Source organism: Streptomyces candidus (genome assembly GCF_014207445.1).
GTDB classification, from domain to species: domain Bacteria; phylum Actinomycetota; class Actinomycetes; order Streptomycetales; family Streptomycetaceae; genus Streptomyces; species Streptomyces candidus.
The window spans coordinates 402,332-504,643 of the sequence record NZ_JACHEM010000005.1 but is presented as its reverse complement, the minus strand read 5'-3'; the positions used below and the strand labels follow the sequence as shown (position 1 = coordinate 504,643).

Genomic DNA, 102,312 nt, shown 5'->3' with positions numbered 1-102,312 from the left:
CGACGGCAGTTTCAGCGTCCTCAGCCGGTCCCAGACCGACTCCGGCAGCGCACTGAAGGACGTGGGCAAGCCACTTCGAGCACAGCCGGACAGTTAATGCGTTGACGACCAGCGCCTCCCGGCCGTCGGCCTGCCACTTCGCGCGGTAGGCATGAGGGGCTCGCTGATCGCGGGGGCGCCGGCGGCATCGGCGGCGGAGCAGGCGATCTGCGGCCACGTCGTACGCGGCGTGATCCTTGACAAGTACCGGGAAGGCGACAACGCCCAGAAGCTGGGCTGCCCCGGAACTCGGAGACGCCCACCCCGAACGGCAAAGGGCCTACAACCACTTCGAACGCGACTCGATCTACTGGTCGGATCCGACCGGCGGAAACCTGGCGGCACGATATCTCCTGGGACAGCGCCACCACTGCCGGTGCCGTCGCCCTGCCCACTGCAACTGGTAACACCGCACCGCGAAGAGCCCGCCAGCGTCATGCTGGCGGGCTCCGTCGCGCTCAAGACGGCGCCTTGACCCCGCATGGCCACCCTGTGGTTCGCCCTCGCCGGATTCGCCTTCCTGCATCTTCGGCGGCCCACACGTCCCCACGTGCGCCATCGTGGCCGGTTATTGATGGGGCCGCCAGATGACGGAAGTCCCATAAGGCGACCATGAAGCGGTACTTGCTATCGCCATCCACTGCTGCAGCTTCGGGATGTCGCAGACGAGGACGTGGAGGCTGTCGCTGGGACGATCAGCGTCGCCGCAGTGACGGGTCGAGCAGCGCGGGCGGAGTGTCGTTCTTCTCGTGCGCGGCGAGATCGGTGCCGGGGGCGACGATGCCGTCGATCGCGTCGAGTATGTCGGCGGAGAGCGTGATGTCTGCGGCGGCGAGCTGCGAGTGCAGGTGGTCCAGCGTGCGAGGGCCGACGAGGGCGCTGGTCACGCCGGGGTGCGCGGTCACGAAGCCGAGTGCGAGCTGGATCATCGTCAGGCCGGCCTCGTCGGCGACCTTGGCCAGTTGTTCGACGGCGTCGAGCCTGGCCCGGTTGGAGGGGATGGTGGTGTCGAAGCGTTGCGGCATGAAGGTTGAGCGGCTGGTGGTGATCTCACGGCCCTCGCGGACCGCGCCCGACAGCCAGCCCGAGGCCAGCGGGCTCCACACCATCACTCCGAGCCCGTACTGCTTGGTCACGGGCAGGACGTGGGTCTCGATGCCGCGCTGCAGGATCGAGTAGCTGGGCTGTTCGGTGACGTAGCGGCTCAAGTGATGTTCTCGGGCGGCCCACTGGGCTTGCACGATGCGGTAGGCCGGAAAGGTCGAGGAGCCGAAGTAGCGGATCTTTCCCTCGCGCTGCAGGTCGGTCAACGCCGACAGGGTCTCCTCGTCGCTGGTCTTCGGGTCCCACCGGTGGATCTGGTAGAGGTCGACGTGGTCGACGCCGAGCCGACGCAGGCTGTCCTCCAGCGCGGTGACCAGCCAGCGGCGCGAACTGCCCTGGCGATTGCGTTCGTCGCCCATCGGCATGGTCGCCTTCGTGGCCAGCACGATGTCGTCGCGGCGCCCGGCGATGGCCTTGCCGACCATCTCCTCCGACTCGCCGCCGCCGTACACGTCGGCAGTGTCGATCAGGTTGATCCCCGCTTCCAGCGCGGCGCCGACGAGGGCTGTGGCCTCGTCCTGGCTGGTGCGGCCGATCTTTCCGAAGTTCATCGCGCCGAGCGCGAGGGCACTGACCTGCACACCGGTGCGGCCCAAGATGCGGTACTGCATGGCTGTGTCTCCTCATGAGGGGTGAAAGGCGGCGCATTACATGACTTGGTCACCGGGCCCTGCTCTGACATCATGAGCAAAACGGAACCCCGTTCCGGAACGATACGGAACATCGTTCCGTTTTGGCAAGCGGCGAGTGGACGGAGCGTACGGTGAGCGACAGCGACGAGGGCGCAAGACGGGTGGCCCCGTCCGGGCGGAAGGACGCCCGACGTAACAAGGAAACCCTGCTCGATGCGGCCGCCACGGTCTTCGTCACGTCAGGCGTGGACGCGCCGGTACGCGACATCGCGGCCAAGGCCGGCGTCGGGCTGGGCACGATCTACCGCCACTTCCCGACGCGGGCAGACCTCATCGTCGGCGTCTACCGGCACCAGGTCGACGCCTGCGCCGATGCCGGCCCGGCCCTGCTGGCGACTGGCTCTCCGTACACAGCCCTAGGGCAGTGGATCAACCTCTTCGTCGATTTCCTCGTGACCAAACACGGACTCGCCGCCGCGCTGCAGGCCGACAACGCCGACTTCGAAGCGCTGCATGCCTACTTCCTCGACCGTCTCCTTCCCGTCTGCACCGAACTGCTCGAAGCCGCAGCCGTCGCCGGCGAGATCCGCCCCGAAATCGACGCATACCAGCTCATGCGCGGCGTCGGTAACCTCTGCATCGGCGCGGAGAGCGATCCCCGCTACGACGCACGCCGCATGGCCGCACTCCTCGTCGCAGGGCTACGCCGCTCACACCACTGACCTCGGCGACCTCGCGCGTGCGGCTCTGCGAAGAGGTCGCGCGATCGCCGCCCCGGATCGACCGCTTCCCCCGGCCGCTTCGGCACCGCCGAGGAAGCCGCCGCCTCGGCCCTTCTCCTGATGGCCAACAGCTACGCCACCGGCCAGAAAAGCACCCTCGATGGCGGCGAAACACGCAGCTGACACCGACCCCCACCACCCGGCTCGGACCTGAGCATGACCGCAACCCATGCGCAGGTCTGACAAGTGATCACAGAGCGCTGCAACTCCGTGATCACCAGGATCTGTGCCCGCCCTGCCGCCAGGGTCTTCCCACGCCGCCTGTACGACGAAACCGGAGTTCCGGGGTCCCGGCATGACGACGGTCCGGTGCGGAGACCGGCCGGTGCCCGCACCGGGCCGTACACGTCGGCTCAGCCCACCTGCTTCACCTTGATGACCTTGTACTCCTCGCCGCCGATGACCTTCGTCGTCTCGCCGACCTTCTCGAACCGGCCGCCACGCGGGATGAGAACCTCCCACTCCTTGCCGAACTACCACGTCTCTGATCCCTGACTGAGGGTCTGGTTCCGGACGGCTTATGGGCGTTTGCCCGGGTGGGTGGGCAGGGCGCCTGGTGCCGTGAGGCCGGACCGGCCAGACGCAATCGCCCCCGTCAGGCGTCGAAGCGGCGGCGGGCGGCCTCATGTGACCGAAGTATTCGTGGGTCCAATCGCACATTCTGTGGACTGTCTCCCGCAGGGCTTGGCCGGACACGGTGAGGGTGTTCTCGACCCGCGGCGGCACAGTGGGGTGCACGTTCCGCTCGATCAGGCCGTTTGCGCTCCAGCATGCACAGGTTCTGGGTGAGCATCTTGTGGCTGGTCCCCTCGACTTCATTGCGCACCTCGCCGGAGCGCAGGGTGCCTTCACCCGGAACGTCGATGCCCAGGAGCGCCCACTTATTGGCGACGTCCGAGTTCCTCGTCCCGCCTCCGGTCCCTTGCCAGGAGGTTCGACCGACGCTGAGGCGCACAGAGTGGTCCCCGCTCGCCTCGCGCCACACACTTGTCCCCGAGAAGGCGGCACACGGCACGGGTCCACCCGGCTCGCCCGTCGTCTGCCATGTGGCGAAGTAACCTGCGCGGATGATTACTTGTGTGGTCGAGTACGTGATTGATCCGGCACAGATCGCGTCGTTCGAGCGGTTCGGGCGTCGCTGGATGGAACTGGTCAACCAGCACGGCGGGACACACCACGGATACTTCCTGCCAGGAGAGGGCGCCAGCGACAAGGCGCTCGCGCTCTTCAGTTTTCCCAGCCTCGCCGCCTACGAGGACTACCGCACTCTCTTCGGCACGGACCCGGATTTCGTGGAGGCAGACCGCATCCGGGACGAAAGCGGCTGCGTGCTCCGGTACGACCGCAGTTTCATGCGTCCGATGCTTCCCGAATCCCCCTGACCTCCGTTGCCTGCGCCCGCCGCACCGAGAACGGCCAGCGCCTCGCCGGAGCGATGCGAACCGTGGGCAGCCTTGCGGGGGGTGGCCGTCGAGGGGAACGTCCTAGAAGAACCGTGACCGACGTCGCGGCGTCCACCGTGGCTCGGATCACAGAGGTGCGGGACATCAATCATGGAATGCCACGGCGGTCGGCACGGTTGAAGCACGCGAATTCAATTTCTTATGCGTGCCTTTCGGTACTTGAGGAGGAACACTTCCGTGACTGACTCCGCGTCGCCCGCGACCCGCGCAGCCGATATTCTGTCCCGCCCCATCGCGTTGAACGGCCTGACCGTTCCGAACCGCATCGCGATGGCCCCCATGACCCGTCAGTTCTCGCCCGGCGGCGTCCCCGGCGAGGACGTCCGGTCGTACTACGCGCGCCGGGCCGCCGCAGGCGTGGGTCTGATCATCACCGAGGGCACCTACGTCGGCCACGAGTCGGCCGGCGACAGCGACAGGGTGCCGCGGTTCCACGGCGAGGAGCAGCTGGCCGGCTGGGAGCGGGTCGCCGCGGACGTGCACGCGGTCGGCGGCACGATCGTGCCGCAACTGTGGCACATCGGAATGGTCCGCACGGCGGGCAGCCCGCCCTTCGCGGACGCCCCTGCGGTCGGCCCCTCCGGCATCGCGGCCGACGGCACCGAAGGCGCGGGCAGGGCGATGACGCAGGGCGACCTGGACGACGTCGTCGGTGCGTACGCGCAGGCGGCCAAGGATGCTGAGCGCATCGGCTTCGACGGCATCGAGGTGCACGGCGCCCACGGCTACCTGCTCGACCAGTTCCTGTGGGAGGGCACGAACCGCCGCACCGACGGTTACGGCGGTGACCTTGTCGCCCGGACGAAGTTCGCCGCCGAGATCGTCGCCGCGATCCGGGGGAACGTATCAGCCGACTTCCCGGTGATCTTCCGCTACTCGCAGTGGAAGCAGCAGGCGTACGACGCCCGCCTCGCCGAGACTCCGCAGGAGCTGGCGGCCATCCTCGAACCGCTGACCGCGGCCGGCGTCGACGCCTTCCACGCCTCCACCCGCCGCTATTGGACCGGCGAGTTCGACGGTTCGGACCTGAACCTGGCGGGCTGGACGAAGAAGCTGACCGGGAAGCCGACCCTCACGGTCGGGTCCGTCGGTCTCGACGGCGACTTCATCCGTGCCTTCGCGGGCGAGGGATCGCGGACCAAGGGCATCGACGACCTGCTGGACCGCATGGAGCGCGAGGAGTTCGACATGGTCGCCGTCGGAAGGGCCCTGCTTCAGGACCCGCTGTGGGCCGAGAAGGTCCTCGCGGGCCGCTTCGACGAGCTCGCTCCGTACGACGCGGCGGCGCTGAAGACCCTCAGCTAGGGCGCTTTCTCCTGCCGGCGAAAGACGAGCCGATGAGCGCCGTCATGCGTCACGGCGCTCGTCGGGGCAACGATCCGCCGTCCGGTCGCGGGGGCCTGCGAGGAGATGCTGTCCAAATAGAAGGTCGGACAGGGCGCGGCGTGCGGCGTTGTGCACAGCGTTGGCGGTCCCATCCGAGGGTGCTGCGGGCCCATGCGGGGGTCCCTACTCGGACCGTGAACAGCTCATCATCCAGTGGCAGGGACGCCGGTCCCTTCGATACGAGAGGGCGCGTCGCACGGCTGGCCCGACAAAGGCAAGGCCGAAACCGCCGCTGCCGTCTGTGGGTGTGCCCGGCACAGGCAAGGTTTCCTTGGGACACCGGGTGCGCCCGGGCCGAGGTGGCGGCACAGCCGGGCCGCGGCGATGTCGGCCGTGAGGCGCGCTGCGTCCTCCAGGTCACGTCGTGGGCCCGTCCTGCGCCGGGGGCGGCTGCCGGATGTCGACGTACACCCGGGCCTGCACCCCGTGCTGCCCCGGGACCGGCCGGGCCTGCACCGTGGTGGTGGCCGCCCACCACTCCCCCAGGACACGGCACACCTCGGAGAAGGGTGTCCTCTTCCAGGGCGTGGACGGTCAGTACGGCAAGACCCGGCTCGGGCAGGTGGGCGCTCAGGGCATCGTCGGTGAGCTCCATGCCCGCAGGAACGCGGCCGCCCCGCCGCCGGTTGCCGGCGGGCCCGGGGTTCACCCGGTCGGGAACACACCCCACGGGCACCGCGTCAGCGGACGCCTTGAGTTCTTCGCCGAGGGTGGCGAGGTCGATGCCGCAGCCGAGGTGCTTGTGCTCGCGTTCCATGCCGGACCACCTGTGAAACGACGCCAGTCAAGATCGTTCCTTAGCGCTCAACCCAGCAGCATTCCCGGCGAGGCCCCGAATCGACCAGGACGACGAGCTGACGACCGGGTCCGACGTTGCGGTGGGGACCGCTCGTCGGCTGCTTGCGCACGACCACCACTGACCTGATTCCTCGGTTCTGTCCCACAGCGAAGCTCAGGAGGGGGCAGAGGCGTGATCGTGCACGTAATCTGCTGTGCGATTGGGCCTGAACCAACGGCGGATGGTCGCGATCAGGGAAAATCCTCCGCGGAAGCACCACAGGGCGATGACCGGATCGCAGATGGCGCAACCCAGGGATGAGTCGTGGGCGAACGGCAGGATGGGGTTGCCCTTGAGGTGGTGGGCTGTGTCCCATGCGGTGTGGAGGAGCCAGCCGATGCCGATAAAGGTCCAGGAGTCCGCCGCGGTAGGCGACGTAGGCCGTGAGTGCGACGAACGGGAGCTCCCACGGGCCGAATCCGCCGCCGCTCAGATAGGCGGCTCCGGCTCCGCCCACCAGGATCGCGTTGAAGCGGCGACGGTGTGGTTCTCTGATCAAGGACATCAGCAGGCAGTAGATGATGCCGACGATCAGCGGTGACACAAGGGTCATGAGGGGATGACTCCTTCCACCTGAGTGCGAGCTGAAGCAGGGCGGTCGAGCCGACGCAGCGCGAGCAGTCCGCCGGCGCCCGGAACGAGGGCCAGGACCTTGGCAGCGGCCGGGGACCGCCGGAGGCGCCAGGTCGCGATCACAACAAAGAGGTAGGCGCAGCCGTGGGTGGGGCCCATCAAGGACGAGATGGGCTTCAGGTGGATGGTGAACACATTGGCCAGCATCACGATCAGCGAAATCAGCTCGGCGTGAGCCGCGATGCGCAGGTGGGCGGGAGGCTGCAGGTGCACGGTCATGCCCCTGTGGTGGAGCCGGGACGGATGATCATCAGTACGGTGACAGTGTCCCAGAGCAGGTTGAAGAGGCCGGTGAGCATGGCGAGTCGGCGCGGTGCCACGGGGATTGGCGTCGGCGCGGCGGAGCCTGTCGCCTCGTTCAGGGCGCGGTTCTGGGCGGGCAAGATCAGCAGGACCAGTACACCGGCGGCCGCCGTGGTCAGCAGGATCGAGGTGAGCAGCCAGGCGTCGCCGAGGACACCGAGGCTGCTGGCCGTGGCGAAGCCGAAGAGGGGAACCGCGATGCCGATGCCCGCGTAGACGCGGCAGATGCGGTGCAGCGTCCGCAGGACGGTGGAGGGGTCGCCGTCACCGGGGGCGCCGAGGGCGCGGCGCAGCGTCGCGGGAAACATGCTCGCGGCGACGGTAACCGGGCCGACGGCGATGATGGCAGCCAGGACGTGCAGGGACAGAAAGAACTTGGTCACGCCTGGTGCTCCGCGGAGGACTGCCGCTCGCCGGTGACCGTCGATGAGGGGAGGCGGCCGGCCTTGGAGGTACCCCGGAGGGTGTCACCGTAGACCGTCACATCGAATGCCAGGTTCAGCCGCATGGGCTTGGTGATGGCCTGCTTCCAGGTGAGCCGGTCGCCGTCGAGGGACATGTCGGTGAGTGGTACGTCCTCGCCGGCTCCGGATGCGACGCCGGTCAGGGCGCCGTCCTGTTCACGGAGTTCGATCACGGGCTTGAGCTTGCCGATGGGGGTGGAGATGGACAGGTTCCAGATGCCGTCGACGGACATGGTGATGTTCTTCCTGACTGTGCAAGGGGTGGTGAGCGACTGATCGGAGAAGCAGGCGAGTGCTCAGAGGGTGAGGGGCGTCGGCCCCTGGGCGCGCCAGACGGTGCCGCGCCGCTCGTGGGCGAAGAGTTCTTCGACGGCGTGCGCGATGCGGGGGCCCACCTCGCGCTCCAGCAGGTACAGGCCCAGATCGAGCCCGGAGGTGACGCCGGCGCCGGTGATCAGGTCGCCGTCGTCCACGATGCGGGCGTGGACCGCGTGGGCGCCGGTGGCGTCCAGCATGTCCAGTCCCATGTGGTGGGTGGTGGCGTGACGCCCCTCCAGCAGGCCGGCCATGGCCAGGACCAGCGAGCCGCCGCAGACAGTGGCGACCGTGATGTGCGGGTCGTCCATCGCCTGTTTGAGGAGTGCGGGCAGGTCGGTGGTCAGCGTCCGGCCCAGCAGCACCGGGATGAACTCGTCCTGCTTCCACTCGCCGGCGGCCACTTCCTCTTCCGGGACCTCGCTGGGCTCGCCTACGCGGCCGGAGGCGCCGGGCACAACAAGGAAGTCGGCGCGCTCAAGGTCGAGGGCGCCAGCGGCGTGCAACGCCAGTCCCCCGGTGCCGCTGACCACCTCGCGAGGGCCCTCCGCGGTGACCAGTTCGACGCTGACCGCGCCGTCTGACGCCGAGCCGCCGGCGTACAGCACCTCATACGGGGCGATGACATCAAGCGGGTCGAAGCCGTCGAACAGGACGATCTGGATATGCATGGGCGATCCCTTCGGGGTGTTCTTCATCAACGCTCCGAAGTCAACAGGTTGTCGCCGCGGCCGCCCAGTGGCACTAGTGACATGTTTCAACGGAATAATGACAACACGTTGCTGAATGCCGTGAGCTGCGGGGATACGGAACTTCTAGGGGAATTTCCTGACTCAGCCAGTCCGACGACAGGGTATTTTCTGGCCATGCATACCGTTGCCGTTCTCGCACTGGATCAGGTGATCCCGTTCGACCTGTCCACTCCCCTCGAGGTGTTCTCCCGGACCCGCCTGCCCGATGGGCGGCCCGGCTACCAAGTTCGGGTGTGCGCCGTGCACGACGAGATCGACGCCGGAGCGTTCACCCTGCGCGCGCCCTGGGGCCTTGAAGGACTGCAGGATGCGGACACGATCATCGTTCCGGGCGTCACCGACCCCACGGCCGCGCTCCCGCCGGCCGTACGCGACGCGCTGCGTTCGGCCGCCACCGACGGCACCCGGATCGCCTCCATCTGCGTGGGCACCTTCCCCCTGGCTGCCACCGGGCTCCTCGACGGGCTACGCGCCACGACCCACTGGCGCGCGGCCGGCCTGCTGGCCGCCACCTACCCCGACATCGACGTCGACCCTGATGTCCTCTACGTCGACAACGGCCAGCTTCTCACCTCGGCCGGCGCCGCCGCGGGGATGGACCTGTGCCTACACATGATCCGCCGTGACTACGGCTCGGCCGTAGCCGCCGACGCCGCCCGCCTGTCGGTGATGCCCCTCGAACGGGAGGGCGGACAGGCGCAGTTCATCGTCCACGACCACACCCCCACACCGCAGGGCGCCGAACTCGAGGCGCTGCTCGCCTGGCTACAGGACAACCTGTCCCGCGAACTCACGCTCGCCGATATCGCCTCGCGCGCCGGGACCAGCACCCGAACCCTGATCCGGCGCTTCCGCGACCAGACCGGCACCACTCCGCTCCAATGGCTCCACCGAGCCCGCATCCGACAGGCACAACACCTTCTCGAAACCACAAAGCACTCCGTCGAACGCATCGGCAGCCAAGTCGGCTTCGGCTCATCCACTACCTTCCGTGACCGCTTCAAACGCGCCACGGGCGTCAGCCCGCAGACCTACCGCCGCACCTTCAGCTGACCCAGGCAGACATGGCAGGCTCCGGGTTCAGGCGGCGGTGCAGCCGACCACGGCGGGTTCCTCGCCGCCCAGCGGGGTGAAGTCGATGTCCAGGCGGGTCGTAGGCGGCCGGTTCGTCGCCGAGTTCGTGGGTGGAGTATTCGCCGAAGCGGCGGGTGTGCTCGGTCAGGGTACGGCGAGACCTGCGCCAAGTCCTCCGAATCGATGTCCATCCCCTCGGCCTGCAGCCGGCGCACGATCTCGGCGATGTCGAGCGCGTTATGGAAGATCACCGTTCGAGAGCAGTGCGTTGAACTTCGCCGTCTTCTCCTGCTCGCCCGGGTCGTTGTCGGCGATCCCCCCGCCGTTGCCGAAGGCCGAACAGGGCGTCGATGTGCACGTACTCGGCGCTGCGGGTGGGCCGTAGAAGGTCAGGTCCTTCCAGTTGCGGGTGTGGCTGCGGACCGGCTGAACGGACACGCCGCAAGCAGCGGCGTCTCGTTTCCGGGCGACCGGCCCCGGCCTGCTGTCCGTCGCCGTGTCCCTGTCGCGCTTTGCCGCGCCGAGGCCGGGAAGCGGACGTATGCGGCGGCGGCAGCGGATCTCGGCGTCACCGCGTCACCGCCGAGTCTCTGGGGACGCGGGTGCGCCTGGCGAGGCTCCGGCGGTGCCGGGACGCTGTGCCGCGGGCCGGAGCGAGCTGGAGGAGCCGGCCAGGCTGCCGAGCCGAGGGCGGAGGACGAGTGGCACTTGAAGCGCGAGATGGGTGACACGGTTTGTCGCCGCGCTGAACCTTTCCGGTCCCATCGGCGTGGCAGGCCACGACATCGGCGGCGCCATCGCCCAGCACCTCCTCGCCCACGACCGGCTCGACGTGTCCCGCCTCGCCCTGGTCAACTCAGTCCTCTACGACTCCTGGCCCGCCCCCCACGTGGCGCACTTCCGGAACTCCGACACGGCCGACGGGGTGCTCGCCGCCCGTCGGCAGGCGGTCACGAGGGCGCTGGCCGGTTCCGCCACCGAGCCGTTGATCGCCGAGTACGTCCATCCGTGGACCACCAGGCGGGTTCGCCACTCCTGGACGGCCCTGGCAGGCGCGGCCGACAACCGCTACACCCTCGACCTCGTCCCCGCGCTGCAGCGGTCCACCACGCCCAAGCTGCTGATCTGGGGCGAGGACGACCCCCACGAGACAGTGGAATACGCCCATCGCTTCGCCTCGGAGATCCCTCACGCCACCCTCATCCGCATCCCGAACGCGGAGCACATCCCCACGGAAAACGCCCCCGACCGGATCGGCTCCGCGCTCGCCCACTTCTTCACAGCGTAGAGGCCTTCGAACTTGTGTGAGCTGACAAACCGTCCGCATCGCCGCTCACGTCTGTCCGACAGCTCTCCGAAGGCGGGTCCCGCGACCGGCTGATACACCGAAGCGGCACGCATCCCTCGCTGTCTGGTGAAGCCCGGCGGCGCGGTAGTTCGGTCCGCGGGCCCGGTTGGGCAGTCCCGTACACGGCGTCCGTTTCCTTCCGCGATGACGTCCCCGGAGGACTTCCGCTGTCGATCGCCAGCAGCCCGGTCGTCCACAGCTGGTTGGTGCGGATCGAATCCTCGAGCTCCGCGAGTGTGGGGTGCCCCTCCGCGTCGATGCGACGGTGCGGCGGTGCGGCGGTGCGGCGGTGCGGCGGCACTCGTGGGTCACGTTCGTCCATAACTCACGCATGGCCGCCGACGGGTGACTGTCGGCTGGCCTGTCCGGGCTGACCGGTGGCTGGCCGGTGGCCAAGCACGGTGCTGTCCGGTCACCGGCCTGTGACGCCGTCCCTGATGGCCGGTCACTTACCCGGCCCTGGCCGGTTATCGCCTGTCGTGGCCAACCGGCGTCCTCGCTGATGAGGGCAGGGCCGTCGTCCACGGGATCACGAGTGGTGCCGAACGAGCGTTTCGGGCGTCACGAGCAGTCGCTATGGTCAGGATGCGGGGCGGACCCCGGTGACCGCGCTCGTTACGGTGTGCAGGAGAAATGCCGCGGGGAGCGCAGACCGAGAGTGGGCGCGGTGGCCTCCGCCGCCACGCTCGACTCACCGACCGGCCGACCTTGATGCTGCACGTCGACGGAAAGAGGGATGTCACCCGTGACCAGAACGTCCTCCTCACCTCTCGCCGAGGGCTCGCCTCGCACCTGCGGCCTGGGGCCGCGCGTGGCTGCGGTGCTGGTATTCGGCTCCTCGGCCGCGGTCCTTGTCGTCGAAATCGTCGCCCTCCGCCTGCTGGCCCCGTACCTCGGCCTCACCCTTGAGACCAGCACGATGGTGATCGGCATCGCACTCACCGCCATCGCCCTCGGTTCCTGGCTGGGCGGGCTCATCGCTGACCGGGTCGAGCCACGTCGGCTCATCGGGCCCGCACTCGGGGTGTCGGGCGCGGGCGTGGCGCTCACCCCGGCCGCACTGCGAGCCACCGCGGAGTGGGCACCGGCGATGCTCTTCCTGATCGCGTCGCTGACCATCCTGGTGCCCGGCGCACTGCTCGCCGCGGTGACGCCGATCGTGACGAAGCTGCGCCTCACCAGCCTCGCCGAGACCGGCACAGTGGTCGGACGCCTGTCCGGCGTCGGAACCGTCGGCGCCATCGTCGGCACCGTTCTCACCGGCTTCGTGTTCGTGTCCCGGTGGCCCGTCAGCGGGATCCTCATCGGCCTCGGAACCCTGCTGCTGGCCGGCTCGGCGCTGATCGAGTGGCGCACGCGAGGATGGAGCGGCACCCCCGCCCTTTCCATGGTGGTCGTCGCCGGCGGTCTTGCCACGACGGTCGTGCCGGGCAGTTGCGACACAGAGACCAGATACCACTGCGTCCAGGTGGTCGCGGACCCCGTCCGGGACGGCGGCCGCACGCTCGTGCTGGACGGTGTGCGGCACTCCTACGTCGACACCGACGATCCCACCTTCCTGAAGTTCGCCTATGTGCGCGCCATGGCGTCGGTAATCGACAGCTCCTTCCCCGAAGGCGCCCCCCTCGCTGCCCACCACCTGGGCGGCGGCGGGCTCACTCTTCCCCGCTACCTGGCGGCAACGAGGTCCGGCACGCGCAGCACGGTGTCCGAGATCGATGGCGGAGTCGTGCGCCTGGACCGCAACCAACTCGGGCTGCGGTCGGTTCCCGGTACGGAGGTACGCGTCGAGGACGGCAGGCTCGGCCTGCGGCGCTTGGAGGCCGGCAGCCGTGACCTCATCGTCGGCGACGCCTTCGGGGGTGTCAGCGTGCCGTGGCACCTCACCACCGCGGAAGCGATGGCTGACGTGCGACGCGTCCTCAACGAGGACGGGCTGTACATCGCCAACCTCATCGACCACGGTGACCTGGCCTTCGCACGTGCCGAAGTGGCTACCCTCCGCAGAACTTTCAAGCACGTCTCCCTCATCGGTCGACCCGCCGATATCGGCGTCGCCCCGAGCGGCACCCCCGTAGGGGGCAACATGGTGGTGCTTGCCTCCAGCCGGCCAGTTGATCTACGCAAGATTCAGGAAGCGCTGGACGCCCGGCAGATCGGATGGAGGATCGCGACCGGCGAGACCCTCACCTCATGGATCGGCGACGCCCAGCTACTCACCGACGACTACGCGCCCGTCGACCAGCTCCTCCAACCCAGAGCGCAGCTCGCCCGGTAACAGGACACGCCTCAGTCCCACCCTGCCCCGTGGTCGAATGCCACGACCGAGCACCGTGTGGAGACAACCGCCACTGGTCGCGCCGGTTCCACGTGTCTCCGCCCGGCTCGCCCGACACGACACCCGGCGACGGCAGAGCTTTCCCGCCGCCGCCCACCTGCCTCCCACGCCGACCCCACCCCGGCAACCCGGCAGTCCGCACGTCGCTCCCGGCGAGCACGCTCCGAGAGGCGGCAACCGGCAACTGAAACGAACGATGTTCCTCTCCGCGTTCGCAGCCCTTCGCGGTCCCACCTCTCGCACGTACCTATCGCCTCCCGCATGCGCCTATCACGGCCGCGGCCGAGCCCGTGGCAAAACCCACCGCCGGGCCCTCCTCCGCCTCAGCCGCCACCGCATCAGCGTCCTGTTCGCCATGCTCCGCGACGGAAGCCTCTACCGACCGAGAAGCCCTCTGCTTGATTGACGATGGGCATAGAGGTCCCTTGGCACGGCTGCTGCTGAGCGAAGAGCCGGCCGCTCCCCGTTCGGCAGCGGCCGGCCCGACGTTCCTACTGGGCGTAGAACGTCGCGTCCGCCTTGGCGGTCGTCGTCGCCACGGGCTGTGTCACGAGCAGATTGGCGTAGTGGCGGAGGTAGCGGCCGGGGAAGTTGTACGACTCGAAGGAGACACCGGCGACCGTGTCCGACAGGCCCGGACGACGGTGGAAACTGGAGTCGTTCCTGAAGGTGGTGCTGCCGTCGTTCTTCTCGACCCACACCTCATGGTTCTTGTGGCGGAGGTAGTAGCCGGGGAAGTTGGCCGATTCGAGGGAGACGGTGCCGCTGCCGGCGAGGCCCGTGACCACACGGAACTGGGAGTCCGCGAGGTTGGTGACGTCTGCTGCGAGCGTGGCGCGGAATTCCCGGTGCCGGATGTACCGGTCGGGGAAGTTGAAGGAGGAGAAGCGGACGGGAGTGGCCCCGTCGGCGACCGGGATGCCGAAGTTCGGGGTGCCGTCGGCGTTCCAGTAGAGCTTCTGGTACCGGGTGCGGCGGTTGGGGTCGTTGAGCGGGTCGCCGCTGATGTCCTTGTAGTTGCGGTCGTGGTAGACGAGGACGTCCGACTTCCCGTCCTCGGACGTGGTGAAGGTGTTGTGCCCCGGGCCGTACTGGCCGGTCGCGGTGTTGCTGGTGAAGACCGGGTTCGGGTTCTTCGTCCAGGACGCCGGGTTCATCAGGTCGGCGCCGGCGGTCGCGGTCAGCAGGCCGAGGCAGTAGTTGCTGTCGGTGGCGCTGGCCGAGAAGCTCATGAAGACCTTGCCGCCCCGCTGGATGACCGCCGGGCCCTCGTTGACCCTGTGTCCGACGGTCTCCCAAGCGTGAGTGGGCGTCGAGATTCGGACCGGGGCGCCGCTGATGGTCCACGGGTTGGACATCTTGGCGAGGTAGAGGTTCGTGCCGCTGCCGACCGCCGGGTCGTTCTGCGCCCACGAGAGGTAGCGCGTCGAGCCGACGACGAAGGTGGTCGCGTCGAGGGAGAAGGTGTCGAGTGGCAGGGCGATGCGGCCCTTCTCGGTCCAGGTGCCCGTCAGCGGGTTGGCCGCACCGCTCTCCAAGACGTATGGCCTGATCTTCCAGACGTCGCTGGTGGACCCGGCGGCGAAGTAGACGTACCACTTGCCGTCGATGAAGTGGATCTCCGGCGCCCAGATGTGCGCGCCCATGTCACCACTGGCGTGTTTGCTCCAGATGGTGGTCTCGGCGGCCGTGGACAGTCCCTGGAGGGTGGTGGCCCTCCGCATGACGATCCGGTCGTACGCGGGCACGGTCGCGGTGAAGTAGTAGTAGCCGTCCGTGTGCTTGAAGATGTGCGGATCGGCGCGCTGCTCGGCGACCGGGTTGGTGAACGTCACCGCCGGTGAGGCGGGCGCCGCGGCGTGTGCGGGGGTCGCGGTGGTCAGCATGGCCAGGGTGGCGAACAGAGCCATGATCACCTTCGTGGTGTCGCGTCGTTTCACTGTCTCTCTCTCCTTGACGGCCGTCATGCCGCCGGCTTGAGCTGCCACTGCTGGCAGGTGTTGTTCAGCCAGGTCCACTGGCGTACGTCGGTGCCATTGGCCGTGCCGCAGTCCGCGACGTCGGCCACCTTGCCGCTGCTCTCGTTGACAATCCGCACGTAGTCGTCCGAGGCCGTGTACACGATCCGGAACTTCTGGCAGTTGTTGTTCAGCCATGACCACTGCCTCAGATCGGCACCGTCGGCGGCGGAACAGTCGGCCGTGTCCATGACCTTGCCCGTCGCCACGTTGACGAGGCGGCTGGTGTCGTTGCCGAGGTCCTCGATCCGCCACTTCTGGTTGGCCCCGCCTCCGCAGGTCCACTGTGCGATATCCGTTCCGTCCGCGGCGCTGCCGCCGGAGACCTCCAGGCACTTGCCGCTGTTCCGGTTCACCAGCGTGTACGCCGTCGGCGTGGCCGCGGTCTCCCCGGACGGACCGGGCCGGGTGGCGCCCAGGGCGAGCGGCGCACCGAAGTTCGGGGTGCCGTCGGCGTTCCAGGTGAACTTCTGAGCGCGCGTGGTACGGCCGTTGTCGCAGCCGTCGGAGGCCGAGTCGTTGGCGTGATAGACGATCCAGTTCTCGGTGCCGTCGGGTGAGGTGAAGAAGCCGTTGTGGCCGGGGCCGTAGACCCCCGCGGAGTCGTTCCGCGAGAAGACGGGTGTGGACTTCTTGGTCCAGGCGGAGGCCAACAGCGGGTTGCTGCCCGTCAGTTCCAGTTGACCGAGCTTGTAGTCGGGGCCCCAGCAGGCGCTCGCGGAGTAGACGACGAACGTCTTGCCGTTGCGATAGAGCGGTTCCGGTCCCTCGTTGACCATGCCGCCTTGGGTCTCCCAGCCCAGTGTGGGGCTGGAGATGACGGTGAAGGTGGAGCCGCTGACTGTGTACGCGTTGCTCATCGGCGCGATGACCAGGCTCTGCTTGCTGCCGTTGATGGACCCGCTGCCGAGGAGGTACAGCTTGCCGCCGTGGCGCAGCACACTGGCGTCGATGAGCCAGCCGGCCGGATTCAGGTTCGAGCCGGTGAGCTGATTCTTGTAGGTGTAGGGGCCCATGGGATCGCTGCCGACGCTCTCCAGGACATGGGTGCGTTGGGAGTCGCAGCAGGCCACGCCGCTCTGCCCGGCGGAGTAGTAGAGGTACCAGCGGCCGTCGACGAAGTGCAGCTCGGGCGCCCAGAAGTTGGTGTTGCGGGTGGAGGTGGTGTCGCTCCAGACCTGGACGCTGGGGGCCGTCGACAGACCGGCCAGGGTGGGTGACTTCCGCATGGTCAGCACGCCGGTGAAGGAGGTGGTGACCAGGTAGTAGTGGCCGTTGTAGTACTCCAGCCAAGGATCGGCGCCCTTCTCCGACTTGACGGGGTTGGTGTACGGACGCCCCTCGGCGGCCGCGGCGGGCTGCGTGGTCACTGGTGACAGCATCACGAGCAGCGCCGCCATGAAGGCGAACCAGTAGCGGGTGCGGAACACAGAGAGTCCCTTTCGACAGCGGCAGCTGACAGTCACCGGCTACGTCATGTTCGACATACCGGACGGTGTGCGTAACTTCGACCAAAACATAGGTACCCGACTGGTACGCGTCAACGGTTCGGACAGCTTTCTTTCCTGCGGGTCCCTGACACCCGACACACCACTCGCGAGGTGCCGCCACGGAGTCCGCGAGAGCACCGACCAGCTCGTCCGGCACCTCGAACAGTCCGTCTGCAATTCGTGCCCCGCCCACGGCTTTTGGCCGAATGCACGCCACGCCGTTCGGCCCTCGCGCACCCGGCCCTCCTCTTGGTACTGCGCTCCGCCCCGATCAACACTCGCGCAGCGCGACGTCACGCAGCCGAAACGGCTGCCATCGGTGGTTGTCACCGTGCGGACCCGAAGTCGGTCACGTGGTGGTGTTTTGGATCCAGTTTTTCTGCGGCTGAAGCTGGAGTACCGCGGTGAGGCGGGCCTGCGGCCCACGTGCGGGCGGCTCAGGACTCGGAGGACCGACGGAAAACGGCGAAGACGCGAGCGTCCACGACCCACCGACCACGCCCGAAAGAAAGCCGCCCAGGCGAAGAAGCCCACCGCGAAGGAGACCTCCAAGACGGCTCCAGCGAAGAAGGCCCCTCGTAAGACAAGTGCTTGAGGCGCGGTACTCTCCCCCGCCACCGCACCTGGCTTCTCTGGCGACCACCTCCATACAGAGCTTGACCCGGCACCGGCAGTGCAGTGAGCACGTCAGGGTACGGGGCCCCAACCGGGCCGCTCCGGCATCCGCTCGCCGCGCAGCCGAACATGATTCATCAACCGTCGACACATAGGCCTGACGCGCTGGTTTGCGGCAGGGGCAAACCGCGGACGCCACTGCGGCGGGGAAGAGGATCAGCCGTACCGCGGCTGCCGCGGCACGGCACGGCACGGCAGATCAGTGGCTGTTGCCCGGGCGGTAGGTGCTGAGGTCGCCGTAATCCGACAGGACGGTGCTCAGATCGCCGGGTTTGTGCCGCAGGGTGGTGTTCAGGAAGGCGAGAGTGGTTGCGGCGACACGGTGCGGGCTCTCGGTGCGGCCCAGGGACCCGACCATCGAGGGCACGGGCGGCAGGTACAGGGGGGCGTCCATGAAGGTGAGGTGTGCGGTGCCGGGGATGGTGAGCCGGTAGCTCGTCGCGGTGCTGAGCTCGAGGACCTGGGTGAGGCGGGGGATGTAGCGCGGGTCGGTGTCCGGGGTGATGGCCTGGGTGAGCGCGAGCACCGGCTGGCGGTAGGGGCGCAGCTGGGGGTCGCGGGGGTAGCCGTCCAGATTGATGACGGCGTCGAACCGGCGGTCCTGGCGGGCTGCTTGCAGGGCGGCGCCGCCCCCCAGGGAGTGGCCGGTCACCGCAGCCCGGTCGGTGTCCAGACGTCCGGTCAGCGGGCCCGCTGTCTCGCCTCGGTCCAGGCGGCCCAGTTGCGTGAGGGCGTAGCTGAGGTCCGCGGCCCGGATACCCGTTGTTGCGGCGGCCCGTTTGTTGTCTTCCTCGTCGTCGCCGGTGGCGGCGATTTTGGTGTTGACGGTTCGGCCGTCGGCGAGGACAACGGCGGCGGAGTCGTACGGGTGGTCAAGGGCGGCGACCACGTAGCCGTTGCTGGCCAGTTCCTCCGCCCAGGCGGTGTTCTGGGTACGCACTCCGCCCAGCCCGGGAGAGAACAGCACGACCGGGAACCGTCCGCCCGTGTCGGCCACCGGAGCGTTGAAGACCGCATGGGTGCGGGCACGCGGGACACCGTCGACCAGGAACCCGGGCAGGCCGGCATAGCGTGCGAGGGCGTCGGAGACGGTGCGCGCCTCCTGCTTCGTGCGTCCGGCGTACTGGGCCCGCTGCACGCCTGCGGGGCTCTGCTGCGCGGGGTACCAGAGCTGGGCTACGACTGTGCGCCGGTCGTGCGGGTCGGCGGTGGCGGTCTCAGGGCGGTTCGGGTCGGTCCACTGCACCACGTGGGTACCGACCGCGAAGTGGCCCGAGGGTTCGGGGAAGACGGGGACAGGGAAGGCCCAAACGGCCGACGGGCCCGAGGCGATCAGGCCGGCGCAAGCCAGTGATCCCGGCAACGCCAGCCACCAACGGGCCCGCCACGCAGGCCGACCGGTACGCCGTCGCAGCAGAGGCGAGACGGCGAAGGGCAATGCGAAGGCGGCGCCCGCCAGTACCGGCAGCATCTGCCAGCGGATCCCCACCACACCCAGCACGATCGCGGACAGCACGAGAACCGCCCCCGCCGCGATCGTGACGCGCGGGCGGGCAGCGGGAGGAAGCCAGCGCGCCACGACCAGCGCGGCGGCACCCAGCGAGGTAAGGATTTCCAGGGGGGACATGTACAGTCCCGCGATGATCTCGGTCACCCGGCCATCCTCGGCGTGGGAGGCGCGCTGCCACATCGGTCCCAGGTCGCCATCGTGTGCTACCTCAGTCGTAAACGAACACGCCGGGGCAACGGCCGCTCTGCGACCGCGGGAGGTAGGGGGACTCATCCTGCGGTCGTACGTCGTCGCCGTGTTCTCGGACGGTGGGCTCATGTGCATCGCGGGCCCGCGGCCTACCGTGACAAGGCCGCCGTACACGCCGGGGAACACAGGGCGTTGCGTTCCTTGTGCTCGTAACAAGGATGCCCCCGGGCTGGTGGACGCCCCTCGGCCCTGCGCTCCGTCGCGGTGTGACTTCTGACGTCGTCGCACGATCGGGGCCGTCCCGGCCTTTCGCCGAGCCTGCCACGCCGACTCCCCACCGGGCCCGCGTCACGCCGTCAGCGGCGCAGTGTCAGCAGACCCGGACGGTAGGGCCATTGGCCGTAGTCGCCGCCGATCCTGGGATCGCGTCCCTGGTACAGGAATTGCAGGTTGCACGGATCGACGGTGAACGTCTGATCCGCGCTGACGCGGATCAGTTCGCCATGGCTGATGTCGTCGGTCCAGGTGGCTCCACTGTTGGCTCTGCCGGCGAAGGGGTTGCCCTCGGTCGCGGCCTGGGGTGTCCATGAGCCGTTCAGACTGGTGGCCGTGAACGAGCGGAAGTAGCGGCCCTGCGTACCGATCGCCTCGACGATCATGAGGTAGCGGTCCTGGCCCTGGAGCTTGTAGACCTGCGGCGCTTCGAACAGGTTGTTCGTCGTATCGCTCATCATCGTTGTGTAGGCCGAGCCGAAACTGCCCGGAAAGTTCCCGATCGGCATGCTGGCCCGGTAGATCTTGCCGTTGTCACCGGCGAAGAACAGGTACATGTTCGTGCCGTCCGCGATGAGCGTCTGATCGATGGGGCCGGTCCCGGAGCCGGTGATGCTTCCGGTGAAAAGCACCTGCTGTGATGACCAGCCGTCGGGATTGGACGGGTCGCTCGACGTCCGGTAGGAGAAGGCGCCTCCACCTCCCCACTGATAGGCGAGCACCCAGATGTTCTTCGGCGCGAAGTAGAAGAGTGTGGGCGCGACAACGGAGTGCGCCATCGCGTTCTGGCTGACTGAACCCATCTCCGGCCAGTGGGAGAAGAGGCCGAAGTTCATCGATTCCCAGCCCGTTCCCGGGCCCGCGCCGTGCGTCGTCGCATAGACGAGATGCTTGCCGTTGTACGGGACCACGGTGAAGTCCTTGAGCGAGGCCCACCCGGGCTTGGGCTGCGCCAGCGCGCCCGTTGACGTCCAGCGGTATGTCGACGGAAGAACGCACGTCCCGGCGTTGCTGGTGCCGACCTTGACGAGCTGCCACTGCTGGTTGGTGCCGCCCCAGTCGTCGTACTGGACGATGTTCGCGTTGTCGAGGGTGGAGGCGCCTTGTACTTCGAGGGCCTTGTTGCTGTGGCGCGAGACCAGCCGTACGTAGCCGCCCGGGCTGTCCGCCAGCTGCCACTGCTGGTGGGTGGCGTTCAGGTCGGCCCACTGAACGATGGGGCCGCCGTTGGCGGTGGACCGGCCCTGCACGTCCAGCACCTTGCCGGAGTGGCGGGATGTGATGCGGTAGCTGCCGCCGCCCGAATCGACGAACTGCCACTGCTGCTGGTTCTGGTCGTTCCTGGTCCACTGGGTGAGGCGCGCGCCGTCGTTGGTGGCCAGATTGTGGACGTCCAGGGCCTTCCCGCTGTTGCGGTTGACCAGTACGTACCAGGCGTTGGTGTCGACGGTCGCCGCGGCTGCGGGCTGGGCGGAGAGGAAGGTGGCCGCGAGCAGCACGGGCGCGAGGATGGCGAGTAAGCGTCTCAGGTTGACCAGGGGCGGATGACGAAACCACATCATGGAGAGCTCCCGTCGGGGACGAGGTGCGCGGGAAGAGGTGCCCGGGGCGGGGCGAGCGGGCGGGGTGCGAGTGGGTGGGGGTGCGGCGACCCCGACGGGCCGGGAACGGACTTTCCGAAGGGGAGGGGACGGGGTTGGAATTTCCGGTTACCTACCGAAAATTTTTCGGAAATATCTCGAACGCTTGTGACGCCACAAGCTAGGAAGGCCGAGCCTTCCGGTCAAGACCTCGCGCCGATTGAACCTTGGGAAGCGCCTCTCCCCCGGCTCTCCCTCCGGGATGAACAGCAGGTCGGGACATCCGGAAGCACTTCGGAAACTTTCGGAACGAGTAGCGAACCGAGGGCGCCTGTGCGAGGGGCGAGGCACAGCACGCAGCGTCCACTTGGCCACCACCACGTCAACTTCCCTAGCGCCCGGACCTGTTGACGGGCCGACCGCACGTCATTACTGTCCGACTGGCATCACCGGCACACCGATCATTGTTCGACATGTCGAATGAGGGTGCTTCCTGCCTCCGGTCGGCCCAAGCGCCCACGGTGCACCGTCCCGGGCTGTCCCGTGTCCCAGGACGACGGCCGCGTTCAGACGTTCCGTGCAGACAACCGCACAGCCCGATCGTCAATCCGTGTCGCCTTCTACCCGTCCCCGGGACCGGGACCCCAGCGCCCGAGGCGACCCCCGTCGGCCGTCGCTTCCGGACGTCGGCCCCCACCCGCGGCAACGCAACCCGCTGCACCGCACGGACACATGAGCCGCTCATGCCCCGCCCCTTCGACCCGCACGCTCAACGGGAACGCCTGTACCTGATCCGCGGCTGGTCGCGCGTACGGGGCTCCAAAGGCCTCGTACGGCACCGGGCAGCCGCTTCCCATTCCTTCCGCCGTGCAATTCTGGAGGCACAGTCATGTCATCGCATGCCCTTCCCCCACGCGCCCTGCGCCGCAGGTCCGGCAGTCTGGTGACCGCGCTGATCGTCGGCGTCCTGGGTGCGTTCGCTGCACCGGCCACCACCCCCTCCGCCCAGGCCGCCGAGAGTGCGACCGAGAGCACGCTGGGCGCCGCCGCGGCGCAGAGCGGCCGCTACTTCGGTACCGCCATCGCCTCGGGCAGGCTCAACGACTCGGCCTACACGGCGATCGCGGGCCGCGAGTTCAATTCGGTGACGGCCGAGAACGAGATGAAGATCGATGCCACCGAACCCCAACCGGGCCGGTTCGACTTCACCGCAGGTGACCGCGTCTACAACTGGGCGGTGCAGAACGGCAAGCAGGTACGCGGACACACCCTCGCCTGGCACTCGCAGCAGCCCGGCTGGATGCAGAGCCTCAGCGGCAGCAACCTGCGGCAGGCGATGGTCGGCCACATCAACGGCGTGATGACGCACTACAAGGGCAAGATCAGCCAGTGGGACGTCGTGAATGAGGCCTTCGAGGACGGCAGTTCGGGAGCCCGGCGCGATTCCAACCTGCAGCGCACCGGCAACGACTGGATCGAGGCCGCCTTCCGCGCCGCGCGAGCGGCCGACCCGGCCGCCAAGCTCTGCTACAACGACTACAACGTCGAGAACTGGACCTGGGCCAAGACCCAGGCCGTGTACGCCATGGTCAAGGACTTCACGCAGCGCGGAGTGCCGATCGACTGTGTCGGCTTCCAGTCGCACTTCAACAACGACAGCCCGTACCACAGCAACTTCCGCACCACCCTGCAAAACTTCGCGGCACTCGGCGTCGACGTGGCCATCACCGAACTCGACATCCAGGGTGCCTCGGCCGCGACCTACGCGCAGGTGACCAACGACTGCCTGGCCGTCCCGCGCTGCCTCGGCATCACCGTCTGGGGCGTGCGCGACACCGACTCCTGGCGGCCGGAGCACTCGCCGCTGCTGTTCAACGGAAACGGCAGCAGGAAACCGGCCTACGGCGCCGTCCTCGACGCGCTCAACGCCGCCTCCCCCACGCCCCCCGGCAACTCCGGACAGATCGAGGGCGTTGCCTCCGGCCGCTGCCTGGACGTGCCCGGTGCCGGCACCACCGACGGCACGCAACTCCAGCTGTGGGACTGCAACAACCGCACCAACCAGCAGTGGACCCACACCGCCGCCGGCGAGCTCCGGGTCTACGGCAACAAGTGCCTGGACGCCGCGGGCACCAGCAACGGCAGCAAGGTCCAGATCTACAGCTGCTGGGGTGGCGACAACCAGAAATGGCGCCTCAACTCCGACGGATCCGTCGTCGACGTCCGGTCCGGCCTCTGCCTCGACGCCACCGCGGGCGGCACCGCCAACGGCACCACGATCCAGCTCTACTCCTGCTCCAACGGCAGCAACCAGCGCTGGACCCGCGCCTGAGGCTCTGGCACGGCTGCTGCAAACGATCTGCCACGCCTGCTGCAAACGAAGGGACGGGTCCAGGGAACGGTGAACACTGCCCCGCCACGGCGGCAGCGGTGGACGGCAAGCCCTGGCGTGCCCCCGGGAATCGGCACCAGCGGGAAGGCGGTGGAGGCGCGGGACGCCTCCACCGTCGACGCCGGTCAGCACACCGGCCGGCGGCGGGGATGCGCGGTCCGCCGACAGAGGGAACCAGGGCGGCAACCCGCTCTGTCGCGGCTTCCTCCTCGGCGCAGGCACGGCGACCGGTGGCTGACCCCGCGGGACGGGCCCTACTTGACCCGCATCTCGCACCGCATCCGGCGAGTGTGCCCGACCTCCCGCACCGGGCCTGTCAGGGTGAGCGGGACGGTGTGGTGCACGTGCTCACTGGACGCGGAGATGCGCAGTTCGAGGGCGCCGGGCTCGACGGCACGACGGCCGTCGGCGCCGGTGTACCCGGCGAGGTCCGCCGGGAAGGTGGCACGGACTTCGGCCGATGCGCCCGGGCCGAGCGGAACGCGGGCGTAGCCCACGAGCCGGACCTCGGGCCGGGTGACGGTGCCGACGGGGTCGTGCAGGTAGAGCTGGACGACCTCGGTGCCGGGCCGTTCGCCGGTGTTGCGGACGGTCAGGCGCACGGTCGTCTCCCCGTCGGTGGGAAGTTCGGGGGCCTCGCAGTGCGGGGCTTCCCAGACGAAGGTGGTGGTGGACAGGCCGTGCCCGAACGGGTACAGCGGTGTCGGGTCCACGGTGCTGGGGAAGCCGTGCCGGCCGAGTGGCGGGGCGAGGTACGGGGCGGGCTGGCCGCCGGGGTTGCGGGGCACGGCCACGGGCAGGCGGCCGGACGGAGCGACGCGTCCGGACAGCACGCCCGCGACGGCACCGCCGCCTTCCTGCCCGGGGAAGAAGGCCTGGACGACCGCCGCGGCCCGGTCGGCCCAACGGCCGAGTGCGTAGGGCCGCCCGCTGAGTACGACGATGACGGTCGGTGTCCCGGAGTCCAGCACGGCGTCCAACAGGTCGCCCTGGCCGTAGGGCAGTGCGAGGTCCTCGGCGTCGCAGCCCTCGCCCGACGAGCCGCGTCCGAACAGGCCGGACCGGTCCCCGACCACGGCCAGGCAGACATCGGCGCCGGCCGGATCGTCGACGAACACGGCGCCCGGCAGCTCGGTGCGCAGTGCCTCGGCAAGCGTCGGTACCTCGATTCCGGTCGGCAGGCCGGGGTGGTGAACGCCGACGTGCCGGGGGAAGGTGTAGCAGCCGAGCATGGCGGCCTGCTCATGGGCGAGCGGGCCGAGGAGCGCGATGCGCGCATCGCCGCGCAACGGCACGCCCTCGTAGTCGTTCGCGAGCAGGACGACGGACTCCTCGGCGACCGCCCGCGCCAGTTCCCGCATGTGCGGGGGATTGAGGTCGACGGGCCCGGCACCGACGGCGGGCTCCTGCTGCGGGTCTAGCAGACCCAGTTCGCACTTCTGGGTGAGGACCCGCAGCACGGATCGCTCCAGCAGGTCCGCGGGGAGCGGGTCGGCGGGGTCGAAGCAGCGGGCTGCGGGGAGTTCGACGTCGACGCCGGCCGCGAGGGCGAGCCGTGCGGCGGCCCTCTCCCCGTCGGCGATCCGGTGCGCTTCCTCCAGCAGTGAGACGCCGTAGTAGTCCGAGACCACGGTGCCGGTGAATCCCCACTCCTCACGCAGGAGTCGGCTCAGCAGTCCGGGGTGGGCATGGGCGGGCAGACCGTCGATGTCGTTGTAGGCGGGCATCACGGACCGGGCGCCTCCGTCCCGTACCGCCATCTCGAACGGCGGCAGGATCACGTCGGCGAGTTCGCGCGGGCCGAGCGGGGCGGGCGCGTGGTTGCGGGCGGCGCGGGAGGCGGAGTACCCGGCGAAGTGCTTGAGGGTGGCGACGACCCCGGCGGCCTCGAGTCCGCGCACGTATGCGGTGCCGATGGTGCCCACCAGGTACGGGTCCTCGCCGATGGCTTCCTCGGTGCGGCCCCAGCGTGCGTCGCGTACGACGTCCAGGACCGGGGCCAGCCCCTGGTGGATGCCCACCGCTCGCATCGACGTACCGATGGCCCGTGCCATCTCCGTCACCAGTGCGGGGTCGAAGGTGGCACCCCAGGCGAGCGGTGTCGGGAAGACGGTGGCCTGCCAGGCGGTGAACCCGGTCAGGCATTCCTCGTGGGCGATGGCGGGCAGGGAGAACCGGTTGCCCGTACGGATTGCGCGTTGCAGTTCGGCGAGGCGGGCAGCGCCTTCGGAGGGTTCGACCGGGACCGTGCCGAAGGGGCGTGTGAGGTGGCCGACTCCGTACGGCAGGAGCGCGTCGAGCGCGGCGCTGCGGGCCGCGTACGTGTGCTGACCGGGAGCGACGTCGGCGCCTTCGGTGTCCGCACCGATCCATACGCTGGTGATCTGGGCGGTCTTCTCCTCCGTGGTCATCCGGGCGAGCAGGTCCGCCGCCCGGACGGCGGCGGGCAGGGTGGTGTCCTGCCAGGGCTTGACCATGGAACTCCTCAGGTTCTCGGCGTGAAGGGGATATCTGAGTGGGGGCGGCTGCCGGGGCTCAGCCCTTGGTCGCACCCATCGTGATGCCGCCGATCAGCTGCCGTTCGGCGACCGCGTAGAAGCCGAGTGCCGGGATCATGGCGAGGACGAGGTAGGCGAAGACCCGGGCGATGTCGGCGGCGTACTGGCCCTGGAACTGCTGGACTCCGACGGGGATGGTCCACCAGCCGGGTTCGCTGAAGACGAGCAGCGGGAGCAGGAAGTTGTTCCAGCTGCCGACGACGGCGAGGACGCAGACGGTGCCGAGCGCGGGCCGGGCCATGGGAAGCAGGATTCGCCAGAAGAAGCCGAACGGGGAACAGCCGTCGAGGGTGGCCGCCTCCTCCACCTCTGCGGGAATCTCCCGGAAGAAGCCGCGCAGGACGACGAGGGTCATGGGCAGGCCGAACGCGGCCTGCGGCAGGATCACCCCCCACGGGTTGTCGAGCAGTCCGAAGGTGCGCAGCAGGATGAACAGGGGAAGGATCGCTACCGCGAACGGGAACATCAGCCCCGCCGTGAACAGAGTGAAGAGCAACTCACGTCCGCGGAAGGCGAATCGGGCAAGAGCGAACGCGGCGAGCGCGGCGGCGCCGACGGTGAGGAGGGTGGTGCCGATGGCGATCAGGGTCGAGGAGGCGAGCATGCGCCAGAACGAGCCGGAGGCCAGGATGTCCGTGTAGTTGGACACGACCCATGGGGAGGGCGGGCCGAAGGCGTTGTCCGAGAGCTGATCGGTGGTCTTGAATCCGGACACCACCGCGTACAGCAGCGGGGTGACCATGACGACGCCGATCGCCCACACGATGACGTACAGCGGCGCCGAGCGCAGCCGGCGGCGTGCGGTGAAGGTCAGGCCGCTCATCGGGCGCCTCGCATGGTGGTGATGGCTCCTTCGGTGTCGCGGCGCAGCACGTAGCGCTGGTAGAGCAGGGCGAAGACGAGGCTGATGAGGAACATGGCGATGCTGATCGCGCTGGCGTAACCGATCTGGTAACGCCTGAAGCCGAACTGGAAGAGCGTGACGGCCATCGTCTCGGAGTGGTGGTCGGGGCCGCCCTGGGTCACCACCCACACCAGGTCGAAGAGCTGAATGGCGCCGATCACGGAGAGGAAGACGCTGATGCGGATCGTCGGCCCGAGCAGCGGCAGCGTGATGTGGCGAAAGCGCTGCCAGGGTCCCGCGCCGTCGATGCGGGCCGCCTCGTGGAGCTCGTCGGGGACGCTCTGCAGGCCGGCCAGATAGAGCATCATGTGGAAGCCGAAGTACTTCCACATCATGACGAGGAACAGGGTGGGCAGGACCCAGTCCTGGTCGGCGAACCAGAGGCCGCCCACGTGGTCGAGGCCGATCGCGCCGAGCACCTTGTCGGCGAGCCCGTCGTCCGGCGAGAAAATCATCGAGAACAGCACCCCGGTGATGACTTCGGACAGGACGTACGGGGCGAAGAAAAGCATCCGGTAGAAGGCCCGGCCGCGCAGCTTCTGGTTGAGCAGGACGGCCATGGCGAGCGCGAACGGCAGCTGGACACCGACGGACATCAGGACGAGCAGCAGACCCCGCCACAGGTCGCCGAGGAAGACCGGGTCGCCGAGAAGGCGGACATAGTTGTCGGCGCCGGTGAAGTCCGAAGGGGCCCCGAATCCGCCCCAGTTGAAAAAGCTGACGTACAGGGCGTAGAGGATCGGCATGAGCACGAAGAGGCCGAACAGGACGAGCGCGGGCACCGTGAAGGCGAACGCGGTGCACCAGTCGCGCACCCGCTGTGCCAAGGGGCGGCGGTTCTCGAAGGTGCGGGGCGGTCCTTCGACGGGTCCCCCGGCGGGGCCGCTGACCGGGGACTCGTCGCTGATCCGGGTCGGAGTCGTCTTCATCTACTGGCTCTTGGCGACCTGAGTGATGGAACGCGTCACCTGTTGGGGCGACTTGGCCCCGGCGACGAGTCCGGCGACCGAGTCGTTGATCTCCTGCCCGACGGCCGGCGGATACGCCTGGTCGAGGTAGAGCTGGAAGCCGGTGGCCTTGTCGAGGGTGTCGGAGACGAGCTTGAGGTTGGGGTCGCTCAGGGCCGAGACGGCTTCCTTGACGACCGGCATCATCCCGCCCTTCGACACGAGGATCGTGTCGGACTCGGGGCTCATGAAGAACTTCAGGAAGTCGGCAGCCGCCTTCGGTGCGCCTTTGCGCACGGCGTACCCGCCGCCGCCCCCGAACACGTCGGTCGCCGCGCCCTTGCCGCCCTCGACGGTGGGGAAGGGGAAGAAGCCGAGGTCCTTGCCGATGCCCCTGCCGGAGTCGGCCTGCACAATGGGCGCCCATTGTCCCATCAGTTCCAGCGCGGCTTTGCCGTTGCCCATGAGTGCGGCCTCTCCTCCCGGCGTGGAGTAGGCGGCGCCGAGGAAGCCCTTCTGGAAGGGCTGGAGGGCGACGAGCTCCGCGAGGTGTTCGCCGGCCTTGACGAAGTCGGCACCGGTTAAGTCCTTGGCGTCGGCGGCCTTCTGCATGCCGTCGACACCGGCGATGCGCATCGCCAGGTAGGCCCAGTAGTACATGCCGGGCCACTTCTCCTTGCCGGCGAGGGCAATGGGGGTGATCCCGGCGGCCTTCAGCTTCTTGACCGCGTCGAGGCAACCGGCCCAGGTGGTGGGTGGTGCCTCGATGCCCGCGTCGGCGAAGAGCGCCTTGTTGTACCAGAACCCGACAGCGCCGATGTCGATGGGCATCGCGTATGCCGCGCCGTCGAACTCGTAGGGCTTCACGGCCGCTCCGATGAAGGTGTCGGCCATCGGCTTCACGGTGTCGGTGAGGTCCTCGACGAGGCCGGCGTCGATCTGCTGCCGGAGTACACCGCCACCCCAGGTGTGGTAGATGTCCGGAAGCTTTCCGGAACTCGTCAGGGCGGTCATCTTCGCCTTGTACGCGTCGTTCTCCAGCGTGACGAGCTTGACGCGGACCTCTGGATTCTCGGCCTCGAACGCCTTGACCCGCTCCGGCCAGACGGTCTTCGACGGCTCCGTGGTCTGGATGTTCCAGAGTTCCACGACGGTGCGGCCCTCGCTGTCGGTAGTGCTCGCACCGGAGTCCGAGCAGGCGGACAGGCCGACCGCCCCCAGACCGAACGCCGACGCGGCCCCCAGGAATCGGCGGCGAGGGAGGGCCGGGGTGACGGTGGACACGGGCACGGCTGAGCGGTCGAACGCTGACATGGCACACCTTCCGGAAGCCAACCGAAAATTATCGGGAGATGGCAACGGAAGTTACGGAAACGCCAAGGGGGTGTCAACGGCCCTGACAGAAAAGGCCGTTGACACCCCCTCAGGGCACCCCGTCACACCTCGCGCGGCGCACCCGTACTGGCCCGGACCACCAGCTCCGTCGCCAGCTCGATCCGCAGGGCCGCGGGCTCCACCGACCGGGCGAGGTCGAGAACCACCCGCGCCGCCAACTTCCCCATGTCGGACAACGGTTGGCGCACCGTCGTGAGCGGCGGCGCCGACCAGCGCACCTCGGGCAGGTCGTCGAAGCCGACGACACTCATGTCCTCCGGTACACGCAGGCCCCGACGGCGCAGCGCCTCGATCGCGCCGAGCGCCATCTGGTCGCTGGACGCGAAGATCGCGGTGGGCGGCTGTGCGAGATCCAGCAGCCGGTTGCAGCCGGTGAAACCGGATTCGTGGTAGAAGTCTCCGGGCACGATCAGCTCGCGCTCGACCGGGACGCCCGCGACGTCCAGGGCCGCCCGGTAGCCGTCGAGCCTGGCCCGCGAGCACAGCAGACGGGAGGGCCCCTCGACGAAACCGATCCGCAGGTGCCCGAGGCCGAGCAGGTGCTCGGTCGCTGCCATCCCGCCCGCCCAGTTGGTGGCGCCCACGGTCGGTGCTTCGGTGGCGGGTGCTCCGGCCGGATCGATCACCACCAACGGCACGCCCAGGAGCCGCAATTCGTCATGGAGACCCGGTGCGAGAGCCGAGGTCACCAGGATCACGCCGTCCGATGCCCGGGACCGCAGGTTGGTCATCCACTGCCGCGCCGCCCCTGCCCGGCCGTGGATCGCGGAGACCACGGTTCCCACGTCGGACTCGTGAGCGACCTCCTCCACACCACGGATGATCTCCACGGCCCAGGGGCTGTCCAGGTCGTTGAAGACCAGGTCCAGCAGGGCAGCCGGAGCTCTGAGCGCGCCGGGCCGGCGCTGGTAGCCGTACCGGTCCAGCAGGTCCTTGACCCGGGCCCGGGTGGCGGGCGAGACGTCGGAGCGTCCGTTGACGACCCGCGAGACGGTCGGCACGGACACCCCGGCCTCCCGCGCGATCTCGGTGATCGTCACCTTGGCCGGCCCGTCCGGACCCTGCACGACTCCCCTGCGCTGAGCGCTTTCCCCCGCCACCGCCCCCACCTCCGTAGCTGTACGCCCGGAAAGCATCCGGGCACCCACCGGAAACCGTAAAACACGCCGTCGGTCGCCCGTCGCCCGCCCCGCACCCCTGTCCGGTTCCCCGAACATACAGCGCACCGTTGGGTCTGCCACTGATCGTGGCGACTGCTCTGGGACCGCATCGGTTCCGGGTACACGTCGCGGGCAGAGGGCCCCGGCCACGTCATGGCCGGGGCCCTCTGCGTGTGCAGGTGTCGTTTCCGCCGCGGCAGCGCAGCCGGGGCGGCAGCCGCACGCGACTGGCTCGGTCTCACCGGAGGGGACCGCCGCGGCGACGGGTGTCGCGCAGCAGCCGTTGCCCTGCCAGGCGTCGCGGCCTTCCTTCACTGCGATGCCGGCGATGACCAGGGCGGCGACGGGGTCGGCCCAGGGCCAGTTCTCAGCGTGTCTTGATGTGCGTTCCGTGCGTCGCGAACCGTTCGTCGCGGTCCGCGTCCGGTGGGGGCCGGCCCCGAGCCGCGTCGGCGGTGGACGGGGTCGGCCCCGGTTCCGGTGGGTGTCAGGAGTGGGCGCTCAACGCGGTGGCGTCACCGCGCAGGACTTGTCGTTCAGCCGGAAGACCCGGGGGTCGTGCACGAGTCCGGTGGATCGTCCGTTGAAGCCGAAGCGGGCAGTCCCTCCGGCCGGCAGAGTCGCGTTCCAGCTCAGCGCCTCAGCGGAGATCCCCGGCCCGTTCTGCTCAACCGTCGCCCCCCAGGGGTCGGACACGCGCTGCCGGTCGGCGAAGGTCCACCGCAACGACCAGGGTCGGATGGCCTGGTCGCCGGTGTTCTTCACCACGACCTGGGTGGTGAAACCGCCGCCCCAGCGCTGGGAGGTGTAGGTGACCTCGCACCGCGCCTTCTCCGTCCGGCCGCTTCCGAGGTCGTCGACGTAGGAGGCCACCCAGGCGAGCGGGGCGTTCCAGTTGATGGTGATCTCGTTGGTGGCCCAGGACTCGATGTCGTCGATGTAGCACATCGACGGCGCGCAGCCCTTCAGCTTGGCCTGCGCGACCGGGTCCTGGATGGCGTCGTTCGGACCGCCGGCCAGGGAGCCGGGCGGCGGGTTCGGCAGGGAGGGGTCGAGCTGGTTGGCCCAGAACCGGTGGTGCTGGTTGCGTGCGTCCCGCTCGCCGTATCCGGTGATGTAGGACTGGTTCAGGGGGTTGCGGCCCAGCAGGTAGTCGAGGCCGCGGAGTACCGCGTCGCGGTAGACGGTCCTTCCGGTGAGGTCGTGCGCCGAACCGAGGACGACCATGTTGTTGGCGACCTGACTGTTCGAGCCCCACACGTAGTGGCCGCCGTCCGGTGCGTAGGGAAGGCCGTAGGCGGCGTCGGCCGAGTCGGCCGCGTATCCGTCGGCGGCCTCCGTCACCATGTTGCGTACCGCGGCGAGCTGGCCGGCGGAGAGCTTGTTCGGCACGGTCGCCAGGTTGAGCGCGCCCAGGCCCGCGACCGATCCCCAGGACATGCCGCCGCGCGGGAACACCGCGTCGGTGTCGCCGTGCAGGGGGGAGTCGAGGACCGCCTGGCGGAAGCCGTCCTCACCGGTGGTGAGGAAGAGTTCCGCTGCGGCCCAGTAGAACTCGTCCCGTACGTCGTTGTCGGCGTAGGTTCCGCCGCCCGTGCCGTCGTCGGGGTCCGCGAGGACTTCCGGGTGGGCCTTGGCGGCCTTCCACGCGGTTCGCGCGGTCCTGCGACACTCGTCGGCGAAGTCCGCGTCGTAGACCTGGAAGAGGCGGGCGCACTGGGCGGCGGTGGCCGCCAGGTTGAGGGTGGCCGCGGTGGTCGGCGGGTGCAGTTCCCTGGGCTGCGGGTCACGATCGGGCCGGGTGGGCAGTCCGGTCCACGCCTTGTCGTGCAGCTTGTGGTGGGCCATGCCGGCCAGCGGCTCGCCGGCGGGCACCTGCATCCGCATCAGGAACTCCATCTCCCAGCGGGCCTCGTCCAGGATGTCGGGAGTGTCGTTGCCGTGTTCGGGCAGCCGGAGCCGGCCGTCGCCGAGGGGGCCGGCTTCGGCGGTCTCCTCGTACAGGGTGCGCTCGAAGGCCGCCATCAACTGGGCCACGGATATACCTCCGTTGACCACGTACTTGCCGTGGTCGCCGGCGTCGTACCAGCCGCCCGCGGCATCGAGACGGTAGTCGCAGACCCCGGGCTGGCACGGTACGTCGTTGTCGCCCTGGTTGGGGCTCACGTTCACGTGCCCGGCGGGGCGGGCGTACTTCTCCCCGACGATGTCGGCGTCGATCTCGATGCCGCTACGGTTGTGGTAGAAGTACGCGAGCGCGTCGGTGCGCAGGGACGCATAGAGGTCGTCGCCGATGGCGAACGGCTCGCTCTTCTCGCCCGCGACGGTGACGGTGTAGTCCTCTCCCGGGGCGGTCACGGCGCTGAAGTCGAAGACGTGGGTGTTCTGGCGCGAGGCGGCGTCCGTGCCCACCGGGACGGTGGTGCCGCCGGCTCGGCGCGTCCCGTCGGCCGCGTTGAGCGTCCAGGGTTGCGGGGTGGTCTCCTCGGTGACGAAGGTGCCGCCCTTGGGACCGTCGGTGAGGTAGCCGACCTGGTTGACGCGGACGGGGGAACCCGTGTCCGGCTGGTAGGGCGGGGGTGTGCTCCCCCCGGTCAGGGAGACGTCGTCAAGACAGAAGGTGAGTGCCTGCGCACTGCCGCCGATCTGGAAGGCGAGCTGCGCGGCGTCGTGGTCGGCTCCGGCCGTGAAGTTCTCGGTGACGCGCACGGCGGTCCCGCCGACCCGCTGGGTGACGCCCAGTTCGGTGGTCCACGGCTCGGTCGGCATCTGCACGTTGGTGCGGATCGTGATCGGCACGGTGGACGTCGCCGTATAGCTGAAGGTGTACCCCTCTCCGGCATCGAGGACGAGGCCGTTCTGACCGATGATGGCGTCCCAGGCGTTCTCGGTACCCGCGGGGACATCGGCGCACAGCCGGCCGTCCACGACGGTGACGGGGCTGTTGGCGGTGGACCACCAGGGGGCGGTGCCCGCCGAGAAGTCCCCGTTGACGATGAGTTCGGGGCCTTCGACGGCTGCGGAACCCGCACCGGCGGACTCGTCCGCGACGCCGGGCGCCGCGAGAGCGACGGCCAGCAGCCAGGCGAGGGTCGTGCTGCCCAGGAGGGCGCCCACGCGTCGGGACCGGCCCACGCGGCGCGGTTTCGGGGAGGGGCGGGGTCCGCCGGGGTCGGGGAAGCGGTGTCGCGGCACGCTGAAGTCCTTACGGGTCGGGGAGAGACACGGGTGACCGGGAGGTGTGCGGTGACGAGGAGCCGCCGGCCACCTGGGAACTGAGCGATGGCAAAGGACGTGCGGGGCCTGTGACTCGGCGGCGCTCGGGCGACAAGCGTGGGAGCGCTCCCAATGTGATGGCCCTACGGGATTCCGTCAAGACGTCGGGCAGGTTTCGCTGCCGAGAGCCGCGTCATCAAGCACGCCGCCGCCGACCCGGCCCTCACGGGCCCTCGCATGCGCCGCGACGACCCAGCCCGGCGACGGCCGCCGCCGGCCCCCGGACGCGTCGCCGGCCCGCCCGCCGGAGCCCCGTCGTTCTTCCGCGGCCGGGGCCACGGTGTCGGAGGCAGCCCGGTCGGCGGCTCAAACACACCTCGGCCTCCTGTCCGGTGGTGACTGGTCCACCGCATGGCACCGGTGGAGCGGTGAGGCCAGGCGTCAGGTGCCGCACGACACCTTCGTCCGTACTCACCGGACCTGCCACCCGCTGCTCGGCGTCCCGCTCCAGGTCGTCCTGGGCCCGGCCTACACGTGCCCCAGCCCCCGGGTCACGCTCAACTCGGATGTTCCACGGGAGAGTTGTGGCTTCCCAGGTCTTGCCGCCGCATCACCGCGTCCCTACAGTCCTGATCGGTACACCTATTGGGAGCGCTCCCACCGAACTGGCCCCCATGCACTCCCGGGCTCCGTTCCGTCTCGACGGGGTGTTCCAGCCCGTTGGGTGCGCGTTCCGCAACCTCTTGGGTCCTGTGCGATCCATTCCGCCTACATCAGGAGGAACGCCTTGAGACGTCTCATAGCTTTACTGGCGGCCTGCGTGACGGCCCTCGGGCTCGTGGCACTGGCCAGCCCCACGGCGAGCGCCGCCGTCGGCTGCCGAGTCGACTACACAGTCACCAATCAGTGGCAAGGCGGTTTCCAGGCCAACGTGAAGGTCACCAACCTGGGTGATCCCGTCAGCGGATGGGCGCTGAAGTTCACGATGCCGGACGCGGGCCAGAAGGTCGTCCAGGGATGGAGCGCCACCTGGTCGCAGACCGGGTCCGCGGTCACTGTCACCGGCGCCGACTGGAACCGCACCCTGGCAACCGGCGCGACCGCCGACATGGGCTTCGTGGGTTCGACAACCGGGGCCAACCCGAAGCCCAGCGCTTTTGCCCTCAACGGCGTGACCTGCACGGGCGCGACCGGCGAGCCCAGCCCCGACCCCACCGATCCCCCCGGCCCCACCGACCCGCCGGGCCCGACCGACCCGCCCGCCACCGGCACTCCCGTCGCCGTCAACGGTCAGCTCCGCGTCTGCGGCGTACGACTGTGCAACCAGTACGACCGCCCGATCCAGCTGCGCGGCATGAGCACGCACGGCATCCAGTGGTTCGACCAGTGCTACAACGGCGCGTCGTTGGACGCCCTGGCGAAGGACTGGAAGTCGGACCTGTTCCGCGTTGCCATGTACGTGCAGGAGAACGGTTACGAAACCGATCCGGCGAGATTCACCAGCCGCGTGAACAGTCTCGTCGACATGGCCGAGGCCCGGGGCATGTACGCCATGATCGATTTCCACACGCTGACGCCGGGTGACCCGAACTACAACCTCAGCCGCGCGAAGACCTTCTTCGCCTCCGTCGCAGCCCGCAACGCCGACAAGAAGAACGTCATCTACGAGATCGCCAACGAACCAAACGGAGTGAGCTGGGCGGCCATCAAGACCTACGCCGAGCAGGTCATCCCGGTGATCCGGGCAGCCGACCCCGATGCCGTCATCATCGTCGGCACCCGGGGCTGGTCCTCCCTCGGCGTCTCCGACGGTTCCAGCGAGAGCGAGATCATCGCCAACCCGGTGAACGCCACCAACATCATGTACGCGTTCCACTTCTATGCCGCCAGCCACAAGGACAACTACCGCGCCACGCTGAGCCGGGCGGCCTCGAAGCTGCCGCTCTTCGTCACCGAGTTCGGCACGGTGAGCGCCACCGGCGGCGGCGCGATGGACCGGGCGAGCAGCACGGCCTGGCTGGACCTGCTCGATCAGCTGGGCATCGGCTACGCGAACTGGACCTTCTCCGACGCGAACGAGGGCAGCGCGGCGCTCAAGCCGGGAACCTGCCGTGGCAGCGACTACAGCAGCAGTGGCGTGCTGACCGAGTCGGGAGCGTTCATAAAGAGCCGGGTCAGCACCCCGGACAGCTTCCCCACCAGCTGACCGCCTCGTGGTCGGCGGGGCTCGGGCCGGTCCAGAGCCCCGCCGGCCGCGAGTGCCTGTGGCCGGCCCGGGAGTGCCTGTGGCCGGCTCAGAGGTATCGGTGGCCGGCCCCGGAGTGCCCTCGGCCGGCCAGCGTGCACGGACAGCTCGGCGATCATGAGACTGATAAGGCGTCGTGTGCTCAGGGCCGCCCGACGTGGTCGGCCCACCCAGAGAGCCTGGTCCCCCACCGGTGCGGACACGGCGGCAGGTGAGGGACGGCATACGGTGGCGGATCCGGACCGGAGCCTCGTGGCAGGACGTGCCCAACAGGTGCGACCCGCGGGATCGCGCCTACCACGCCTACCGGCGTTTACGGGATCTGAAAGGGTGCCGCCCGGCGGCTTTGCTCTCGAGTCGGGCGGCCACGGCCTCGGACAGTCCCGAGGCGGCCTGGCGGCCGGTTTCCACCTCGCCGTTACAGCGGGCTGTTGAAGGCCCAAGCCGGAACGGACGTCGCCGGAGGGTTCACGTCCGAGCCGGGGAGCGGATCGGCGTGGGGCCGCCCGCGGAATGATCTTTCGATCGGTCCGCGGGCGGCCCGCCGTGCAGTTCCGCCGGCAGAACGCGGATCAGCCGGTGCAACCGATCGTGCCGACCGGGAAGTTGTTGCCGGTCGAGGTCGCGGTGAAGCCGAAGGTGACACTGCCGTCGGCCGGGATGGTCCGGTTGTGATCGACGTTCTTGACCGAGACCGTGCCGTCGGGCGGCGTGCTCAGCGTGCCGTTCCAGACCTGGTTGAGCTTGGTGCCGCTGCCCGGCTTCCACGCCACGGTCCATCCGTTGCGCGGTGTCGTGCCATGGTTCATGACCTCCACGTTCCCCTGGAAACCGCCGTTCCAGGAGTTCGTCACGTTGTAGACGGCCATGCACGTCCCGGTGTGCGGAGGGTCCGTCGGGGGAGGCGTCGGGGTCGGGGTGGGCGTCGGAGTGGGCGTCGGGTTCGGGGTACCGCCGGAGCCCCGGATGCCGGTCACCTCGCCGTTGCCGCCGTCGAAGACGATGTCGGAGCAGGAGAAGAAGTTCTCCTGGCTGTCCGACCGCACCCACTGGATGAACAGCACCGCGTCGCCCGAGCGGCCCGAGGGCAGCCTCAAGTCCCAGGTGTACGCGCCTCCGTCGGTGCCCACAGCGCCGGACTGCACGGGATTGGTGACCGTCTGGATCAGCTCGAGGTCTCCCCAGCCCAGCGCGGTGGTGGGCGAGTAACCGGGCTTGGACAGGTACACCCGGAAGTCACCCGGGTGCGCGGCCCAGTTGCTGTACCGGACCTTCATCGTCGCCCCGGACGTGAGGTGCGTGCGCGGCCAGTCGGCCCGGGTGGCGTTGTAGCCGGTGAAGTTGTACGGGGAACGGTCGCCGGCACTGCAGAGCTTGCCGTCCGGCACGTAACCCTCGCCGCGTCCGCCGGCGTTGGAGTCGAGCACCGCGAACCAGTTGTACAGCGCGGAGGCGCCGCTCTCGGCGAGTGCGGCCTTGCACGCCGGGTTCGTCGGGTCCATCCCGCCGGTGGCGGTGCGTCCGTCCACGTAGCAGAGATACGTACGCGAACCGGGCATCATCGCCACACCGTGAGCTTCCGCCTCGTCCTGTCCGAGCAGGGTGAGGCCGAGGCCGCCCAGCAGGGTCGCCAGCACAGCCGCCAGGGTAATCAGCCGGCTTCTTCTTCCGATCACGTTTCGGACCATCGCGTCTCCTGTGCCTTCTTCGTAGGGGTCGTGCCGGGAAGGGGTGGAGCCCCCGCCCGTCCGGGTGCGGATGCGTCGCCGGACGGGAGGGGAGGTGAGGGGCGGGGTGCCGCGCGGGTCAGGCGGGCGGGGCGCCCCAGGCCAGGGTGGTGCCGAGTGGCCAGGGACCGCCGGGGCGTCCGTGTAGGAGGTGACGGTGGAGCGGCTGTGGTCGCCGACCTCGTTGAACGCCGCAGAGCGGCCGTGGTGACGAGAGTGGTGAGCAGTGCGCCCAACAGGGCACGGACGCCGCGGGGGTGATGCGATGTCGGTCGCATGCGGGGACCTCTTTCGGAGGATCAACCGGACTCGCGAACGGGATGTGGGAACGCTCCTACAACGGGGGGAAGTGGGAGCGCTCCCACATCACTGACTTGGTCCGGACTGTAGGAGTCGGCCCATGTCCCTGACAACCCCGGTGAACGGATAATGTCGAAGCGCTTTCAAAATGCCTGCTCAGCCGCGTCGCGCTCCTTCTTGATTGAATTCCCCTTGCACGAAAGGGAGTTGGGAGCGGCCCGCAATGGCGTCGCCCTCGGCCGAGTGGTGCCGGGACGCGCGGGGCCCCCGACACCGGCCGCCGCTTCGTCGCAGCCGGTGGTCCTGGGCGGCACCCACGGGCTGCCGGGCTGCGAAGGATCGAGCCGTTTGGGTGCCGTCCCGCCCGCAACCGCCCGCTCGGCCCTCGGCCCCGGGAAACCCGCAACTTCCGCCATCTGCCACGCATCCGCGACACGCGGCTTCTGCCCACTTCCCCTCCCGCGTCCCCGCCCGCCGCCCGTTGTACATGGGCACGTCGGGCCGGGGGTCACCGTGGTTGTGGAGGTCGCACTCAGCGCCGCAAAAGAGCACGGGAAATCGCTCCATAGGCGGCCCCGCGACCGTCGTACCCGCCGCAGGCAGGCCCCGTCGACCGTGATACTTCGCGCCATCCGCGGCGTGAAAGTGGCGTGAACAGACGTTGCCGCCTCGTTTCGTGACGAGCAATCTGGAATCGCGGGAGCGCTCCCACGCCACCACATCCCCCTCCAGAAGATCCACCATTCCCCCCACGAAAGAAGGAGATCATGGATTGTCATGCGCACGATCATGGCGTGCGGCGTCGTCTGACGCTCGTCCTGACCGCTCTGGTCACGGTGCTGCTCAGCCTGTTCACCTGGAGCAATACCGCCGCCGCCCACGGGTCGGTCGTAGACCCGTCATCGCGCAGTTACGGCTGCTGGCAGCGCTGGGGCAGCGACTTCCAGAACCCGGCCATGGCACAGCAGGACCCCATGTGCTGGCAGGCGTGGCAGGCCAACCCGAACGCCATGTGGAACTGGAACGGTCTGTATCGCAACGGCTCCGGCGGCAACTTCCAGGGCGTCGTGCCGGACGGGCAGCTGTGCAGCGGCGGCCGGACCGAGGGCGGTCGCTACAACGCCATGGACAGCGTGGGCCCGTGGAAGACCACGGACATCGGCGCCAACTTCAGTGTCAAGCTGTACGACCAGGCCAGCCACGGCGCGGACTACTTCCTGGTCTACGTGACCCGGCAGGGCTTCGACCCCGCCACCCAGGTGATGCGCTGGAGCGACCTCGAGCTGGTGGCGCGCACCGGCCGGTACGCGCCCAGCCAGAACTACTCGATCCCCGTGAGTACGTCCGACTACAGCGGTCGCCACGTCGTCTACACGATCTGGCAGGCCTCGCACATGGACCAGACGTACTTCCTCTGCAGCGACGTCAACTTCCGCTGACCTGACCGGTCGTCGGACTGCTTCCCTTCCCGGACGTACCGCCCCAGGGCAGGCCGCCATGTCATCAGGCGGTCTGCCCGTCGGCCGGAACGCCACTGCCCGTGGCATCCGCCGCGACGTACGCGCCCGTACGCGCCCGTACGCGCCCGTACGCGAGCATGCCCGTACGGGGCGAGGGGAGTTCGCCGGCAGGCGGACTGCGGTCGGGTCGCGCCCCGCCGCCCCCGAGAGGCGCTGCCGCCTGAGCGCTCCACCAAGAGCAGGTGTCCCCCGCCGTGCACGTTCCTCACTGTGCCAACGCATCACCTCCGGAGCCGATATGTCACGACGCCGCTGGGCCCGACTCCTTCTGCCGGCCCTTTTCCTGACTACCCTCGCCTCGCCGCCCGTCACGTCCCCGTCCTTGGCGGCCACACCCCCTGCAACGTCGGACAGCGTGCCGACCCGGACGCCGGGGGCCGCGCGGGACGCCCCGCAGGTCCCTCTGTCGTCACTCAGTGCTACCACCACGCAGGTGGCCTCCGGGTTGAGACGACCGACCGCCCTCGTCGCCCCCGATGACTCCACGGGGCGGATGTTCATCGCCGAGAAGTCCGGCACCGTGCGCGTCTACCACCCCGATACCGGTCTGGGCCGGGCCCCCCTCATCGACATCACCTCTGTCGTGGACGAATCCGGCAACGAGCGCGGCCTACTCGGAATCGCCGTCCCGTCCGACTTCGCCGACAGCCAGGATCTGTACCTGGCGTACACGGCACTGCCGGACGGCGCGGTCACGCTCGCCCGTTACCGGCTCGACGAGTCCCGCCTCGAGGTCCTGCTCTCCGAGGAGCACGCCGAGCACAGCAACCACAACGGCGGTCAGCTCGCGTTCGGTCCCGACGGCCACCTGTACTGGAGCATCGGGGACGGCGGCGGTTCCGCGGACCCCCTGCGCGCGGGCCAGCGGCTGGACACCCTGCTGGGCAAGATTCTGCGCGTCGACGTGAGCCGCAGCTGCGGCCCGCTCGCCTATTGCGTGCCCGAGGACAATCCCTTCGTGGACACACCCGGCGCCCGCGAGGAAATATGGCTGTACGGACTGCGCAACCCGTGGCGGTTCTCCTTCGACCGCGCCGACGGCTCGATGTGGATCGGCGACGTCGGCCAGGGACGCTGGGAGGAAGTGAACCACCTCGCCCCCGGGCAGGGAGGGCTGAACCTCGGCTGGTCGTGCTACGAGGGCCTGGAGGAATTCGCCGGTGGCAGGTGCCTGCCCGGCGAGAAGTACACCGAGCCGGTCTTCACGTACTCCCCCTACACCGGCGGGTGCTCGGTCATAGGCGGCCAGGTCTACCGGGGCCGCACGTACGCGGACCTGGTCGGCGGGACGTACATCGCGACCGACTACTGCTCGGCCACGGTCTGGGCACTGCGCCCGGACGGCAAGGGCGGCTACGAGCAGGCCGAGATCGGGGAGATGCCCACCCAGGTGACGTCGATCGGCACGACCGTCGACGGAGAGTTCTACGTGGTCAACGACCTGCCGGGCGGCCTGCACCGGGTGTCGTTCGCCCGGCAGGAGCCGACGTGTCGCGTGGACCGCACCGTGCGAACCTGGGGCACCGGTACGACGGTCGACCTCACCGTCACCAACACCGGGACCACCCCGGTGAACGGCTGGACACTCGAATTCCCACTGGCGCTGGGACAGACCGTCATCTCTGACTGGAACACCGACCTGACCCAGAGAAGCAACACGATCGAGGCGGCCGACGCATCGCACAACGCCACGATCGCTCCCGGTGCGAGCGTCACCCTCGGCTATCTCGCCGATCACACCGGCAACTCGTCGTCACCGTCGCGATTCATGCTCAACGGGGACGCCTGCGCCGTCGGCCGCTGAGGCGCCGAACCGCCGAACCGCCGAACCGCCGAACCGCCGAACCGGGAACGAATGCCCGGGGAGCGCGGACCCGCACCGGTCGGGAAGGTTCCCGCCGACCGAGGTGGTGACGGGCGAGTCCCTGCGGGCAGGTCGGAAGGGCAACCACGAGGCAGCATCGTGGTTGCCCTTCGGCTTGCCCTGCCCCCGGAGCCGCGCCTCCGAAGTTGTGAGGCTCCGCCTGGGCACGTCCCCTCCCGATGATCATCCGTGCCGGCGGCTCCTCCGGCAGCAGAGGTCGCGACCCACGCCACCGCGAACGCCGGTACGTCCCGTGCGCGGGCAGTGCGGCTGCACGCGGCCGAGGGGGCGGGGCCGCTGGTGGTGCTGGTATCCGTGGTGATGCGGGTGCCGGTGCCGATTCCTGTCACCGGGCCGCCGCGCGTTTCGTCGGAGCGGGGGGGTCGCCGGGCACCGTGGCGCGGCCGGAACACGTGGGGGACGAGGTCCCATCGGAACCGTCGAGTCCCGCCAATTCGGTGAGGACAAGGGCTCTCCGGTGATTCGATGTGCACGTCTGCGAGCCGACGGGTGGTTCGGAGACTGGACCCGTTCCCCTGGAGGTCGCACACGATGGTGACGCACGGACGCACCGGCCCGCCCACCCTGGAGGAGGTGGCCGCGCACGCGGGCGTCGGGCGGGGCACGGTGTCCCGCGTCGTCAACCGCGCGCCCGGTGTGAAGGAGGCCACCCGGCTTCTGGTCGAACAGGCGATCTCCGAGCTGGGCTACGTCCCCAACCACGCCGCGCGTGCCCTGGCCGGCAACCGCACAGGGGCCGTCGCGCTGATCATCACGGACACCGAGCGGCGCTTCTTCGCGGAGCCCTTCTACTCCGAGATCGTCCGCGCGATCAGCGCAGAACTCGCCGACAGTGAGACCCAGTTACTCCTCACCCTGATCCGGAACGACAAGGAGCGGACACGCTTCACTCAGTACGCGCGGGCGGGCGGGGTGGACGGCGTGCTGCTGGTCTCCGTCCACGACCGTGACCCCCTGCCGGACATGCTCACCGAGCTGGAACTGCCGCTCCTCCTCAGTGGCCGCCGCTGGGCCGAGGAGTCCGTCTCCTACGTCGACTCGGACAACGTGGGCGGAGCACGAGCAGCCGTCCGGCACCTGGTGGAAACCGGGCGGAAGGCCATCGCCACCATCACCGGACCGCTGGACATGTACGTCGCGCAGAGCCGCCTGCGCGGGTACCGGGAGGCGATGGTCCAGGCGTTCGGCGGCGTCGAGCCGTCCTGGATCGCCGAGGGCGACTTCTCCGAGGAGAGCGGACAGCGGGCGGCCACCGAGCTGCTCCGCCGCCATCCCGATCTCGACGCGGTGTTCGCCGCGTCCGATCTGATGGCCGCCGGCGTCCTGCACACGCTGCGCGCGGCAGGCCGTCGGGTGCCCGAGGACGTGGCCGTCGTGGGGTTCGACGACACCCCCTTCGCCCGGCACACGGATCCGCAACTCACCAGCGTCCATCAGCCGGTGGAGGAGATGGGCCGCACCATGGTCCGGATGCTCCTGCAGGACATCGACGGCCGGGACGCCGCCTGGCGCCACGTCGTGCTGCGCACGACGCTGGTGCGAAGGGCCTCGACCTGAGACACCGCCGGACGTCGGCCCGTTCGGGCATGGACGGCGGCGGTCGGCCGCCGCCCGGGCCGCCCCGTCAGCATCACCCCGTGCAATCGCATACGGCAGCCGCCCCGCAGCGAAGGCGGCCGCCGGGAGGCGGGTCAGGCCGTCGCAGACGGGCCCTCCGAACTCTTTTCGCGCTGGTGCAGATGCGGGTGCTCGGGAGTCCCGGTCTCCGGGGGCCGACGCGTTCGGCGTGCACGTCGGCCCCCGCCCTCAGAAGCGCAGACCCGCCTGCCGCAGGCCAATTGCCGCCAGGTCGGCGATGACCTGTTCGTCACCGCGCCGCCAGGCTTCCGCGAAGCCCCCGGGCGGCGTGGGCAGCGCGGCGAGTGCGAGCTGCGAACCGGTGAGCACGCGCAGGGCGATGAGGTCCACGCCGCCGGGGGCGGAGGCGAGACGCCGGGTGGCGTCGCCGTGACGGATCCAGCGCAGGCGCGGCGGCAGCCACAGCAGGAGGACGCACACGACCGGGATGGCGATCAGTGCGATCGTCGCGAGTGTCGCCACATCACCCACGGTGTCCTGGAGGGCCCGGCCCGCGTCGGCCAGACCGGTGCCGGCCTCGGCGGCGGAGGAGAGCGGCTTCTTCAACTGGTCCCCGACGAGCGGCACATTCGAGGCGGCGTCACCCGCGTCGCCGAGCGCGTCGGCGAGGCCGTTGCCCGAACGCTCCGCCGCGCGGCCCGGCTCTGCCAGTCGCATGATCGCGTCGTGCACGGCGAGAGCCAGCCTGACCGCGGCGTAGATCAGCGCTACGGCGGCGAGGTCCGCGATGACCTGGCGGACCCGGCGTGCGGGCGTCTGGGCGTAGAGGCGCATGGCGCGTGCTCCTGTTCTGCTAAGCCCGGGCGGGCGCGGCACCGGGGACCGCCGGTACGGCCTCCGGCACGGCAGGGCCGGGGGAGGGAAACATGCCCTTGCTACGGTCGTCCTACCTGGCGGGACAGGCCGGACCCTGAACCCTGCCCGCGTGCCGGTCCTCGCATTCTTCTCCCCTCCCACGCCTGACCTGGCGTCACCGCCCGGTCTCCATCCGTGGCGGATTTCCAGCGCAAAGAGGCTCAGACCACCGACTGTATGCTCAATGAGCGCGGCGACCAGCGGGCCGGTGCGCATCGTCCACCAGATCCAGTCGAGCCGTGTCCGCAGGAGCCGGCCGACGGGCCCGCGAACGAGGCACGATGCGTGGACACGCGCGGGCGTTGGCGGCCGAAGTACTCGTCAGCTGTCCCGAAGACCGACGGCCAGCGTCAGTTCAAGGACCCGGTGCGGCGAGCCGAGATCCGGAAACAGCTCCCGCAGCTGCGCCATCCGGTACCGGACTGTCTGGGGATGGACGAACAACGCCGCCGCAACCTCTGCCCGCCTGCCCTGGTGCAGCAGCCACGCCCGCAACGTCTCCTCCAGCCGCCGCGCGGTCGCGTCAGGCAGGGTGCGCAACGGTGCGAGGGCTCGGGCACGCAGGTCTGCGAACGCGTCCGTGTCGGCGCTCAGCACCAGCTCGGGCAGGTGCTCCTCGGTGTCGCGAATATCGGAGGAGAGGGAGCGCGCGCGCATGGCTCGTGCGTACGACGCGGACGCGCGAGTCCATGGCCGGGCCGGGCCGACCACTGCGGTGCGGTCGGTCAGCTGCCGCAAGAGTTGTGCTCGGTCGGTATCGGGGACGAGCAGCACACCGGTGGCATCCGGCAGATCGTCCAGGACGAGGGTGCTCGGGTCGAGCGTGCGGCAGGCAGGCCGGGCCTGGGCGGCGGGCAGCAGGACCGCGGTCAGCGAAGCCGGAGGCTGCCACCCGGCCCGTTGCACAGAGGCCAGCAGCACATCCGGGCTCGCGCCGGCGAGGAGGTCGCGGGCCAGGTGTTCCAGGTGCCGCTCGTGGGCCCTGCCTCGGGCGGCCAGTTCGTCGGCGTGGCCCGCGGCGCTGGCGGCGGAGAGCTCGTCGATGTAGGCGAACGTCAGCTCGGCGAACTTGGCGACGTCGGCGGCGGGCAGACCTGCGGGTACGGCACCCGCTGCCAGGCAGCGCCAGGCCACGCGGGCGCCGACGCGGTAGGCGCTGAGCAGGGCGTCCATCGAACGGCCGTCGCGCACCTCGCCGCGGCCCAGCTCGTACGCTGCGTCACCGGCGTCGCCGCCTGTGACGTTCCCGCCCGCGAGGTCCAGGTAGTGCCCCAGGGCAGTGCGGACGGCTCGGCGGATGGTGCCGCCCATGCGGCCCGAGAGGGCGTTGGCGTAGGAAGGGACCTCGTCGATGATCGCCAGAACGACCTCGTCGGCGGTGGTCTTCAGCGCGGCCCGAAGTGCGGTGACCGTCGTCTCATCCAGGGCCAGTTCGCTGGCCCTCCGGATTGCATGGCTCACGTTTCATTCCTTGCGAACAATACAGCCGATCAGATTCACGTCCTGCGGTCAGGACTTTACGCGTTGAGGCGCAGCAAGCTGGAGTCATGACGAGTTCAGCCCTCCGCAGCAAGGCTTGGAAAATGCTGGAGATGGTCACGACGCCGCTGCTGCCGTCGGACTACCTCGACCTGGTCAGCCCGTTGCGTACGGGCGCTGACCTGCGTGGGCGCATCGAGGCCGTGCACCCCGAGACGGATGACGCGGCGACCATCGTGATCAGGCCGGGACGGGGCTGGCGCGGCCACACAGCCGGTCAGTACGTGCGGATCGGGGTCGACGTCGACGGGGTGCGCCTGTGGCGTGCCTACTCCCTCACCTCGCCGACGAACCGCCAGGACGGACGCATCACGATCACCGTCAAGGCGATCTCTGACGGCAAGGTCAGCAACCACTTGGTCCGCAGAGCGAAACCCGGCATGCTCCTCCAGCTCGACCAGGCGACCGGTGACTTCGTGCTGCCGCAGGCCAAGCCCGCCAAGGTGCTCTACCTGACGGCCGGCAGCGGCATCACGCCCGTGATGGGCATGCTGCGCGACATCGAGTTCGACGACGTCGTCATGGTCCACTGCGCGCCACGGCCGCAAGACGTGATCTTCCGCGACGAACTGCACGACCTGGTCGCGGACGGCAAGCTGCGGCTCACCGAGGTGCACACCGACACGGACGGCACGCTCGACATCGCCCGCCTCGACGAACTCGTGCCCGACTGGGCCGAACGCGAGACCTGGGCCTGCGGGCCCGCGGGCCTGCTCGCCGCCGCCGAAGAGCACTGGGCCAGACACGGCGTACAACAGCGCCTGCACATCGAACGCTTCCGCCCCAGCATCGTCGTCGCCGGCGACGGCGGCGAGGTCACGTTCAGCGCCACCGGTAGGACCGTCGACGCGGACGGTGCCACGCCGTTGCTGGACATCGGCGAGGAGGCCGGCGTGCTCATGCCCTCCGGGTGCCGCATGGGCATCTGCTTCGGCTGCATCACGCCGCTCAAAGCGGGCGCCGTCCGTGACCTGCGCACCGGCGAGATCACCGAGGCCGAGCCGGGCGTCCTCATCCAGACCTGCGTGTCCGCCGCGGCGGGCCCCTGTGACATCGAACGGTAGGAGTACCTTGACCGCCATCGACCCCACCGCCCACCTGACCGCGGAGCAGATCGAGGAGCTCGGCCGCGAGCTGGACGCGATCCGCGACGAGGTGATCGCCGGCCGCGGCGAGAAGGACGCCGCGTACATCCGTAAGGTCATCTCGGCACAGCGCAAGCTCGAACTGGTCAGCAGGGGTGTGCTGCTGTTCTCGGCCTTCCCGCCCGCGTGGCTGCTCGGCACCGCCGGTCTGTCCGTGGCGAAAATCATGGACAACATGGAAATCGGCCACAACGTCCTGCACGGCCAGTGGGACTGGATGCGAGACCCGAAGATTCACTCCACCACCTGGGAGTGGGACCACGTCTCGCCGTCCGAACAGTGGAAGCACTCGCACAACGAGCTGCACCACACGTACACCAATGTGATCGGCAAGGACAACGACCTCGGCTACGGCATCATGCGCGTCGACGAGGACCAGAAGTGGCACCCGTTCCACCTCGGCCAGCCACTGTGGAACTTCATCAACGCCTGCTTCTTCGAGTACGGCATCGCAGCGTACGACCTGGAGCTCGGCAAGAACCTGCACAAGCGCCGCCGTACGAACCCGGAGTTCCGTGCGCGGGCCAAGGCCGTGGGCCGCAAGATCCGCAAGCAGGTGCTCAAGGACTACGTGCTCCACCCGCTGCTGTCGGGCCCGTCGTTCTTCACCACGCTCGCCGCCACGTTCACCGCGAATCTGGTCCGCAACGTCTGGTCCCACTCGGTGATCATGTGCGGGCACTTCCCCGAGGGTGTGCAGGTCTTCGAGCGCCGGTCGATCAGGGGCGAGACGCGCGGCCAGTGGTACCTGCGCCAGATGATGGGCTCGGCGAACATCAGCGGCAGCAGGGCCATGCACTTCATGACCGGCAACCTGTCGCACCAGATCGAGCACCACTTGTTCCCGGACCTTCCGAGCAACCGGTACGCCGAGGTCGCGGTGAAGGTGCGCGCGCTGTTCGAGAAGTACGAGCTGGAGTACGTCACCGGGCCGCTGCCCAAGCAGGTGTTCTCCGCGTGGCACAAGGTCTTCCGGCTCTCGCTGCCGAACAAGACGCCCAAGGTCGAGGCGCCGGACCGCGAGCAGGAGCTCGTCGCGGTCTGATGCCCGATATTGGTTCAGCTTCCGGCCGTGCGGGCGGCGCCGTCGGGTTCAGTGCGATCCGTTGCGGACGGCCGGCGGCCTCGACATCCGACCGTAGGACACCGGATCCGGGCAGCCCGGTCCCGGACAGGGTCGCGGCGTACGTACCTCAGCCGGGTCCTTCCGCAGTCAGCCGGCGTTGAGCGAGCCGGTGCCACCAGTGCAGGCGTCGGCGATGCACTGCTCGGCTGATCAGCAGGTACCCGGAGGGCACTGTGATGGAGCAGTACATCGTGGCCCCAGGACAGCGGTCATCTACTGGTTGAGGCACACCCTCCGGTGCATGCCGCGCTCACGCTCTGAGGGCGGTACCGAGTCCGCCGTGTATGGCGTGGACGTGATGGAAGCTGACAGATCCGCCCCACTCATCGCTGCAGAGAAGCTCTTTGCGGGAAGGCTCGTCGGAAGGTCATCTGGCCCCGCCGACTCCCCGACCCGCTGCCCCTGAACCCCAAGCGAGTTTGGCTCCGCCGCTGGCGCGGCAGGTCCTTTTTCGCCGCGTGAGGAGGTGGATGGTGCCCCAGTAGGTCAGCAGGATCGCGCGTAGAAGAAGTGCGGCGGTGACGTGACGCGCCCGGGCGAGCGAAGCGTGCAGCCGGGTGTGGAAAATCTTGTTCGGTGCGGGCTGTCGCATGTCTTCATGTACTCCGTTGATGCTGTTGTTTCCGGATTCTTGCTCGATTGGCGGGGCCCTTTTTCGGGTTGCCGGTGCCCGCTACCCGATCTCGGTGGCCGATTCAGCTCGTCGGTCCGGTGGGCGGTTCGTGCCCTCTCTGCGCAATGAGACACGAGGGCTCCACCAATTGGCCGGCCCGAGCAGGGTCATGACGGCGGGGACCAAGACGCCGCGTACGAGGACGGCGTCGAGGATTGCGGCAGAGGCAATACCGGCGCCGACGAGTTTGAGCATGGTGACCTCTGCTGTCGTCATGGCGGCGGTGGAAAGAGCAAGAGCGGCTGCGGCGGAGGTCATAAGTCTTCCGGTGTGGGCGATGCCCTCCACGACGGAGTCACGGTTGGTGCGGCCTTGGTCGAACTCCTCCTTGATGCGTCCGAGAAGGAACACCTCGTAGTCGATGGCGAGAGCAAATGCCACGGCCAGGGTGAACACCAGCAGGCATCCGTCGAGGGTCCCGGTGAGGGTGAAGTGCCCCAGGAGGCCATTGGCGTGGCCACCCTGGAATGCCCAGGCGATCATCCCCGCGCTGGCGGCCAGGCTGAGAGTGGCAACCGCCAGCGCTTTTAGCGGTGCGATGACACTGCGGGTGAAGAGGGTGAGAGATACGAGGAGGGCCATGGCCGTGGCTGCGGCAGCCCACGGTAGTGACCTGCGGAGAGTGGTTACCGTGTCGAGGTTTTGTGCGGTCTGCCCCCCGATCAGGGTCGCGCCTGGGGCGGGAAGAGAACGCATCGCCTGCACCAGCCGGGCGCCTTCTTGGCTGTCCGGGGCTACGTCGGCGGCTACTACCAGCACGCTGTCCTGGTCTTCGGTGGGCATGCGCTCGCCGGGGCGGGTGGAGGAGGACGGAAGCACGCGTACGTCGTGAACGTGCGGCTGGCGGGCGAGCGCGGCGGCATAGCGGGAGACGGCGGCTGCAGACCCTTGGGTGACGACGATGTGCAGACGTTCGGGCGGGGCGGTAAACCGCTGCCGTAGGTCGGCCGCAGCCTGGGCGACAGGCGCCGACTGTGGCAATCCGCGTTCGTCGGGGACTCCGAGGCGTGTTTCGAAGGCCGGCCATGCCAGGACGCCCAGCACCACCAGTGCTCCTGCGGCCGCGGCCAGAGGGCGGTTGGTGACACCGCGCGCGACAGTCCGCCAGAACGTGCTCACTTCACCGATGGCGGAGCGGCGTAGGCGGCGCAAGGGGTCGCCGCTGTCGATGCGGTCGCCCAGCAGCGTCAGGGCCGCGGGCACCGTGGTGAGCGCCGCTAGTGCCGCCAGGAGCGTCACCGTGATGCCCGCCACCGACAGGGACCGTAGAAGCGGGACGGGTACGGCACTCACGGCAGCGAGACAAGACGTGATGACGGCGGCCGAGCAGAGCACCGAGCGTCCGGAGGTCCGCAGAGCCACCTCCAGGGCCTGGGTGCGGGGTGTGCCTCTGGCGTTCTCCTCCCGGTAGCGGGCCAGGATGAAGAGGGTGAAGTCGACCGACAGCCCGAAGCCGATGGCTGCTGCGGCATTGACGGCGAATGTCGAGATGTCGGTGTACTGGGCGAGGATGCCCAGCACAGGGACGGCACAGAGAACGACCAGTGCGGCGACCAGGACGGGCAGCATGGCGGCACTGAGCGAGCCGTAGGTAAGGACGAGGAGCAAGAGGACGAGGGGGGCCGCGAGCAGCTCGGCCCGTAGCAGGTCGATCTTGATGCGCTGATCGGACCGGCTTGTCGCCCAGGCGGTGCCGCTCGCCTCGACCCGCAGGGGGGCGAGCGCGGCGCGGGCCTGTGGCACGAGCCGCTCGGCGCTGTCCCTGCGCTCCTTGGCGCTGCCGATCAGCGACACTGTCACCAGCCCGGTGCGACCGTCACGTGAGCGCAACCAGGGGTCGTCCGACAGGGCGAAGGACCGCACAGTGCCTACTTCGGGGTCGGAGCTCAGCCTGGAGGTGAGCGTGCGCACCCGGGTCCGCACCTGCTTCTGCCACGGGCCGGGCCCCCCTCTGTCCGCCACGGCGAGGATCAGGTCCGGGGACGCGGTCTGCAACTGCTCTGCGCGCGACTGGGCCCGGTCGGACTCGGTTCCCGTGGCGAAGAGCCCTCCGGTTCCTAGGGCCCCGAGGGCGGCGGGCAGGGCCACGAGGGCGATCAATGCGGCCACCGCCGTCGCGACGAGGGCACTGACGGAGCGGCGCGGTGTCCAGAACATGGTCATGCGTTACTCCGCTTGGACATGCCGGCTTGGCCTGTCGCATGCTCGGCAGGCAAGGCAACGAGCGATGCGTGGGGCTAGGTCCTCGGACTTATGGGCCGGGGCGAGGATGGGGGAATGGCTCTGCGCGGCGGCGGGTCAGGGGGCGGTGAAGGTGAGAGCGACGTTGTGTCCGCCGAAGCCGAAGGAGTGGCTGACTGCGGCGCGTACGTCTTGATGCCGTGCCTGTTTGGTGACGCAGTCGATGTCGAACTCCGGTGCTGGAGCTTGGAGGTTGGTGATCGGCGGGACAAGCCGGTGCTGGACGGACAGGACGGTCAGGGCGGCTTCGATGGCTCCCGCCGCGCCCAGTGTGTGGCCGAGTGCGCCTTTGGGGGCGGTGACGCTGGGGCGATGCGGCAGCAGGCGGGTGATCAGCGCCGCCTCGGTGGCGTCGTTGAGAACGGTCGAGGTGCCGTGCGCGTTGACGTGGTCGATGTCGTCGGGAACGAGGGCCGCCTGGTCGAGTGCGAGGCGCAGGGCCGCTTCCGCGCCACTGGCGCCTGGTGCCGGGGACGTGGGGTGCCAGGCGTCGGAGGTGCTGCCGCATCCCGCCAGCATGGCCAGGGGGCGGGCACCGCGCGCCGCGGCGTCCGCTGCCCGCTCGAGGACGAGTACTCCAGCGCCTTCGGCCATGACGAAGCCGTCGCGGTCGGACGCGAAGGGACGGGAGGCCCCTGCGATGTCGTCCGTGCGCCGCGACAGTGCGCCCATGCGGTAGAAGCCGACGCTCGATGTCCGGCTGATTGCGGCTTCTGTTCCGCCGGCTACGACGATGTCACAGCGATCGAGGGCGAGCAGGTCGTAGGCCAGGGCCAGCGCAGTGGCACCGGAGGCGCAGGCGGTTGCGGGAGCGAGGCTGAGGCCGCGGGCATGGAGGTCGATGGACACCTCGCCGGCGGCGAGATTAGGAATGATCATGGGGATGGCGAGGGGCGACGTCATGTCAGCTCCCTGCCGTTCCAGGCGCTGGTGCTGCTCTTCCCACTTCTCGGTGCCCCCCAGCCCGCAGCCGATGACGACGGCGACGCGGGCGCCGTCCCAGCCGCTGGGGTCGAGGCCGGCATGGCGTACGGCTTCACGGCCTGCCACGAGGGCGAGCTTCGCCGGCCGCCCCATGCGCCAGGCTTTGCGCCCGATACGGGCGTCCAGATCGTCGTCCAGGATAGGGACGCGGCAGGAGAAATCGACCGGCAGGCCGCTCAGCACGGTGTCGCGGGCAGCGGTGGGGCGGCCATCGCGCACCGCCTTCCAAGTGGCCTCGACGCCTACCCCGGCCGGGCTGACCAGTCCCAGACCCGTGACGGCGACTCGCCGTCGCATCACGAGGCGACCTTCGGTGCGGCCATCAGGGCCTCGATGTGGTCGGCGACCTCGGCGAGCGTCGTGTTCGCGTTGGCGTGCTCGGTCTCGAGTTTCACCCCCAGGCGTTCTTCCAGCACGAGGGCGAATTCCGCCAGTGCCAGGGAGTCCATCTCCAATTCCTGCAAGGTGGCCTGCGGGCTCAGTTCGTCCTCCGGAACGCGGAAGGTGTCAATCAGGGCGGAACGGATGTTCTCGTACATACCAGTCACAGCAGTCTTCCTGTCGTTTTCGGCGCTTCATCGGCATAAGGGTGGAAGTGGCTCACCACTCCATGAGGACAAGCCCGGCGGAGGCCCCGCTGGCCAGACCGAACAGCGCCACCAGGTCTCCTCGCCGCAGGCGTCCATGTTCAACAGCTTTGGCCAGTTGCAGCGGGAGACTCGCGGTGGTGGCGTTGCCGTAGCGGGAGAAAGTGGCGATGACCTTGTCGGGAGGGATGTCCAGCGCTCTGCAGATGGTGCTGGTGAATGCCACGGATGGCTGGTGGACGCAGAAGAGATCGATGTCGCCCATCTTGCGGCCCATTGTGCGCAGCGCGTCCGGCACGGCCTTCTCCATGCCCGCAAAGGAAGCGGCCAAAGCGGTCGGGGCGAAGCGGACAGACATCGTGCCCAGGTGGGGCGGCATGTAGGGGTTGGTGATCACAGCGCTGTGCCAGCCTGCGGAGTTGGCGGTGAAATGGCTCCCGAGCAGCCCCGGACGGTCACTGGCCTCCATGATCAGCGCCGCACCGATGTCTCCGACGGTGAGCACGGGGAGCAGTCGGGCGAGTTCCGCACGATCGCGTACGGGCAGGCGGGACAGGGCGCTGCCGCATTCCCCTGTGACGATCAGGACGCGGGTGTACTGGCCGGCGCGGATGAGTGCGTCGGCGAGCTCCATGGCATTGAGGACTCCGTTGCACGCGTTCATCACATCGAACACCGGTGCCGTGATGCCTAGTTTGTCCGCCACGATATGGGCCGTGGCCGGCTCCTGCACCTCTCCGAAGACAGCGGCGAAGATGAGCAGGTCGATTTCGTCGGGGGAAAGTTCGGCGTCGGCGAGCACACGTGTTCCTGCTGCGGCGGCAAGATCGGAGGGTCCGGCGCCCGCAGGGGCCACACGGCGCTCCGAGAAGCCGTACATCTTCTCAAGGGTGCCGGGCCGCAGTTGCACCCCTGGGTTCTGCGCGCAGAAGTCACTCTCGATCTCCTCACCGGACTGTCGCCGGGAAGGCTCGTGAACGGCGACATGGCTGAGAGCGCTGTACCGCTTCATAGCTGAGCCGAGAAGGTCGTCAAAGCGAAGTCTCCTGTCGTGAGGGAGACGTAGGGTCTCCGACGGCTGGCGGACGCGTCGCCGGGGCCGGTCGGCGAGCGCATATTTTGGGCCGGCCCGATGGCGGGCTGGGGCGGGGTGCCGGGCCGCAGATCGCAGCCGACGCGGACCGGGGCTGTCAAGGAACGAGTTGGCGGGCGCCAAACTGCGTGCGCAGCAGTGCGGAGTCTCGGACACGCGGCATCTGAACCGCGTGGACCGCTGATTCGAAGAGTCATCAGCACCGTCACCTCTCCGTCAGGGCGCCGAGCCCCTTATTGAAGGTGGCCTGACCTCAAGTCCACGCGCGACGAGCTACGTTCGCAACGTGAAACGCCCAATATTCCTACAAATTGGTCCTTTTGCCCCTCTTGCGACATGATGACAGCAAATCCACTGAGACTTCGTCAGGACGTCCGGCATGTTCACACCCCTACGGCATCGGGTAGGCGGCCCCCTCCGCAGACAACAGACGGAGACAAGCCCCGAGGATCTGCGCGTCGTCCCGCATGCCCCCTGGCAGGTCCAACGTCTGAACCGTGGAACCCGGCGGTGAACCGAGACGCCGTGGCCTGAGCGCGCGCAGACACCGCGCCGTGCGGCAGCCGACGAGAGGCCCGGGCGACCGAAATACCAGCCGGACAGTCACAGCAATGGAACGTGCCGGTCAGGAGCGAGCCCCTGAGCACGGCACCCGAAGATCAGCACGGGGACGCCTCAGTACCCGGAGCACCACTTCACTCACGTCGAGGGAGACCAGATGAAGACTGTCGTCGTCACCGGAGCCACCAGCGGCATCGGCAAGGCTGTCGCGCTGGACCTGGCCGCGCACGGCTACCAAGTCGTCGCCACGGCCCGTAGCTCCGACAAGGCGGAGAAACTCCTCGCCGACGCGGCCGAACACGGTCTTGTGCTGCACACCGTCCTGCTGGAGGTCACCGACCCGCACTCCTGCCAGGAGGCCGTGACCGAAATCGCGGAGCAGACCGGCGGCGGCCCCTGGGCGCTGGTGAACAACGCCGGCCTCGCCCACGCCGGTGCCTTCGAAGACGTCAGCGAAGACGCGGCGCGCGCCGTGCTGGAGGTGAACCTCCTGGGGGCAGCACGCATGACCCGGCTGATGCTGCCCGCCATGCGACGGCGAGGCAGCGGCCGGATCGTCAACATGAGCTCCGTAGGCGGCAAGGTTCCCGTACCCCTCAACGGATGGTACTGCGCCAGCAAGCACGCGCTGGAGGCCTTGACCGATGCGCTGAGGATGGAAACAGCATCCAGCGGGATCCGCTGCTGTCTCATCGAACCAGGATTCATCGACACCCCCATGCTCAGAGCAGGGCTCGCCGGCATGCCGGCCGGCTCCCACTTCTCCGACGGCTATGACGCAGCGCGCCGTCTCGTCGCTCGGTCCTCCCCGCCCGGGCCCGAGCTCGTAGCCCGGACTGTGCGCCGGGCCCTCGCCGCACGGACGCCACGGCGCCGTTACCGCGTGGGGAGGGAAGCCGCCCTCGTGCCCCTTACCCGCTGCCTCCCCTCTGCCGTCACCGACCACCTGGCTCGACGCGCCACCGGACTGCTCACGAGGGGCCAGCGGTGAGCTCTCCCACCGGCGTGCGGGCACAGACGCCCGACGCGGTCGCCAAACGACTACTGCGGGCTTCCGCCTCGCACTCGTTCGACCCCGACACGGACATCGACTGGGACGCCCCGCTAGAGAACGGCAAATGGTTCTGGCCCCCCGAGCGGCTCTCCCTATATGCGACTCCCATGTGGGACCGGATGGACGAGCGCCAGCGCATCGAGCTCTCCCGCCAGGAGATGGCGAGCTACATGAGTATGTCGATCTGGAACGAACTGCACGTGCTGCGCATGTTCAGCCACTACGTGGGAACCCAGGACCCGACCGATTCGCGTACGCACTACGCACTGACCGAACTCGCGGACGAGACGCGCCACATGAAAATGATGGCCCGGCTGCTCGCCACCTACAACTGCCCCGTCTACCGCTACCCGCCGCTGTTGCGACGACTGCTGCCTCTCACACCGTTCGCCTTCCAGGACCTCACCACCTTCGCTCTCGTCCTGGTGATCGAGGAACTGCAGGACCCGGTGCAGCGGGAAAGCATGCGCGACGAGCGGCTTCAGTCCGTGATGCGGCAGGTATGCCGTATCCACGTGACGGAGGAGGCTCGGCATGTCAGCTTCGCTCGCGCGGAGCTGCGCGCGGCGGTCGAACGAGCATCACGGCGACGGCTCGCGGTTCACCGGGAGTTGACCGCAATCTCCGCGGGCCTGGGTGTGTCGGCCCTCCTCGATCCCCGGGTGTACAGGGCCGCTGGCCTGGATACCGCCGCAGCGCTGCGTCAAAGACGCGACAACCCATACTTCCGGAAAAGCATGCTGGACAGCGGCAAGAAGGTGGTCGATTTTCTCACCGAAGTCGGGATGATCACCCCTCTGCAACACCATTGGTGGCGCCGCGCCAACCTCATCGCCTGATATACCGGCCGTATTTCTCCATTGGCGCTGCTCAGCAGCTTGGATGTGGGAATTGTAGCGCGGTGGGCCGGGGGCGAGGCGGCCTTGGCGGGCCGTCCCCCGCAAGTGTGACCACCGCCGACCTTCTCCTTTCGGAGCGCCCAGCACAACCGGTCGTGTCCGTCTTCGACCGGCGCCAGGTCTGCTTCGCGTCTCCTGGCCCACGGAGAGCTAGCCGCCTGAACCATGGTGGCTCTGACCCTCAGGGTGCGGGCAGTCAGCGCACGCTTCCGTCCCACTGCCAGTCCGCACGCCGGGGCAGGCCGGGAAGCGGGATGCGGCCCGTGCACCACAGCAGAGTGTCGAACGGGCCGTGTCCGGAGGGAGCGTCGGGGTAGAGACGGTTGAGAACGGGGGTGCTGAGCTCGTCGGGCGGGGCCCAGGACAGGCTGAGTGCGCGGGTGATGTCGTAGGTGTGGACGGTCAGTTCGGTGATTCCCATGGCGGCGAAGCCGGCGGCGTCGGAGTGGCCCCAGGGGTGCCAGGCGCGTGCTTCGGGAGCCGTGTCGCGGACGGTGGACGTGAGGAGGGACGTGGCGATCCGGAGGCCGTCCAAGCAGTCGGGGACGGGGGCCTGGGGGTCGAGTGAGGCGAAGAGGGTGACGTAGCGGTCATCGGGGCGGGCGATGAGCAGGCCGGTGTAGCCGGTCAGGCCGAGGGCGAGGTGGTCGAGGGTCTGGCGGCAGGTCCAGTCGAGGGCGTGGGCGGGGCCTGACCAGTCCTGGTCGGCTCCCTGGAAGAGGGCGGCCAAGCAGTCGTCGGCGGCAAGGGCCAGAAGGTCCGTCCAGGGCGCGGTGGTAGCGGGAGCCGGCGGGTGCGGCGCGGGATGAGTGGTGGCTGTCGGTGTCACGGTCATTTGTCGCCCGCCCGATTCTTCAGGACCTCGATCACGCTCGCGTAGCTGTCGGAGCCGTGGCCCGCGGCCTTGGCCCGTTCCATGGCGGACTTCAGGAGTTCCGGCAGGGCGTTGTCGATGCCGCGGGCCGCGGCGGCGTGGATGAGATGGTCGATGGTCGCGATCTGCACGTCGACCGTGGCGTCGTCGCCCGGGTAGCGGCCAGCGTCCACTTGGGGCGCGTAGGTGGTCAGGAAACCGGTCACGGCGGTCAGCCAGCGGATCGCAACTGAGGTGAAGGCCGTGGCCGGTATCTTTTCCGCGCCGACCAGCGCGGTGCCGTGCAGCCAGCCGGTCATGGTGGACCACATCAGGCCGAGCAGGGCGACGTCGTAAAGGGCGGCCAGGCCCGGGTCGGTGCCTAGGTGCAGGGGGTCGCCCAGGGACCCCAGGGTCGGACGATGGGCTTCGAAGGTGGCGTGGGAGCCGCTGTACAGAAACATCATCTCGGGGCTGCCGACCCCCGGCGGGGTGGTCAAGATCGCGCCGTCGAGGTAGTCGGCGGCGTGCGACCGCGCCCAGGCGGCGGCCTCATTGGCCTGCTCAGGGGAACCGGAGGTGAGGTTGACCAGGACCTTGCCGGCGAGGGAGCCGGCGACGGGGTCAAGGACGGCGTGCAGCACCTCGTAGTCCAGTACGCAAGCGATGGTCACAGGGCTCGCCGCGATCGCCTCCTCGGGTGTCATGGCCAGTCGGGCACCCCGGTCGATCAGCGGTTGGGCCTTGTGCGCGGAGCGGTTCCACACGGTGGTCTCGTGGCCTCGCTCCAACAGTACGGTGGCCAGGGCTGAGCCCATCGAGCCCAGTCCGATGACGGTTACTGGCGGGTGATCAGAATGCATGTCACGACTCTCTGTTCGTCCGCCTGCGGCGGTTGGTCTCGTGAGGACCAAGATCGCAGCCCACGGAGGTCGGGAACAGTGACGCTGGTGACGGCAACCGCCAAATTCCTGCCGTACCCTTCGAGACATGAATCCTGGTTCCGTCGCCTTGGTCGTGACCGAGGACATCGGATTCCCCTCATGGGATCTTTACGAGTTGAGCATCCCCTGCACCGTCTTCGGGAAGCCGCAGCCCGACCTGGCCGACCCCTGGTACGACCTGCGGCTGTGCAGTACGGGCGAGCGTCAGCAGGACAGCTCTCCGACCGAGAGCGGGCTGTCCCTGCGGACCCGCTACGGACTCGATGACCTTGTCGGTGCCGACACGGTCATCGTGCCTTCGGTGCCCGACCCCTGTGTCGACGAGGGCAGGCCGCTTCCGCAGGAACTGATCACGGCGCTGCGCCACGCCTACGATGCAGGCGCCCGCATGGTCTCCCTGTGCACCGGCGCCTTCGCACTCGCCGAGGCGGGTCTGCTCGACGGACGACGCGCCACCGCCCACTGGATGCATACCGCTCAACTGGCCGAGCGCTACCCGAAGGTACAGGTCGACGACTCGGTGCTGTATGTGGACGACGGCGATGTGCTCACCAGCGCCGGGCTGACCGCCGGACTCGACCTCTGCCTCCACCTGGTCCGCCGTGACCTGGGCGCGCACGTCGCCAATCAGCTGGCCCGCCGGATGGTGGTGCCCGCCCACCGGCCCGGCGGCCAGGCGCAGTTCATCGACCTGTCGGTACCCACCACCGACGACGGGAGCCTGGGGCCCGTCCTGGACTGGGCCCGTACACACCTGGACCAACCCCTCACGGTCGAGGATCTGGCACAGCGCGCAGCGATGAGCCCGCGGACCCTCTACCGGCGACTCCAGGCGGCCACCGGGACCACCCCACTGCAATGGCTCCTCAACCAGCGCCTGGGACGGGCCCAAAGTCTGCTGGAATCGACGGACCTGCCCATCGAGAAGATCGGGGAACTGAGCGGCCTCGGCACGGCGAACAACCTCCGCCACCACTTCCTCAAACAGATCGGGGTGTCGCCAAGCAACTACCGACGGGCCTTCCCCCGGACCACGCCCTGGTCAGCCTCCTCCCCGCTGGAGAGCCAGCCGGGCGGAGAGGGCCGACAGCGGATGGACCGCGGCGCATCCGACCCCCCGGTGATGCCAAGGGCTACGGGGCCAAAAGATTGATGCCAGGGGTGCCTCTGCAGATCTCTGCGACGCAACTCCGAGCGCCCCCAGCCTGTTCACTCGGGTGCGGCTGGGGGGCTGTCGCCCCCGCCCGCGTCGCAGCCTCTCCGAATTGCCCGGAACGATGGCGAGCTCAAGTGGTCAGCTCACCACCGCTGCTCAGCAGGTCAGCGTAGACCTCTGCCGGAGTCCGGTAATCGTCATTCTTCCGTGGGCGGCGGTTGAGCTTGTGTGCGACGGCGTCCAGGTCGGCCCGGCTGAACGTACGCATGCCGGCGCCCCTGGGGAGGTGCTGCCCAGCAGTCGGTTGTTGTTCACATGCTGCCAGGGACAGCATCCTGCAGCCGACCTGCTCGAGGCGGCGACACCACGGTGACCAAGGTCGGCGTCGGACTCCGGCAAGGCATTTTGCTGTTGAGACGTGATCACGGCAGATCGTCCCGGGTCACTGCTTCGCCGCGCCAGGAGCCGTGGGTCCTGTCACGGAGTTGCTCCTCGGAGGCCTCCTGAGACGCCTCGGACGTTCCAGACGTCGCTCGTGTGCCGGAAGGCGGTGCTGCCGATCCAGCCGTCGAAGCGCACCCGCGGGCGTCGCGTGACGGCGCCGGGATCCCGGCGAGGGGGGTCAGGAAAGCTGGGCGCGCTCCGGAAAGCACGGCCTGGAGGGCCCGAGTCGCACATACCTGACTCCTTCCGAGAAGTGCACCAGAGGCTCACCGAGGGGGGCTTCCCGCAGGCCCGCCGCGGCGGTCAGCGTCTCTTCCAGTACGCAGATGTCGGCGTCGGCCAGCGGCCACGGCTCGTGCTCGACTGGCGTCTCCCACAGTATGCCGAGCCTGCGGGTGTACGCCCGCCAGCGCGAGGTCAGCCACACGTCCCGCTCCGTCGGCTCGATCGGGCCGCCAGGACGGACGACCAGGCGGTAGGAGGCGTCACCGATCCATCGGAAACCCGAGTACGAGACGGTGTCCCCCTCCGTGGACACGTGGAGGGTGCCCGGGTTGTACGGTGCGCCGACGACGCGGGCCGCCAGCATCGGAGGGAAGGCGACCTCCAGGGACAGGAACCAGAGCCCGTCCCGGCCGTCACGGTGCCGTACGTACGTGCGCAGATTCGTCTCCGCGAACGTCAGCACACCGGCGGCTAGCGAGGCGGGAACACAGGGTGGTCGCACGTCCGACATGACAAAGGGCGTGAGCCCTACCCACGCGGCCCCCTCGTACTCGTCCACGACCAGTCCCCCGGGCAGGAGCGCCTGGACCGCCTCCGGCCGGAACGGCCAGTGGACGAACGTCTGCGTCAGCCAGTCGGCCCGCAGCGCCGGCAGGCGCACCCGCTGCTCTGCTCCGTATGCCACCACGAGTGTCGGGTCGCCCGCGCACGATCGAAGGAAACCTACGAGGCACGGCACGGATGCAACAGAGTGTTTCGCGCTACGTCACTTCCGGCTCCGGCAGCCGCCGACCCGTTGCGGGCCACGACACCGTGGAACCGTCGCCCAACGACCAGCCGATCGCGGTGACCGTCGCCGCGGTCAACCCCTACATCAGCTCCCACAGCTACAGCGCAAGGTCGAACCACTTGCTCGTATCGAGGCGGAAGGTCCGTACGGCACCTTCCGCCTCGATATGGCCAAGCGCCCCGACCTGGCATCCACCCACGGCGCCCCGCACCCGCACCTCGTCAGTGCCCTCGGCTCCATCGGCCACCCTGGCCGACCGCGCCCGCCTGCGGGCGGCCAGGAACCTGGCCAGGATGGAGGAAGACCGGGCCGAGGGCACCGACGATGGAGATATCCCTGAGGGATCGTCAATACGAGTTCACCGAGTCCCCCAGCAGACAGGGCTTCGGAGGAGCCACGGCGCGCTCTTCCCCGCGTGCGCAGAACACCGCCCGCCGTCGGGCCCCTTGTCGCAGGCTTCGTCGTCACCTAGGAGCACACACCCCTGCGACCCCGAAACTTTGACACAGCATTACTCACGCATCGGCCAGAGACCAGAGAGCGGACGCAGCCGCGGGCTGCGGTCTTGGCTACCATCAGCGCCAGACCGCCGGTAATCAGCGGATGGTCGCCGGTGAGCAAACGACACGAAATGGTGCGGCGAACGTGGACTTTCGGGAGCCGCCGCGAGATACAAGTCGCACGCCGGGTCGCGCAGGCCGACAAGCGGTCAACCGGTGCCGCACGGCGCGTTCCAGCCATAGATCCCGCCTTCGGACATTACTTTCCGGTCCTGATGCGGTCCCGGCTTCGCCCCCACCTTTTCCCGGCCCCGTCAATCGTTGAAGACAGCCTTGCTGACGTCATTGGGCCCGTCGAAGCTGTCCTCTTCGAGGCTGTCCAGACGCTCCACCAGCGCTTGGTCCGCCTTGTTGGTGCGTGCGCAATCCACCAGTGCTTTCCGGTCGGCCGGGTAGTCCATGCCGCTGAGGGCCTTTTGCACGTCGACGGGGCTGAACTCGGCCATGGGGAGCCTCCTGAAGTGAGATCTATCGTCAACTCTGTCTATCCCTGATACGTGAGCCCGGCAAGACGAGTCATCCATCGGAGCGAGGCCCGGTCGCCGACGGAAAAGGACCCCTTCCGTCGCTACTGCGCTGTGTGACCGGGCCGCGGTGTCCGGCGGCGCGGCTCGGTCGCCCCGACCTGATCGAACGCGCGACGGAGGCCGCCGACCTGCTCGTACGCGTGCTCCGGGAAGTCGTCCCTCGCCGCACGTGCCGGCGCGCCGTGCCCTCGTCCGCCACCACCGAAGAGGAGCAGCGGGCGGGCAGCCTTGCGCCTGGCGCGTCTGCGGACACCGAGCCTCGCCGCCTCCCGCGCCTCGACAGCGACCAACTCGCCGGCGCGGCCAGAGGGTCGCCAACGTGGCGGCAGTTCGGGCGCGGCACGCGCACAGGGGGGACCATAGGGGTTGTATATGACCCCCGTGTTCCCCGGGACTGCTTTGCGATCAGCGGGGTACTCCGTGCAGCAGAGTGTGGTCGGGGCCCGTGGCGGGTGGGACCCGATGGAAGGGCAAGGGAGGTACGAATGTGCGGTCTGAGCGGTGAGATCCGCTTCGACGGCCGACGGCCGGATGTGGCCGCCGTGGAGCGCATGACGGACCGCATGGCGGCCCGCGGGCCCGACGGTCGGGGCATCTGGTCGCAGGGGCGGGTGGCGCTTGGCCATCGGCGGCTGAAGATCATTGACCTGTCCGAGCGGGGGGCGCAGCCCATGGTGGACAACGAGGCCCGGCTGACCTGCGTCTTCAACGGCTGCGTGTACAACTACCGGGAGCTGCGGGAAGAGCTGCAGACGTGCGGGCACCGGTTCTTCTCCACCTCTGACACCGAAGTGGTACTGAAGGCGTACCAGCAATGGGGCACGGACTGCGTCGACCACTTCATGGGGATGTTCGCGTTCGCCCTCGTGGAGAACGACACCGGACGCGTGGTCCTCGCCCGCGACCGGCTCGGCATCAAACCGCTGTATCTGGCGCACGGGCCGGGGCGGCTGCGGTTCGCCTCCACCCTGCCCGCCCTGCTCGCGGGCGGCGGCGTCGACACGTCGCTGGACCCCGTCGCACTGCACCAGTACCTGAGCTGGCACGCCACCGTGGCCGCCCCGCGCACCGTGCTCAACGGGGTGCGCAAACTGCCGCCCGCCACGGTGCGCGTGATCGAGCCGGACGGGTCCTGCCGTGACCGGTGTTACTGGCAGCCGTCGTACAGCCGGCGGGCGGAGTACGCGGGCATGGACGCGGAGGACTGGCGTGACGCGGTGCTGGATTCCCTGCGGACCGCAGTGCGCCGCCGTATGATCGCCGACGTGCCGGTCGGTGTGCTGCTCTCGGGCGGCCTCGACTCGTCCCTGATCGTCTCACTGCTGGCCGAGGAGGGCCAGAGGAACCTCGCGACGTTCAGTGTGGGGTTCGAGTCGGAGGGCGGCGAGGAGGGCGACGAGTTCGCGTACTCGGACCTGATGGCCCGGCGCCACGGGACCGACCATCACCGGTTGCTGGTGCCCTCGGACCGGCTGCCGACCGCCCTGGACGGGGCAGTGGCCGCCATGAGCGAGCCGATGATCAGTCATGACGTGGTCGCGTTCCATCTGCTGTCGGAGCAGGTCTCCAAGGAACTGAGCGTCGTCCAGAGCGGCCAGGGCGCCGATGAGGTCTTCGCCGGCTACCGCTGGTATCCGGAGATGGCCGCTGCCGAGCGCGAGCGGGAACCGGAGACGTATGCGGAGGTGTACTTCGACCGGCCGCACTCCGATGTCGCCCGCGTTCTCCAGCCGCATCTGCTCACCGGCCACGACGAGTCCGGCCGGTTCGTCCGCGAGCACATGGCCTCGCCCGGGGCCGAGACAGCGCTCGATGCCGCGCTTCGGCTCGACACGCACGTCATGCTCGTCGACGACCCGGTCAAACGCGTGGACAACATGACCATGGACTGGGGCCTGGAGGCCCGCACCCCCTTCCTGGACCACGAGCTGGTCGAGCTGGCCGCGGCCTGCCCGCCGGAACTGAAGCTGGCGCAGGACGGCAAGGGCGTTCTGAAGGACGTGGGCCGCAAGGTACTGCCCCGCGAGATCGTCGACCGGCCCAAGGGGTACTTCCCGGTGCCGGCGATCCGCCACATGGCGGGTCCCGTCCTCGAGCGGGTGCGTTCGGCACTAGCCGCCCCGGAAGCCCGGGCACGCGGCGTCTTCCGTGAGGAGTATCTCGCCGAACTCCTCGCCGCCCCCGACGACCATCGCACGAAGCGCGGGGCGAACGCCCTGTGGCACGTAGCGTTGCTGGAGATATGGCTGCAGACACACGGGATCGACTGACCGTACTCACGTCGGCGGCGCCCGTGCCGGTGCCGCTGGCCGACGCGGCCGGGCTGCGGGACACGCCCCAGCCGCTGGTTCCGCACGGCTGCTGGTACCCGTCCGCCGACCCCACGGGCGAGTACGTGGCGTTCATCTGCGACCGCTCAGGCGTCCCCCAGCTGTGGAAGGGACCCGTGAACGGCACGGAGATCCACCTGCTCGACGCGGATCCCGACCCGGTCACGGAGGTCGCCTGGTCCCCCGACGGGCGGTGGATCGCCTATACGGTGGCTCCGGGGGGCGGCGAGCACACACGGGTGCTGTGCGTACGCCCCGACGGCACCGACCGCCGGATACTGGCGGGTGCGGACGTGGGCAGCTCGGCGTATCTGGGCTGCTGGGCGCGCGACGGTTCGGCCGTGGCGGTGACAGTGGCCGAACCGCCGGCGTCGGTCGGCCGCGGCACTCATCGGGGCGCACCGTACGCGCCGGACCGCGGAGCGGTCCTCGCACAGCTGCCCGCGGGCTGGGCGGAACGCGACGGTCCGGCCACGCTGCTCGGCGAGCTGGGCGAAGCGGGCGAGTTGGGCAGTCCGAGGAACAGGCAGACCCCGGTAGGCGGGCCGGTCGGGCCCGGCGACGGGCTCACCCTGGTGGGCGGGCCGGGAGGGGAGTGGGACGGGCGCGCGGCGACGGGCGGCCCGGAGGCGACGCGGGACCGGCTCGGGGCGTACCTCGTCGATCCGGAGGGGACGCGGGCGCCGGTGCTCGTCGCCGCGGAGGCCGGGGCTGCGACGCTGCGGGTGTGCGACCTCAGCGAGGACGGGCGGTTCGCCCTGGTGCGTCGAGGGCCCCGGGGCCGACGGGAGGCCGTGGTGAGCCGCATCGCCGACCTTGGGACGGGGTGCGTTTTTCGGGTCGCCGATGGTGATCCGTGGATCGGCCGGTTCTCACCCGACCACCGCACGTTGTGGCTGCGCAGCGACCACGAGCGTGAGTTCGCCGCCCTGCTGGCGGTCCGGCTGGACACCGACGGCGAGCGTCTCGGCGCGTCCGTGGAGATCGAGCGCGAGGGCAGCGACCTGGAACTCCTCGCCTTCTCCGACGACGGGCGCACGGCCGCGGTCGCCTGGAACGCACGCGGCGCCAGTGAGCTGCAGACGCTGAGCCTCCCGGCGCGCCGGGCCGGGATCAGCGGTGCGGTCATCGCGACCGCCGTGCCCCGGGACGTACCACTGCCGCACGAGGTGGTCACACGGATCTCCCGGACCGGGCCGGGCGGGATGGTGCTGGCCCTGTCCGGTTCGCAGCGTCGGCCGGGAGTGTGGTGGGCGCCCCCGGAGGCGCCGTCGGTGCGCACGCCGTGGTCGTCCCGGGACGAGGACGCCGTACCGGCGGGCAGGCCGCCCGTGCGGCCCGTTCCGCTGCGGCCGATTGCCCGGGACGGACTGCCACTCGGCGGCTGGTACTACCGTGCGCCCGGCCGCACCGCCGGCCGGCCGGCGCCGTGCGTGATCCATCTGCACGGCGGTCCCGAAGAACAGGAGCGGCCCGTGTTCGACCCGCTCTACCATGAACTGCTGGGCCGGGGCGTGGACGTCTTCGCACCCGACGTCCGCGGCTCGTCCGGATGGGGCCGGTCGTTCGTGGACGCCGACCTCGGCGGGGGGCGGTTCGCCGCCATCGACGATGTCGCCGACTGCGCGGCACACGTGGTCCTCACCGGCCGCGCCGACCCGACACGGCTCGCCGTGATGGGGCGCTCCTACGGCGGCTACCTGACGCTGGCGTCCCTCGTGTGGCACCCGGAACTGTTCCGTACGGGCGTCGCGGTGTGCGGGATGTCCGACCTCGGGACGTTCTTCGCGGGAACCGAGCCGTGGATCGCAGAGTCCGCGGCACACAAGTACGGCCATCCGGAGCACGACCGGGAGCTGCTGCGCTCGCTCTCCCCGATGAGCCGCATCGACGAACTGCGTGTCCCTCTTCTCGCGGTGCACGGCGAACACGACACCAACGTTCCGCTGAGCGAGTCCACGCAGGTGGTGCATGCCGCGCAGGAACGCGGACTGGCGGCCGAACTGCTGACGCTCCACGACGAGGGCCACGAGTTCCGCCGGGCCGACAACCGGCGGCTGTTCCGCCGCACCGCGGCCGACTGGGTGGAGCGTCACCTGAGCGGTTGAGCGGATCAGCCGCCGGGGCGCTCCCGACGGCGAGGGCTCGCGGAGCGATCTCCGTCATACCGATTCATTCCACCCCTTCGCGGGTATTCGGTACGCCATGATCACCATTGGGGTCGAGGAAGAGTACTTGCTGCTCGATCCGGACACGTGCCTGCCGGTGCCGCTCAGTGACCAGGTGCGGGCGGCGGCCGGGCTCGGACCGGTCGTCGAGGATGCCGAGGTCCAGCCGGAGCTGCTGCAGGCGCAGGTGGAGATTGCCACGCCGGTCTGCACCGGCCTGGACGAGGTGGGCGGCCACCTGCTGCGGCTGCGGCACGCGCTCGGCGCGGCGGCGGAGCTCAATGGCTGCCGGATCGCCGCGTGCGCGGCGGCTCCGTACCGTGCAGTGGCACCCGTTCCGGTGACTCCCAGCGCCCGTTACCTAGCGCTGCACTCCCAGGCCCCGCAGCTCGTGGACGAGCAACTCATCAACGGGATGCACGTGCACGCGGCCGTGCCGGACCAGGAGATGGGCGTCGCCGTGCTGAACCGTATCGGCGTCTGGCTACCGGTCCTGGTGGCGATGTCCGCGAACTCGCCTCTGTGGGACGGCAACGACACCGGCTTCGCGAGCTGGCGCACAGTGGTCTTCGACCGCTGGCCGGTCAGCGGCCCGCCGCCCCGCTTCGCCTCGCTCGTCGACCACGAAGAAAGGGTTCGCTCCCTGCTGGACGCCGGCGTCGTCACCGACACCGGCCAGCTGTACTGGCAGGCCCGTCTCTCCGACCGCTACCCCACGGTCGAGGTGCGCTGCGCCGATGTGCAATTGCGCGCCGACTCCGCGGTCATGTTCGCCGGGATTGTACGGGCACTGGTCGCCTCGTCGATGCGGGACGAGAAGGCGGGCGCCCCGCTCCCGGGCTTCACGCCGGAGATGGCGCAGGCTGCCAACTGGCATGCCGCCCGGCACGGGCTGAGCGGCACGCTGCTTGATCCGGCCGGACAGCCGCGACGGGCCGGGGACGTGCTGTGCATGCTGCTCGACCACCTCACGCCGGCTCTGGACGAGGCGGGGGACACGCGCCAGGTGACCGCGCTGATGCATCGGCTGCTTCGGGAGGGCACCTCGGCGGACCGGCAGCGCCGCGCCCTCCGCCAGGGCGGTCGGCGGGCCCTCGTGGAGCTGATCACCACGGAGACGACCGCCACCTGAACCCGGCTTGCGGCCCACCATCCGGCCTGTCCGTACAGAAAGCCGCCCTCTCCGTACGAAAGTCCTGGCCACTCGGGGCAGGCCGACACCGCGCAGCACGGGCTGGCTGTTGGCCCCTCACCCCCTCAGCGCCTCGTTGACGGCCGCACCCTGCTTGCGCTGGAAGACGTCGGCCACCGCCTCGTCGCACATCGGGTCGGCAACCCGGGTCAGCTGCTCCGAGTACGCCTTCTTCTGCGGGTCGACCAGGCCGGCCGAAGCGCCAGTGGCCGTGGGCTGCTCCGCAGGCACTGCCCGGACGCAGAAAACCCGTGGGAGCCAAAAAGAACACGGCGCCGACTGCCGCGGTAGCATCGAGGGCATGACGGCGGGTCAGATGATCGCTCAGGGGCCTCATCTCAGTGATCACTGCCATTGATCGGTCGGCGGATCGCCCGAGCTCCCTGGTACTCCGCCAGAGTTTCGCTGTATGGCCTGGTCAGGGGTGCCGTCGGGAGTGTGATTGGCTGTTGGCGTGTCAGGGGTGGTCTTGGCGGACCGCCCCTCCAACGAGACGGAGGGCATCAGTCATCCGGACCGCGATGCCCAGTCACCCACGCGAACATCACCGCCGCAGCCTTTCTCAAGGACGCCCAGCCAACAGCGTCGATAGCAAGGCCAAGGAATGGCTCGGCAACCGCGACCGCCCCGGCCGCACCTGACGGCCGGGCAAGGACGCGGTCAAGGTGGGCTGCCACACGTTCACCACCACCGATCAGCCGATGGCGATCCCCTACGGGATCCACGACATCGCCAACAACACCGTATGGGTCAACGTCGGCACCAACCGCCAACTGCGTCCCACGCCCTGGCCCCTGATGCGCCGCCCCGTCCGCCGTCTTCGCCCGGGCAGCTACCTCTCGCTGAGTCACTCCACCGCCTCGGACGCGGAGCTCCGCCGAGTTCAGGACGAATGCAACAACAGCGGGGGCGCTTCTCCTACGTCTTCCGCGAGCCCTAGATCACGCGGGCCCTTCTTCCACGGTCTTGGGCTGGTTGCTCCGGGCATGGTGTCGTGGCCCAACTGCTCGCGTGCCGCGAGCGCGCACAGCCGTGCTGCGATGCGAGAAGTCCCTGAGGCCGGATTACGGGAGACGGCTCTGCGGTAAGGGGCACAGGGGTGAAGGGCGCTACTCGTGCCGCGTCACGGTCCTGCGACGAAGCGGTGGCGTTGTATTGCTGGAGGATGGTGACACTGCCGGGCAGTCGTGCTCCTCGCGCCGAGGGATCCAGGGGGCCTTTGTGGCTGTGGCCCACCGTGGGCGCGGTGGCCGCGTTCGCCGCCGCGCTGCTGCTGGCGCGCGTCCGGCCCGCGCCGGGAAGCATCGGAGCGGCTTTGTGGCCGGGCGATGTGGCTTCCGCCGCCACAGCCCTGCAGGCCGTCGCCACCACCTCGGTGACCGTCACCACCCTCACCTTCAGCCTCACAGTGGTGACGCTGCAACTGGCCTCCCAGCAGTTCTCCCCGCGGCTCCTGCGCCGTTACGCCCGTGACAGCGCCACGAAAACGGTGCTCACCGTGCTGACGTCCACCTTCGTCTTCACCATCACCACGCTGTCGTTCCTCGACACGAAGAACCGGGTTCCTACCCCGGCGCTCCTCATCGCCATGGTCCTGGGTGTCGCATCGATGGCCGCGGTGCTGGCCTTTCTCACGCACATCGTGCGCGAGGTGCGCGTGGATTCCATGATGCAGGCCGTTCATGACGAGACAGCCACCGCGATCGGCATGTTCTACCCCGATGGCGACGATCCCCGCCCCCGTTCACCCGACGAGCTGGAACTCGATGAAGCGGCCGGGACGACGGTGTACGCGACGGGCAGCGGGTTCGTGCGGCTGGTCGACGTGCCCGCTCTCGTGGAGTGCGCCCGGCGCCGCAGCGCACTGGTGCGCCTGAACGCACGGCCCGGCGACCTGGTGGTCGCCCGTAGCCCGCTGGCCACCGTCTGGACGACTGCACATGGAGCGGAGTCTTTGGAGCCCGAGCCGGATGTGCCGGCCGCGGCAATCAATGCGGCCGTCACGCTCGGGTACGAGCGGACCCTCGACCAGGACGCGGCGTTCGGCTTCCGTCAACTGCAGGACATCGCTGTCAAGGCCATGTCACCGGGTATCAACGACCCGGTCACCGCCGCCACCGCCGTGGGACACATGGCCGACCTCCTGGTGCGGCTCGCCGGCCGCCGACTCGGTCCCACCGTGCATCTGGATCACGACGGTGAGCCGCGTGCCATCGTGCCCGACCGGGACATGCGCTACTACCTCGATCTGGCCTGCGACCAGCTCAAACGCTTCGCCGCCGAGGAGCCCACTGTCCTCGCCGCCCTCTTGCGGATGCTCCGGGACCTGGCGGTCGTCGTACACGACCGCGAGCACGCGGGTGAAGTACACCGCGCGGCCGACGCCGTGCAGGCCGCCCTGTCCCCCACCGTGTCGCAGGCCGATGCGGAACAGGTGCACGACCTGCACCGTAGAGTCCGTATCGCCCTGGCGGGCGACTGCACGCGGGCGTATGCGGACCGCAGCGGTGAGACCCGCTCCGTATGACAGCCGTCCGTTCTCCTGCGCCGGGCGGGGGGTCGGCGCAACTGCCCTCCGGGCTGCTGATGAGGACCGGGGCCGACCAACCCCGGCATCGGCCAGGCCCTCTTCGGTGCGGACACGGGCGGCATCTTCGGCTACTCGCACGCCATGGGCGGGCTGCGTGGCAGCCATGCGGAGTACGTGCGTGTCCCGTTCGCGGACTACGGCGCGTTCACCGTCCCGGACGGCGTCGACGACATGAGCGCACTGTTCGTGTCGGACTCGGTGCCGACCGGCTGGATGGGGGCGGACCTGGGCGGGGTGCAGCCCGGTGACGTGGTCGCCGGGCTGTCAAGTCGGGGAGGTGCTCGCTGGGAAGGCGGGGACCCCGGGACGGTGACGGAACTGATATCGGTCTGGAGGCCGGCGGGGGCCGAACTGCAGGCCGGGATCGATGGCGTGGCGGCAACCAGACGCGGCGAGGATGCCCTCACGGGAATCGCCGCGTGGTCGCTCGCCCACGGCCGGCAGGGCGGAGGTGCAGGACGGCGTTCACGTCTTGGGTGCGGACGAGCGCCTTCCCGTTGTGGTCGGGGGGTCGAAGCAGGTGCAGAAGTCGGCGAGGGCCTCGGACCATGGCGGCAGACCGCCACCCCAGTGACACAGCACCGTCCTCTGCCTCGCGTCGCTGACGAGCCGGTGAGCACGGAGCTACTGCAATCCCGCCACACCCGAGGCACGGGGCTACGCGGTCCGGCCACAGCTGAGCCGTCCTCGCCGCCGTCGGCCGCGCCCGGCCCGTTCTCCGCTAGCTCGGTTCGCGCTTGCGGATGTTCGGAGCGATGCCCTCGCACCGGACGGGTTCTGCCACCGCCGCGCCGCCGTGCCACTCGCACAGCAGGACGGTGGCATCGTCATTGAGGTGACCGTCGTGATGATCAAGTACGGCGCGTACGAGCCGGCGCAGGGTTTCGGGGGCGGCCAGCCCGTCGGCCTGGTGGCGGATGACGAAGTCGACGAAGCGGTCGCGGCCGAACTCGTGCCCCGTGGCATCGCGCGCTTCGACGACGCCGTCGGTGTAAAGCAGCAGCTGGTCGCCGGGCTCCAGCTGTTCCCGGCACAGCGTCACAGGAAGGCCCAGGCCGGTTCCTACGGGGTGAGTGGGGGTGCAGTCCAGATGGGCGGTCCAGCGTCGGCCGCGGATGAGGACCGGCGGGTGGTGCCCGCAATTGATCCAGGTCAGCACACCGGTGACCAGGTCAAGGTCGGCGAGTACGGCGGTTGCGTAGCGGGACTGCGCGAACTGCTCGATCAAGGTGGCTTCGATGGCCTCGCGCGCTTCGGCCAGGCTGTTGCCCTGGCGTCGCTGGCTGCGGCAGGTGGCCATGGCCAGGTTTGCGGTCAGCCCGGCGGCGGTGTCGTGCCCCATGGCGTCGAAGACTGCCAGGTGGGCGGTGTCGCCGGCCAGGGCGTAGTCGAAGGCGTCGCCTGCGGTGGTATAGGCGGGTTCCATCGCCGCGGCGATGGTCACCCGCTTGTTGGCGAACGTCCGCGGCGGCATCAGCGTCCACTGCATCTCCGCGGAGACCGACATCGGGCTGACACGGGTGAGACGGGCATGGGAGTCGCTGTGATGACGTTTGGAGACCAGCAACAGACCTACTAGCGACGCCAAACCCTCCATGGTCGCCCGTGTGTGCTCGTCCGGCTCGGTGTCGGTTGCGACGCGAAGCACGCCGAGGCGTTCGGTGCCGTCCAGCACCGGGAGCCAGTGCTGCATCAGGCCGCCGACAGGTGCCGAGTGCGGCCTCCCGTCCCGAAAGGCCCGGCCTGCCAGCGTGGCGTCGATTCGCAGCTCCTGCCCGCCGTCCCCCGCGTCCAGACCCTGCCCGGTCGTTTCACGCAACACCAGCTCCTGCACGTCTGCGACGTAGATACGCGCCTCGCGCAGCCCGGCGTCGTCGGCGTGCCGGTCCACCAGGGCGGGCAGCTCCTCGAAGGCGGCAAGGTGACTCCCGCGCAGCAAGGCGTGGAGCATGCGGGCGGTGTGCTCAAGCGAAGACATGGTAGTCAACCTGTCAGGCGGGGGGCGACCCGCCATGCGCCCTCCGACCCCACCGCCCCGAAGGGCCCTTAGGGAGTCGGCGGACGCACGGAGGAGCCCGCGATGGACGTCACTGGCACGATTGTCCCCGGCGCACACCTTTACACCCGTCCGACGTGCACCGGTGGGTACAGGAAGTGCCGCCGGGTCCGACGCCTTCAGGCCGAGGCGGCCGAGCGCGTTCCACCACTCGTCACCCCCGTCGCATGACGACCCAGCAGCGGTTTCCGGCACCGAACTCGCCGGGCTCGCGTCGCGTCCTGGGCCGCCCTCGCCGACGCAGCGCTCATGGCGCACGGGGAGGACTACGCCAGGGCTGCCGGAGATCATGCCCTTGTGACTCCGCCCCGAGGAGATTTCGCGGCGGAGGCCGACCTTCATGGCGTGCGTCGGGAAAAGAGGCGGGAAGACGCCACCTTTCCGCTCTCCCGCCGGTCCTATGCCTCAGAGTCCGGGGCGGATGACCGCGCGTACGCAGCCGTCGGACTTGTGCTTGAACATGTCGTACGCGGTGGGCGCCTCGTCAAGGGAGACGCTGTGCGTCGCCAAATGGGCCGTGTTCAGCTCGCCGGCGGCGACGCGCTCCAGCAGCATCGGGATGTAGCGCTGGCCGTGCACCTGGGCGCCCCGCAGGGTCAGCCCCTTGTTGATCACCGCACCGAGGGGGAACTTGTCGACGGCGCCGGCGAACACGCCGAGGACGAAGACGGTGCCGCCCTTGCGGCAGGCGTGGATTGCCTGCCGGACTGCGGTGGGGCGGTCCGTCTGGAGCCGCAGCTGCTGTTTGACCTGGTCGTAGAGGTGCATCGGGCCGTCGCTGTGCGCCTCCATGCCAACCGCTTCGATGCACACGTCCGGGCCGCGACCGCCGGTGCGCTCCCGCAGTTCGGCCCCCACGTCGGTGGCCGTGTAGTCGATCACCTCGCTGCCGACGAACCGCCGGGTCATCTCCAGCCGTTCGGGGATCCGGTCGATGGAGATGACCCGCTCCGCGCCGAGCAGGATCGCGGCGCGGGCCGCCATCTGTCCCACGGCGCCGCACCCCCACACGGCGACCACGTCACCGGGCTGCACCCCGCCCAGGTCGGCGCCCATCCAGCCGGTCGGCACCGAGTCGGAAACGAACAGTGCGCTCGTGTCGTCGACGCCGTCGGGGACGGTGAACGCGCCGTAGTCGGCGAACGGGACGCGTACGTACTCGGCGTGGCTGCCGCGCAGCCCGCCCATGGCGTGCGAGTAGCCGAAGATGCCGCCCGTGTCCGCACCGAAAAGGGCCTGGCCGATGCCGGGGTTGGTATTGGTGTTGTCGCACAAGGACCACAGGTCGTTGGTGCAGTACCAGCAGCGGCCGCAGCCGACGAACGAGCAGACGACCACCCGGTCGCCCACGGCGTGTCGCCGGACCGCGGACCCGACCTCGACGACCTCACCCACGAACTCATGGCCGATGACGTCGCCCGCCCGCATGAACGGGATGTACCCGCCGATGAGATGGAGGTCGGAACCGCAGGTGGTACCTGCGACAAGGCGGACGATCACGTCCTGGTCGTTGCGCAGCACCGGATCGGGCACCTGCTCGACGGACAGCTTGTTCACGCCTTCCCAGCACAGCGCCTTCACAGCACTCCCTCCCCGTCGGCACGCCGACTCATCAGACCGATCAGCTTTCCGCCCGGAGTGCTGCGTGTGGTGGACGGTGCGTCGGCCCGCATGATCTCGCCTGTCTCCAGCAACGACTTGGCCTCTCGCAGCGCGAGGCGCAGTCCCTGCCGAGGATCGTCGCCGGTGATCCGGGCACCGACCGAAGCGGACTGTGCGGGCGGTGGCTGCCGGAAACGGACGGCGATCTCGGTGCCGCGGTCGCCGGGAGCGGGGCTGAGCCGCGTCTCGATGCGGTCGCCGTAGTCCTGAAGAGGCGTCGGCAGTTTGTCGGGCTGGAGGTCGCCGGGACCGCGCTGGACGGTCACCACCAACCAGCGGTGCACGTCGTCGGGTTCGGCACCCCGGGCGGCCATGGTACGAAGGACGAACACTGCCGCGGTGAATCCCGCGGCGGTGGCGAACAATTTCTTTGTGGGTGGCACAGCCATCACTTCCCAGGTTCGGCGGTGCGGCGACGGGTCGCCGTGGCCCCGGTGCAGTAGTCCTGATGCCGGAGCGGATGCGGCCGGTCGTCGATGGTGTTCCGGCGCGGGGCGGATCCGCCGGCCGTACGGCCACCGAGTGGTCGCGTGCCGGGCGGGACCGTCCGCGCTGGTGCGCCCCGAGTACCCCGCAGATCTCGACGATATCGCCAGAAACGAGAGAGCTGCGACCGGGATCCGGCCCCGTGACGGCTCGTGTCGACGGTCACGGTGCCCCGGGTGAACCACTGGGTGCGGGGCACGCTCGTTGCGTGGAGGCAGCCACCCTGGCGGTGTGGGCACGGTGGGCAAGCGCGCCACCTCCTCGCTAGCTGTGCGGCGGGATGCCACCCGGTCGGCGGGCCGCACCGCGCCTGCCACGCTCCAGCGACACCTGCCGCATGAGGAGTGAGACACCGGCGAGCACGACCAGTACCACTCCCACCGCGACGTCGATCACCTGTGCACCGTCGAAGACTTCGGTGTTCTGCCCACTGAGCACCCAGGGCGCGGCGATCATCCAGCCTCCCGCGACCAGTACGACCACGTCGGGCCACTTCCCGGGACGGCGGGTGAACCGGTAGATGGCGGTCAGCAGCACCACCAGTCCTACGCCGAGCTCATTGCGGTGAGCGTCCTTGGCCGTGTCCGGGAATCCGGCGATCCAGGGAGCGACGAAGAGCACGACCGCGCTGACGGCCATGAGCAGACCGATGATCTGCTGCCTCTGCGCCTCCAGAAGCGGCTGGCGGGACGTACCCGGCTCCGGCAGGTCCGCATTCGGATCGGACCGTCCTGTGTCCTGTTCGGACTGGTTCGCACGCGGCTCCGCACGGAGGGCGTCGGGTCCGTTACGGGTGGTGCGCGGTTCCTTGGCGGCGGTCATGTCGTCTCCTCTCGTCCCGCACCGGTCAGCGCGGATTCCAAGGTCCGTGTACCGCTTCTCCGCCGCGCCAACCGCATGGCCTTCCGGTGCGCGGCGGGCGGCCCACGGAAGAGGGATGGGGCTTGTGCCTCCCAGTATCCAACGAGGCGGCGCAACGTTTCGGGTACGGGCAGGCCGTCGGCGTGGTGGCGGATGAGAAAGTCGATGAACCTCTTCAGGCCGAATATCCCGTTGCCCCGGCCCCGGGCTTCGGTGATCCCGTCGGTGTAGAACACGATCCTGTCGACGGGCTCCAACTGCTCACGGCACAGGGTTGTCTTCAGTCCCAGGCCGGTGCCCATGGGGTGGGCCGGGGGGCACCGCAGTTCACTGACCCAGCGCCCCCCACGGATGATCACCGGAGGGTGGTGGCCGCGGTTGATCCAGGTGAACACACCGGTGCTGGTGTCGAGGTCGGCGACGATCCCGGTCGTGCAGCGGGTCGGCCCGTACTGCTCGATCAAGGCCTGCTCGACCGCTCGGTGATCTCCACCAGGTCCGCATCCTGCCGACGGGAGTTGCGGCAGGTGGCCATGGCAAGGTTCGCGGTCAGTCCGGCAGCGGTGTCGTGCCCCGTCGCGTCGAAGATCGACAGGTGCACGACCGGACCGGCCATCGCATGGTCGAACGCGTCCCCGCTGACGCGGTGAACAGGCTCCATCGCGGCAGAGATCACCACCCGATTACCGCACGGCCCGGAGGGCGCGAGGCGTCACCGAATGGCCCCACCGCGTGAAGGTTCCGCTGCACCCCATTGGTTGAAGGCCTCTGAGCCGTGGGGGCTCGGCGACGAGCCGACCGGGCCGTTCACGGCCCTCGGCCGACCCGCCCTCGCGTGTTCACGGACGAGGATTGACGCGCTGCCACTGTGGACGTGCATCGCCGCCTCTGCGGCCCGCCACCGAGCCGCAGCGGGGACACTGGCGCTGTACCCGGTCCGCCGCACCCCCTGACTCCGGGAAGGTGTCGAGCCACGTGATGTGCGGGAAGCGCGAGAGTTGCGAGCGGCTGAGGGACAGCCCGCAAACCGTCTGATTGAGTCCCGGCTCCCAGGCGTGGACCTCGCCCGCGGGAAGACGACGGCGGCCTTCCTCCTCGTCCGTCCAGGACCCGGAGGCTGCGACGGCGTACTGCTTGACTCGTGCCACAGCGTCCTCACTTCCCGCTCAGCCGACCACAGTGCGACCACGCCACGGCGGGGGATCGGGCATCGAGCCTGGCAGAGTGCACCTGATCAGGAAACTCACGGTAGTCGTCCCAGCCTTCCGTCACATGTTGGACTCGCTCGTCGGGGCGGGCCCCCGGGTCGGTGCACGCGCGACGAGGCTGTTGGTGCAAGCCGGGTACCCGGTACCCCGATCATGAATCGGCACCTCCGGGCCCGTGCATGGTGGCTCCGCAGGTTTGCAGGAACCGCAGGGTGCGAAGATGTTCTGCCCGCGGCATCCACCCCTGCACGAGCCACCGCCTCCCCCGCCCCGAGGCATGAGCGAGCTGACCGGCATCTGCATCCGCGCCGCGGCCGGCGAGCTGTGCCTGCCTCGTCTGGGGGCGCGGGCCGGTCGAGTCGTCGTTGCAGTGTCCTTTCAGGACAGCAGATGCTGCAGAGAGCGGTCGGGGTCCTCCGTGACTTCGTGCAGGAGTTCGGTGAATCCGTTGCCCCACTTCTCGACGGTCGTACGGGAGAAGAGGTCCGTGGAGTACTCGAAGGTGACGGTGATGGCGTCCTCCCCGGGCACCACGACGGCATACAGCTCGTTGCGTGCCACACCCGAGGAGGGGAGGCTCCGCACGGATGCCGACACCGACCGCAGGTCCAGAGCGGGTGGCGGTGTGGTGACCACGGTGAACAGCACGGTCGGGAACAGGGAGTCCCCGGTACCGGGCGCGACCAGCTCGACGACGTCGGTCAGCGGCAGGTCCTGGTGGTCGAGGACGGTGAAGAGCGTCGGCCCGAGCCCGGTCACGAGGTCGGCGAAGGTCGTGGCCTCACCGAGCCGGGCCCGCAGGAGGACCGCGTCGCCCAGCAGCCCGACCACGTCCGCCCGCTCCCGTCGTGCGCGGTTCGCGCTCGACGCGGCCAGCACCACGTCCGCCGGGCCGCCGCACAGTCCGCCCAGCCAGGTGGCGAACGTGGCGGCCAGCACGATGTACGGCGTCGTGCCCAGGCGCGTGGCAGTCTCCGCGACGCGCCCGGGAACCGGCCCGTCGATGACCCAGGTGTGCAGCGCGCCCCGGCCTGACAGGGTGTCGGGGCGTGGCCGGTCGTACGGCAGCGCCGGGCGCAGCGGTACGCCGTCGAGTTCGGTGTGCCAGAACCGTTCGAGCTCGGCCCGGCGTCCGCCGTCCAGTTCGTGTTCCGCACGCGCGCAGTCCGTGAACTGCACGGCGGGCGCGGCCGGTGCGTTCACGGTGCCGTGGTGCCGGGCGTTGTAGAGCTCCTGCAGTTCGCGCCAGATGACGCCCATGGACCAGCCGTCGCAGACGGCGTGGTGGAACACGGTGACCAGGACCCAGCGGCCCGGTGCGAGCCGCGCCAGCCGGAATCGGAACAGCGGTGCGCGGTCCATCGCCAGCGCGCGGGCGGCCTGATCCGTGCACCATCGCGCGACGGCCTCTTGTGCGTCGGCGTGAGCGGTCAGGTCGTCGACGGGGAGTTCCACCGGTACGTCCGCCAGCACTTCGACGACGAGCCGTCCCTCGCGCCGTACGGCCCTGCTGCGCAGTGCGTGGTGGCGTCCCACCAGCTCCTTGAGGGCCCACGTGAGCGTCCGGGGGTCGAGGCCACCGTGCAGGTCGATGCGGTGCGCGACGTTGTAGACGCCCGGGTCGGCATGCTCGTGGTGCCGGTGCCACAGCCTGCGCAGGGTGGAGGTCACCGGCGCCGTGTCCGCCACCCGCTCGGCGGGCGCGGGGCGTTCGCCGTGTGCCGCGACACCTCGGATGGTGGGGTCGAGGAAGAACCGGGCCATGGACAACTCGACGTCCAGCTCGTCCGCCATGCGGTTCAGTAGCCTCATCGCGCTCAGCGAGTGACCGCCGAGTTCGAAGAAGGAACGGGTCACCGGCGTTTTGGAGGTGCCCAGTTCGTCGCACCACAGCTCGTGCAGCGCCTTCTCCAGGTGGGTGGTGGGCGGTGCGTCGGGGTGCCCGCTGTCGGCGTCGGCCCCGGGGCCGGGCTCGGGCAGCCGGTCTCTGTCCAGTTTGCCCGAGGCGTTCACCGGGAGCCGGTCCAGGCGCACCCAGTGGCGGGGCACCAGGTGGTCGGGGAGCCGCACGGCCAGGGCGGCGCGGAGCTCGCGGAGGTCGTCCGTCGGCGGGGCGGGAACGACGTAGGCGACGAGTTCCCTGTCGCCGTAACGGTCGCGGCGTGACACCACGGCCGCATCGCGTACCCCCGGTAGCGCGCTGAGCGCTCCTTGCACCTCGGCCGGTTCGACGCGGTGACCTCGGATTTTGACCTGCTCGTCGACGCGGCCGCAGTACTGGAGCGAGCCGTCCGTACGCCAGCGCCCGAGGTCTCCCGTCCGGTACAGCGGCGAGTCCGCGTCGCGGCGGAACGCTGCGGCCGTCTCCGCGGGCCGTGCGTGGTAGCCGTGCGCGACCGGCGTGCCGCCCACGTGGATCTCGCCGACGGCTCCCGGGGGCACTTGTCTCCCGGCTGCGTCCAGCAACAGGATCCGGGCTCCCGGTATGGGCGTGCCGATCGGCGGCAGTTCCTCGCCGTGGGGGTCGACACGGTGGGAGGTGACGATGACGGACGTCTCCGTGGGGCCGTACTGGTTGTACAGCGCGCACCGCGGGTGCCCGGCGAGGAAGCGGCGGAAGGCGTCGGTCAGTCGCAGTGCCTCGCCGGCCGAGAACAGCTCGCGCAGGGCGGGCAGTTCGGGCCCGGTCTCGATCAGGTACCGCAACGGAGTGCTGGGCATGAAGATCCGCTCCACCCCGTGGCGGCGGGCCGTCTGCGTGACGGCCATGGGGTCGTGCCGGACGTGGTCGTCGATCAGTACGAGCGCCGCTCCGGAGCCCAGCGTGGTGAAGATTTCCTGCACGCTGACGTCGAAGGCGGCCGAGGTCCACTGCAGGGTACGCAGTGGGGGGTGGCGGTCCAGGTGCCCGCGTACGAGGTTGACGGGGCCGCGGTGCGGTACGACGACGCCCTTGGGAAGGCCGGTGGAGCCCGAGGTGTAGATGCAGTACGCGGGGTCCTCGGGGCCCGGTCCGTCGGCCGGGGGATCCTCCGCGAGGGCGGTGTCCGCGTCGTCGAGGAGCTGGCGGGGCAGCCCGGTCGCGAGCTGTGGATGCCCGGCGAGAGCGGCCTCGGAGGTGAGCAGCAGCACGGGCGCGCCGTCGTCGACGAGTGCCGCGAGCCGAGGGGTGGGAACGGAGGGGTCGAGGGGCAGATAGGCGGCTCCGCTCTTGAGCACGCCCAGCAGGGCGGTGATCAGCTGCGGGCCGCGCGGCAGCAGCAGTGCCACGCGTTCGCCGCGTGCGGCTCCCCGTTCGCGCAGACGTCGGGCGAGTGCGTTGGCGCGCATGTCCAGCTCGCGGTAGCTCACGCTCTGCGCGTCGCTCATCAGGGCGACGGCGTCCGGTGTGCGCCGCGTCTGCTGCTCGAACAGGCCGTGCAGGGTGTCGGTGACGGCGGGCGGCGGCTCGTCCAGATGTCCCAGCCCGGCCAGGAGCGTGCGGTCGGCGTCGGTCACGGCGGTCAGCTCGTGCAGCGGTGCGCCGGGGTCGTCGAGCGCGCGCCGCAGCACCTGTTCCACGGAGTGGACCAGGCGGCGTACGAACGGCTCGTCGAAGAGGGCCGTGTCGTACTCGACCATGCACCGCACGCCGGCGCGGTGGTGCGTCAGGTAGATGCTGAGGTCGAACGGGGCGCGTGCACTGGGCACGTCGAGGAGCGTGGCCGTCAGCCGGGGCGGGTCGAAGGTCACCTCGCTTTCGTTCTCGTACTCGACCATCACCTGGAAGAGCGGGTTCCGTCCCGGGTCACGTCGTGGGTTGAGCGCTCCTACCAGTTCGTCGAACGGCACGTCACGGTGTTCGTACGCCGCGGTGCTGGCGGCCCGCACCCGGTGCAGCAGCGTCGGGAAGTCCGGGTCGCCCGTGAGGTCGAGCCGCAGGGGCACAGTGCTGAGGAACAGGCCGACGGCATGTTCGGCGCCGGTGGGCCGGTCGGCTACCGCGGTGCCGACGACCACGTCGTCCTGTCCGCCGAACCGGCTGAGCACCGCTGCGACGGCGCTGGTCAGCGCCATGAAGGGGGTGGCCCGGTGCGCGGCGGCGAACGCCTTCACTCCGCGTACGAGTCCGGCGTCGAATTCGTAGGTGAGGGCGGCTCCCGCACCGGTTCTGACCTCGGGACGTGGCCGGTCGGTGGGCAGGGAGAGGTCCGCGGCCCCGCTGAGTTCCTGCCGCCAGAAGTCGAGGGATCCGGTGTGGTCCGAGGGACGGGCGGGGAGCACCTCGGGCAGGGGCGGCATCTGCGGTTCGCCGTGCGGGAAGTCGCGGTAGAAGGCGGCGAGGTCGCGGACCAGCACCGCTGTGGAGGAGGAGTCGAAGGCGATGTGGTGGACCAGCAGGAAGAGCAGGTGCCGCTCCTCCGACAGACACAGCAGCCGGGCGGTGATCAGCGGCCCGTCGCGCAGGTCGAGGTTCCCGTTCGTTTCGTCGTCGAGGGCGGCGCGCAGGGCCTCTTCCTCCGTGGCTCCGGTGCGGTCGACGACCGGACACTCGATCGGTATGTGGTCGTGGGTCTCCTGGTAGGGGATTCCGTCGGTGTCGCGGAAGACGCTCCGCAGGGCCGGGTGCCGGGCGGCGACCCGCTGCAGTGCCCACTGGAGCGCCGGCACGTTCAGCCGGCCGTCCAGGCGGATCGCCTTGGGCTCGTGGTACATGGCGGTCCCGGGGTGCAGCTGCTCCAGGAACCAGATGCGGCGTTGTGCGGGAGAGAGCGGCGACCGCGTGGGTGCGGGCGCCGCTTCCTTCCCGGCTCGGGGGGGCGTCTGTGACCGGTGGCGGACCCGGTCGAGCACCGGCAGAGCGGCGAGGACCTGTTCCTTGGGCACGCCGAAGTCCACGAAGCAGGCGATCTCATCCGCTCCCGCGTCCACCAGTCGGCGCACCGTCTCGGCTGCCGTGTGCTCGTCGCCGATCAGGGCGCGTGAGGCGCAGTAGCGTGCGTAGGCGCGCTCCAGCAGGAACTCCACGTCCTCCTCGGGCGTGTTGTCGAGGTCGGCGCTGAAGCCGAGGCTGTTGGTGACCTGGTCGAAGAGGGACAGCGAGGAACGCAGGTACGACACGAACGGCCGGAACGCCTCGGCGCGTGCGCGGGCCGGGTCGTCGGTGAGGTAGGTGTGCACCAGTACCACGACCCGGCCCGTGGCGGGATCGAGTCCGTGCTCGGCGCGTGTGCGCCGGTACAGCGCGATGTTCTCCGCGAGCTGCTCGACCGTCTGCGTCATCAGGTTGGTGACGACGCCCAGGCCTTCGGCGGCTGCGCGGCGGTAGCTGTCGGGGTTGCCCACCACAGCCACGTACAGGGGCAGCTGTTGCTGCACGGGGCGTGGATGCAGGCGTATCTCCACGGGTTCGCCGTCTCCCGCGGTCGTCCGCAGGGGTTGCCCCGACCACAGGTGCCGTACGGTCTCCAGCTGCTCGTACATCACTTCGCGGTGCCGGCCGAAGTGCTGGGGTGCCAGCGCGAAGTCGGTGGCGTGCCAGCCGCTCGCGACGCACAGGCCCGCTCGTCCCCCGGAGATGTTGTCCACCACGGACCAGTCCTCGGCGACCCGGACCGGGTGGTGCAGCGGGAGGACGACCGAACCCGCGTGCAGCCGGACACGGCTGGTACGGGAGGCGAGGGCGGCGGCGAGCACGGAGGGGTTGGGGAAGAGCGCGCCGAAGGAGTTGAAGTGCCGTTCCGGGAGCCACAGGGCGTGGAAGTCGTGCTCGTCCGCGAACGTCGCGGCCTCCATGATGAGCGCGTACTTGTCGTGGTCGGTGTCCTGGGGGTAGTCACCGAAGAAGTACAGGCTGAAGTCGGTCCCGGTCCCGGTCTCTGTCCCGGTCCTGATGGCGGACGCCGGATCGGCAGGGGCCGCGCGGGGGGCCGGTACGGAGAGCGGAGCCGCGGTGCGCGGCGGGTGAGCCGGTGCCGGAACCGCCGCGGGTGCCGGGGCGGACGGGGGTACCGGGGCGGGTTCGGCTGCGGGGGCGGGAGGGGTGGTGGGCTGGAGGATGTCGAGTTGGCGGGAGATCACACCGGCCACCTGGTCGATGAGCTGTTCCGTCAGTTGCAGCTGCCTGTTGAACAGCTCGTGCAGCTCCGCGGGTGCTGCTGCCTGAGCAGGTGCGGGAGCTGCGGGCTCCAGAGGGGGCACGGGCCCCGCGGGCCCATAAGCGGGCGCCGAAGCCGCGGGCTCAGGAGCTGGCGCCGAAGCCGGGGGCTCAGGAGCGGGCGCGGGTTCCTGTGCCAAGTGCGGCTGCTGCCGGTCCTCCCCCTGGTGCGGCTCCGCGGGGCCGGCCATCTCCCCGCGCAACCGCGCCAGGTGTTCGGTCAGGCGGCGTGGAGTGTCGGCCGAGGAGAACAGCTCCCGTACGGGGATGCGTACTCCGTACCGTTGCTGCAGTTCCGTCGTCAGTCCCATCAGGGAGAGCGAGTCCGCGCCCAGGTCGAAGAACGAGCTGTCGGGTGTGACATCGGCTGCGTCGCTGCCGAGCTGGTCGGCGGTCAGCCTCCGCACTTCGGCGAGCAGGTCGTCCGGGGCTCCGGGCTCCTGGGGGGCGGCCGGTCGCTGCGGTGCGCCCTCCGGTGCCTTCGTCGGCGGCGCGGCCCGGTAGGGCACCTGGCGCCGCCGCAGCGGGTGCCCGGGCAGGGGCACCCTGCCTCCGCCGCGATTGACCGCTCGCCAGTCCAGTTCGGTTCCCCGGCAGTACAGCGAGCCCAGGGCCGTGAGCAGCCCGGCCAGTTGGTCAGCCGCCCCCGTGCCCGATCCCTGGCCGCTGAGCCAGCGGCTGTCCGGCCGGCAATGCCGGCCGATGCCGGTGAGGACGTGTGCGGCACCGATTTCCAGGAAGTCCTCGCACCCCTCCCCCACCGCGGTGGCCATCGCCAGGTCGAAGCGGACCGGCTCCCGCGCCTGGCGACAGAGGTACGCCGTGTCGGGCGACCAGCCCGCCGGGCGGAGCCGGCCGTCGAGCGCGGTCACCAGGGGGGTGTGCAGCGGGCCGAACGCCACACGTTCGGCATGGGCGCGGAAGTCCCCCAGCGCGAGTTCGACCGAGGCCGAGTGGAAGGGCTTGTCGACGGGCAACGCCTGCCATCGCACGCCCTCCCGGTCGAGCAGCCGCACCGTCTCCGCGATGGCGTGCGGCGGCCCGGAGATCACCTGGGCGCGTGGGCCGTTGACCGCGGCCAGTTCGGCTCCGGCCGCTTGGGCCAGGGCCTGCGCCCGGGCCGGGTCGGCGACGACCGCGAGCATTCCGCCCGGTGGGCACGCCGAGTGCATGATCCGCCCGCGCCACGCCGTGAGCCGCAATCCGTCGTCGAGCGTCAGGGCGCCGCCCGCGTACAGGGCCGCGAATTCGCCCACGCTGTGGCCGAGCAGCAGTGCGGGGCGGACCCCGGTGGCGCGCCACACCTCGACCAGCGCGGCCTGGTGGGCGAACAGGGCGGCCTGTGCGGTCTCGGTGGGCCAGACGTCGTCCTCGGCGCCGGACTCGTCGAGCAGCAGTGGAAGGAGGGAGTCGCCGAACTCGGCGGTGTAGATCTCCTCGCACCGGTCGAGGGTCCGCCGGGCCGCCGGAGAGGCCGCGTAGATGCCGCTCGCCATGCCCCGGCGTGCGCTTCCCTGTCCGGAGAACGCGAAGGCGAGCGGGCGGGGTTCCGCTGCCCGCGACGGGGCGTCCCGCACGTGGCCGGGCTCGGACGGCTGCGCGTGGGCGTCGAGCGCGTGGGCGAGTTCCGCCGCCGTCCGGCCGACGGCCGTAATCCGTACCCGGTGGTGCGGTCTGCCGAGTGCCATGGTGGCCGCCACATCCGCGGCCCCGAGTTCCGGCTGCCGCCGCAACCGGTCACGGAGCCTGCCGGTGAGTTCGGCCAGGGCGTGTGCGTCGCGGGCCGACACCGGTACCAGTACGGGCAGTTCGGCACCGTCCGCCAAGTTCGCGGCCGGTGCGGGGGCCTCCTCCAGCACCACGTGGGCGTTGGTGCCGCCGACGCCGAGCGCGCTGACTCCGGCCCGGCGCGGCACGCCCTGCCGGGCGGGCCACGGCTGCAGTTCGGTGGCCAGGACCAGTGGGCCGCCTTCCAGGCGGAGTTCCGGGTTGGGGCGGGTCAGGTGCAGCGTCGGGACGAGGGTGCGGTGCCGCAGCATGAGGACCGTCTTGATCAGACCGGCCATCCCCGCGCAGCTGTCCAGGTGGCCGATGTTCGGCTTCACCGATCCGACGGTGCAGAACGCCGTGCGCGGCGTGCCTTCGCCGAGAGCTCTGCCGAGTGCCTCCAGTTCCACCGGATCGCCGAGACGTGTGCCCGTCCCGTGCGCCTCCACATAGGTGATCGTGTCGGCAGGGACGTCAGCCCTGCGCAACGCCCGGCGTACGACCTCGACCTGCCCGGCGACACCGGGCGCGGTGAATCCGACCTTGCCCGCGCCGTCGTTGTTGACCGCGGAGCCCAGGATGACCGCGTGCACGGTGTCGCCGTCGGCCAGGGCACGGTCGAGCCTCTTGAGCAGGACGACCGCCACACCGTTGCCGCCCACGGTGCCGTCGGCCTCCGCGTCGAAGGCTCGGCAGCGTCCGGTGGGCGAGAGGATGGAGCCCGGGTGACTGCGGTAACCGGTCTCCTGGGGGAGGTGCACGGCCGCGGCTCCTGCCAGGGCCAGGTCGGCGTCGCCGCTCAGCAGCGCCTGAACCGCGAGGTGCACGGCCACCAGCGACGTGGAGCAGGCGGTCTGGACGCCGATGGCGGGGCCGGTGAGCCCGAGCCGGTAGGCGGCCCGGGTGGCCAGGAAGTCGGGCTGCTGTCCGATCGCGGCCTGCATTCCGGTGGCCGGGTCGGCGTCGTCGTCCGCCACACCGGTCATGGGCGGGTGCTGGTGGTCGTAGAGGTTCATGCCCGTTCCCGCGAACACCCCGACCCGGGTGCCCGGTTCGGTGGCCGCGTAGCCGCCGTCCTCGAGCGCCTCGTGGCAGCACTCCAGAAACAGCCGGTGGGCGGGATGGGTGAGCCCGGTCTCCTTGGGGCTCATTCCGAAGTGGTCCGTGTCGAAGTCCTCGACGCCGTCGAGGACGCCGGCGACCGGCACCAGGCCGGCGCGGTGCTGCCGCGAGGAAGGGCCCGCCGGTGCGGAGTCAGCCAGGTCGAAGACGCGGACGCTGTCCACGCCGTCGCGCAGGTTGGCCCAGAACTGCTCCGCCGAGTTCGCTCCCGGGAAGCGCAGCGACAGTCCGACGACGGCGATGCGCTGCTCCGCGGCACCCGCCGGGGCGGTGCCCGTGGCCGCGGGCCCGGTCGCCTCCGGGGCGGCCGCGGTCAGATGCGCGGCGAGCGCGTCGGCCGTGGGGTGTTCGAAGAACGCGGTCTGGGCGATGGTCCTCGCGAGCCGTTGCTCCAAGCGGGACCGCAGGCGTACGAGGAGCAGCGAGGTCAGGCCGAGTTCGTAGAACGGCACGCGCGCGTCCACCGGGCGCCCCAGTACGGCGGCGACCTCCTCCTGGACGATCCGGGCCGTGCCGACGCGGTCGGCGCCGGCGGTGAGGGCGGCGACGCTCGGGGTGTCCGGAGTGCCCCCGGCGACCAGACGGTCACGGAGCTCGGCGCGGCGCACCTTTCCCGCGGGGGTCCTCGGGAACTCACTCCGTGGGACGGGGAGGACGTGGCCTGCGGTGAGGCGCAGGCGGGCGAACAGCACTGCTCTCACCTCCCGTGCGATACGCGCGTCGTCATCCGCGTCGCCGTGGCTCGCGAAGAACACGGCGAGTTCTTCGGTGCCGCTGTCCGCGTGCGGGATGCCGCAGGCGGCCACTTCCCCCTGCCGGACGCCGGCGACGGCAGTCGCGGCCTCTTCGACCTCGTGGCAGTAGACGTTGTGCCCGTTGAGAATGATCATGTCTTTGCGCCGGCCGGTGATCACGACCTGTCCGCCGTCGAGGAAGGCGAGGTCGCCGGTGTCAAGCCACTCCCGCCCGGCGGGGAAGGCCTCGGCGTCCGCCTCCGGGTTGTTCACGTAGCCGGGGGTGAGCCGAACCGCGGAATGCACCTGGAGGCGGCCGATCCTGCCCGCGGGCGCGGGCTCACCGCGGTCGTCCACGACACGCAGGGTGACCCCGTGCGCGGGCGAGCCGGCCGCGACGAAGGTGACACAGTCGTCCTCCGGGGTCTGTTCGCCGGCCCGGACCAGGTCGCCGCCGAGGCTGCTCTTGAGCAGGCGGTGTACGCTGCCCTGCTGATCGAGCCGCCCGTAGGTGACGGCCGTGACCGTCTCGGCCATCCCCCACACCGGCACGATGTGCCGGTCCCGGATCCCGGACGCGGCGGTGGCGTCGAGGAAACGGCGCAGCACCGGAAGCACGACCTGTTCACCCCCGCACACCAGGGTCTTGACGCCGCTGAGGTCCCGGTGGCCCTCCGGGCGCTCGGCGAGCGCGTCCGCGACGAGCCCGTAGGCGAAGGTGGGCGCCCAGCTGTGCTGCGCCCCGTGCTCCTCGATGAGGTCCAGCCAGCGCAGCGGCTGGGCCAGAACCCTCTCAGTGGGCGCGTGAACGTTGGTGCACCCCACGAAAACCGCGAGCAGGTGGTAGAGCAGGAACGCGCCGCTGTGGTCGACCGGAAGCCAGTTCACCATGGTGTCGTCCGGGCGTACGTCCAGAATGCGCCTGCTGCTGGCGGCGAAGTCCGCCAGGCCGGCGTGGGTGAGCTGAGCGGCCTTGGGCACACCGGTGCTGCCCGAGGACAGCATCAGCAACGCGACGTCGGAGCCCGCCGGATCGATGTGGTCGTCCGCGGGTGACGCCTTGGCGCAGTCCCCCGCGACCACCACCCGCAGTGGAGGAGCAGCGTGCGCCAGGACCTCCGCTCCGGCCGCATCGCTGACCACCATCGGCCGGTCCAGCGTCACGGAGGCGTGGAGAAGGCGTTCCAGCGCCGGGGAACCCGGCGTGGCACGGTCGGCGATGGCGACGGGCCGGGCACCGCCGAGCAGGCAGGCCCAGAAAACGGTGAAGAACTCCGCGAGGGGCAGGCCGCACAGCACCACCGTGTCTCCGGCCCGCACCCCATGCTCCCGCAGCCCGGTGAGCGTCCGACGGGCCTGCGAGAGCAGGGCGGGGTACGGCAGGGAGGTCGTGGAACCGTCGGGGGCGACGGTAACGACACCCGCGCCGGAGGCCGAGTGCGCGGCACGCCGCAGCGCGTCCAACGCGTTCCGCGGGTCGCCCTCGGTGTGTTCCGGCTCAGGCCCCCGGCAGAGCGCCTGTCCCCGTACGCGTTCCATGCGTGTCCCCTTCTTCTTCACTTGTGAACGGCGGCCGGGCCCTGGAGGGGCGGCGGAGCGTGAACAGCAGCAGTACCAGTGACCCGCACATCGCCGCACCGTGGAAAGCGCCGACGACCGTGAGAGCGGGCAGCGCTTCGAGGGCCGCCGCGGCCAGCACGGCGCCCAGCGCGAATCCGGCGGTCTCCGCCGTGGCGGACAGCCCGAACAGGCGGCTGCGCTGCCGGTCGGGCGCGGTCTGCAGGCGTGAGGTGTAGACGATCTCGGTCCAGCCGTCCGCGAACCCGGCCGCCGCCGCGGCCAGCATCAGCGTCGGCGCGGCCGGAGCGGCGAACGCCGCCAGGAACGCGAGCGACATCGCGAACGTACCCACCGCGAAGGCCCGTTCGCCCCACGCCGACCCGTGCCGGCTGCGCCTGAGCACGAAGTGGGCGGTGAGGGTGCCAACGGCCCATGCGACCCAGAACTTGGTCATGAACACGGCCGGTTCGGACGGAGCCGTGGAGTGCGCGACCAGGGGCAGCGCGACGTTGTGCGACGAGGAGGCCAAGGCGTCGACGCCTCGGAGCATGATCATGCCGAGCAACAGGGCGGGCAGACCGGCCATCGCGCGCCACCGTCGTGAACCGCGATCGTCGCGCTCCCGCTCGGCGCTTTCTTGAACGTCATCGCCGTGGTCGCCGTCCGTACGCGGCCGGAGCACCAGCAAAGCGACCGCCGATACCACGAAGCTCACGGCGTTGACGGCGAAGGCGGTGGCGAAACCGCCTGCTGCGATGACCGGGGCCGCCGAGGCGAAGCCCAGTACGGTGGCTATGGACCGTGCCGTGACCAGCAGCCCGTTCGCCCGCGTGCGGCTCTCCTGACCGACCATCGCGGGTACCGCGCTGCGCAACGCGACAGTGAAGAAGACGTTCCCCGCGCCCAGGACGACGGCAGCACAGCCGAGCAGCCACGCCGGCGTACTGAAGGCGCACAGGGCCAGCACGGCCATGACGGCGGCCTGCGCCACATCGGCGCCGATCATCACCGGCCGACGCGAGGTCCTGGCCAGCAGTGCCCCGGCGGCGAGGCCGGCGAGCGAGCCGGCGAACAGGCGTAACGCCAGTAACATGCCCACGCCGAAAGCGGAGCCGGTGACCTCGTAGGAGAACAGACTGAGAGCGATCAGGTTCAGGTAGTTGCCGTAACCGGACACCGCGTAAGCGCACACGAGCGCACGGAACCGCCGGTCCGGACCAGCCACATTACGCCCCCGCCACGTACGCACTCGATCACCAGTTCTGATCGAGGATCATATCAAGCACCTTGGATCCTGTGTGGCGGCCCGTACAGCCGACCCCACGGGTCCGAAACCACACCGGGAAGAGCGGCCGGAAGCAGGATGGGGCGCACTGCGACGGCTCCCGTCGCCCCCATCGAGCGGCCTGCCCGCATCAGGAGTGGCGGCACCCGGTCCAGCGCGCCCAGGACTCCGGTCGCCACGGAGGGAACAGCGCCGAGAAGCACCACCATGTCGACCGCGCCGCGCGAGGTGCCCAAGCAGATCACGGCGATGGGCACCAGGACCGCGGTCGGCAGCGAACTGGAACGCGCTCAGTACGGGGGCGACGGGCACCCGCGGGAACCCGAACCGGTGGACCTCGTCACCGTCCTCGGGTACATACAGGACCACGGAAGGACTGCACTCCCCGGCCTGGACCGCTGGTTCGACAAAGTACCGGCCTCGCCCGCGCCTCACGCGGGCAGGGAACCGGTGTCCACGGTCCCGGTGGGGAGCGGCGTGGCAACGAAGACGGAGTCCGGGTCGACCGCAGCCTTCACGGCGAGCAGGCGTTCGGTGTTCGGTCCGTAGGAGTTCGCGACCTGGTCGGGGGTCTCCGGCCCCAGGAAGTTCACGTAGCCGCCCGGCAACGAGAACGGCTCGAGTGCCGCGTGCACATCTTCCAGCCAGCGCAGGTGCGGGGACCTGCCGTCGCCGGCGTCTGCGTTGTCCTCGGCGCCGTTGTCTTCCCACAAGGAGATGAGCTCGACCATCAGGTGCGGTTCGCGTCGGCCGAAAGCCGTCGAGCCGAGAGCAGGACGGGTGGCAGCACCGTGGAACTGATGCCACACGATCGCGGAGAACGGTGAGGTGAACTCCCGGGCTGCCCCGTCCAGGACGGCCGCGATGGGGCCGGAGATGCTCTGGACGGTCCGCGTGCGGAGCGCGCCCCTCCGCCCGGGTGGGAACATGGCGTCCGTCGCGGCCAACGCCGCGGAACGTGCGACCGGTCCCACCTCGGCGAACACGGGTGTACCGAGCTTGGCCAGGGCACGCACCGGTCCGTTCTCGGCGTTTCCCACCGTGAGGTCCCCCGACCAGGTCGGTGCGACGTACACCGTCGGCCGACCGTCCGGGCCAGGAACGAACACCACGTCCACCGTCAGTTCGTCCGGACCGCCCTGAAGGATCTCACCGAGGCCGGCCAGGATGTCGGCACTCCGGAACATCGGGTACAGGATGGTTCCCGACACCACTGTCGGTACGGGGTGCAGACGGATCCGCGCCGAGGTCACGACACCGAAGTTGCCGCCGCCCCCGCGCAACGCCCAGAAGAGGTCGGGGTGATGTTCGGCGTCGGTGATCACCCGTGAGCCGTCGGCCAACACGACTTCGGCGCCGAGCAGGTTGTCGGCTGCGAGCCCGAACCGGCCTATCAGGGGACCGTACCCGCCGCCGAGTGTGAGGCCGACCATGCCGACGGCGCCCGCCGTGCCGGTGACGGCAGTCAGGCCCACCTTCTCGGCGGCGGATACGACGTCGGACGAGAGCGCCCCGCCACCCAACGTCGCGCAACTGTTGTTGCTGTCGATTCGGACTTCCCGCATGTCGGTCAGATCGAGAACCAGCCCGCGTCTCCACGAGCTCCTGTCCGATTCGGGCGACCCACGGTGACCGACCGCTCCGACAGCTCCACCGGTCACCTGAGGTGATGCCTGCGAGAGGGAGCCGAACTTCGTCGGGCTGCCCATGGCCATCGGGGCCCCGGCTGTCCCTGTCGTCTGCCCCTCGCACAGGATCACCGGCACCTTCCTGTGACGATCCTTCCTGTTGCAGCCGGAGATCCGGGTGGCCTCGGTGTCCGGGGTGAGCCGCTGTGCCGGGGTGCCGGGCTCTCACCCATCTCGACCCGCCCATATGGGCCACGGACGCAGTGATCCCGCGGCCCTCGCCCTACTCGACCCAAGCCGGATGGGCACAGCGATACGAGTGGTGGCCCATGCTCAAGCGAGCACGACCTCCTCGGGCAGATCGCGGTCGGGTCGGCCGCTCCCCCGGCATCCACGGTCTGCCGACCGTGACGCTCGTCCGACGCTCCGGGCGCCCACGCGCGCGGCACACAGAAAGCCGCCATGCCGCGTCCGCCAAACCTTAGGGAACTTTCGATTTGCCTATAGCTTGTAGGTATACCTATATTGCCCGTAGGCATATTAAGGACAGGTGATGGTTATGGTTCGGGCAGGACTGAACCCGGAGCGGCTGACGCTCGCTGGTGCGGAACTCGCCGATGAGGGCGGTTTCGACCAGGTGACCCTGTCCGCGCTCGCCCGGCGTTTCGACGTGAAGCCGGCGAGCCTGTACGCGCATGTGAAGAACTCCCACGACCTCAAGACCCGGATCGCGCTCTTCGCCCTGGAAGAACTCGCCGACCGGGTCGCCGACGCCGTGGCCGGGCGCGCGGGCAAGGATGCCCTGACGGCCTTCGCGAACGCCTACCGGGACTACGCCCGGGTGCACCCCGGCCGGTACGAGGCTGCGCGGTACCGGCTCGACCCGCAGACCGCCGCGGCCAGCGCCGGCGTCCGGCACGCGCAGATGACACGGGCGATCCTGCGTGGCTACGACCTGGCCGAGCCGGACCAGACGCACGCGGTCCGCATGCTGGGCAGCGTCTTCCACGGCTACGCCTCCCTGGAGGCAGCCGGCGCCTTCGACCACACCGACATCGCCGCGCAGCAGTCCTGGGCCTGGGCCCTGGACTGCCTCGACACCGCGTTGCGGAGCCGGACCACCCCCTGACCGGCCACGTCACCCGCGCCGGGCCTGCCCGTGCCGGCCCGGCACCCACCCCTGAACGTGAAGGCTTGAGGCAATGAGCACCGAACAGGAACTGATCACCATTCCCCTCACCGCCGACTTCCTGCGCGGTCACCTCGACGTGGAAGAAACTGCCCACGGCCTGCTGCCGCACAGACTGCCTGCCTGGGCGCGCCGCCGGATCCCCGACGACCTGCTGGCCATGGCCGAGGTCCAGCCCTCCGGCGTCCGGCTGGCGTTCCGTACCAGCGCCACCACCATCCTCCTGGACACCCTGCCGACCAAACGCGCCTACCGGGGCTTCCCGCCCCCGCCGGACGGCGTCTACGACCTCCTGGTCGACGGCCACCTCACCGCCCAGGCCACTGTGGACGGCGGGAACCTGCGCACCGTCACCGACATGCGCACCCAGACCGCGGAATTCACCCCGGGCCCCGCCGGCACCGCCCACTTCACCGACCTCCCCGCCGGCGAGAAGGACATCGAGATCTGGCTCCCGCACGCGGAGATCACCGAGGTCATCGCCCTACGCTCCGACGCCCCCGTCGAGCCGTCCCCGAAGACCGGGCGCCGGGTGTGGCTGCACCACGGCAGCTCCATCAGCCACGGATCCAACGCCGTCTTCCCCAGCACCATCTGGCCCGCGCTGGCAGCCTCCGCAGGCGATGTGGAGCTGGTCAACCTCGGATTCGGCGGCAGCGCACTGGTCGACCCGTTCATCGCCCGCGCCATACGCGACACCCGCGCAGACCTGATCAGCCTCAAGCTCGGCATCAATGTCGTCAACAGCGACGCCATGCGCCTGCGCGCCTTCGCCCCCGCCATCCACGGCTTCCTCGACACCATCCGCGAGGGCCACCCCACCACCCCCCTGCTCCTGGTCTCCCCTGTCCTGTGCCCGACCCAAGAGAACACCCCCGGACCTCTCATGCCGGGCCTCTCCGATGGAACTCTGAAATTCAAGGCCACCGGTGACCCGGCCGAGACCGCCGCCGGACGGCTGACGCTCACGATCGTCCGCGACGTCCTGGCCGACATCGTCGAGCAGCGGTCCACCGAGGACCCCAACCTCCACTACCTCGACGGACTCGACCTCTACGGCGAGAGCGACCACGACGAGTTCCCCCTGCCGGACGCGATCCACCCCAGCCCCGAAGGACACCGCCGCATCGGCGAGAACTTCGCCAAGCACGTCTTCGCAGACAACGGGCCCTTCGCCCTCACACCTGGCTGACCCGTATACCCGCGGCCGGCGGGGTGAGCGCGATGGCCGGCTCCCCCGTACCGCACCACTCCGCAGGCGCCGAGGCAGCCGGTCCGGGACCGGAAGGCGGTTCCCGGCAGGTCTATCGCCAGGCCGTCACCTGATTCACGCGGTGTGGGGGCCTCGCTCTACCGGGACGACCGGCACGTGCAGGGCTCCGACATGCCGGTCCGGTTCCCGCTCGGAGCGGACAGCATCGAGGTCGCCGCGAGCAGGTACGGCATGCGGCGGATCCACCTGATCAGCGCGGACGGCAGCCAGCGGCGCCTCGATCCCACGTCGGGGACGCCCGAGCACTGGCGCGCCCAGTTCTCCCGCCGACACCCCCGGGGCGGGCGCGCCCTCGCCGCCTGCGCCGTCATCGTGCTGATGACGAATCTGATCCTTTTCGCCCCGCAGCTGCTCGACCTGGTCACCCACCTGCCGCTCTGGGCTGATCGCTGCACCCCCTTCGCCTCGCCCGTCGACCTGCCTGCATGGGCGAACACGGTCCTCACCGTCACGGCCGGCCTCGCGGGGATCGAACGAGCCCTCACCTTCCGCCATCACCGGCTCCTGGACGCCGAGACCGACGGGAACGAGAGCTGACACCCCGCACCGACCGGTCACGCTGACGCCCTGCCGACCACCTCAGCGCCCCGGCCGAGAACGGTCCGTCAACCACCGCCGCTCCCCCGCGCACGACCGCGGCCCGAGGAGAAACGCATGCGCCCAGACCCTCGATCCCGATACCGCGAGACCGTGCTCAGCGCGGCCGGCGCGGCTCTCCTTCTCCCGCCTGAGCGTCTGGGACGTCTGCCTCGGCATCAGCGGCGGACTGTACTCCGAAAAGAACTGGCCCGACGTCATCTCCGCCCTGACCGCGCTCGAAGCGGGCAACGCCGACCAGATGCTCGCCCTGCGCGACACCTTCTACGCCCGCACGGCGGGCGGCTCCTACGGCCATGACTTCGACACGAACATCGCTGTGCGCTGCATGGACTCATCCCGTCCGACACCGGAGGAACAGACCGCGCTCGCACGCAAGATCGGGAAGGCCGCCCCGATGTTCGACCTCGACGTGTTCACGGCGGGCACTCACCACAGCGAATGCGAGGCGTGGCCCGCGGCGCCGACACGCGACGAACCCTGGCTCGCCGATGTCGGAGACCTCCCCGAGACCCTCGTCCTATCGGTTACCGGCGATCCTGCGACACCGCACGAGGGCGGCATCGCGATGGCGCGAGCCCTCGGCGGAAGCCTGCTCACAGTCGACGGCAAGCAGCACGGCGCCTACCTCCTCGGCGGCAGCAAGTGCGTCGACGACGCGGTCAACGGATATCTCCTCGACCTCAAAACTCCGCCCAGGGGCACTCGTTGCAGCCTGTGACCCGCTCGACTCCGGCGGCAGCTGCCCCGGGTGGTACTGGTGACTCGCGGGACTGACCCGGCAGGTGACGGCGTACGGATCGAAAGTCACGCGTACGCCGACAGGCTCACAGCCACCACCCGGGTCGGTCTCCTGGCCGGAACGGTCTTTGGAGGAGCGGCTGCCCGATCCAGTGATCAGCCGCGCCGGTTTCGACGGGGCCGGCCCCGAGCAGGAGGCACTGCTCGCGGACTCGGTGGGACTGGCTCTCTGCTGGTGATGCCGGAGGCGTTCGAGGACTGACTCCTCGATGGCTCGCCCCGCTCCGACGACCGCGTCCTCGGGGCGGGGGAAGACCTCACCGGTCGACCACCGCGTACAGGCTGGATACCGTGGCACCGCGACGCCGCTTGGCCTCGATTGCCGTCATGCCCGCGTGCAGGGCGGTCGCGCCGTGGGCGTAGGCGTCTTCGATGGGCAGGTAGTACATGAGGTTGAAGTACAGGTGGGGGGCTGGGTGCTGCCGGTCGACGGCGACTGCACGGATCCACGTCGTGGCCCCGTAGTGGTAGTACAGGCAGACCCCGATCATCCGCTGCCCGGCGTAGGCGGCCACCACACGTGCTGCGCTGCCCATCGCCGACGCCTGCCGCTTCAGCAGTGCGGTCATCGCGTCGATACCGTCCCGGTCGTGTCCGTGCTTCTCCTGATGTCCGGCGAGGAGAACCCCGGTGTCGTGGAAGCAGTCCGCGAGCACCTGATGGCGGACATCGAGTCCGGCCGCGGCGAAGGCACGGCGTTCGCGGCGTATGCCGACGCGGCGCTGCGAGGGCAAGGAGGCGATGTAGTCGTCGATGCCCGTGCCGGGTAGGGGGATGAGAGCGTCATCCTCCAGGCAGACGGGCTGTTCGGGGTAGAAGGGGGCGAGCTGGGTGGTGGCCGGGGTGGTGAGGTAGGGCCACCAGTGTGTGGTGTGGTGCCGGTGCGAGAAGTGGCGTGCGGCGTTTCGCAGGAGGATGAGGCAGGCGTCGCGTTGTCCGGCCCCGAGGTCCGGGGCGGTGAGCGGGGTGTTGTGGTAGCCGCGCCGCGCCCCGGCGATCACGCGGGGACGCAGGTGTTCGGGCAGAACGGTGCCGGGCTGGTAGTAGTCGTTCGGTTCGTCCCGCACCAGGTAGAGGGGTGCGGCGGCGAGCAGGCTGCCTTCGTGGTCCCGTACGAGCGCATACGCGCACGTGGCGGTGGGGTCTTCTTCCTCGCCGGAGAGCCACCGGTGGGAGAGGTAGAAGCTGGCCGGCCGGGCGAGGTGCTCCCACTCGGCGGCGGGAACAGCATGGATGGATTCGACGATGCTCGTGATCAACGGGGCTTCCTCCGGCGATGGCGGTTGGGGGCTTTCAGAGCGGGCGCGGCGAACACGGCGATCAGGCAGGCGGCGGCTTCGACACCCCACGGCAGGAGGGGCCCGGCTTCCAGCAGCAGAGCGAACAGGGCGGGAGCTGCGACCATGCCGATCGCCCACGAGAACTGGTACAGGCCCTGCGTGAATCCCCCGGCAGCCTCGGGTGTCAGGCTCACCGACAGTTCACTCAACGCAGGGCCGAGGAGAATTTCCGCCACGCTGAACAGTGCGATCGCGACCACGAGAGCCGCCCAGGCGGTGAAGGCGAGGCGGGGCAGCGCGGGCAGCGCGAACGCCCCCATTGCCATGGTCATGATCAGGTATCCGGCCACCACGGCGCGGCGTGGCACCTTCGGCGCCACGTGCGCGGTGACGACTGTCGAACACCCGGAGATGATGACGGTGTTGATGACGAACAGCACACTCGCCGCCGACGCGGGAAGCCCCAGGGCGCGAGTGGTGTAGAGGGCGATGAGCACGGCGAGGATGGCCTGAGCGAGGACATAGGGGATGTTCACGGCCACGAGCAGCAGGTAGCGGCGCGAGTTGTCCGCCCGGGTCACCAGTGCACTCGGCGATGCGTCCTTCGGTTCCGGTGGAGTGGTGGTAAGGGCGGCGAAGCAGGCGGCGGCCAGCAGGTAGGTGGCGGCATCGACCGCGATCATCCACCACAGGGAGCCCTTCCCGAACACCGTCAGGGCCCCCGCCGCGGCGGCGGACCCCGCGGCCAGGCCGATGTTGCGCAGCGAGCCGGTGAACGCGAACCACGACCGGCGTTCCTCGGGCTCGGTGACGTGGATGATCAGGGTGCGCTGCGCGGTGAAGTACATGTTGATCCCTGCCTGCACCAGCAGGTACACGCCGACGACGTGCCAGAGCTCGCCCGCGAGCAAGAACAGGGCGAACCCTGCGGCGGAGAGGATGTTCGCCCACACGACGACCCGTTTCGGTCCCACACGGTCCATGAGGCGTCCGGCGAGGAACGTGACCGGCAGCGCGATGGCCTGCCCCGCTGACATCGCCACGCCCACCTGCCCCAGTGGCAGGCCTTGCACGTCGGTGAAGTACAGCAGCCCCAGCGGCAGGAGCATGCCGTTGCCGACGGAGTCGATCAGGTTGCCGGTGATGAAGAGGCCGTGACCGCGCAGTACGGGAACGCCAAGGCGGCTTGCGGTGCGGGAGCGGCGGCGAGCCTCGGTGGCCACGCTCATGGGCTCAGCAGCGAAGCGATCTTGCCCACGGCATCGGCCGCGGGGAAGCCGGTCGAATCGTGCAGCTCGGTCAGGGCCTTCACGGTCTTGTCTTCGTCGCCTTCGGCGAAGGTGACCACGACGATGTCGCCGTGCGAAGCACCGTCGATGACCAGCTCGTGCGCGGTGACCACCTCGACGTGTTCCCGAAGCCCGGCCACCACCGCCGGGGAGATGCGGCCGTCGGCGAGGAACTCGATCGCCCACCCGGTCCGTTGCACCATGCCGCCGGCAAGGGGAAGGCCGCGGGCCATGCGGGCGAGGGAGGCAAAGGTGTTCGTGCCCGACGCGGCGCACGACAGGGTGGTGGCGCCTCCGATGCGCGGGTTGATCTCCAGGATCACGAACTGGCCGCCGGTGTAGACCATATCGACGTTGACCGACCCGGTGACCCCCAGGTGGGCGCACAGGGTGACCAGGGTGCGGGCCACTCCGGCGAACGCGGCGTCTGCCTCCACGCGGGGTCCGCACCAGCGCAGATCGGCGAAGGTGAACACCGGCTCCGCTCCGGCTCTTCCCGTCCAGCACAGTGGTAAGACCTGGTAGGAACCGGGCCGTCCCACGATGTCCACACTGCACAGGTCACCCTCGACGACCTGTTCCACCACCGCCGACGCCTCCGGCCAAGACGCGAGGTAGGAGTCAAGATCGGCGGGTGAACGCAGGGTACGGATGCCCATGCTGGTCGAGTCCCACACGGGCTTCGCCATCAGCGGATAGCCGATCTGTTCGGCCTGCACCCGTAGCGCGTCCCGGTAGCCGGGCACGAGCAGACCCCGTCCCGCCAGCAGATCGGAGTCGGCACGGAACCCGTCCGGTACCTTCAGCCCGGCCTGCTTGCAGATCTGCTTGGTCTCCCACTTGTCCACCAGCAGTATCGTCGCCGCGAGCGGTGTCATGATCGTCGGGATGCCCGAGGCGTCCAGGAAGGCCTTGGCTGCGGCGTCACGCAGCGCGTTCTCGCATGGCAGCGAGATCGACACCGCCGCATCCGCTTCCCAGGCGGCGACCGCGTCCGCGAGCTCCCGCGGGGTCACTCCCCGATCAAGCCGTTCCCGGTACCCGGGGAAGTCGTCGTCACCCGCGCTGCCACTGGTGTAGAACAGGCCGGCCTCGACCCCGTCGGCCGCGAGCCGGCCTATGGCTTGCTGGATGTAGGGGTCGGCGCGCTGGATGCCCACCGACCGCATGAACGCTATCTTCCGCACCTTCTCAGCTCACTTCCACTCGGGAATGGGCGGCGACCTGATCGGCCAGCTCGCGTGCATGATCGACCGTTGCCGCGCGGGCCACCACATGCCCGATCCGGCAGGCCGAATCCGCCGGCTCAGGCACCGTTTCGCCGGGTCGAAGGTGCAACTCGCTGTGCGTACCTGGCGTTTCGGGGATGTCCACCCGGCGCAGCACGCCGCCGCGCTCGGGCAGCAGGAACCGGATCGTCGCCGCGTCGGTACGGGAGGCGACGGTGTCGGGAACCCGGCCGAGTACGGCCTGAAGGTAGGCCACGGCTTCCCTCACGCCCGTCGCGGCCTCGACGATCTCGCAGAGGTTGTCCCCCGGCAGGCGGGCGCCGGTTTCGATCACGTACGGGGTCTCCGCGCCTGGGGGGATCTTCACCTCCGTGTGCGCGATCCCGTTGCGCACGCCGACGGCGAGCGCTGCCCGCGCCGCGGTGTGCTGCACCGTCCTGGCGAGCGGCGAAGCCAAACCGGAGGGGCAGGTGTGCCCGGTCTCGATGCGGTACCGGCCCTCGGTGGTGTCCTTCCTGACGATCGGCAGAGGGTAGGCGACCCCGGCCGCGACCACGGTTTCGCACGAGTACTCCTCCCCCGGGATGTACTCCTGCACCAGAGCCCGCGTGTCGAGTTTCAGGCCGTGCGGGAAGGCGTGCGTGTACTGCTGGGCCGCGCCGACCGCGCAGGTGAGCTGATCCGGGCCGTCCACCACGGACACACCCCATGAGCCGCCCTGCTCCGCGGGCTTCACCACCAGCGGCCAGCCCAGCTCGTGTGACCGCGCGACCTGATGCGCCTCGGCCGCATCGTGTACGACCGCCCAGCGGGGGGCGGTGATCCGGGCGGCGGCGAACGCCTCGCCCATCAGGATCTTGTTCCTGGCCGCCCACGCCAGCAGAGGGTCGTTGCCGGGCAGGCCGACCCGCTCAGCGAGTAGTGCGGCAAGCGGGGTGAACAGCTCGAAGCAGGCGGCGACACCCGCAACAGCGCGGTGCCGGCAGAAGACTTCCATGTCTCTCAGCGCCCTTTGGGTATCCGTGAGATCCGTCGCACACACCTCTGCGAAGGCGGACCGCAACCAGCCCGGGTAGCCGTCGTAGATGTCCTTGTGAGTGGCCGCGTACAAGCGCAATCCCAACTGGTCAGCGGCCTCGACGAGGAAACGCCCCGCGTTCCCCATCGGTTCGATCACCAGCACTCCCGGCCCGCGCGGGCCCGCTCCGAATGTCATTCCACCAGCAAAGCCGCGGGGGGAAGGCAGGGGCTATGGGCCTGACCGACGAAAACAACTAGCCGCTCAGCAAGCGGTTTTGGAGAAAGGTCCAGTCAACTGGCCAGTAGGCACAGGGCATTTGGTGCGCATGGCCCATGGAAGCGCACAAGCATTCCGTGGTCGGATCACCACGCCAGGTAACCGCACCCTCGATCCGAACGGGAACGCCGCATCGTGACCAGCCTGAACCAGCAGCTCGCCGACTACATCGACCAGGGCGTCGTCCCGCCCTACCAGTACTCCTACCCGCCCCGCTCCACCTACCGCCCCCTCCCGGAGGGCAAGTGGGCCATCCCCGATGTGTGGGCCATGGACCTCGCCAACTACCAGGTCCCCGAGCTCAATCTCTACCTGCACGTCCCTTTCTGTGACCGCAAATGCGGCTTCTGCAACCTCTACACCATCATCAGCACCGACGAGGACGTCTTCGACGCCTACACCGACGCCCTGTGCACCCAGATCCGGGATCACGCCGAAATCATCCAGGCCCGGCGCCTGCGAACCCTCTACATCGGCGGCGGCACCCCTGCCCTGCTCAAGCCCCGCCACTTCGAGCAGATCTTCACCACCCTCGGCGACATCTACCCCAACTGGCGCTCCACTGTGGAGGAAGTCGCCGTCGAAGCCACCCCGTCCTCCATCGCCGACGAACCCGAAGAGTTCAAGGCCCTCATCGACATGGGCCTCACCCGCGCCAACGTCGGCATCCAGTCCCTCGTCCCCGGCGAGATCCGCGAAGCCGGCCGCGGCGGCGAAGACGAGGACGTCATCCGCCGCGCCATCCACACCGCGCACGAACTCGGCCTGCCGGACCTCTCCACCGACCTGATCATGGGCTTCGCCGGACAGACCCCCGAAACCTGGCGCCACAGCGTGAACGAACTGGCCAAACTCCAGCCCACCACTATCAGCACCTACTTCCTCACGGTGCGGCCGGACGCCTGGTTCTCCAGGACCGGCGCCTACCAGTACATGTGGCAGCCCGAGCTGTACGACCGCTACGACTACGCCCGCAAGGTCTTCCTCGACCACGGCTACGTCCAGGAAGGCTCCGTCCGCTACAAGAGGCCCGGCCGTGGCGGCTACGTCCAGAAGGTACTCACCTTCCACGGCGTCCCCCTGCTCGGCCTCGGCGTCGGCGCCCGCTCCTACACCAGCGTGCTCGACTACATGACCGGCAGCGTGAAGCCCTCAACCGCCGAGGTCGCCGACTACATCAAGAGGGCCAAGAACCACGAGCTGGCCGCCGTCACCGGCTTCGAACTGACCGGCGAAGAACTCGTCCGCAAGCGCCTCGTCCTCGACGCCTTCGACCTCGACCTCGCAGAACTCGACCGCTTCGGCTACCAGCAGCACGCCGCCGAGTTCGAACCCATCCTCGACGCTGCCGAAGCCAACGGACTCATCCACCGCCTCGGCCGCCGCATCCAGCTCTCCCCCAAGGGCTTCAAGTACCGCGACATCCTCTCCTGGATGTTCTACTCCGAGACCGTCAAGACCCTCGACCGCGAGTACTACGAAAACCTCCACGCGGCGAACAAACGCGCCCGGAAGAACATGGGAGCCACTCCCGTACGCATCACCGGCATCGACCTGGACGAGGGCACCGCATGACCGACCTGTACCTCGCCGCGGGCGGCGGAGGAGACCCCATCGGCACCCTCATCGCCGCCCGCACCATCACCGTCGACCCGGCCCCGCCGCTGATCGCCACCTACGCATGGGAACGCCCCGAAGTCGACCCCACCCACCGCCCCCTCGGGGAACGGGACTTCGCCGGGCTCGCCCGCGAAGCCGGCGGCGCCCCAGCGTTCACGCCTGCCACCCGGGCCCGCTTACCCGCCGGGTCCACCATGCCCGGCCTCGCCAGGGACCTGCCTGCCCGACTGCTGCTGCTCGACCCCACGCATGGACTCTCCTCCCTGTCACGACAGATCGCCTCCATGGCCGAAGCCGCAGGCGGCCGCCGGATCCGCATCGTCGACATCGGCGGCGACATTCTCACCCACGGCGACGAGCCCACCCTGTGCAGCCCGTTCGGGGATGCCTACACCCTCGCCGCCTGCCACCTCACCGGTATCCCCACCACCGTCTACCTCGCAGGTCCCGGCCTCGACGGAGAAATCGGCGAACAACCCCTCCTCGAACGTCTCGCCGGACACCTCCCTCTCACCCCCGGCCGGGGCGCGGCCTCGGCAGCCGCGCCCGCACTGGCCTGGCACCCCTCCGAGGCATCCGCCTTGTGGGCGGCCGCCATCCATGGCACCCGCGGCACCGTCCGCACCGCCCGGGACACCATCCACCTCACCGATGTCTCCCCACGCCTGTACCACCTGCCGCTTCAGGAAGCCCTCGGCCACAACCCGGTCGCACAGGCCCTCCTCGACGAGCGCCCAGCAACCCTGGACGCCGCAGCCGGCCTCTCCCACCGGCTCACCGGCATTCACGGGCTGGAACCCGAACGCAACCCAACTCCGCAGCAGGACCCGTCCGCTGCGAACGCCGCCTTCCGCAACCAGGACGAGGCCATGAAGACCCTCCGCGAAGCGGCCCGCGGAGCCGATCACATCACCTTCCGGTACGCCGCCCGCACCCTCGGCCTCACCTGGACGGACATCCCGGCCCTCCGAGAGATCCTCAACACCGGCACCCCACTGCTCCAGCTCACCTGAGCCACACCAGAGGGCCCGGCGCACGTAGGGCTGGGTTCCAGCGGTCGTCGCCATACCTCGGTTCAGGGGATGCGAGGAACCTCAAGGTCCGGGGCCGGCCCGTTGTCCAGGGGCGCCGTGCCTCGTCCGAGGAACGGCGCCTCCACCTTCGCCTCATGCAGCGGGGCGCGAGCAAAAAGCGTGCCGGATCGTCGGCATCAACGAGAAGACCAAGCAGCGCCGGCGTAACGGCCGTGCCCCGTCCGGCGGACACGTCGGGGCGTCACCGGCCAGCGCACTGGCGTCCCCGCCCGGCCCCCTGCGGTATCCGCGTTCTCGCTCAGACTCTGCGTCTCCAGATCTCGTTCCAGCGCTCGGCTCCAGTAAGGAGCGCTATCTGGTCCGGGGCGGTCTCGTGCGCGCTATGGGCCAGGAGCGGGTGCGGCTCACGCACGGGTGGTCACCTGTGTGGTGAGGAAGTCCAGCAGAGCGGCGTTGAAGGACTCGGGCTGCTCGGCGCCGGGCAGGTGCCCGGCCTTGTCGATGACAGCCATGGTCGCGTGGGGGACGAGGTCGTGCATCGCCTCGGCGTCCGTGACCGGGGTGTAGAC

72 protein-coding genes and 6 pseudogenes (1 of these 78 running past the window's edge) are annotated in these 102,312 nt (G+C 69.6%); 31 read left to right on the top strand and 47 right to left on the bottom strand.

Annotated elements, in window-relative coordinates:
- Window positions 1–734: 734 nt before the first annotated feature.
- Window positions 735–1,754, bottom strand: a complete 1,020-nt coding sequence (locus HNQ79_RS13085) for an aldo/keto reductase (protein ID WP_185030187.1) — start codon at window positions 1,752–1,754, stop codon at window positions 735–737.
- A 152-nt stretch (window positions 1,755–1,906) separates the two neighbouring features.
- On the opposite strand from HNQ79_RS13085, the gene HNQ79_RS13080 reads away from it, so the two are divergent.
- A complete protein-coding gene (locus tag HNQ79_RS13080; protein ID WP_185030185.1) occupies window positions 1,907–2,497 on the top strand; it encodes a TetR/AcrR family transcriptional regulator in 591 nt (196 codons plus the stop codon).
- Window positions 2,498–3,152: 655 nt separating this feature from the next.
- Here the strand turns inward: HNQ79_RS13080 and HNQ79_RS13075 are convergent.
- Window positions 3,153–3,455 (bottom strand): annotated as a pseudogene (locus tag HNQ79_RS13075) (winged helix-turn-helix transcriptional regulator); the annotation flags it as partial.
- A gap of 169 nt (window positions 3,456–3,624) precedes the next feature.
- Between HNQ79_RS13075 and HNQ79_RS13070 the strand changes: the two are divergent.
- Window positions 3,625–3,939 carry an NIPSNAP family protein gene (locus tag HNQ79_RS13070; protein ID WP_185030182.1) on the top strand — a complete coding sequence of 105 codons (315 nt, stop codon included), beginning with the start codon at window positions 3,625–3,627 and terminating at the stop codon, window positions 3,937–3,939.
- A gap of 258 nt (window positions 3,940–4,197) precedes the next feature.
- The gene (locus HNQ79_RS13065) at window positions 4,198–5,325 is read left to right on the top strand and encodes an NADH:flavin oxidoreductase (RefSeq protein WP_185030180.1); all 1,128 of its coding nucleotides are present in this window, start codon (window positions 4,198–4,200) and stop codon (window positions 5,323–5,325) included.
- A 438-nt stretch (window positions 5,326–5,763) separates the two neighbouring features.
- On the opposite strand, the gene HNQ79_RS13060 is transcribed toward HNQ79_RS13065, so the two are convergent.
- The 6 genes and pseudogenes from HNQ79_RS13060 to HNQ79_RS13040 all read right to left on the bottom strand — a co-directional run bounded on the left by HNQ79_RS13060 (window position 5,764) and on the right by HNQ79_RS13040 (window position 8,630).
- The gene (locus HNQ79_RS13060; protein WP_185030178.1) at window positions 5,764–5,904 is read right to left on the bottom strand and encodes a DUF6207 family protein; all 141 of its coding nucleotides are present in this window, start codon (window positions 5,902–5,904) and stop codon (window positions 5,764–5,766) included.
- A gap of 454 nt (window positions 5,905–6,358) precedes the next feature.
- A pseudogene (locus tag HNQ79_RS33220) lies at window positions 6,359–6,797 on the bottom strand (DUF6010 family protein).
- The gene (locus tag HNQ79_RS13055; protein ID WP_185030176.1) at window positions 6,794–7,096 is read right to left on the bottom strand and encodes a DUF3817 domain-containing protein; all 303 of its coding nucleotides are present in this window, start codon (window positions 7,094–7,096) and stop codon (window positions 6,794–6,796) included. Before HNQ79_RS13055 ends, HNQ79_RS33220 begins: the two are co-directional and overlap by 4 nt.
- Window positions 7,093–7,563 (bottom strand): hypothetical protein, encoded by a 471-nt coding sequence (locus tag HNQ79_RS13050; RefSeq protein WP_185030175.1) that lies wholly within the window; start codon window positions 7,561–7,563, stop codon window positions 7,093–7,095. The genes HNQ79_RS13055 and HNQ79_RS13050 overlap by 4 nt, the downstream gene beginning before the upstream one ends.
- Entirely contained in the window at window positions 7,560–7,877 is a 318-nt protein-coding gene (locus HNQ79_RS13045) for a hypothetical protein (RefSeq protein ID WP_185030174.1), read from the bottom strand. Before HNQ79_RS13045 ends, HNQ79_RS13050 begins: the two co-directional genes overlap by 4 nt.
- A gap of 63 nt (window positions 7,878–7,940) precedes the next feature.
- The gene (locus tag HNQ79_RS13040) at window positions 7,941–8,630 is read right to left on the bottom strand and encodes a DJ-1/PfpI family protein (protein ID WP_185030172.1); all 690 of its coding nucleotides are present in this window, start codon (window positions 8,628–8,630) and stop codon (window positions 7,941–7,943) included.
- Between the two features lie 195 nt (window positions 8,631–8,825).
- Between HNQ79_RS13040 and HNQ79_RS13035 the strand changes: the two genes are divergently transcribed.
- Window positions 8,826–9,764, top strand: coding sequence for a GlxA family transcriptional regulator (locus HNQ79_RS13035; RefSeq protein ID WP_185030171.1), 939 nt, complete (start codon window positions 8,826–8,828; stop codon window positions 9,762–9,764).
- A 258-nt stretch (window positions 9,765–10,022) separates the two neighbouring features.
- Here the strand turns inward: HNQ79_RS13035 and HNQ79_RS13030 are convergent, their stop codons facing one another.
- Window positions 10,023–10,223 carry a hypothetical protein gene (locus tag HNQ79_RS13030; protein ID WP_185030170.1) on the bottom strand — a complete coding sequence of 67 codons (201 nt, stop codon included), beginning with the start codon at window positions 10,221–10,223 and terminating at the stop codon, window positions 10,023–10,025.
- Between the two features lie 286 nt (window positions 10,224–10,509).
- On the opposite strand from HNQ79_RS13030, the gene HNQ79_RS13025 reads away from it, so the two are divergent.
- The 3 genes and pseudogenes from HNQ79_RS13025 to HNQ79_RS13015 form a co-directional block, all read left to right on the top strand.
- A complete protein-coding gene (locus HNQ79_RS13025; protein WP_229923418.1) occupies window positions 10,510–11,073 on the top strand; it encodes an alpha/beta fold hydrolase in 564 nt (187 codons plus the stop codon).
- Window positions 11,074–11,869: 796 nt separating this feature from the next.
- Window positions 11,870–13,411, top strand: a complete 1,542-nt coding sequence (locus tag HNQ79_RS13020) for a fused MFS/spermidine synthase (protein ID WP_185030168.1) — start codon at window positions 11,870–11,872, stop codon at window positions 13,409–13,411.
- Window positions 13,412–13,547: 136 nt separating this feature from the next.
- Window positions 13,548–13,877, top strand: a pseudogene (locus HNQ79_RS13015) (IS110 family transposase); the annotation flags it as partial.
- An 85-nt stretch (window positions 13,878–13,962) separates the two neighbouring features.
- On the opposite strand, the gene HNQ79_RS13010 reads toward HNQ79_RS13015, so the two are convergent.
- The 4 genes from HNQ79_RS13010 to HNQ79_RS12995 form a co-directional block, all read right to left on the bottom strand.
- Window positions 13,963–15,381 (bottom strand): family 43 glycosylhydrolase, encoded by a 1,419-nt coding sequence (locus HNQ79_RS13010; protein WP_185030379.1) that lies wholly within the window; start codon window positions 15,379–15,381, stop codon window positions 13,963–13,965.
- Between the two features lie 53 nt (window positions 15,382–15,434).
- Window positions 15,435–16,889 (bottom strand): family 43 glycosylhydrolase, encoded by a 1,455-nt coding sequence (locus HNQ79_RS13005; protein WP_185030377.1) that lies wholly within the window; start codon window positions 16,887–16,889, stop codon window positions 15,435–15,437.
- A gap of 964 nt (window positions 16,890–17,853) precedes the next feature.
- Window positions 17,854–19,344 carry an alpha/beta hydrolase gene (locus HNQ79_RS13000; protein ID WP_185030166.1) on the bottom strand — a complete coding sequence of 497 codons (1,491 nt, stop codon included), beginning with the start codon at window positions 19,342–19,344 and terminating at the stop codon, window positions 17,854–17,856.
- 365 nt (window positions 19,345–19,709) lie between these two features.
- Window positions 19,710–21,185 (bottom strand): non-reducing end alpha-L-arabinofuranosidase family hydrolase, encoded by a 1,476-nt coding sequence (locus HNQ79_RS12995; protein WP_185030374.1) that lies wholly within the window; start codon window positions 21,183–21,185, stop codon window positions 19,710–19,712.
- A gap of 910 nt (window positions 21,186–22,095) precedes the next feature.
- Between HNQ79_RS12995 and HNQ79_RS12990 the strand changes: the two genes are divergently transcribed.
- Window positions 22,096–23,538: an endo-1,4-beta-xylanase gene (locus HNQ79_RS12990; RefSeq protein WP_185030164.1), complete on the top strand. Its 1,443-nt coding sequence runs from the start codon at window positions 22,096–22,098 to the stop codon at window positions 23,536–23,538.
- A gap of 314 nt (window positions 23,539–23,852) precedes the next feature.
- Here HNQ79_RS12990 and HNQ79_RS12985 read toward each other — a convergent pair whose 3' ends face one another.
- The 6 genes from HNQ79_RS12985 to HNQ79_RS12960 all read right to left on the bottom strand — a co-directional run bounded on the left by HNQ79_RS12985 (window position 23,853) and on the right by HNQ79_RS12960 (window position 33,697).
- Window positions 23,853–26,075: a glycoside hydrolase family 3 N-terminal domain-containing protein gene (locus HNQ79_RS12985; protein ID WP_185030162.1), complete on the bottom strand. Its 2,223-nt coding sequence runs from the start codon at window positions 26,073–26,075 to the stop codon at window positions 23,853–23,855.
- A 58-nt stretch (window positions 26,076–26,133) separates the two neighbouring features.
- Entirely contained in the window at window positions 26,134–26,979 is an 846-nt protein-coding gene (locus tag HNQ79_RS12980) for a carbohydrate ABC transporter permease (protein ID WP_185030152.1), read from the bottom strand.
- Window positions 26,976–27,989: a carbohydrate ABC transporter permease gene (locus HNQ79_RS12975; RefSeq protein WP_185030149.1), complete on the bottom strand. Its 1,014-nt coding sequence runs from the start codon at window positions 27,987–27,989 to the stop codon at window positions 26,976–26,978. The genes HNQ79_RS12980 and HNQ79_RS12975 overlap by 4 nt, the downstream gene beginning before the upstream one ends.
- Window positions 27,990–29,321, bottom strand: a complete 1,332-nt coding sequence (locus tag HNQ79_RS12970; RefSeq protein WP_185030147.1) for an extracellular solute-binding protein — start codon at window positions 29,319–29,321, stop codon at window positions 27,990–27,992.
- 122 nt (window positions 29,322–29,443) lie between these two features.
- Entirely contained in the window at window positions 29,444–30,502 is a 1,059-nt protein-coding gene (locus HNQ79_RS12965) for a LacI family DNA-binding transcriptional regulator (RefSeq protein WP_229923416.1), read from the bottom strand.
- A gap of 561 nt (window positions 30,503–31,063) precedes the next feature.
- On the bottom strand, window positions 31,064–33,697 hold the full coding sequence (locus HNQ79_RS12960) for a glycoside hydrolase family 9 protein (RefSeq protein ID WP_373312539.1): 2,634 nt from the start codon (window positions 33,695–33,697) through the stop codon (window positions 31,064–31,066).
- Window positions 33,698–34,565: 868 nt separating this feature from the next.
- Between HNQ79_RS12960 and HNQ79_RS12955 the strand changes: the two genes are divergently transcribed.
- Window positions 34,566–35,984 (top strand): cellulase family glycosylhydrolase, encoded by a 1,419-nt coding sequence (locus tag HNQ79_RS12955; protein WP_185030143.1) that lies wholly within the window; start codon window positions 34,566–34,568, stop codon window positions 35,982–35,984.
- Window positions 35,985–36,159: 175 nt separating this feature from the next.
- Window positions 36,160–36,540 (top strand): transposase, encoded by a 381-nt coding sequence (locus HNQ79_RS33215; RefSeq protein ID WP_308437329.1) that lies wholly within the window; start codon window positions 36,160–36,162, stop codon window positions 36,538–36,540.
- A 55-nt stretch (window positions 36,541–36,595) separates the two neighbouring features.
- Here HNQ79_RS33215 and HNQ79_RS12945 read toward each other — a convergent pair whose 3' ends face one another.
- Window positions 36,596–37,696, bottom strand: a complete 1,101-nt coding sequence (locus HNQ79_RS12945) for a lytic polysaccharide monooxygenase (RefSeq protein ID WP_185030368.1) — start codon at window positions 37,694–37,696, stop codon at window positions 36,596–36,598.
- Window positions 37,697–38,817: 1,121 nt separating this feature from the next.
- On the opposite strand from HNQ79_RS12945, the gene HNQ79_RS12940 reads away from it, so the two are divergent.
- The 3 genes from HNQ79_RS12940 (at window position 38,818) to HNQ79_RS12930 (ending at window position 43,012) form a co-directional block, all read left to right on the top strand.
- Entirely contained in the window at window positions 38,818–39,489 is a 672-nt protein-coding gene (locus HNQ79_RS12940; RefSeq protein WP_185030141.1) for a lytic polysaccharide monooxygenase auxiliary activity family 9 protein, read from the top strand.
- A 526-nt stretch (window positions 39,490–40,015) separates the two neighbouring features.
- Entirely contained in the window at window positions 40,016–41,374 is a 1,359-nt protein-coding gene (locus HNQ79_RS12935; RefSeq protein WP_229923414.1) for a PQQ-dependent sugar dehydrogenase, read from the top strand.
- Between the two features lie 612 nt (window positions 41,375–41,986).
- Complete coding sequence (locus HNQ79_RS12930) at window positions 41,987–43,012, top strand: LacI family DNA-binding transcriptional regulator (RefSeq protein ID WP_185030137.1); 1,026 nt, start codon at window positions 41,987–41,989, stop codon at window positions 43,010–43,012.
- A 249-nt stretch (window positions 43,013–43,261) separates the two neighbouring features.
- Here HNQ79_RS12930 and HNQ79_RS12925 read toward each other — a convergent pair whose 3' ends face one another.
- Together HNQ79_RS12925 and HNQ79_RS12920 are read right to left on the bottom strand one after the other, a co-directional pair.
- Window positions 43,262–43,867 carry a hypothetical protein gene (locus HNQ79_RS12925; RefSeq protein WP_185030135.1) on the bottom strand — a complete coding sequence of 202 codons (606 nt, stop codon included), beginning with the start codon at window positions 43,865–43,867 and terminating at the stop codon, window positions 43,262–43,264.
- A gap of 402 nt (window positions 43,868–44,269) precedes the next feature.
- Complete coding sequence (locus tag HNQ79_RS12920; protein WP_185030133.1) at window positions 44,270–45,409, bottom strand: PucR family transcriptional regulator; 1,140 nt, start codon at window positions 45,407–45,409, stop codon at window positions 44,270–44,272.
- An 86-nt stretch (window positions 45,410–45,495) separates the two neighbouring features.
- On the opposite strand from HNQ79_RS12920, the gene HNQ79_RS12915 reads away from it, so the two are divergent.
- Both HNQ79_RS12915 and HNQ79_RS12910 read left to right on the top strand, forming a co-directional pair.
- Window positions 45,496–46,551: a ferredoxin reductase gene (locus HNQ79_RS12915; protein ID WP_185030131.1), complete on the top strand. Its 1,056-nt coding sequence runs from the start codon at window positions 45,496–45,498 to the stop codon at window positions 46,549–46,551.
- A gap of 7 nt (window positions 46,552–46,558) precedes the next feature.
- On the top strand, window positions 46,559–47,677 hold the full coding sequence (locus HNQ79_RS12910) for a fatty acid desaturase family protein (RefSeq protein WP_185030129.1): 1,119 nt from the start codon (window positions 46,559–46,561) through the stop codon (window positions 47,675–47,677).
- Between the two features lie 754 nt (window positions 47,678–48,431).
- Here HNQ79_RS12910 and HNQ79_RS12905 read toward each other — a convergent pair.
- The 4 genes from HNQ79_RS12905 to HNQ79_RS12890 all read right to left on the bottom strand — a co-directional run bounded on the left by HNQ79_RS12905 (window position 48,432) and on the right by HNQ79_RS12890 (window position 53,123).
- Window positions 48,432–50,594 (bottom strand): MMPL family transporter, encoded by a 2,163-nt coding sequence (locus HNQ79_RS12905; RefSeq protein ID WP_185030127.1) that lies wholly within the window; start codon window positions 50,592–50,594, stop codon window positions 48,432–48,434.
- A 135-nt stretch (window positions 50,595–50,729) separates the two neighbouring features.
- Entirely contained in the window at window positions 50,730–51,953 is a 1,224-nt protein-coding gene (locus HNQ79_RS12900) for a beta-ketoacyl-[acyl-carrier-protein] synthase family protein (protein ID WP_185030365.1), read from the bottom strand.
- Entirely contained in the window at window positions 51,953–52,195 is a 243-nt protein-coding gene (locus tag HNQ79_RS12895) for an acyl carrier protein (protein ID WP_221507676.1), read from the bottom strand. The genes HNQ79_RS12900 and HNQ79_RS12895 overlap by 1 nt, the downstream gene beginning before the upstream one ends.
- 61 nt (window positions 52,196–52,256) lie before the next feature.
- Window positions 52,257–53,123: a 3-oxoacyl-ACP synthase III family protein gene (locus HNQ79_RS12890; protein ID WP_260421604.1), complete on the bottom strand. Its 867-nt coding sequence runs from the start codon at window positions 53,121–53,123 to the stop codon at window positions 52,257–52,259.
- Window positions 53,124–54,054: 931 nt separating this feature from the next.
- Between HNQ79_RS12890 and HNQ79_RS12885 the strand changes: the two genes are divergently transcribed.
- Window positions 54,055–54,888 carry an SDR family oxidoreductase gene (locus HNQ79_RS12885; protein ID WP_185030123.1) on the top strand — a complete coding sequence of 278 codons (834 nt, stop codon included), beginning with the start codon at window positions 54,055–54,057 and terminating at the stop codon, window positions 54,886–54,888.
- Entirely contained in the window at window positions 54,885–55,790 is a 906-nt protein-coding gene (locus tag HNQ79_RS12880; protein WP_185030122.1) for an AurF N-oxygenase family protein, read from the top strand. Before HNQ79_RS12885 ends, HNQ79_RS12880 begins: the two co-directional genes overlap by 4 nt.
- A gap of 256 nt (window positions 55,791–56,046) precedes the next feature.
- Here the strand turns inward: HNQ79_RS12880 and HNQ79_RS12875 are convergent, their stop codons facing one another.
- Both HNQ79_RS12875 and HNQ79_RS12870 read right to left on the bottom strand, forming a co-directional pair.
- Window positions 56,047–56,685: a maleylpyruvate isomerase N-terminal domain-containing protein gene (locus HNQ79_RS12875; protein ID WP_185030121.1), complete on the bottom strand. Its 639-nt coding sequence runs from the start codon at window positions 56,683–56,685 to the stop codon at window positions 56,047–56,049.
- Window positions 56,682–57,566 (bottom strand): NAD(P)-dependent oxidoreductase, encoded by an 885-nt coding sequence (locus tag HNQ79_RS12870; protein ID WP_185030120.1) that lies wholly within the window; start codon window positions 57,564–57,566, stop codon window positions 56,682–56,684. The genes HNQ79_RS12875 and HNQ79_RS12870 overlap by 4 nt, the downstream gene beginning before the upstream one ends.
- A gap of 148 nt (window positions 57,567–57,714) precedes the next feature.
- Here HNQ79_RS12870 and HNQ79_RS12865 point away from each other — a divergent pair, with 148 nt between their 5' ends.
- The gene (locus HNQ79_RS12865; RefSeq protein ID WP_444545296.1) at window positions 57,715–58,800 is read left to right on the top strand and encodes a GlxA family transcriptional regulator; all 1,086 of its coding nucleotides are present in this window, start codon (window positions 57,715–57,717) and stop codon (window positions 58,798–58,800) included.
- A gap of 133 nt (window positions 58,801–58,933) precedes the next feature.
- Here the strand turns inward: HNQ79_RS12865 and HNQ79_RS12860 are convergent, their stop codons facing one another.
- From HNQ79_RS12860 to HNQ79_RS12850, 3 genes are all read right to left on the bottom strand, one after another.
- A complete protein-coding gene (locus HNQ79_RS12860) occupies window positions 58,934–59,071 on the bottom strand; it encodes a hypothetical protein (RefSeq protein ID WP_185030118.1) in 138 nt (45 codons plus the stop codon).
- A 354-nt stretch (window positions 59,072–59,425) separates the two neighbouring features.
- Window positions 59,426–60,160, bottom strand: a complete 735-nt coding sequence (locus HNQ79_RS12855) for a YqjF family protein (RefSeq protein ID WP_229923412.1) — start codon at window positions 60,158–60,160, stop codon at window positions 59,426–59,428.
- 916 nt (window positions 60,161–61,076) lie between these two features.
- Window positions 61,077–61,268: a DUF2795 domain-containing protein gene (locus HNQ79_RS12850; RefSeq protein WP_185030117.1), complete on the bottom strand. Its 192-nt coding sequence runs from the start codon at window positions 61,266–61,268 to the stop codon at window positions 61,077–61,079.
- Between the two features lie 566 nt (window positions 61,269–61,834).
- On the opposite strand from HNQ79_RS12850, the gene HNQ79_RS12845 reads away from it, so the two are divergent.
- The 3 genes from HNQ79_RS12845 (at window position 61,835) to HNQ79_RS12835 (ending at window position 66,979) form a co-directional block, all read left to right on the top strand.
- A complete protein-coding gene (locus tag HNQ79_RS12845) occupies window positions 61,835–63,619 on the top strand; it encodes an N-acetylglutaminylglutamine amidotransferase (RefSeq protein ID WP_185030116.1) in 1,785 nt (594 codons plus the stop codon).
- Complete coding sequence (locus tag HNQ79_RS12840; RefSeq protein ID WP_185030113.1) at window positions 63,592–65,787, top strand: prolyl oligopeptidase family serine peptidase; 2,196 nt, start codon at window positions 63,592–63,594, stop codon at window positions 65,785–65,787. The genes HNQ79_RS12845 and HNQ79_RS12840 overlap by 28 nt, the downstream gene beginning before the upstream one ends.
- Window positions 65,788–65,884: 97 nt before the next feature.
- The gene (locus HNQ79_RS12835) at window positions 65,885–66,979 is read left to right on the top strand and encodes a carboxylate-amine ligase (RefSeq protein WP_185030111.1); all 1,095 of its coding nucleotides are present in this window, start codon (window positions 65,885–65,887) and stop codon (window positions 66,977–66,979) included.
- Between the two features lie 117 nt (window positions 66,980–67,096).
- On the opposite strand, the gene HNQ79_RS12830 is transcribed toward HNQ79_RS12835, so the two are convergent.
- Window positions 67,097–67,270 (bottom strand): hypothetical protein, encoded by a 174-nt coding sequence (locus HNQ79_RS12830; protein ID WP_185030109.1) that lies wholly within the window; start codon window positions 67,268–67,270, stop codon window positions 67,097–67,099.
- Window positions 67,271–67,532: 262 nt separating this feature from the next.
- Here HNQ79_RS12830 and HNQ79_RS33710 point away from each other — a divergent pair.
- The 3 genes and pseudogenes from HNQ79_RS33710 to HNQ79_RS12820 all read left to right on the top strand — a co-directional run.
- Window positions 67,533–67,806, top strand: a pseudogene (locus HNQ79_RS33710) (ISAzo13-like element transposase-related protein); the annotation flags it as partial.
- 30 nt (window positions 67,807–67,836) lie between these two features.
- Window positions 67,837–68,127: an SAM-dependent methyltransferase gene (locus tag HNQ79_RS12825; protein ID WP_229923431.1), complete on the top strand. Its 291-nt coding sequence runs from the start codon at window positions 67,837–67,839 to the stop codon at window positions 68,125–68,127.
- Between the two features lie 77 nt (window positions 68,128–68,204).
- On the top strand, window positions 68,205–69,566 hold the full coding sequence (locus HNQ79_RS12820; RefSeq protein WP_260421603.1) for a DUF2254 domain-containing protein: 1,362 nt from the start codon (window positions 68,205–68,207) through the stop codon (window positions 69,564–69,566).
- A gap of 784 nt (window positions 69,567–70,350) precedes the next feature.
- Here HNQ79_RS12820 and HNQ79_RS12815 read toward each other — a convergent pair.
- The 10 genes and pseudogenes from HNQ79_RS12815 to HNQ79_RS12775 all read right to left on the bottom strand — a co-directional run bounded on the left by HNQ79_RS12815 (window position 70,351) and on the right by HNQ79_RS12775 (window position 90,215).
- Window positions 70,351–71,607, bottom strand: coding sequence for a PP2C family protein-serine/threonine phosphatase (locus tag HNQ79_RS12815; protein ID WP_229923411.1), 1,257 nt, complete (start codon window positions 71,605–71,607; stop codon window positions 70,351–70,353).
- 483 nt (window positions 71,608–72,090) lie between these two features.
- Window positions 72,091–73,266 carry a zinc-dependent alcohol dehydrogenase gene (locus HNQ79_RS12810; RefSeq protein WP_185030105.1) on the bottom strand — a complete coding sequence of 392 codons (1,176 nt, stop codon included), beginning with the start codon at window positions 73,264–73,266 and terminating at the stop codon, window positions 72,091–72,093.
- Window positions 73,263–73,679 carry a hypothetical protein gene (locus HNQ79_RS34505; RefSeq protein WP_185030103.1) on the bottom strand — a complete coding sequence of 139 codons (417 nt, stop codon included), beginning with the start codon at window positions 73,677–73,679 and terminating at the stop codon, window positions 73,263–73,265. The genes HNQ79_RS12810 and HNQ79_RS34505 overlap by 4 nt, the downstream gene beginning before the upstream one ends.
- Window positions 73,680–74,097: 418 nt before the next feature.
- Window positions 74,098–74,655, bottom strand: a complete 558-nt coding sequence (locus HNQ79_RS12800) for an SPW repeat domain-containing protein (RefSeq protein ID WP_185030101.1) — start codon at window positions 74,653–74,655, stop codon at window positions 74,098–74,100.
- Window positions 74,656–74,795: 140 nt separating this feature from the next.
- A pseudogene (locus HNQ79_RS12795) lies at window positions 74,796–75,403 on the bottom strand (PP2C family protein-serine/threonine phosphatase); the annotation flags it as partial.
- A gap of 130 nt (window positions 75,404–75,533) precedes the next feature.
- Window positions 75,534–75,842, bottom strand: coding sequence for a hypothetical protein (locus tag HNQ79_RS33705; RefSeq protein ID WP_229923410.1), 309 nt, complete (start codon window positions 75,840–75,842; stop codon window positions 75,534–75,536).
- A gap of 438 nt (window positions 75,843–76,280) precedes the next feature.
- Window positions 76,281–87,200, bottom strand: a complete 10,920-nt coding sequence (locus HNQ79_RS12790; protein WP_185030099.1) for a non-ribosomal peptide synthetase/type I polyketide synthase — start codon at window positions 87,198–87,200, stop codon at window positions 76,281–76,283.
- Complete coding sequence (locus HNQ79_RS12785; RefSeq protein ID WP_185030097.1) at window positions 87,160–88,446, bottom strand: MFS transporter; 1,287 nt, start codon at window positions 88,444–88,446, stop codon at window positions 87,160–87,162. The genes HNQ79_RS12790 and HNQ79_RS12785 overlap by 41 nt, the downstream gene beginning before the upstream one ends.
- Window positions 88,447–88,499: 53 nt before the next feature.
- A complete protein-coding gene (locus HNQ79_RS34765; RefSeq protein ID WP_373312538.1) occupies window positions 88,500–88,781 on the bottom strand; it encodes an ABC transporter permease family protein in 282 nt (93 codons plus the stop codon).
- Between the two features lie 156 nt (window positions 88,782–88,937).
- Window positions 88,938–90,215 (bottom strand): FAD-binding oxidoreductase, encoded by a 1,278-nt coding sequence (locus tag HNQ79_RS12775; protein ID WP_260421623.1) that lies wholly within the window; start codon window positions 90,213–90,215, stop codon window positions 88,938–88,940.
- Between the two features lie 478 nt (window positions 90,216–90,693).
- Here HNQ79_RS12775 and HNQ79_RS12770 point away from each other — a divergent pair, with 478 nt between their 5' ends.
- From HNQ79_RS12770 to HNQ79_RS12750, 5 genes and pseudogenes are all read left to right on the top strand, one after another.
- Complete coding sequence (locus HNQ79_RS12770; RefSeq protein WP_185030354.1) at window positions 90,694–91,263, top strand: TetR/AcrR family transcriptional regulator; 570 nt, start codon at window positions 90,694–90,696, stop codon at window positions 91,261–91,263.
- Between the two features lie 73 nt (window positions 91,264–91,336).
- On the top strand, window positions 91,337–92,515 hold the full coding sequence (locus HNQ79_RS12765) for a GDSL-type esterase/lipase family protein (RefSeq protein WP_185030093.1): 1,179 nt from the start codon (window positions 91,337–91,339) through the stop codon (window positions 92,513–92,515).
- A 144-nt stretch (window positions 92,516–92,659) separates the two neighbouring features.
- Window positions 92,660–93,133 (top strand): hypothetical protein, encoded by a 474-nt coding sequence (locus HNQ79_RS12760; protein ID WP_185030092.1) that lies wholly within the window; start codon window positions 92,660–92,662, stop codon window positions 93,131–93,133.
- 301 nt (window positions 93,134–93,434) lie between these two features.
- Window positions 93,435–93,914, top strand: a complete 480-nt coding sequence (locus HNQ79_RS12755; RefSeq protein ID WP_185030090.1) for an alpha/beta hydrolase — start codon at window positions 93,435–93,437, stop codon at window positions 93,912–93,914.
- A 139-nt stretch (window positions 93,915–94,053) separates the two neighbouring features.
- Window positions 94,054–94,164 (top strand): annotated as a pseudogene (locus HNQ79_RS12750) (RNA polymerase subunit sigma-70); the annotation flags it as partial.
- 87 nt (window positions 94,165–94,251) lie between these two features.
- Here HNQ79_RS12750 and HNQ79_RS12745 read toward each other — a convergent pair.
- From HNQ79_RS12745 to HNQ79_RS12730, 4 genes are read right to left on the bottom strand one after another with little or no spacing between them, the layout of a single operon-like run.
- Window positions 94,252–95,253 carry a GNAT family N-acetyltransferase gene (locus HNQ79_RS12745; protein WP_185030089.1) on the bottom strand — a complete coding sequence of 334 codons (1,002 nt, stop codon included), beginning with the start codon at window positions 95,251–95,253 and terminating at the stop codon, window positions 94,252–94,254.
- Window positions 95,250–96,503, bottom strand: a complete 1,254-nt coding sequence (locus tag HNQ79_RS12740) for an MFS transporter (protein WP_185030087.1) — start codon at window positions 96,501–96,503, stop codon at window positions 95,250–95,252. The genes HNQ79_RS12745 and HNQ79_RS12740 overlap by 4 nt, the downstream gene beginning before the upstream one ends.
- Window positions 96,500–97,750, bottom strand: a complete 1,251-nt coding sequence (locus HNQ79_RS12735) for an ATP-grasp domain-containing protein (RefSeq protein ID WP_185030085.1) — start codon at window positions 97,748–97,750, stop codon at window positions 96,500–96,502. The genes HNQ79_RS12740 and HNQ79_RS12735 overlap by 4 nt, the downstream gene beginning before the upstream one ends.
- A gap of 4 nt (window positions 97,751–97,754) precedes the next feature.
- Entirely contained in the window at window positions 97,755–99,008 is a 1,254-nt protein-coding gene (locus HNQ79_RS12730) for an ATP-grasp domain-containing protein (protein ID WP_185030083.1), read from the bottom strand.
- Window positions 99,009–99,224: 216 nt separating this feature from the next.
- Here HNQ79_RS12730 and HNQ79_RS12725 point away from each other — a divergent pair, with 216 nt between their 5' ends.
- Window positions 99,225–100,664, top strand: a complete 1,440-nt coding sequence (locus tag HNQ79_RS12725) for a coproporphyrinogen-III oxidase family protein (RefSeq protein ID WP_185030081.1) — start codon at window positions 99,225–99,227, stop codon at window positions 100,662–100,664.
- A complete protein-coding gene (locus tag HNQ79_RS12720) occupies window positions 100,661–101,722 on the top strand; it encodes a DUF1152 domain-containing protein (protein ID WP_185030079.1) in 1,062 nt (353 codons plus the stop codon). Before HNQ79_RS12725 ends, HNQ79_RS12720 begins: the two co-directional genes overlap by 4 nt.
- 425 nt (window positions 101,723–102,147) lie before the next feature.
- On the opposite strand, the gene HNQ79_RS12715 is transcribed toward HNQ79_RS12720, so the two are convergent.
- Window positions 102,148–102,312: the 3' portion of an alpha/beta fold hydrolase gene (locus HNQ79_RS12715; protein WP_185030077.1), read on the bottom strand. 651 nt of this gene lie beyond the right edge of the window; the window shows 165 of its 816 coding nt (coding positions 652–816); its start codon lies off the right edge, out of view; the stop codon is at window positions 102,148–102,150.

Coding starts and splice junctions, on each gene's coding strand:
- HNQ79_RS12860 (WP_185030118.1), bottom strand. CDS start 59,071: ATGCGTACGTTCAGCCGGGCCGACCTGGACGCCGTCGCACACAAGCTC.
- HNQ79_RS12915 (WP_185030131.1), top strand. CDS start 45,496: ATGACGAGTTCAGCCCTCCGCAGCAAGGCTTGGAAAATGCTGGAGATG.
- HNQ79_RS12995 (WP_185030374.1), bottom strand. CDS start 21,185: ATGTGGTTTCGTCATCCGCCCCTGGTCAACCTGAGACGCTTACTCGCC.
- HNQ79_RS13045 (WP_185030174.1), bottom strand. CDS start 7,877: ATGTCCGTCGACGGCATCTGGAACCTGTCCATCTCCACCCCCATCGGC.
- HNQ79_RS12765 (WP_185030093.1), top strand. CDS start 91,337: ATGAGCACCGAACAGGAACTGATCACCATTCCCCTCACCGCCGACTTC.
- HNQ79_RS13010 (WP_185030379.1), bottom strand. CDS start 15,381: ATGGCTCTGTTCGCCACCCTGGCCATGCTGACCACCGCGACCCCCGCA.
- HNQ79_RS12790 (WP_185030099.1), bottom strand. CDS start 87,200: ATGGAACGCGTACGGGGACAGGCGCTCTGCCGGGGGCCTGAGCCGGAA.
- HNQ79_RS12925 (WP_185030135.1), bottom strand. CDS start 43,867: ATGCGCCTCTACGCCCAGACGCCCGCACGCCGGGTCCGCCAGGTCATC.
- HNQ79_RS13005 (WP_185030377.1), bottom strand. CDS start 16,889: ATGGCGGCGCTGCTCGTGATGCTGTCACCAGTGACCACGCAGCCCGCC.
- HNQ79_RS12730 (WP_185030083.1), bottom strand. CDS start 99,008: ATGACATTCGGAGCGGGCCCGCGCGGGCCGGGAGTGCTGGTGATCGAA.
- HNQ79_RS12985 (WP_185030162.1), bottom strand. CDS start 26,075: ATGGTCAAGCCCTGGCAGGACACCACCCTGCCCGCCGCCGTCCGGGCG.
- HNQ79_RS13020 (WP_185030168.1), top strand. CDS start 11,870: ATGTCACCCGTGACCAGAACGTCCTCCTCACCTCTCGCCGAGGGCTCG.
- HNQ79_RS12895 (WP_221507676.1), bottom strand. CDS start 52,195: ATGTACGAGAACATCCGTTCCGCCCTGATTGACACCTTCCGCGTTCCG.
- HNQ79_RS12990 (WP_185030164.1), top strand. CDS start 22,096: ATGTCATCGCATGCCCTTCCCCCACGCGCCCTGCGCCGCAGGTCCGGC.
- HNQ79_RS13035 (WP_185030171.1), top strand. CDS start 8,826: ATGCATACCGTTGCCGTTCTCGCACTGGATCAGGTGATCCCGTTCGAC.
- HNQ79_RS12835 (WP_185030111.1), top strand. CDS start 65,885: ATGATCACCATTGGGGTCGAGGAAGAGTACTTGCTGCTCGATCCGGAC.
- HNQ79_RS12885 (WP_185030123.1), top strand. CDS start 54,055: ATGAAGACTGTCGTCGTCACCGGAGCCACCAGCGGCATCGGCAAGGCT.
- HNQ79_RS12975 (WP_185030149.1), bottom strand. CDS start 27,989: ATGAAGACGACTCCGACCCGGATCAGCGACGAGTCCCCGGTCAGCGGC.
- HNQ79_RS12820 (WP_260421603.1), top strand. CDS start 68,205: ATGGTGACACTGCCGGGCAGTCGTGCTCCTCGCGCCGAGGGATCCAGG.
- HNQ79_RS12905 (WP_185030127.1), bottom strand. CDS start 50,594: ATGACCATGTTCTGGACACCGCGCCGCTCCGTCAGTGCCCTCGTCGCG.
- HNQ79_RS13040 (WP_185030172.1), bottom strand. CDS start 8,630: ATGCATATCCAGATCGTCCTGTTCGACGGCTTCGACCCGCTTGATGTC.
- HNQ79_RS12875 (WP_185030121.1), bottom strand. CDS start 56,685: ATGACCGTGACACCGACAGCCACCACTCATCCCGCGCCGCACCCGCCG.
- HNQ79_RS12940 (WP_185030141.1), top strand. CDS start 38,818: ATGGATTGTCATGCGCACGATCATGGCGTGCGGCGTCGTCTGACGCTC.
- HNQ79_RS12755 (WP_185030090.1), top strand. CDS start 93,435: ATGCTCGCCCTGCGCGACACCTTCTACGCCCGCACGGCGGGCGGCTCC.
- HNQ79_RS12850 (WP_185030117.1), bottom strand. CDS start 61,268: ATGGCCGAGTTCAGCCCCGTCGACGTGCAAAAGGCCCTCAGCGGCATG.
- HNQ79_RS12900 (WP_185030365.1), bottom strand. CDS start 51,953: ATGCGACGGCGAGTCGCCGTCACGGGTCTGGGACTGGTCAGCCCGGCC.
- HNQ79_RS12980 (WP_185030152.1), bottom strand. CDS start 26,979: ATGAGCGGCCTGACCTTCACCGCACGCCGCCGGCTGCGCTCGGCGCCG.
- HNQ79_RS12840 (WP_185030113.1), top strand. CDS start 63,592: ATGGCTGCAGACACACGGGATCGACTGACCGTACTCACGTCGGCGGCG.
- HNQ79_RS12740 (WP_185030087.1), bottom strand. CDS start 96,503: ATGAGCGTGGCCACCGAGGCTCGCCGCCGCTCCCGCACCGCAAGCCGC.
- HNQ79_RS13085 (WP_185030187.1), bottom strand. CDS start 1,754: ATGCAGTACCGCATCTTGGGCCGCACCGGTGTGCAGGTCAGTGCCCTC.
- HNQ79_RS12825 (WP_229923431.1), top strand. CDS start 67,837: ATGCGCCGCCCCGTCCGCCGTCTTCGCCCGGGCAGCTACCTCTCGCTG.
- HNQ79_RS12890 (WP_260421604.1), bottom strand. CDS start 53,123: ATGTACGGCTTCTCGGAGCGCCGTGTGGCCCCTGCGGGCGCCGGACCC.
- HNQ79_RS12870 (WP_185030120.1), bottom strand. CDS start 57,566: ATGCATTCTGATCACCCGCCAGTAACCGTCATCGGACTGGGCTCGATG.
- HNQ79_RS13070 (WP_185030182.1), top strand. CDS start 3,625: ATGATTACTTGTGTGGTCGAGTACGTGATTGATCCGGCACAGATCGCG.
- HNQ79_RS12930 (WP_185030137.1), top strand. CDS start 41,987: ATGGTGACGCACGGACGCACCGGCCCGCCCACCCTGGAGGAGGTGGCC.
- HNQ79_RS12815 (WP_229923411.1), bottom strand. CDS start 71,607: ATGTCTTCGCTTGAGCACACCGCCCGCATGCTCCACGCCTTGCTGCGC.
- HNQ79_RS12770 (WP_185030354.1), top strand. CDS start 90,694: ATGGTTCGGGCAGGACTGAACCCGGAGCGGCTGACGCTCGCTGGTGCG.
- HNQ79_RS12845 (WP_185030116.1), top strand. CDS start 61,835: ATGTGCGGTCTGAGCGGTGAGATCCGCTTCGACGGCCGACGGCCGGAT.
- HNQ79_RS12720 (WP_185030079.1), top strand. CDS start 100,661: ATGACCGACCTGTACCTCGCCGCGGGCGGCGGAGGAGACCCCATCGGC.
- HNQ79_RS12970 (WP_185030147.1), bottom strand. CDS start 29,321: ATGTCAGCGTTCGACCGCTCAGCCGTGCCCGTGTCCACCGTCACCCCG.
- HNQ79_RS13000 (WP_185030166.1), bottom strand. CDS start 19,344: ATGTGGCAGCGCGCCTCCCACGCCGAGGATGGCCGGGTGACCGAGATC.
- HNQ79_RS12775 (WP_260421623.1), bottom strand. CDS start 90,215: ATGGGCAGCCCGACGAAGTTCGGCTCCCTCTCGCAGGCATCACCTCAG.
- HNQ79_RS13055 (WP_185030176.1), bottom strand. CDS start 7,096: ATGACCGTGCACCTGCAGCCTCCCGCCCACCTGCGCATCGCGGCTCAC.
- HNQ79_RS12800 (WP_185030101.1), bottom strand. CDS start 74,655: ATGACCGCCGCCAAGGAACCGCGCACCACCCGTAACGGACCCGACGCC.